The following is a 115,343-nucleotide window of genomic DNA, read 5'->3' on the forward strand; positions in this document are numbered from 1 at the left end:
TGCCGGTGTGAAAATGGTGCCCTGAAGGCCAGCGGAGAAGCACTGATGGTTGAATTGATCTGCAAACGCCTGCTGCTGGCCATCCCCACACTGTTGCTGGTGAGCATAATGGTGTTCTCGTTGCAAAAGCTGTTGCCCGGTGATCCGGTGCTGGCGATGGCGGGCGAAGAGCGCGATCCGGAGGTGATCGCGCAGTTGCGCGAGGAATATCACCTCAACGATCCGATCCCGGCGCAGTATTTTTACTGGGTAAGCAATGCGTTGCGCGGTGATTTAGGCGTTTCGCTGCGCACCAAAGAACCGGTCACGCAACTGATTATCAGCAAGCTGCCGGTAACGCTGGAACTGTCGTTGCTGGCGATGATGGTGGCGCTGCTGGTGGGGATTGGCATGGGGATTATTGCGGCGGTGCGCAAAGACAGTTGGGTCGATCACACCACCAACTTTGTGGCGCTTTCGGGGATTTCGGTGCCGCACTTCTGGTTGGGTATCTTGCTGATTCTGTTGTTCTCGGTGCATTTACAGTGGTTGCCCGCCTCTGGCTATGTGCCGTTCAGTGAGAGCATGCCGCAGAATCTCAAAACGCTGCTGTTGCCTGCGCTGGTGCTGGGTACGGGCTTGGCGGCCACACTGATGCGCCATACCCGCGCTGCGATGATTACCGTTTTGAAAGCCGATTATATCCGCACCGCGCAGGCCAAAGGGTTGCTGCCAAAACGGGTGATCCTCAAACACGCCTTTCGTAACGCGCTGGTGCCGATTGTCACCCTGACCACGCTGCTGTTTGGCGAACTGCTGGGGGGCGCGGTGCTGACCGAACAGGTCTTCACGCTGCCCGGCTTTGGCAAGATGATTGTCGATTCGGTGTTCAACCGCGACTACGCGGTGGTGCAGGGCGTGGTACTGGTGGTGGCGATCGGTTTCCTGCTGCTGAACCTGTTGGCGGATGTGCTCTACGTGCTGATTAACCCGAAAATGCGAGGCTGACCATGAGTGAGGTTTTGGTTTCTGGTGCGGCAGTCACCGCACCGCTGCGTGCGCCGCAAAATCGGGTGCTGAAGAAGTTTCTCGCCAATAAAAGCGCGATGATTGGTGCGGCGATTGTGCTGCTGTTTGTGGCGGTGGCGCTGCTGGCCCCTTGGTTGGCACCGTTCGATCCGGTGAAAGCCAACTTCCTGGCGGTGCGTAAACCACCATCGGAGCTTTATTGGCTCGGCACTGATGAACTGGGGCGGGATATTTTCTCGCGCCTGATTTGGGGGGCGCGGACTTCATTGCTGGCAGGCTGCATTTCGGTGCTGATCGCCATTGTGATTGGCGTGCCGCTCGGTCTGATCGCCGGTTACTGGCAGGGGGGGTGGGACGGCGTGATTTCACGCGTTATCGAAGCGCTGCTGGCTTGCCCGTTCCTGATCCTGGCGATTGCGCTGGGGGCATTTCTCGGCCCGAGCCTGGGTAATGCGATGATCGCCATTGGCCTGTCGGCGATGCCGATTTTTGCCCGCTTGACGCGTGGTCAGGTGCTGGCGATCCGCCATGAAGAGTATATCGATGGTGCAAAGGCTATCGGTTTGCCGGATCGCTGGATTGTGCTGCGTTATGTGTTGCCCAACGTGATGTCACCGATTCTGGTGCAGGCCACGTTGGCGATCGCTGCGGCGATTATTACCGAAGCCAGCCTGTCGTTTCTCGGGCTGGGTCAGCAGCCGCCCAACCCTTCGTGGGGAGCGATGCTGAATACGGCAAAAGGTTATCTGGAACAGGCACCTTGGATGTCGATTTTCCCGGGGATTGCCATTTTTCTCACCGTGCAGGGCTTCAATTTGCTGGGTGACGGGTTGCGAGACGCGCTCGATCCGCGTAATGACTGACAAAAAGGAAGAGTGATGAGTGGAGAATTGGATTTTAACCTAGGCTATCCATCCTGGCGCGTGCCGATGATGGGGGCGAATGCGGTTGCCACTTCGCAGCCGCTGGCGGCACAGGCCGGGTTGTGTATGCTGCAGCAGGGCGGCAATGCGGTCGATGCGGCGATCGCTACCGCCATTGCCTTAACCGTGGTGGAGCCCACCGGCTGCGGTATCGGCAGCGATGCGTTTGCCATCGTCTGGGATGGCAAGCAGTTGCACGGCTTAAATGCGTCTGGCCGCGCGCCGGGGGCCTGGTCGCCAGAAAGGTTTGCCGGGCGGCAAACCATGCCAGAGTTGGGTTGGGATGCGGTGACGGTGCCGGGCGTGGTTTCTGCCTGGGTGGCATTGGCAGAACGTTTTGCCACTCTGCCGCTCAGCACGCTGGCGCAGCCGGCGATTGATTACGCGCGCAACGGTTTCCCGGTTTCTCCGTTGATCGGCGTGCTGTGGCAGCGGGGCTATAGCAAACTGCGCGATCAACCCGGCTTCAGCGCCTGCTTTGCGCCTAACGGCCAGCCGCCGCGTGCTGGTGAGCTGTTCCGTAACCCGGATCAGGCCAATTCACTGGAAAAGATTGCCGCGACTCAGGGTGAGGCGTTTTACCGTGGCGAACTGGCAGAAAGGATGGTGGCTTTTGCTCGTGAGCATAACGCGGCGCTGAGCATGGACGATCTGAGGAATCATCGGGCCGATTGGGTTGAGCTGATCTCGCGCCCGTTTGCCGGGGGCTCGGTGCATGAATTGCCGCCTAACGGCCAGGGGATCGCCACGCTGATTGCGCTCGGCATCCTTGAACAGTGGGATATTGGTCGCTATCAGCCGGATTCCGTGGCGTGGCTGCATTTGTCGATCGAGGCCATGAAGCTGGCGTTGACAGATCTGGATCGCTATGTGGCTGATGCAGAACACATGGAGTTCCCGGCAGAGCGTTTGCTGAGTGACAGCTATCTGAAAACGCGCGCGGCGCTGATCGATCCGCAACAAGCCGGTGATTTCACCTTTGGTGCGCCGACGCAGAGCGGCACGGTGTATCTCTCTACCGCTGACGCAAATGGCATGATGGTGTCGTTTATTCAGTCCAACTATATGGGCTTTGGTTCCGGCGTCGTGGTGCCAGGCACTGGCATCAGCCTGCAAAACCGTGGTGCGGGTTTTTCTCTGGATAAGCAGCATCCGAATCTGGTGGCCGGTAATAAACGCCCGTTCCATACCATCATTCCGGCGTTCGCTCTGGACGGTCACGGGCAGCCGCTGATGTCATTTGGCGTAATGGGCGGGCCGATGCAGGCTCAGGGACACTTGCAGATGGCGCTGCGTATTATGCTGCACAAGCAGAACCCACAGGCGGCGATCGACGCGCCGCGCTGGCGGATTGTTGCTGGGCGTGAGGTGATCGTCGAACCTTCGATGGATCGCAATACGCTGGCGGCGCTGCGTGCCATGGGCCATAACGTGGTGCTGGAAGATCCGTTGCAAACCTACAGTTTCGGCGGCGCGCAGGCGATTGTCCGCGATCCGCAAGGGTTCTACATTGCGGCCACCGAAAGCCGCAAAGATGGGCAGGCGCTGGTTTTCTAATTCGAATCAGGGTCGGAAAGATCTGACCCTGTTTCTAGAAAGTAATGAATATGTACGCTTCATCTTCAGTGTTCTATAGGAAATGGCGTGCCTTACTGTAAGGATTTAGCATATGCGTTTCCCTCCTAAATTGGCTCCAGGCGACTTAATTGCTGTCACGGCTCCCTCATCTGGAGTGCCTTTACCTTTACATCCTCGCTTGGAGTTCGCCATAAAAAACCTCAAGAGCAGAGGGTTTAGGGTAAGCGAAGGTGATTGCTTACGTTCCCAACATAAAAATAAAAGTTCATGTAAAGAGTCGCGCGCGAAAGAGTTAATGGCTTTTTTTACCGCTCCTGAGATAAAGGCAGTTATGCCGCCCTGGGGAGGCGATTTGGCGATGGAATTACTTGAGTTGATAGATTTTGAACGGTTAGCGCAGACTGACCCAAAATGGTTTGTAGGCTTTTCAGATCTGAGTACATTACATTTTCCGTTAACGGTTATTTCTGGCTGGGCGACTTTGCATGGCCCTAATCTTATGGATCTTGGGGCCAAAGAGTTAGACGCAACGACACAAACCATATGGGATATTTTGGAGAGTGATCGAGGAGTGGTGATTAAACAGTATTCTTCAGAGGCTTTTCAAAGGGAAGAGAATCGGTGGGGGACAGCGACGGATGCCGGATTTAACCTGACACAACCGACAGAGTGGAAACGCCTTGACGGCGGTACGTCAGCAATCAGTTTCCAAGGGCGCCTGATTGGTGGCTGTTTAGATACCATTTCAAGGCTAGCCGGTACCAAATTTGGTAATCTTCCGCGATTCTGCGAGCAAAATAAAAACGATGGCGTCATTCTGTACTTTGAAAATGCGGAAATGGGTCCCTGCGAGCTCACGCGGGCTTTATGTAGCTTACATATGCATGGTTGGTTCGACAATCTAGCAGGCGTTCTGATAGGTAGAAATGCTGCGCCAGAAGTCGATGATCCCGGACAACAAAACTATCTAGATGCTATAAGTTCATCATTAGCCGATCTTACCGTGCCTGTGCTGTATGACGTTGATATAGGCCATATCCCGCCCCAACTGTCGCTAGTCAATGGCGCAATGGCGACTATTGTATTCGCTGAGCGTGGTGGTTCAGTTTCTCAACATTTATAAGAGAAACCAGTGAAGGCCTTACACATCTGAAACATTTAGCGCTCGAATATCATCAGAAAGCCGAATCGCGTATCGCATCGCATCCAGTTGATCTATTCTTATAGCCCCCAAGAATTTGTCGTTACATATGATGGGGAGAGGTGCATGGAAAGCAGTAGAGGGTATGGAGCCAGGTAAAAGATACGTTTAAACAGGAGTTATGTCACATGGCGGTAGGGATCCAGAGTAGAGGTTTCGCGCGTTGGTTGGCACCGGTTTTGGCATTGCTGGTGGTTATGCAACTGACCGCCTGCGGTGATAAAGAGCCGGCACAACGCAAGGCATTCATTGATTACTTACAGAATACGGTGATGCGCAGCGGCGTGCATATCCCGACGCTGAGCGAAGATCAGAAGCAGAAATTCGGCAATTATGCTGGCGATTACGCCATTTTGGTCGGTTTTTCTCAGCAGTTATCAAAGTCGGTTGACGCCAGCCTGACACCGGTGCTGGATCAGATTAACCAGATCCATACTGCGCAGGATTACATGATCAAACGCGATGCCCTGAGGCAGTCAACAGGGGCGCTGAACCTGCTGGGGCAGCAAATCCAGTCGGCGAAGTCGCAGGCGGATACTGCCCGTGCAGCCTTGAAACAGTCGGACGACTTGAAAGCGGTTTACAATCAGGCGTATGACAAAATTGTCACCGCCCCGGCGAATGCCTTGATGCCTGCCATCCCAACCACGGCCAACTTCGTACAGGATCTGGTGCAGGTGGGGGACTTCCTCCAAGCGCAGGGCAATCAGGTCAGTTTCAACAATGGTGGCGTGCAGTTCCGCACCCAACAGCAGGCGACACAGTACAACACCATGATGACGAATCTGGTGGTGAAACAGCCTGATTGGCTGAACGCACAAAAAACGGTGCAGGCGGCTATGCAGTAAGACGAAAACGCTGTTGCGCATGGAACGATGCGGCTGGGGCCAAGCCGATTGGCCCCAGCTCTGTTGTTGCGTTTTTCTCATACCGGGCCACACAACCTCCTAACACTTCTGTACTACACTTCAACTAGGCGGAATACCGCCAAATCATCACTTCTTCTAATGTAGTTTTCTTTCATTCACTCGGCTGCTGGAGTGCGTGCTCACAGGGAAGATGCGCTTTCTGCTTGGATCTGGCTGGCGCATGTAAAATAAATTGTGATTTATGTCACAATTTAAAAACAAACCACTAAGATATTAATGTGATAAAAATCACATTTAATGCGTATTTTGTACGATTATTGCCTTGTTGTGCTTTTTTTACACCGACTAAATGTGATGTTTGTCACGAAAAAAGCCTGCTTATAGGGGTGTTTTGTGTGATATGAATCACAAAATGGTTGGGAGATTCGCTCAGTAAAAAGAGCGTGGTAGAGTCCGTTTAGCATACAGCTTTAACGCGGCTGTAACGTTACAACAATTATCACGCGCTCTTATTGTCAGCGCGTAACAATAGGGGTGTGTTTTATGTTTTCACCAGATATCAAGGTTAAAGTGCAAAACTTTGGCCGCTTCCTGAGTAATATGGTGATGCCCAACATTGGCGCATTCATCGCCTGGGGTATCATCACCGCATTATTCATTCCTACCGGTTGGTTGCCTAACGAAACGCTAGCCAAGTTGGTTGGCCCAATGATCACCTACCTGCTGCCGCTGCTGATCGGTTATACCGGCGGTAAACTGGTGGGTGGCGATCGCGGTGGTGTGGTCGGTGCAATCACCACCATGGGCGTGATCGTCGGGGCAGATATGCCGATGTTCCTCGGTGCCATGATTGCTGGCCCATTGGGCGGCTGGGCGATCAAACATTTTGATCGCTGGGTAGACGGCAAGATCAAAAGCGGCTTCGAGATGCTGGTGAACAACTTCTCCGCCGGTATCATCGGTATGTTGCTGGCGATCCTCGCTTTCCTCGGCATTGGCCCGTTGGTTGAAGCGCTGTCCAAGATCCTGTCGGCTGGCGTGCATATCATGGTGGTGAACAACCTGCTGCCATTGACCTCGATTTTCGTTGAACCGGCGAAAATCCTGTTCCTGAACAACGCCATCAACCACGGTATCTTCTCACCGCTGGGTATCCAGCAGGCGACCGAAGCCGGTAAATCGATCTTCTTCCTGATCGAAGCCAACCCAGGCCCAGGTATGGGCGTGCTGATGGCTTACCTGTTCTTTGGCCGTGGCAGTGCCAAGCAGTCTGCGGGCGGTGCGGCGATCATCCACTTCCTGGGCGGTATCCATGAGATTTACTTCCCGTATGTGCTGATGAACCCACGTCTGATTCTGGCGGTTATTCTGGGTGGGATGACCGGTGTATTCACGCTGACCATGCTGAATGGTGGCCTGGTTTCCCCAGCGTCTCCGGGGTCTATTCTGGCCGTGCTGGCCATGACGCCAAAAGGTGCCTACTTCGCTAACCTGTCAGCCGTCTTCGCAGCCTTCCTGGTTTCTTTCCTGGTTGCTGGCTTCCTGCTGAAAACCTCGAAAGTGAAAGAAGAAGATGACCTGGAAGAAGCAACCCGTCGTATGCAGGACATGAAAGCCCAGTCCAAAGGTGGCAAAGCGGCGAATGCCGCCGTGGATGGCGATCTGAGCACCGTGCGTAAAATCATCGTAGCCTGCGACGCCGGTATGGGTTCCAGTGCCATGGGTGCCGGTGTGCTGCGTAAGAAAGTGGCAGACGCCGGGCTGAAAAGTATCTCTGTGACCAACTGTGCGATCAACAGCCTGCCGGAAGATGTGGATCTGGTGATTACTCACCGCGATCTGACCGAGCGTGCGATGCGCCATGCGCCGCAGGCCCAGCATATTTCGCTGACCAATTTCCTTGATAGCCAGTTGTATAACGATTTGACCGCGCGTCTGGTGGCGGCCAGCCAAGCAAGCGAAACCGAGCAGAAAGTGATCGCTACGCTGGATGACAGCTTTGAAGCCAGCGAGCAGAATCTGTTCAAACTGAGCGCAAGCAACGTGTTCCTCAATCTGCATGCCACCGACAAAGAGCAGGCGATCCGTTTTGCAGGTGAGCAACTGGTGAAGGGTGGCTACGTTGAACCTGAGTATGTTCAAGCCATGCTGGAGCGTGAAAAGCTGACTTCCACCTATCTGGGTGAGTCGATTGCCGTGCCGCATGGTACCATCGAAGCCAAAGACCGTGTGCTGCGCACCGGGGTGGTATTCTGCCAGTATCCGCACGGCGTGCGTTTCGGTGACGAAGAGGATGAAGTAGCGCGCCTGGTCATTGGTATCGCGGCACGCAACAACGAACATATCCAGGTGATCACCAGCCTGACCAATGCGTTGGATGACGACAGCGTGATTGAGCGGTTGGCGAATACCACCAGCGTGCAGGAAGTGCTGGATCTGCTTGGCGGCAAGCAAGCCTGATAACAGAATCATTTTAAAGGGTGCAGCTTGCTGCACCCTTCTACATTAATAAAGGTAGGAATATGAAAGCATTACACTTCGGAGCCGGGAATATTGGCCGTGGTTTTATTGGCAAGTTGCTTGCTGATGCACATGCCGAACTGACTTTTGCTGACGTTAACCAGACGGTGCTGGATGAGCTGAACAAGCGTAAAAGTTATCAGGTGCATGTGGTGGGTGAGCAGGCGCGGGTTGAGAACGTGAACAACGTCAGCGCCGTCAACAGCGGCAGCGAAGACGTGGTGGCGTTAATTGCCACCGCAGATATCGTCACTACCGCCGTTGGCCCGCAGATCCTGGCCAGAATCGCCGGGACTATCGCCAAAGGGCTGATTAAACGCCATCAGCAGGGCAATACCCGGCCGCTGAACATTATTGCCTGTGAGAACATGGTGCGTGGCACTAGCCAACTGAAGCAGCACGTGTTCGATGCGCTACCGCAGGATGAGCAAGCCTGGGTTGAGCAGCATATCGGCTTTGTCGACTCTGCCGTGGACCGCATCGTGCCGCCAGCAGAAGCAGGCAGCAACGATCCGCTGGAAGTGACGGTGGAAACCTTCAGCGAATGGATTGTCGATCAAACCCAGTTTAAGGGCGAGCCTCCGGCGATTGCCGGTATGGAACTGACCGATAACCTGATGGCGTTCGTTGAGCGCAAGCTGTTCACCCTGAACACCGGCCATGCGATCACCGCCTATCTGGGCCAGCAGGCCAATCTGCTGACTATTCGCGATGCGATCCTCGATCCGGCCATTCGCCAGACCGTAAAAGGTGCGATGGAAGAGAGTGGCGCAGTGCTGATCAAACGTTACGGCTTTGAGGCTGACAAGCACGCGGCCTACATCAACAAAATCCTGTCGCGCTTTGAAAACCCGTATCTGCATGATGATGTAGAGCGCGTTGGCCGCCAGCCGTTGCGTAAACTGAGCGCGGGCGATCGCCTGATCAAACCACTGCTGGGTACGTTGGAATACGGTTTGCCGCACGCTAATCTGATCCAGGGTATTGCCGCCGCCATGAGCTACCGCAGTGAGCAGGATCCTCAGGCCAAAGAGCTGGTGGAATTGCTGACAACGCTGGGGCCACAGGCTGCGCTGGCACAAATTTCCGGTTTACCGGCGGACAGCAAAGTGGTGGCAGAAGCGGTCGCTGTCTACAGTGCCATGCAGCAACGTTAGGCCATCTATTTATCATCCTGAGGTCGGGCGCTGCTCGACCTGTTTATTGATACCCTGTACGCTGCGCAGTCCCCAAGCCATTCGAAAAGCGACGATGATCGAGACACAGGCATTTGAGAACAACGTTCTGGAAAAACTGAACGCAGGTAAGACGGTGCGCAGTTTTCTGATCGCAGCGGTCGATCTGCTGGCAGAAGCGCTTAACGTCCTGGTGGTTCAAGTTTTCCGCAAAGACGACTACGCGGTGAAATATGCCGTTGAACCGCTATTGTCCGGCGAAGGGCCGCTGGGCGAACTGTCAGTCCGCCTCAAGCTGATGTATGGCCTGGGGGTAATCTCACGCCATGAATATGAAGATGCCGAATTGCTGATGGCGATGCGCGAAGAACTGAATTACGACGGCTCGGAATACCGTTTTATCGATGATGAAATCCTTGGCCCTTTCAGTGAACTGCACTGTGTCAGCGCGTTGCCACCGGTACCAACCTTTCTGCAACCTGGCGAAGCGGATGAGTCGCTGATTGCCATGCAGCACCAGCGTTATCAGCAGATGGTGCGTTCCACTATGGTGCTGTCGGTGACCGAACTGCTGGCGGGTATTGGTGCCAAACAACCCTCTCGCCTTTCGCCGCTGGGTGCGCAAAAGCCTTAAGCGAATGCAGTACGCCATTCATCAAATAACAGCCACAATGCCGTGGCGGCCATCAAACCCGCCATCACTGCGTTAAACAATCTCAGCTTCCAGGTGACGCGCAGCGCGTGGCGCAACCGATCGCCCATCAGCGTCCAAATCAGAATGCAGGGAATATTCACCGCGCAGAAGCTGGCAATGATGAGCAGCGTTTGGCTAAGCGTGGCTCCTTCACGCGGCGCAAACAGGATCGCCACGTTAATCGCCATCAGCCAGACTTTTGGGTTAATCGCCTGAAACAGCGCGCCGTTGATAAAGCGCATCGGCTGGGCCTGCTGCTTGGCATCCGGCGAGGCGGCTTGGAAAAGTTTCCACGACAGCCATAACAGATAGGTACAGCCGACTACGGCCAACGGGAAGCGGATTGTGCCCACCCAACTGAGGGCCGCAGCCAGCAACAGAGTGGTGAATGCGAGCTGCACGGCACAGCCCGCCACAATGCCCAGCAACATCGGCAAGGTACGGCGGATACCGAAGTTGACGCCGGACGACGCCAGCAGCAGGTTGTTGGGGCCAGGGGTAATCGACATCACGGTAACGTAACTGATAAAGGCTGAGTCCAGCATAGAAAAGCTCCTAAAGAATATATATCCGTCATAATTCGAGTTGGTTATCAGCATAAGGCCCGAGGCTGGATGGTGACAGAAGCAGAAATAAAGTATTGTCATGGTTACAGTTGAATTATTTTTAAACTGTATCCATTAACTGGAGCCAAACTGTGACCCTGCTCGATGCGATCCCTGAAATTCGTTACCGGCAATTGGCTGATACGCTGGCGGCGGCGATTCACCGTGGCACTTTACTGCCCGGCAGTCGCCTGCCTTCGGTACGGCGCTGTGCGCAAACCCATAACGTCAGCATCAACACTGTGGTAGCGGCTTATCGCCAGCTTGAAGACCGTGGGCTGATTGAAGCGCGGCCCCAGTCCGGTTTCTACGTGCGTGCCACGCTCCCGGCGCTGAAAACCGCGTCGGCCCCCAGTAACCGCATAGAAAAACCGGCGGACGACGTGTTGGCACTGATCGATACGGTGTTTGCTGCCCAGCAAAATCCGGCCTTCACCAATCTGTCGTTGGCCTGCCCACAGACCAGCGATTTTTATCCCGGCAGCAAGCTGGGGCGTATGCTCGCTTCACAACTGCGCCGCCAGCCGAACCTGATCGGGCAATACGCGTTGCCCCCGGGCAACCTGCGGTTGCGCCAGCAGATCGCCCGCCGTTCAATGACGCTGGGCATGTTGCTGGAACCGGGGGATATCACCCTGACGCATGGCTGTATGGAAGCGCTGCAACTGGCGCTGCGCGCCACCACCAAGCCGGGCGACTGCGTTGGGCTGGAATCGCCAACCTATTTCTACCTGCTGCCGCTGCTCGCCAGCTTAGGGTTGAACGCGCTGGAGATCCCGACGGATTCCCAGAATGGCCTCTCTTTGGATGCGCTGGAACTGTTGCTGCAGGAAAAGCGGCTCAATGCGGTGATCGCTATGCCGACGGTGCAAAACCCGCTCGGGTGCACCATGCCGCTGGCGGCGAAAAAACGCCTGGCGCGGCTGATGAACGATCATCAGGTGCCATTGATCGAAGATGGTTTGTATGCCGAACTGCAATTCGGCAGTGCGCTCAGCCCGGCGGTGAAAGCGTTCGATCGCGATGGTTGGGTGCTGTTCTGCTCCAGCTTTACCAAAACGCTGGCGCCGGATTTCCGCATTGGTTGGGTTGCCGGTGGGCGTTTTAGCGAAGCGTTGCATAAGCTGAAGGCAGTTTCTTCCATGTCGGAGTCACAATTGTTGTCGGAAACCTTGGCGACGTTTCTGGAAGCGGGCGGTTACGATCATCATTTGCGTAATTTGCGCAAACGCTATGCCACACAGGTGGAAGAAGCCAGAGCATTGATCGCCCGCCATTTCCCGCGCGGCACGCGGGCGACGCAGCCTGCCGGGGGGTTTGTGTTCTGGGTGGAGTTCCCGTTGGCGGTCGATGCGGTGGCGCTGTTCCATCAGTTGCTTGAGGAGCAGATTTGCCTGACGCCGGGCACGCTGTATTCCCCCAGCGGGCGTTATCGCAACGGGCTGCGGCTCTCTTGCTGTTACCCGTTTGATGCGCGTTACACCCAGGCGCTGGCGCGTGTGGGGGCCAAAGCCTGTGAAATGAGCGGGTTGCCAGCGGGGATTGCGCAAGGCGAGTAACCACGCGCACATTTTGCTACAATGCTAAGACGAATTTTCCGCGCATAGCGTGCCGATAGCGGCACAAACAGGCTAAAGACCATGAAAGAGATAGAAAAGGCAGAGATTAAGCGCCTTAGCGACCTGCTGGACGCACTGAACCATAAAGAGACTACGGTGATCCAACAGGGCAACCTTGACCTGATCGCCCAGCACACCAAAGAAAAAGAGAAGCTGGCGGCAGAAATTGAACGCCTGAAGCATGTGCGCGTCGAGAAACTGAGTGTTGAAGCCCAGAAGCTGAGCCAGCTGCCATTCAGCCGTGAGATCACTAAAAAAGAGCAGGCGGATATGGGCGCGCTGAAGAAAAGCGTGCGTGGCCTGATCGTGGTGCATCCGATGACGGCGCTGGGCCGCGAAATGGGCCTGAAAGCCGTCACCGGTTACGCCAAAAAAGCCTTCTGATATGGCTGCCTGGGGCGAAGCGGTTTGCCCCAGGCGCTGCATTAGGGCATCGCTCAACGGCAGATATCGCCCGTACACCATGTTGTCACTGTGTTAGGCACTAGAACGTCGTCCAGTTATTTTCTGCTGAGGTGGCGGTTTCCCGTGGTTTGTTTGCCAGCGGTGATTTGAGCGTTGCCGTTTTCACTTCGGTGGATTCAGAGTGTTCAGCCAAACGGAACACCGCAACGCTTTGCAAGAGCATTTCTGCCTGCTCCTCCAGTGAATCGGCAGCGGCGGCGGACTCTTCCACCAACGCGGCGTTTTGCTGAGTGGTGTGATCCATTTCCACGATCGCTTGGCCGATCTGGGCGATGCCGCGAGTCTGTTCATCAGAAGCGGCGGCAATTTCCGCCATGATATCGCGCACGTGCGTGACCGAACGGACGATCTGCTCCATGGTTTTGCCGGTATCTTCCACTAAGTTGGTGCCCGCTTGTACGCGGCTGACAGATTCGGCGATCAATCCTTCAATCTCCTTCGCTGCCTGCGCACTGCGTTGGGCCAGATTGCGCACTTCGCTGGCCACCACCGAGAAACCACGGCCCTGTTCACCGGCCCGTGCCGCTTCCACCGCCGCATTTAGCGCCAGAATGTTGGTCTGGAAAGCAATGCCGTTAATCAAGGTGGTAATTTCGGCGATCCGCTGCGAACTGCCAGAAATATCGCGCATAGTGCTGACCACCTGATTAACCAATTGGCCGCCCTGCTGTGCGGTTTGTGAGGCATCGGCTGCCAGTTGGTTGGCATGGTGGGCGTTATCGGCATTTTGCTTCACCGTGGCGGTGAGTTGTTCCATGCTGGCGGCGGTTTCTTCCACTGCCGCCGCTTGCTGCTCGGTACGTGAAGAGAGATCGGTATTGCCTGCGGCAATTTCCCCGGCGGCGGTGGACACCTGGCTGATGCCCATCTGGATTTTCTCAATCATATCGCGCAGATTCTGGCTCATGGCCGCAACGGCATTCAGCAATTGGCCCAGTTCATCGCGGCGGTTACTGGTTTGCACCTGGCGCAGATCGCCAGTGGCAATACGCTCTGCCAGTGCCAGCGTGGTGTGCAGCGGGCGAGTCATTTGTAATGTGATGCGCCACGACACCAGCAGACCGGCGAGAATCGCAATCGCGGCAATGATCCCCATCTGGATCTGGGCGGCATCAATATTACTGTTGGTTTGCGCCAGTTCGTTTTTCATAAAGGTGCCGATCAGCGTATCGACTTTTTGCGCGGTATCCCCCAACTGTTGGCTGAGCTTTTGTTCGTGATCATAGGCGGGCAGGTAGGCTGCAATACGGTCTTTATATTCGTCGAGTGCGGCTAACAGGGGCTGCAGCAGAGGGCGATCGGTTTCTGCTAAACGTTGACTGAGTGCATTGGCCGCACTGCGGGCGTCGTCGATGGCGCTCAGCAACGGCGCTTCTGCCTCTTTGGTTGGGCTCAGCAGCAGGCCACGGGCATGGTAGCGGATCAGGATCAGCTTCTGGTTGAGTTGGGTAAAAACCAACGTGAGTTCGCCCTGGGCTAACTGTGTTTCAATCTGGCTTAAACCCTCTTGTACCTCGGACATATTCCAGGTAGCGCGCACCGCATCCTTTTTGGCTACTGCCTGTTGGAAGCTGTCTCGCTGCTGCTGATACTGGTTCATCAGGGCTTTCAGCGATTCCAGTTGTTTACGGTTTTGCGGATCCCAGTCCAGTTCCTGCGCATGATTAATCAGTTTGAGCACATTTTCGATATGCTCGCGGTTGCTGTTCAGGTAGTCGATTTTGTAGGTTTGGCCGAACATGGCGCGGGCATATTTCGCCAGGCTGATTTCGCTGGTGATCTGATAGCTGAAATCGACGCGTTCGGTGCGCGACTCGATGAGGCGCAGATAATAACCCCCGGTGCCAGCGAGCATGACTGACAGTAATAGAATCAGGATGAATCCCAACGAAAGTTTTTTACCGACGGTGAGATGAGTGAACTTTCCTGCCAAGGTCTTCAGTGCCGCCATAAGATTTTCCTTTTGAGGCGATCGTCAAGTGAACAAAATATCGGCAAGAAATGGTCGAGCTTTAGTGGCAGGCTGGCAAAAAAATGCCCGCATTTGCGGGCATCGTCAGGGAGAGCGGAATTACTTCTGCGCTTCGGCAAAGCGTTTTGCCGCTTCGTCCCAGTTCACTACGTTCCAGAAGGCTTTGATGTAATCCGGGCGGCGGTTCTGGAATTTCAGATAATAAGCGTGTTCCCACACGTCCAGGCCGACCAGCGGGAAACCGGAAGCGCCAGCAACGGCTTCGCCCATCAACGGGCTATCCTGGTTAGCGGTGGAGACCACGGCCAGTTTGTCGCCTTTCAGCACCAGCCAGGCCCAACCGGAACCGAAACGGGTGGCTGCGGCTTTCTCAAACTCTTCCTGGAATTTCTCCACGCTGCCGAAATCGCGTTCGATAGCGGCTTTCAGCTCGCCACTTAGCGTGGTGCCGGTTTTCAACCCTTTCCAGAACAGGCTGTGGTTAGCGTGGCCGCCTGCGTTGTTGCGCATAAAGGTGCGTTTGTCAGCAGGCACTTTGTCCAGATCCTGAATCAGGGCTTCAACGCTCAGCGTAGCCAGCTCAGGGTAGGCTTCCAGCACGGTGTTGGCGTTGTTGACGTAGGTCTGATGATGTTTGGTGTGATGGATTTCCATCGTTTGCTGATCGAAATGCGGTTCCAGCGCGTCATAAGCATAAGGCAGGGATGGCAGTGAGTAACTCATAATCATCGTCTCCAATGGGTGTTGGGCGGCGCAAAGTATGAGCACCGCATAAACAATCGGCTCCCATTATAGGGGATTAAATGAGATTGAAAATGATTATCAATGCCGTATGGGCTGTGTGGTTTTTGTGCTAATCGATAAGGCGTTGCGGATATGTAAACACCGTTGCCCTGCCGAGTTTGCTAAAGCCTACCAGCGTCAGATTGCTGCGTTCGGCGATCTCCACCGCCAGCGAGGTTGCGGCAGACACCACGAACAGGATCTCGGCACCGCACATGGCTGATTTTTGCACCATCTCATAGCTGGCACGGCTGGAGACCAGGATCGCCCCCTGTTGCCAGCCCTGCTTGGCGCGCAGGCCGAGCATTTTGTCCAGCGCCACGTGGCGGCCCACGTCTTCGCAGCCGCCCTGCAATTCACCCTCCGGCGAGATCCAACTGGCGGCATGGGTGCAACCGGTCTGCTGGCCGACTTGCTGTACCTGGCGCAATTGCCCCAGTGCACGATCGAGATTGGCGAGTGAAAAGGTCTGGGTGAAAGGCAACGGGGTCAGCGGGCGAAAGATATCCGCCAGCTGTTCAACACCGCAGACGCCACAGCCGGTGCGGCCTGCCATGGCGCGGCGGCGCTCCTTCAGCCCGCTGAAACGGCGGCTGGAAAGCTCAATTTGCACCTCAAGGCCGTTGCAGGTCTGATTAATCTCTATACTGTAGATATCGCGCGGTGACTCAATGATGCCTTCCGACAGGGAAAAACCCAGGGCGAAAGCCTCCAGATCTTTGGGAGTGCACATCATTACGACGTGAGAAATACCGTTATAGACCAGCGCTACGGGGACCTCTTCTGCCAGCCAGTCTTGTTGCGCAGTGGTCAGTTGCCCACGCTGAAATACCGGGGCCTGAATCATGCCTGTGATGGCAGTCGCGTTTATGGGTTGCTTTGGGTCTATATTGTTCACTTTAGTGGCACCTGTTTGTAACAACCCCAAGTCCGCTATGATATCATCGCGGCGTCGTTGCGGCCTTCTGGCCAAGCCAACATAAGAATAGCGATTTTAGCGCTTCCGGCTCTGTCGGGGAAAGCGCCATTTGAACAATGTGACAACACGAGTGAAAGGAGACCCCCATGCAGGTCAGCAGAAGGCAGTTCTTTAAGATCTGCGCTGGCGGTATGGCAGGGACGACGGTCGCCGCTCTGGGCTTTGCCCCGGAAGTGGCGTTAGCGGAAACCCGGCAGTACAAACTGCTGCGTGCCCGTGAAACCCGTAATACCTGCACGTATTGCTCAGTCGGCTGTGGGCTGTTGATGTACAGCCTTGGTGATGGCGCGAAAAACGCCAAAGAGAGCATTTTCCACATCGAAGGGGATCCGGATCATCCGGTAAACCGTGGCGCGCTGTGCCCGAAAGGGGCCGGTCTGGTGGACTTCATCCACAGCGAAAGCCGCCTGCAATACCCGGAATATCGCGCGCCAGGTTCTGACAAATGGCAGAGAATCAGTTGGGATGATGCCTTTACCCGCATCGCCAAGCTGATGAAAGAAGACCGCGATGCCAACTTTGTTAAAACCAACGATAAAGGCGTTACCGTCAACCGTTGGCTGACTACCGGTATGCTGTGTGCTTCGGCCTCCAGCAACGAAACGGGGTATCTGACCCAAAAATTTAGTCGCGCTCTCGGCATGCTTGCCGTAGACAACCAGGCGCGTGTCTGACACGGACCAACGGTAGCAAGTCTTGCTCCAACATTTGGTCGCGGTGCGATGACCAACCACTGGGTTGATATCAAGAACGCGAACTTGATTATCGTCATGGGCGGTAATGCGGCAGAAGCGCATCCGGTGGGTTTCCGCTGGGCGATGGAAGCCAAAATACATAATAAAGCCAAGCTGATCGTCATCGATCCGCGCTTTACCCGTACCGCATCGGTGGCGGATTTTTATACGCCTATCCGTTCTGGCACCGACATTGCTTTCCTGTCGGGCGTCTTGCTGTACCTGATGACCAACAACAAGATCAACCGCGAATACGTTGAAGCCTATACCAACGCCAGCCTGCTGGTGCGTGAAGACTTCAGCTTTGACGATGGCCTGTTCAGTGGCTACGACGCGGAAAATCACAAGTACGACAAAACCACCTGGAACTATCAGCTCGACGAAAACGGCTTTGCCAAGCGTGACGTTACCCTGCAAGATCCGCGCTGCGTGTGGAACCTGCTGAAACAGCACGTCAGCCGCTATACGCCAGAGGTGGTGAACAATATCTGCGGTACACCAACCGAAGATTTTATCAAGGTTTGTGAATATATCGCTGAAACCAGCGTCAACGACAAAACCGCCTCGTTCCTGTACGCCCTGGGCTGGACACAGCACTCGGTCGGCGCACAGAACATCCGTACCATGGCGATGATCCAGTTGCTGCTCGGTAACATGGGGATGGCAGGCGGCGGCGTGAACGCCCTGCGTGGTCACTCCAATATCCAGGGCCTGACCGATCTCGGCCTGCTGTCGCAAAGCCTGCCGGCTTATATGACACTGCCTTCCGAGAAACAGCCGGATCTGGACACCTACCTGAAAGCCAATACGCCGAAGGCGCTGCTGCCGGGCCAGGTGAACTACTGGAGCAACTACCCGAAATTCTTCGTCAGCCTGATGAAGAGCTTCTACGGTGACAAAGCGCAGAAAGAAAACAGCTGGGGCTTTGACTGGTTGCCGAAGTGGGACAAAGGCTACGATGTACTGCAGTACTTCGAAATGATGCATCAGGGTAAGGTTAACGGCTACCTCTGCCAGGGCTTCAACCCGGTTGCTTCGTTCCCGAACAAGAACAAAGTGGTGGCTGCGCTTTCCAAACTGAAATTCCTGGTGACCATCGATCCGCTGAATACCGAGACGGCCACCTTCTGGCAGAACCACGGTGAATCGAACGACGTTGATCCTGCGAAGATTCAGACCGAAGTATTCCGCCTGCCATCCACCTGTTTTGCCGAAGAAAACGGTTCGATCGTCAACTCTGGTCGCTGGCTGCAATGGCACTGGAAAGGGGCTGATGCACCGGGCGAAGCGCTGGGCGACGGTGAGATCCTGGCTGGGATGTTCATGCGTCTGCGTGAGATGTACAGCCGTGAAGGCGGTGCAGTGCCTGAGCAGGTGCTGAACATGAGCTGGAACTACCTGACCCCGGATGCACCAGCGCCAGAAGAAGTGGCGATGGAAAGCAACGGTAAAGCACTGGCGGATGTTCTCGATCCAGACGGCAAAGTGCTGGCGAAAAAAGGCGAACAGCTCAGTACCTTCGCGCATTTGCGTGATGATGGTACCACTTCCAGTGGCTGTTGGCTTTTCGCAGGCAGTTGGACACAAGCTGGCAACCAGATGGCGCGCCGCGATAACGCCGATCCATCCGGCCTTGGCAACACGCTGGGCTGGGCCTGGGCATGGCCGCTCAACCGCCGCATTCTGTACAACCGTGCTTCTGCCGATCCAGCGGGTAAACCGTGGGATGCCAAGCGTCAGTTGATTGAGTGGGATGGCACCAAGTGGAGCGGGATAGATATCCCAGACTACGGTAATGCCGCACCAGGCAGCGATGTCGGGCCGTTTATCATGCAGCCGGAAGGCATGGGCCGCCTGTTTGCCATCGACAAAATGGCAGAAGGGCCGTTCCCTGAGCACTACGAACCGTTTGAAACGCCACTCGGTACCAACCCGCTGCACCCGAACGTGGTTTCCAACCCGGCGGCGCGCGTGTTTAAAGACGATCTGGCGGCGATGGGCAAATCCGACAAGTTCCCGTATGTCGGCACCACTTATCGCCTGACCGAACACTTCCACTACTGGACCAAGCACGCGCTGCTCAACGCCATCATACAGCCGGAGCAGTTTGTGGAGATCGGTGAGAAACTGGCCGAGAAGAAGGGCATCAAGAACGGCGATCTGGTGAAAGTCAGCTCCAACCGTGGCTTTATCAAGGCCAAAGCGGTGGTGACTAAGCGTATCCGCACGTTGCAGGTGCACGGGCAGGATGTTGACACCATCGGTATCCCGATCCACTGGGGTTATCAAGGTGTGACGCAGAAAGGCTTTCTTGCCAACACGCTGACGCCGTTTGTTGGTGATGCCAACACGCAAACGCCAGAGTTCAAGGCGTTCCTGGTTAACGTGGAAAAGGTGTAACGGAGACGAATTATGGCAATGCAATCTCAAGACATCATTCGTAAATCCGCCACCAACGGTTTAACACCGGCCCCGCGTGCCCGTGACCACCAGGAAGAAGTGGCGAAGCTGATTGATGTCACTACCTGTATCGGCTGTAAAGCCTGTCAGGTAGCCTGTTCTGAATGGAACGACATTCGCGATGAAGTGGGGCACAACGTCGGGGTGTATGACAACCCCGCCGATCTGACCGCTAAATCCTGGACGGTGATGCGCTTCTCTGAAATCGAGGAGCACGGCAAGCTGGAATGGCTGATCCGCAAAGACGGCTGTATGCACTGTGCCGATCCGGGCTGCCTGAAGGCCTGCCCGGCGGAAGGGGCAATTATCCAGTACGCCAACGGCATCGTCGATTTCCAGTCTGAGCACTGTATCGGTTGCGGTTACTGCATCGCTGGTTGCCCGTTCGACGTGCCGCGCATGAACAAGGACGACAACCGGGTGTACAAATGTACCCTGTGTGTTGACCGCGTTGATGTCGGCCAGGAACCGGCCTGTGTGAAAACCTGCCCGACCGGGGCGATCCACTTCGGCACCAAAGAAGCGATGAAAGATATCGCGGCGGAACGTGTCGGTGAGTTGAAAACTCGCGGTTATGAAAACGCAGGTCTGTACGATCCGGCAGGCGTGGGCGGCACCCACGTGATGTACGTGCTGCATCACGCCGATAAACCGCAGCTGTATCACGGTTTGCCGGACAACCCGACCATCAGCCCGGCGGTGACCTTCTGGAAAGGGATCTGGAAACCGCTGGCAGCCGTCGGTTTTGCTGCCACCTTTGCGGCCAGCGTGTTCCACTACATCGGTGTCGGTCCAAACCGCGTCGAGGAAGAGGAAGAACACGACAAACCGCACGATGAGGAGACGCGCAAATGAGGAAGGAAAAGCCAATTCAGCGTTATAACGCGCTGGAGCGGATGAACCACTGGGTTGTAGCGTTCTGCTTTATTCTGGCAGCCATCAGCGGGTTGGGGTTCTTCTTCCCCTCCTTCAACTGGTTGATGAACATTTTCGGAACGCCACAGCTGGCGCGCATTCTGCACCCCTTCGCCGGGGTGATTATGTTCGCCGCGTTCATGATCATGTTCCTGCGCTATTGGAAGCATAACCTGTTCAACCGCAACGATCTGATCTGGGCCAAAAACCTCCACAGAATCACGCTGAATGAGGAAGTGGAGGGTGATGACACCGGGCGTTATAATTTCGGGCAGAAATGCGTATTCTGGATAGCGATCATTAGCTTGGTGCTGTTGCTGGCCAGCGGTATCGTCATCTGGCGGCCATACTTTGCTCATGCTTTCCCTATCCCGCTGATCCGCTTGGCATTGCTGGTGCATTCACTGGCGGCGGTGGGGTTGATCATCACGATTATGGTGCACATTTATGCCGCTCTGTGGATAAAAGGCACCATTACCGCGATGGTGGAAGGTTCTGTTCCGGCGGCCTGGGCGAAGAAACACCATCCGCGCTGGTACCGTGAGGTCCGCGAGAAACAACGGGAAGATAAACCCTGATGAGTATCCGCATTGTTCCTAAAGAGCAGTTAGGGGCACAGCGCGAGAAGTCCACAACGGCGGAAACCATTCCGCCGTTACTTTTCGCGAATCTGAAAAGCCTGTATACCCGCCGAGCAGAACGTCTGCGCCAATTGGCGACAGACCATCCGCTGGGCGACTATCTTAATTTTGCCGCCAGCATCGCAGCAGCGCAGAACAATGCGTGCCACGATAACCCGCTGGTGATGGATCTCAGCGCGGCACTGATTCAAGGGGCTGCCAGCGGCAAGCCACCGTTGGATGTGAGCGTTTATCCGCGCAGCGAACACTGGCACAAACTGCTGGCATCGCTGATCGCTGAACTGCGCCCGCAGGCACCGGAACACGTGGTGCCGGTGCTGGAAAACCTGGAGAAAGCCTCGGCCCGCGAGCTGGAGCTGATGGCCAGTGCGTTGCTGAATAACGAGTTTGCCAAAGTGGGCAGTGATAAAGCGCCGTTTATCTGGGCCGCGCTGTCGCTGTACTGGGCACAGATGGCCAGCCAGATCCCTGGCAAAGCGCGCGCCGAATATGGCGAACACCGCCAGTTCTGCCCGGTGTGCGGCAGTATGCCGGTTTCCAGCATGGTGCATATCGGCACGGCGAACGGCCTGCGTTATCTGCACTGCAACCTGTGCGAAAGCGAATGGCACGTGGTGCGGGTCAAATGCAGCAACTGCGAGCAAACGCGCGATCTCAACTACTGGTCACTGGACAGTGAACAGGCGGCGGTGAAAGCAGAAAGCTGTGGCGATTGCGGCACTTACCTGAAAATCATCTATCAGGAAAAAGACCCGCAGGTGGAAGCGGTGGCCGACGATCTGGCGTCATTAGTGCTTGATGCCAAGATGGAAGAAGAAGGCTTTGCCCGCAGCAGCATCAATCCGTTCCTGTTCCCTGGTGAATAATGCTGGCGGTTAATGAATCGCACTGATTGACCCCTCTCCGGTGGGAGAGGGTTTGGGCGTGCAGCTACGGTTACGCCAAATAGCGTAAGTAAAGCGAAGGAAAAGGATGATGTTGAAGACGATTGCCAGATTGGCGGGATTGGCTGTTTTGCTGGCCGGGCTGGTGGCCTGCGATAATCAGGATACCAAAAAGCCAGAAGCTCCCAAGCCACAACCAAAGCCGGTTGCCACCCAGCCCGCGCCACCAGCGCCAGTGCCTGCGGTTGAAACCAAACCGACCCCTCCGCCCGGTTTAAGCGTTTCGCTGCAAAAGGGCAAAATCACCTTTGAATTGCCTGCGGGCTTTAGCGATCAAACCAAGCTGAGCGGCATCGTCAACGACGATAAATCCATCATTCAAATGTTCCTCAACGGTAAAGCGCGCCAGCGCACCGTGGCTTCTGAAGTGAACGCGCCAGCGGGCATGAAGCTCAACACCAGCGATACTATGCTGAAAGATCTGACGCAAAGCATCATTACCGAACTGGGCGATCGTTATCAGAACATCAAGAAAACCAAAGAAGAGAACATCACCATCGGTAAACAGAAGTTCCACCGTCTGGATACCGAACAAACGGTGAACGGGCAGAAAGTGGTTTCCACCATTATGCTGACGGTGTTCAATAAACGGGTTGTGACGTTGCAGATGTTGTCACCGGCTAAAACCCCTGAGGTGCATCAGGCACTGGTACAGCGGATTATTGATACGCTGGCGGTGAAATAGCCGATTTCACCGCACCATTAAACCTTGAAAACCGAGCGCCTATGAGCACTGAATCCCAGCAACTTTACAGCCAGCTGCCCGCCATCGACCGTTTGTTGCGCGATCCTGCCATTGAACCGCTGGTGGCAAAACATGGGCAGACGCTGATTAGCGAACTGCTGCGCCAGATGCAGGCGCAGGCGCGCGAGGCGATCAAAACCCGCCAGCAATTGCCACTGTGGTGCCACGACTGGCCGCAGGCGCTGCTTGAACGCCTGAGCCAGCAGCAGCGCCCGGCGCTGCAACCGGTGTTCAACCTCAGCGGCACCGTGCTGCATACCAATCTTGGCCGCGCATTGCTGGCTCAACCGGCGATCGACGCGGTGGTGCAGGCGATGGGCAGTGCCGTAACGCTGGAATACGATCTCGACGGTGCCGGGCGTGGCCATCGCGATCGGGCCATCGCCGATGTGCTGTGCCAACTCACTGGCGCAGAGGATGCCTGCATTGTGAACAACAACGCAGCGGCGGTCTTGCTGATGCTGGCGGCGGTGGCACCGGGTAAACAGGTAGTGGTTTCGCGCGGTGAACTGGTGGAGATCGGCGGAGCGTTCCGCATCCCCGATGTGATGCGCCAGGCTGGTTGTGAACTGGTAGAAGTGGGCACCACCAACCGCACCCATCTGAAAGATTATCGTGCCGCCATCAACGAACAAACCGGCCTGTTGATGAAGGTACACACCAGTAATTACTGTATTCAAGGGTTTACCACCGCTGTTGATGAAGCGGAGCTGGTAACACTGGGCCGCGAGCAGGGTATCCCTACTGCCACCGATCTGGGCAGCGGCGCGCTGATTGATATGGCGCAATACGGCCTGCCAGCGGAACCGATGCCGCAGCGCTTGATTGCTGCAGGGGTCGATCTGGTGACCTTCTCCGGCGACAAACTGCTGGGCGGGCCGCAGGCGGGCATTATTGTCGGTAAAAAAGCGCTAATCGCCCGCTTGCAACAGCACCCGCTGAAACGTGCGTTGCGCGTTGGCAAAATGACGCTGGCGGCGCTCGAGGCTACCTTGCGGCTGTATCAGCAACCGGAACTGCTGGCGGAACAGCTGCCGACGCTGCGCTTGCTGACGCGCCCGCAACAGGCGATACAACAGGCCGCCGAACGGCTACTGAGCCAGTTGGCGGCGCGTTTTGCCGAGCGCTTTGAGTTACGTGCAGAACCCTGTTGGTCACAGATTGGCAGCGGTTCGCTGCCGGTCGATCGCCTGCCAAGCTATGCCCTGACCTTTACCCCGCTCGATGGCCGTGGCGCGACGCTGGAACTGTTGGCACAGCAGTGGCGCAGTTTGCCACATCCGGTGATTGGCCGGATCCACGATGGTCGGCTGTGGCTCGATCTGCGCTGCCTGGAGCAAGAGAGTGCACTGCTTGAGGTATTGAACCCATGATTCTTGCCACCGCTGGCCACGTCGATCACGGCAAAACCACGCTGTTGCAGGCGATTACCGGCATCAATGCCGATCGCCTGCCAGAGGAGAAACGCCGTGGTATGACTATCGATCTCGGCTACGCCTACTGGCCGCAGCCGGACGGGCGTGTGCTGGGCTTTATCGACGTTCCCGGCCATGAGAAGTTCCTTGGCAACATGCTGGCAGGGATTGGTGGTATCGATCATGCACTGCTGGTGGTGGCATGCGACGACGGTGTGATGGCACAAACCCGCGAGCACCTGGCGATTCTGCGCCTGAGTGGGCACCCGCAACTGACGGTGGCATTGACCAAGGCCGATCGGGTTGACGAAGGGCGGATCGCTGAAGTGCGTTCGCAGGTGGTTGCCGAACTGGCACAGCAGGGTTGGCACGACGCACCCTTGTTTGTCACGGCGGCGGCGCAGGGCGTGGGGATCGACTCCCTGCGCCAGCATCTTTTGGCGTTACAGCCGGGTGAACATATGCTGACACGCCGTTTCCGGCTGGCAGTGGATCGTGCCTTCAGCGTGAAAGGGGCAGGATTGGTGGTGACCGGCACCGCGCTGGGCGGCAGCGTTAAAGTGGGGGATACCCTGTGGCTGACCGGTGCCGATGTGCCGGTGCGGGTGCGTGGCCTGCATGCGCAGAACCAAGCGGCGGAGCAGGCATTTGCCGGGCAACGTATCGCGCTGAACATCAGTGGTGATGTCAGTAAAGAACAGTTGGAACGCGGTGATTGGCTGCTGGAACAGCAACCGCCGGTAGCCGCTGAACGTATTTTGGTGGTGGTCGAGGCTGACGCACCGTTGCAGCATTGGCAACCGCTGCATCTGCACCACGCAGCCAGCCATATTACTGGCCGCATTGCGCTGTTAACCGGCAATTTGGCGGAATTAATTCTCGATCGCCCGTTGTGGCTGGCGGAAAACGATCGTTTGGTGCTGCGGGATATCAGCGCTCGCCATACGTTGGGTGCGGCACGCGTGCTGGTGTTAGCTGCGCCGAAGCGCGGTAAGCGTCAGCCTGATTATCTAACCTGGCTGGCGGCGCTGGCGGAGGCGCAGAACGACGAACAGGCGCTGGATTTGCGCTTGCCAAGCGGTGCGTTGGATCTGGCTGCCTTTGCCTGGGCGCGGCAATTAACCCACAGTGGGCTGGCGCAGTTGCTGGCCGAGCGCGAATTGCTGATAGCCGGTGAAATGGCGCTGGCGCAGGCCAACGTGCAGCAGGGTGAACAGCGTTTGCTGCAAGTGTTGGCCGAATATCACCAGCAGCATAGCGATCAACTGGGGCTGGGGCGCGCTCGCTTGCGCCGCATGGCCTTGCCAGCGTTGGATGAACCGCTGGCATTTATGATGATCGATCGGTTGCTGTCTGCTGGCCTGCTGCACAATACGCGTGGCTGGCTGCATTTGCCCGAACATGGTTTGGCGTTCAGCGCCGAACAGCAGATATTGTGGGATCGCATTGAACCGTTGCTGGGTGATGAAGCTTGGTGGGTGCGCGATCTGGCCACCGCATTGGGTGAAGATGAAGCCAACGTGCGCGCTGCGCTGCGTAAAGCCGCCCAGCTTGGCCATGTGACGGCGGTAGTGGTAGATCGTTACTATCGCAGCCAGCGGATTGAGCAGTTTGCGGCGTTGATCCGTGAGCTGGATGTGGCTCAAGGCAGCGCCAATGCCGGTGATTTCCGCGATCGGCTGGGTGTGGGCCGTAAACTGGCGATTCAGGTACTGGAATTTTTTGATCGCAGTGGTTTTACCCGCCGCAAAGGTAACCAGCATCTGCTGCGTGACAGCGGGTTGTTTGGCGGTTGAAGAATCGGGTGCCATCTGCGCACCCGATTTAAAGGAGTTATGAAAGCCAGAACCTTAGGTTGCTTCCGTCGGCGTTGAGGCCACCCCGCCGCGCTTGGTGAGGAAAACGACCACCAGCGCCAACCAGAGCAAGCCACTCAGCAGGTTGAACAGGTTAAACCACCCGCTGCCGCCCCAAACATAGGCGACTTTAGCCAGCTCGATCCCCACGGTAAACACCGCCATGCTCAGCATTCCCATGGTGGCAGAGACGGTGCCTTTACTGACGTCGCTGGAGAACAGCGTCAAGCGATACAGCCCGGCGTTTGCCAACCCGATACCGAAGGCATACAGGCTTAGCCCAGCAGTCATCCACAGATAAGCATGCTCAGAGAACACCGTTGCCAGCGCAGCAATCATTAACCCCACAATCATTGGCCAAGCCCCCAGTTTGATCGGGTGTTCAACGCTGTGCTTGCCGGTCAGGCGGGCCAGCGTCAGGTTACCGACGATCAGTGCACCGAATACCGGGATTTGCAGCAGGCCATATTCCATGGTGGAAAGCGACTCACCGCTAATCAGAATGACCGGCGACTGAGCAATCCACGCCAGCAACGGCAGGCTGGCAAAACCGATCGCCAGCGCGCCGCAGACAAAGCGGCGGTTCATCAGCACTTGGCGGTAATCGCGCCAAAGGTTGGCCGCAGAAAAGGCTTCCCCCTGCAAAGTGGCCGTTTCTGGCATCGCTTTCCACAGGCCGACGAAGGCAATCGCCGCCAGAACGGCGAAGATCACAAACATGCTCTGCCATGGCGCAACATGGATCAGCGCGGCACCGGCCAGCGGCCCCAGCAACGGGGCGATCAGCGCCACGTTGGCCATCAGCGCGGTGATCTTGATGCACACCGACTCTTCAAAGGATTCCTGAATGGTGGCATAGCCCACCGCACCGATAAAGCACAGGCCGATGCCTTGCAGGAAGCGCATAAAGATGAACTGTTCAATGTTGGTCACCAGCAAAATTGCCAGGCAGGCGACGATAAAAAAGGCAACCCCGGCCAGCATCACCGGGCGGCGGCCACGGCGATCCGACAGCGGCCCCAGCAGCCATTGCAGAAAGATACCGCCAGCCAGATAGGCGGTCATGGAGCTAGGCACCCACTCGACACCCGCGTTAAAATCGGCGACAACCGCCAGCATGCCGGGTTGGATCATATCGTTGGCGATATAGGTGGTGAATTCGAACAGCACCAGACAAAGCGGGAATAACAGCGCCTGTCGGCCTAAACGTGCCACAGGAGGTAATGTTGTTTTCATATTTATATGACTGATAGTAAAGAAAAATAAGGAACTGCCAGGGGCGGGAAGCGCAATCTGAGCGAGTCGAAGCGGTTATTTTGCCGCCAATTGTTACTCTTGGCAATCAACATCTGGAGCTTACCGCATTGGACCTGCTGCCGTTGGGTGCTTTGGGGATTAGGTTGCTACGGTTGTTAGCGCTGCTGGCAAGAAACCTAAAAACGGTCATCATTAGGGGACGAGCGGAGTACTCTTATCTTAATCGTTCGCTGGCGAGCTGATAAACCTCGCTCCGTTCCCTTTTCCCGACGGCGACAACGGCAATCACCAGACAGCGATCAATGACTTCATAAACCAGCCTGAATCCTGAGGCGCGCAGTTTTATTTTATAGCAGTTAGCCATACCGCGTAATTTGGCGGTGGGAATGTGAGGATTTTCGCAGCACTTCTTCAGTTTTTTGGCAAACTGCTGCTGTACCGACTTATCCAGCTTGTTCCATTCTTTCAACGCTGATTCACGGAACTTAATCTGATATGTCATAGAAATTCGTCCAGATCGACCTCAATCAGTGCCTGATCCCGACGTTCATTGACCAGTTTAGCCAGCTCATGATCGTCTAGCGCGTCGAGCATCTGTTCATACAGTTCTGCCGGTACGCAGTAAAATGCTGGTTGGTTGCGATTAAGAATCGCTACCGGAAAGCCCGCTCCAGCCCCGACCGTCGCCATCGGATTTTTTTTCAGTTCACTGATGCTGGCGCTGGTATCGCTCAAAATAATGTTGGCCATGTTTATTACCTACTCAAAAGACTGATTAACAGGTCTTATTGTAGTAGCGAAATGACCTGTTAACCAGTCTTTTTAGTGAACTTGCCAACATCCTCTCGGTTGGGTATTAACGGAGCAATCACATCAGTGGCCGCAGGCAGCGATACAGTTCGCGGAAGGTACTGCGCCGTTCGGCGTATTGCTGATGCCGCCCAGCATCCGGTTCGTGTAGCTGCTCCAGCGGCAAGGCTGGCAGCAAATCGCTCAACGGCTGCCCAGGGTTCAGTGCAATCTGCGCTAAACGCGCAGCCCCCAGCGCCGGGCCGACATCACCGCCAGTGCGGTATTCCAGCCGCTGGCCGCTGATATCTGCCAGCATCTGTCGCCAGAACGGGCTGCGAGCCCCACCGCCAATCAACTGGATGGCAGAAGGTTGCAAGCCGCTGGCGTGCAGCACATCCATGCCGTCCGCCAGCGCGAAACCGACGCCTTCCAACACCGCGCGTGCCAGATCGTTCGGCCCATGCTGATGGGTAAAGCCCCAGAAAGCGCCTTTGGCATTCGGATTATTGTGCGGGGTACGTTCGCCAGAAAGATAAGGCAGGAACCACAGCGGGGTTTCTGCGGGCTCAGCCTGCTCGACATTGCGCAGCAGGGTGGCAACGCTGTCGACGTTGGTTAACTGACAAGCCCAGTCTAAACAGGATGCGGCACTGAGCATCACTGACATCAGGTGCCAGGTGTGCGGCAATGCATGGCAGAAGCTGTGCACCGCGCTAGTCGGGTTGCTGAGAAACCCGTCGCTGACCGCGAAATACACGCCGGAAGTGCCGAGCGACAGCATCGCTTGCCCGGCCTGATACAAGCCCACGCCAATGGCTCCGGCGGCGTTGTCGCCGCCACCGGCGATCACCGGCACAGGGGTGATGCCCCAGCGTTTGGCTAATTCGGCATGTACCTGGCCGGTGATCTGATTGCCTTCAAACAGCGCAGGCATCTGATCGCGCGTTAGCCCGCAGGCGGCGAGCATCGCGTCGTTCCAATCGCGCTGTGCCACGTTCAGCCACATCGTGCCCGCCGCATCGGACATATCGCTGGCAAATTCGCCCGTGATGCACCAGCGCAGATAATCTTTTGGCAGTAACACTTTGTCGATCTGGCGGAAAACCTGCGGTTCATGCTGTTGCAGCCACAGCAGTTTGGGGGCGGTAAAGCCGGGCATCATCAGGTTGCCGGTAATTTCCCGCGCCTCAGGCACGGCGTGTTCTAATTCTTGGCACTGCGCAAAACTGCGGCCATCATTCCATAAGATTGCCGGGCGCAGTACCCGCTGTTGCTTATCCAGTAGCGTTGCGCCATGCATCTGGCCGGTCAGGCCGATGGCTTTAACCGCTAGCAGGTCATGCTGTTTGGCCAACGCCAGCATGGCGCGATCGGTGGCCTGCCACCAGTCTTGCGGCGCTTGTTCAGACCACAACGGGTGCGGGCGTGAGATGGGCAGAGGTTCACTTTGGCTGGCGAGCAGTTGGCCCTGTTCGCCGAGCAGGATGACCTTTACGCCGGAAGTGCCAAGATCGATACCGATGTACATGGGTGCAGTTCCTTTAAAATGTCGTATCGTCCCAACGGAGGGAGAAGGCCGGGGTGAGGGAGATTCACCGATGTTCCGCCTTCTCTAAACAAGCAACAGGCATTAACCAAACAGATAACGGTTAACCAGATTTTCCAATTGCTCCTGATGCCCGCTCGCATGTTGCGGGGCCAGAATCTGGTGCTCAGCGTACTGCGCCAGCGCTTCGAGCGACAGTTTCCCCTGCAAAATTTGCTGGCCCAGTTCACTGTTCCACCCGGCGTAGCGCTTGGCGACCTGCTGATGCAGCTTGCCATCCTCGATCATGCGCGCCGCCACTTTCAGCGCCAACGCCATGGTATCCATCGCGCCGATATGGCCGTAGAACAGGTCATATTTATCGGTGCTCTGGCGGCGCACTTTGGCGTCAAAGTTCAGGCCTCCGGTAGTGAAACCGCCTGCTTTGAGGATCTCGAACATCACCAGTGCGTTCTCTTCCACGCTGTTCGGGAACTGATCGGTATCCCAGCCCAGTTGCGGATCGCCACGGTTGGCGTCGACCGAGCCGAAAATGCCCAGCGCAATGGCGGTGGCGATTTCATGATGGAACGAATGCCCGGCCAGCGTAGCGTGGTTGGCTTCGATATTCACCTTGATCTCTTTTTCCAGCCCGAACTGCTTGAGGAAGCCGTACACGGTGGCAACATCGTAGTCATACTGATGCTTGGTGGGTTCCTGCGGCTTAGGTTCGATCAGCAATGTGCCCTGGAAACCGATTTTGTGCTTGTGCTCCACCACCATTTGCATAAAGCGGCCAATCTGCTCGCGCTCCTGGCGCAGATCGGTATTCAGCAGGGTTTCATACCCTTCGCGCCCGCCCCACAGCACGTAGTTTTCACCGCCCAATTGATGGGTGGCATTCATGGCGGTGAACACCTGGGTGGCGGCCCAACTGAACACTTCCGGGTTCGGATTGGTAGCGGCCCCGGCGGCATAGCGCGGATTGGTGAAACAGTTGGCGGTGCCCCACAGCAGCTTCACGCCGCTGCTTTGCTGTTTCTCGGCCAGTACTTCGGTCATGGCGGCAAAATTGTGCAGGTACTCTTTCAGCGTTGTGCCTTCTGGCGCCACGTCGATGTCGTGGAAGCAGTAATAGGGCACATTCAGCTTGTGGAAAAACTCAAAGGCCACGTCGGCTTTGCTCCTGGCGAGCGCCAGCGCATCACCCGGCTGCTGCCATGGGCGATCGAACGCGCCCACGCCGAACATGTCTGCGCCGTTCCAGCAGAAGGTATGCCAGTAGCAGGCGGCAAAGCGTAGATGCTCGGCCATCCGTTTGCCAAGAATGATTTCATCGGGGTTGTAATGGCGGAAGGCCAGCGGATTATTACTGCTGGTGCCTTCGTAGCGAACCTGCTCAAGCTGATCAAAATAGGATTGCATTAGTGAACTCCTGAATAACAAGGTTGGTGCATTTATCTTCGGAGTTCAGTGAGTCAGGCTCAATTACGTTATTTCACACTTAAATTCACAGAATTATTAAATGTGCGTGGGATCTCATATTGGCGTTTAATTCAGCGTTATCGGCGGAACAGCGATAAAACATGATCGCTATCATAAAATTAACATTAAACCAAAAATCGTAATTCGCTGGTAAAAATCTGTAATTGCCGAATGAAAAATAAGTGTCAACAATCGGCTGGACGTTTCGTGATTAATATTTCCCACGTACTTTACTCGACGTATGACGAGTATAAACTGAAAAAGGGTTATAAGATGATGATCAAGCCTATTCTCCTCTCCGCCTGCGCTCTTTTGCTGCTGGCCAGCCAATCAGGGTTCAGTAAAGAAATTAAAATCGGTATGGCGATCGACGACTTGCGTTTAGAGCGCTGGCAGAAAGATCGCGATATCTTTGTTAAAAAAGCTGAATCGCTGGGGGCAAACGTGTTTGTGCAGTCTGCCAACGGCAATGAAGAAACCCAGATGGCGCAGATTGAAAATATGATCAATCGCGGCGTCGATGTGCTGGTGATTATCCCTTACAACGGCCAGGTGCTGAGCAATGTAATCAGCGAAGCGAAACGTGAAGGCATTAAGGTGCTGGCTTATGATCGCATGATCAATAACGCCGATATTGATTTCTATATCTCGTTCGATAACGAAAAAGTGGGTGAAATGCAGGCGCAAAGCCTGGTGCAACGGGTGCCGCAGGGCAATTACTTCCTGATGGGTGGCTCACCGGTGGATAACAACGCCAAGCTGTTCCGCAAAGGGCAGATGACCGTGCTGCAACCCTTAATCAGCAGCGGCAAGATTAAGGTGGTGGGCGATCAGTGGGCCGATGGTTGGCTGCCAGAAAACGCGCTGAAGATTATGGAAAACGCTCTGACGGCCAATAACAACCAGATCGACGCGGTCGTCGCTTCCAACGATGCCACCGCAGGTGGGGCGATCCAGGCACTGGCGGCACAAGGCTTGGCGGGCAAAGTGGCGATCTCCGGCCAGGATGCCGACTTAGCGGCGGTGAAACGCATTGTGGCGGGCACCCAAACCATGACGGTGTATAAACCGATCAGCAAGCTGGCCGATGAAGCGGCAGATATTGCGGTGCAACTGGGCAAAGGTGAACAACCCAAATCCAATGCCAAATTAAATAACGGCAGCAAAGAAGTGGCTGCCTGGTTATTAACCCCGGTTCAGGTGGATAAATCGAATATCGACAGCACCATTATTGCCGATGGCTTCCATAAGAAATCCGATCTTAATTAATTCTCGCGACGTTATGTGGAGGGAATAATGCCCTGCCTGTTAGAAATGAGAAATATCACTAAACAATTCGGCGCAGTGAAAGCCGTGGATAATGTCAGCCTGCAATTGGATGCAGGGCAGGTATTATCCTTGTGCGGTGAAAATGGTTCAGGGAAATCCACGCTGATGAAAGTGCTGTGTGGAATATATCCGCACGGCAGTTATCAGGGGGAGATTTATTTTTCTGGCGATCTTATTACGGCCAAAACCATTCGCGACACTGAACAGAAAGGCATTGCCATTATTCACCAGGAACTGGCGCTGGTGAAACAGATGACGGTGCAGGAGAACATGTTTCTCGGCAACGAGTGGGGCCGCTGTGGGCTGATGGATTACGACAATATGTACCTGCGCTGCCAGCGCATGCTGGCGCAGGTCAAACTGGCGGTGGACCCCAATACCCGCGTTGGTGAACTGGGGCTGGGCCAGCAGCAGTTGGTGGAGATCGCCAAAGCGTTAAACAAGCAGGTGCGCCTGCTGGTGCTGGATGAACCCACCGCTTCGCTGACGGAAAGCGAAACCGCCACCTTGCTGGCGATCATCGCCGATCTGCGCGATCACGGCATTGCCTGCATCTATATTTCGCACAAGTTGAACGAGGTGAAAGCGATCTCGGATCTGATCTGCGTGATCCGCGATGGGAAGCACATCGGCACCCGGCCAGCGGCGGGCATGAGTGAGGACGACATCATCGCCATGATGGTAGGGCGTGAACTGACCGAGCTGTATCCACAGGAGCAGCACGCTATCGGTGAGGTGATCCTGCAGGTGGAAAATCTTACCGCCTGGCACCCGGTCAACCGGCATATCCGCCGGGTGGATGAGGTTTCTTTCCAACTACGGCGCGGCGAGATCCTCGGCGTGGCCGGGCTGGTGGGATCGGGCCGCACCGAAACCATGCAATGCCTGTTTGGTGCTTACCCAGGGCGCTGGCAGGGCAGTATCTGCATCGACGGGCAACCCGCTACTATCACCACTTGCCGACAGGCGATGCAGTATGGCATTGCCATGGTGCCGGAGGATCGCAAGCGCGACGGCATTGTGCCGGTGATGGGGGTGGGAGCGAACATGACGCTGGCGGCGTTGGGGGATTTCAGCGGCCCGCTGACGGTGCTGGACGACGCGCAGGAACAGGCGACCATTCAGCAGTCGTTAGCAAGATTGAAGGTAAAAACCTCTTCGCCGGAACTGGCGATTGGCCGCCTGAGCGGTGGCAACCAACAGAAGGCGATTCTGGCGAAATGCCTGCTGCTGAACCCGAAAATCCTGATCCTGGATGAACCGACACGCGGTATCGATATCGGTGCCAAACATGAAATCTACAAACTTATCAACCAACTGGTGCAGCAAGGGATCGCGGTGATTGTGGTGTCTTCCGAACTGCCGGAAGTACTGGGGCTGAGCGATCGGGTGCTGGTGATGCATCAGGGGCGCATTAAAGCCGACTTAATCAACCGTGGTCTGACCCAGGAACAGGTAATGGAAGCGGCACTGAGGAGTGAAACCCATGTTGAAAAGCACGCAATCTGAAGCAAACCTGCCGCCATTGGTTCAGAAAAAACCGCTGCCGGGGCTAAAATCCATCAATCTGCAGGTGTTCGTGATGCTGGCAGCGATCGTTGTCATCATGCTGTTCTTTACCTTTACCACCGAAGGGGCTTATCTCAGCGCGCGTAATATCTCCAACCTGCTGCGCCAGACGGCGATCACCGGCATTCTGGCGGTGGGCATGGTGTTTGTGATTATTTCGGCGGAGATCGATCTTTCTGTCGGTTCCATGATGGGCTTGCTGGGCGGGGCGGCGGCGATCTTCGACGTCTGGCTCGGCTGGCCGCTGCCGCTGACCATCGTGGTTACGCTGTTGGCGGGGCTGTTACTCGGAGCCTGGAACGGCTGGTGGGTGGCGTATCGCAAAGTGCCTTCGTTTATCGTCACGCTGGCGGGCATGCTGGCGTTTCGTGGGATTCTGATCGGCATCACCAACGGCACCACCGTTGCCCCCACCAGCAGCGTCATGTCGCAGATTGGCCAAAGTTACCTGCCGAACGGGCTGGGTTTTGGTATTGGTGCCGTTGGCCTGATGCTGTTTGTGGCCTGGCAGTGGCGGCAACGCAGTCGGCGCGCCCAGTTGGGTTTACCGGTAACTGCACCGAGCGGGGATGTTACCCGGCAGAGCATTCTGGCGATTTTGGTGTTAGGTGCCATCTATCTGCTGAATGATTACCGTGGCGTGCCGACGCCAGTGTTAATTCTCACCGCACTGATGCTGGCGGGGATTTTCATGGCGACGCGCACCGCCTTTGGCCGCCGTATTTATGCCATCGGCGGTAATATCGATGCGGCGCGGCTTTCTGGCGTGAACGTTGAGCGCACCAAGCTGGCGGTGTTTGCCATCAATGGCCTGATGGTGGCGATTGCCGGGCTGATCCTCAGTTCACGTTTAGGCGCGGGTTCGCCTTCGGCGGGGAACATTGCTGAACTGGATGCCATCGCCGCCTGTGTGATTGGCGGCACCAGCCTGGCGGGTGGGGTCGGCAGCGTAGCGGGGGCGGTGATGGGGGCATTTATCATGGCGTCGCTGGATAACGGCATGAGCATGCTGGATGTGCCAACCTTCTGGCAGTACATCGTCAAAGGTGCCATCTTGCTGCTGGCGGTGTGGATGGATTCTGCCACCAAGCGGCGGGTGTAACCATCCTGATAGGAGTGAGGGATCTTGCCAGCCATGAAACTTTTATTCAGGAGGATCCCGATGTTTGAAAAGCGCTACCGTATTACCTTGCTGTTCAACGCCAACAAAGTATACGACCGCCAGGTGGTGGAAGGCGTGGGCGAGTATCTGCAGGCATCGCAGAGTGATTGGGACATCTTTATTGAAGAAGATTTCCGCTGCCGCATCGATAACATCAAAGACTGGTTGGGTGATGGCGTGATCGCCGACTTCGACGATCGGGAAATTGAACAACTGCTATGTAACGTCAAGGTGCCGATTGTCGGCGTCGGCGGTTCCTATCACCGCGAAGAGGATTACCCGCCGGTGCATTACATCGCTACCGACAACTATGCGCTGGTGGAAGCGGCGTTTATGCACCTGAAGGAAAAGGGGCTACACCGTTTTGCGTTTTACGGCCTGCCGGTGGAAGGCGGCAAGCGCTGGGCGCAGGAGCGCGAACAGGCGTTCCGCCAACTGGTGGCCGAAGAGCAGTATCAGGGTGTGGTGTACCAGGGGATGGCCACCGCGCCGGAAAACTGGCAATACGCACAAAATCGCCTGGCGGATTGGGTGCAAACGCTGCCGCAGCAGACCGGGATTATTGCCGTGACCGACGCGCGGGCGCGCCATTTGTTGCAGGTGTGCGAGCACCTGGATATCCCGGTGCCCGAAAAGCTGTGCGTGATCGGCATCGATAACGAAGAGTTAACCCGCTATCTTTCGCGCGTCGCGTTGTCGTCGGTGGCGCAGGGTACGCGCCAGATGGGCTATCGTGCCGCCAAGTTGTTGCATCAACTGCTCGATCGGCGCGAGTTACCCTTGCAACGCATTCTGGTGCCGCCAGTGAAAGTGATCGAGCGCCGCTCGACGGACTTCCGCTCGCTGCGCGACCCGGCGGTGATTCAGGCGATGCACTACATTCGCCACCACGCCTGCACGGGGATCAAGGTAGAACAGGTGTTGGACGCGATCGGCATGTCCCGCTCCAACCTGGAGAAACGCTTTAAAGACGAAACCGGCCAGACCATCCATAACGTGATCCACGAAGAAAAACTCGATCGCGCCCGCAACCTGCTCACCGCCACGTCGCTGCCGATCAACGAGATCTCGCAGATGTGCGGCTACCCGTCGCTGCAATATTTTTATTCGGTGTTTAAGAAGGGCTATGACATGACGCCCAAAGAGCACCGCGATCGTTATGGTGAGGTGGGGTATTGAGGCCTTTAGACCTGTGAACTGGGTGGGTAGACAGTTTGCGAACGCCAATATGCATAAGGCAGGGATAACACGTTTACTCTGCTGAATATAAAGGCTGGCTGAGCGTTTAAAACAGAAAGCGCGGTAACAGTCTTCGCTCCCGGCGTCAGGCCAGAAAGCGCTAGCTGTGCCGCGCCAAGTTAGCAGCAGTATTTATGCAGGCACTGCTTGTTGTGGCATTTGCCAGTTTTCGTGATAGATGTGCTCAGCCTGTTCTTGCGTAGTGGCATAATCGCCAGTGAGGCGATAGCCGACGGTGAAGGCAAAATCAAACGCAGCCCCCGGCCCTTTACCGCTGATCAGGTTACCGTCTTCAACCACTTTTTCAGCCACATAGGTGCCATCTGCCACGCCACGGTGCAGTTCACCGGAACTGGCATAACGGCGCCCTTGCAGCAACCGGTTGACGGCCAGCACGCGAGCAGCAGCGGAACACAGTGGGCAAATCAACTTGCGGGCATCATCGTGACGGCGGATAAACTCCACGGCCAGCGAATTATCCGCCATGTTGGCAGTCGCCTGCGGCCCACCAGGGATTACCACAGCGTCGTAAAGAACATCCATACGGCGTTCCAGCAGAGCATCGGCGAACATACGCATCTTGTTATAGCTGCGGAGTTCCAACCGATCCTGACAGGACAGCAGTTCCACCTCGATCTTCAGACGACGCAATACGTCGATCACAATAACCGCCTCAGCCTCTTCAAATCCTTCGCTTAGCAGGACGGCAACTTTCTTGGTCATAGCATCTCCAGCAATGGACGGGTGAATAACCCGGGCCGTATCAAGTTAGCAGATAAATAGAGAGAATCTTTGTCTTGAGACAAAGTGTAAGAAGGGGATCGCGGAAACACGATTTCGCGCTTAGCACCCACGGTGATTCGCGCTATAATCTGCGACTTGCTTCCGTTTTCTAGAGGAAGATCATCGTCCCCGGTGGGGCGGCTGGACTTCAAATCCAGTTGGGGCCGCCAGCGGTCCTGGGCAGGTTCGACTCCTGTGGTCTTCCGCCATTCGATGTGTTTTCAATTTCAAAGCTCTTGATGGTTACGGTCAGGTTGGTAGGGTATTACGTGAACAGGTGAAAGAAGGAAAATTGCCTACGTTACGTTTATCTATACGGCGCATATTAAGTCAGACTAACAATTTATTCCTTGATGCCGAGACTTTTTATTTCTTAATCAATATATGAAGGAACATGTATGTATTGCGTACGCCCTTTAACGCACCCGCTTTTTTTTCTGTATCTCTTGCCGTTTTCTTTCGTTCAGGCTGCTGATAAGCCTGCATTGATAGATGGTGGCACTAACCCCTTGTCTGTAACCAGACTCCACGATCGTGTGAATTACATGGTGTCGTTAAATTTCAATAACGGAAAAACAGCTCAGCAATGGCGTTCCGTTGATTGTAAACAGGGTAAGGCACAACTTCTGTACAAGGATTTACTGAATGAGGAGGGATTTACCAAAGCTCGCTATTACGGCAACAGCTACCTCCGTTATGCGCCTGCACAAGATGATAAGCAGATGACGGCAGAGGATATCCGTACGGTTTGCCAGCTACCGATAAAAGATGCACGGTGGGAAAGATTATCAGCCACGTCTAAATTCGGCATTACCGATCTTGTCGATGTTAATAATATTCAACGAATTGGCGACATTTTATCGGTACGTATGGGATATGACTTTGCCGATATCATCTGGGAACCGCCTTACGACGCTCCGCTTGAATTAAAGATTGAGCACTACTTATATAACTGTAAAACCCATCAGGGTGACGCTGTCGCTGCAATGAACTTCGACAGCGAGGGTCGTGTTACGGACTCACTCATCACTGCTGATATTGTTCGCCGCAAGAGTAGCTTCAAAATTAACACTCAAATGGCACAACGCTTCGAGCAACTCTGCCAGTTACCAGCAGGAAAAACGTTCACAGCCGAAGGGCACTTTGTACCCGCTGCTAACAAGTCAGCATCAACGTTGATGGGGCCATCAATGCCTGATCTGAGTAATAATAATCCGCAGTGGCTGAATAAATACCCCCTTTCTGCTGCAATTGAGCGCCAGGCGCAGTCATTGATCAAACCATGGGCGCTTCCGCGCTTTAAACAGGTTCGTTATACCGAAGTAAGCGCGCTCGGTAGGGTCAAAGTACAGTTGGATGCACAACCGGATGGTTATGTACGCAAGCTGGAAGATTATGGTATCTGGACGGTGCAACGTTTAACGCTGGCTAATCAGCTACAGCTGAAGTTCACCATGTCCATCAGTAGTGGTCCCACACTACTCAACAAGTTGCAGACGGATCTGCGTTTCCCATTAGTGACTGGTCAACGATATCAGGCGCAATGGGATAATATTGATTCCGCTAAGAAAGTCACTGCTTCAACATTGCGCTGTGACGTAACGGGAGAGGGGGACGCAAATAGGATTGCACCTGAGTTTAGTGGGAAATATCTACTAGTTGAGTGTTATGCAACTAATGAAGGGCAACTAGGTAGCAGTAGCAAACTAGCTTGGCTGCAAGATCTCAACGTTTTTGTCCCGGTCGCTCAGCAAGTGGGTGATAAACCTGAAAGTCTGGTGAAACTGGAAAATGTTAGTGTGATACGTTAATAAGCAAGCAGGCTCACCGCTTTAGCCGGTGAGCTTTTTATGACCTGTTCCTCGTTGATTAACACTCGGCAATCTTAATAATGCACCGGTGGTGAGAATAATTGCGTACTTCTGCTTCTCGCTCATAGCTGTCCTATGACGGTTATGAGCGCAGGCTGTGTGAAAACCCTAGCCAAAACTGAATTGCGTGAGGCTATGCAAAATCTGAAATCGATCGGCTGGTTAGCAGAGTCAAATTTTACGTAGGAACGCAGTTCTCAACTCTGTTTTTGGCCGCTTCTGCGATCAAAAACGTTTTCACAAGCCTGAGCGAGAAGCAGACAATGTAGCCTACTAGCCACGTAGTTATCTCCATGTTCTGCTGATCACAAAAGCCTCTAATGCTAATACATCTAATGCGCTGTTATCTTATCTGTTCTCTGGGGTTTGCCCGGTCTGCTGTTTCCTCTGGGCAATCTGCGCATGGATAAATTCTACAACACAAGCGGCCTCGCTCTCGGAAGTAAAAACCCTCTCAGGAATAACAATACAGCTATCATTTCGCATGTGAATAAAGATAAAACCACCTTTTCGGTAACTCGTTTTAATATGCTCCCAGTACACTCGTCCAGTAGCTGAGTTGGTGATATTTTCAACAAAATACCGGGTAAGCTTCACTCTTTGAGCAATCTCATCATCAGTTTGCTCCGCGGCCTCATTTTTTTTCATGGCCTTGATTAAGAGCTTTTCCTGAATATTAAACAATGCCAGCGATAGCCCAAACAACGCCAGCAGAATGATATTTATCACCCGGGTTCGAGCCATCAGACTGTCACCATGTGGGGCATCAATAATCTGTATAATCATCTGCAGCATAGTAAACATCGCCGCAAAAATTAAAATATAACCTGCAGCGCGCTTGATGAAGTCAATATATTCGTAGGGTTTAATAATCTCTTTCTTGTATGTTTTTATCAGTTTGCCTGCTTCAGCGCGCTCAAGCATGGACATTGAAAAATCAACGACAATCCGGCTTTTTTTTATCATCTGACATCTCCCTGTTTTTCGATTCAATGCCCCCTGATAATATCAAACCTAATTGCCCTGAAATAGTGGCGGGTTAAGGAGCATCACGGTATCATTGCCCCCTCTACATGTCGTTGTTCTTGGTTGAATATCCTCCTCCAGTAATTACTCACAAACCCTGTTGATATCCCATTTGTCTTATCCAATCAGCGGAAAGCGCAATCAGATAAAGATCACGCGTAAAAAGGAAGAGTATCCTACTGCAAGACTGTTTTTAAACAGTAAGGGATAAGCAGGTAGCTTTGAGCGAGGAGCGGAAGTTTATCTGATTATTTACACCGTGAGCTTTCGAGTCGATTTTAATTCTTTCACAGCAGAGTGTGGTTGGCATCGGCCATAAATGATTGAAGAGTAACGGCGATCAGTGTCATCAATTATCTGACAACAACATTGGAAAGGCTCGCCTGAGGTTGAGCATTCATACGACTGGGCGTGTTTAGCATTAACGTTAAAGTCGATCGTAATGCTAGCCTCACTTACCCAAAAGTCAGGAATTTGTTGCTTTCTTAACAGATGTTCGAGCCTGCCTGCGTAGTGACGTACAATATCATTTTGTAGGTTGAAGCTGGTCTCGGGCTTAGATGTGGTAAGAGAAAACGCCATTGAGGTAAGGCTGTTATTAATAGCGAATGATTTTAACTGACCAATAGTCCAGTATCCTCTAAAATCGTTGTTACGACTAACAAAGCTCTCATTAAGAGCATTGGCTATGCCTCGAAGCTCAATTCGGCGTGCCATTGTGATTCCCCGATTACTTGCCAAAAACTATTATTAGCAACTGTAAGCTATATTGATACCCCGAGCCAATCTTTAGTGCGCTTTTCGTTGTTATGAACAGTCAGTAAGTAATTAGCATTCCGTGATGTTTGCTACGTCCGCTAAGCAGGACTTCCTTTGTTTCGTAATACATCCGATGGGTTATCTCCATTTACAAGTAAGAAGATGAAAAAAATGTGTACTCTTATCTGAGCAAGTAATGAGTTTAAACGCAGACCTCTGGCATACTAATCGGATTCCAGCGTTGCTAAGTCAGATTAAAACGGAGGTGGCATGACAGGTAAGCACTTAACCCAATCCCCAGCAGGTGAATTTGTTATGTTTGCCAGCGATGACGGCGAAGTGCGTGTTGAATGCCGCTTTGAGCAAGAAACACTATGGCTGCCCCAAGCGACTATTGCGAATCTTTACCAGGTGACTCCCCAAGCCATCACGCAACACATTAAAGCGATCTACGAAGAAGGCGAACTTGAGCAAAACGCAACCTGTAAGTCTTACTTACAGGTTCAACAAGAAGGGAGCCGTCAGGTAAGCCGCAACATGCTTCACTATAGCCTGCCTGTCATTCTTGCTGTCGGCTACCGCGTTCGTTCACCTAGAGGTACCCAATTCCGCCAGTGGGCAACTCAAACGCTCCAGGAATACCTGATCAAAGGTTTCGTGATGGACGATGAACGGCTGAAAAATCCGCCCGTGGGTTCATCGGCTGTACCTGACTATTTCGATGAGATGCTGGAACGCATCCGTGATATCCGCGCTAGCGAGCGGCGGGTTTATTTGCGGGTTCGGGAGATCTTTGCGTTAGCCGCTGACTACCAGCCTTCACTCAAAGAGACAACGTTGTTTTTTCAAACCATCCAGAACAAACTGCATTTTGCCTGTACCGGTCATACTGCTGCCGAACTGATCCACCAGCGTGCTGATGCCAGCCAGCCTCATATGGGCTTGAGCAGCTATAAAGGCGAAGAGGTGCGTAAAAGCGATGTGACGGTGGCGAAAAACTACCTCAATCAGGATGAAGTCGGCGAACTTAACCGTGTGGTCAACATGTGGCTGGATTTTGCCGAAGATCAGGCCCGGCGTCGCCAGCAGGTATTCCTGCGTGACTGGCAGGAAAAGCTGGATCAATTCCTGCAATTTAATGACCGCGAGGTTCTACAAGGTGCTGGTACCGTCAGTAAGAAAACGGCAGATGAAAAAGCGCAGGCTGAATATATCCAATTTGCTGAGCAGCAGCGCCGCTTAAAAGAAGCTGAAGGGGAAAAGGATATTGCCAGTTTGCTACAGTGGAAAACTGACACCAAAAAATAGCTTCAATGTCCCCAGTTTCCACAAGCAAAATCATTTGGGGGCACCGAGCAAAATAAAATACGATAAAAATAAGTAAATTCAATAGCACTAGCTATCAAATGCGATTCCTGTGATCCACCCGAAACTATTTCGGCACCGCCTCCACCGGAATAGCGAAAGTTAAATCATTATAATGGCAATAATTACCTACATTGATTAATTACAACCGCCCCTATATTCCCTGGAGGTGGGTTTTTTCTTATCGCCATCTTTGCCTTTTGCCGCTTTTTTCCTGGCGAGCCTGTCATTTTTGCGCGTGCATGTGTAAAAATCCTGCTGCTGAGGGCGGGATTTTGCTTCCTTTATTTCTTGGCAGTTTTCCCTGTATGCCGTTGAGGGAATAACGATATTTGGTAATATCACATTCATCATCAGGGTTGATAAAGACGTATTTATCTAGATCTGAGTCAGGATAACCATTGCAAACCGCTCTCCTCATGGTTAATATTCGCGCAAATTTATATAAGCAAGTATTAAGCGTTTTCCAACAAGGATTGTTTGATGTTATCCCCCCGTTTTATCCATCGGGCGCATTATTTTCGCGTCTGCGTTGTTGCTGTGCCTGCGATTCTGATGGTTTCACCTTTGACCTTTGCCGCTAACATCCTCAATAACAACGAACAAATGATCTTGCAGCAACAACGCCAGCAAGCTCTGGAGCAACAGTTGTTGCCGCCTACGCCCGATGTACGTCTGTTGCCCCCGGCTTCGCGGTTGGGCCGCCTGATGTTCCCGCAGGAAAAACCCTGTTTCAACATCGATCGCGTAGAACTGAACGGTCAGGAAGCGTTGCCGCGCTGGTTGCCGTTACAACGCATCGCCAATCAGGCGCAGGGCCAGTGTCTGGGCGGCAAGGGCATCAATCTCTTGATGAGCACTATGCAGAATCGCCTGGTGGATCACGGCTATATCACCACCCGCGTGCTGGCCCCGCAGCAGGATTTAAAGAGCGGCACGCTGCAACTGAATATCCTGCCCGGCTTTATCCGCCAGGTGAAACTGACGCCTGACAGCAGCCAGCATGTCAGCCTGTTCAACGCTTTCCCGCCGCGCGCGGGTAACCTGTTGGATCTGCGCGATATCGAACAGGGACTGGAAAACCTGCAACGCCTGCCTACTGTGCAAGCCAAGATGGACATCGTTCCGGGTGAAAAACCGGGCGAAAGCGACATCATGCTGCATTGGCAACAGGCCAAAATCTGGCGACTGGGCGCGTCGCTGGACGATTCCGGCACCAGCAGTACCGGGCGTTACCAGGGCGGATTAACCTTCTCGCTGGATAATCCGCTGTCTCTCAGCGACCTGTTCTACATCTCCGGCACCCGTGCGCTGCAACCCGGCAATGACAAGGGCAGTAAGAACCTCACCGCCCATTACTCGGTGCCGTTCCGCTACGCGATGCTGTCGGTCACCGCCAACGACTACGACTATCACCAGACCGTGGCCGGGCTGAATAGCGATTACCGTTACAGCGGCGACAGCCAGAACCTGACGGTGCAACTGAGCCGCGTCCTGCACCGCAGCGGCAGCCAGAAAACCACCTTCACCTACGATATCCTGACGCGTGGCGCGAAGAACTACATCAATGACACCGAAGTGGAAGTGCAGCGCCGCCGCACTGCAGGTTGGCGCATGGGGCTGCAACACCGCCACTTTATCCAGCAGGCGACACTGGACGCCGGTATCAGCTATCAGCGTGGCACCCGCTGGTTCGGCGCACTGCCTGCCCCTGAAGAGTCATATGGCGATGCCACTGCACTGAGCAAGATTATCCAACTTTCCAGCCAGTTGAATGTGCCGTTCGCGCTGGGCAAGCAGACCTTCCGTTACAACGTTCAGTATCAGCGCCAGATGAGCAACACCCCGCTGACGCCGCAGGACCAGTTTGCCATCGGCAGCCGTTTTACGGTACGCGGCTTTGATGGTGAGCGTACCCTCAATGCCAATGCAGGCTGGACGGTGCGCAACGAACTGGCCTGGACGACACCGGTTCCCAATCAGGAACTGTATCTGGGAGCCGATTACGGCCATGTCAGCGGTCGCGGTACCGAAAACCTGACCGGGACCAACCTGGCCGGTAGCGTGCTCGGTGTGCGCGGCAGCGCCTTCAAAACTCGCTACGACCTGTTTGCTGGAATACCACTCTCCAAGCCGGATGGTTTCAAAACCGATTCGGTCACGCTGGGTTTCAATCTGAACTGGGATTTTTGATGCAGATAGGTGCTTACGACGTTCATGCCCCGCTGATGTTAGGTGGGGATCGCAGTGAAGCCGAGGTGCTCGGGGCCGCCGTGTGGCTGTGGATGCACTCGCCGTAGCACCGGGATCTCCCGCTGCATGCGTTGCCCACGGTATTGCTGCCGATTATCAAACACCAGCACTACATGCTGGTCAGCCGGGGCACCCAGCCGCTGTTTTTTCTCAGTTGGATGTGGCTGAGCGTTGAGGCGGAAGCGCGTTATCTCACACAACCGGCCATCCTGGTACAGGAAGCCGATTGGGCCAGTGGCGAGCGCCTGTGGATCCGTGACTGGATCGCCCCGTTTGGTGAAACCCGCGCCATGAGCCGCTTGGTCATCGAGACGCTGTTCCCCGATCGCTGTTTCCGAGCGATCTATCACCGTGGCGCGGAAACTGGCCAGCGGGTGATGAATTTCAAGGGTGACCAGGTCAGTCACGCGCAGGCCTGCGCCTGGCGGGCGGCCAACCCTTTATCTGTTTCTCTGCCCGAATCCCCTGCCTGCCGATGAGCAGCGGGGCTAGGGCGAGGTAACTCGCTGTTAAAACAAGCATGACTCACTATAAAGGATGACACAATGAAAGCATTATGGATGACCTCGGCGCTGGTCGCTGCTCTGGGTTTGAGTTCGCTGGCACAGGCCGATCAGCACACGGTCTCTCTGGGCTACGCGCAGAGCAAGGTGCAGGACTTGCACAATATCAACGGGGTGAACCTCAAGTACCGTTATGAGTGGGATTCACCGGTCAGCGTCATCGGTTCATTCACCTACATGAGCGGTAAAGACGATTATTCTTATCTGCTCGCCAGAGACATTATCGACAACAAGGTCGATCTCAAATATTACTCGCTGTCCGTGGGCCCGGCTTACCGCTTTAACGAGTTTGTCAGCATCTATGGCCTGCTGGGGTTCAGCCATAACAAAGTGGATTACAGCTCATCCTGGAACAACTACGAATCCGGCTCTTACCGCTATATGGGCACGGAAACCGGCAACATCAACAAGACCGCGTTGCCGGGCTGTATGTGCAGCAGCCGGATGGCACGCTGGCATTGCAGGCCGGGCGCGATGTGAATCTGACGGCGGCGCAGGTGGTCAACAGCGGCGAAGGCGGCAGCACCTCTATCACGGCGGGGCGTGACCTGAACCTCAATACCGTCACCACTGGCAGCACAGACAACCTCAACTGGGGCGACAACTGGCAGCATCATTCCAGCAGCCAGCAGCCAGCAGCCAGCAGGTCGGCAGTGAAATCGTCGGTGCCGGTAACGTGCAACTGGGTGCCGGACACGATGTGAATATCACCGCAGGCAACGTCTCTGCCGGTGACAAGCTCAGTGTGGCGGCGGGTAACGATATCAATATTCAGCATGGTATCGACAGCACTACACTGGACCAGCATTACAAGGCCACCGGCAGCAGCGGCATGCTCTCGAAAACCACCACCGAGTCGCGGGACACCCTCAGCCAGCAGAGCGTCAATGGCAGCCAGTTGAGTGGCGATAGCGTGAGCATGCAAGCCGGACGTGATTTAACCGTCACGGGCAGCAGCGTGGCGGCTACGCAGGATGTGAATTTGACCGCGGGTAACAACCTGAACCTGCAGGCGGCGACCGAGCAGCGCGATGAAACCCATATGCTGCAGGAGAAGAAAAGCGGCCTCTCTGGTACTGGTGGCATCGGCTTCAGCTACGGCACCAATGACACCAAAACCACCGATGATGGCAAATCCCAAACCAGCGTCGGCAGCACCGTGGGCAGTACTCAGGGGAATGTCACGTTGAATGCGGGTAATAGCCTGACGGTGCAAGGCTCTGATGTGCTGGCGGGGAAAGATATCAACCTGACCAGCAAGGAAGTGAATATCCTTGCCGCAGAAAACCAAAGCACCCAGAAGCATGTGGTGGAGCAGAAGCAAAGCGGCCTGACGCTGGCGCTCTCCGGTACGGTGGGCAGTGCGGTGAGTTCGGCAGTCTCCAGCGCCAACGAGGCCAGCAAGGAGAGCAACGGGCGTCTCGCTGCCTTGCAGGGCATGAAAGCGGCATTGAGCGGGGTGCAGGCGGCTCAGGCGAATGAATTGCACAACGCCGGGGATGAAAACACCAGCCTGGTGGGGCTGAACCTCTCCTACGGCAGCCAGTCGTCAAAATCTGAGCAGACCACGGTGCAATCACAGAGCCAGGGCAGCACCCTGACCGCAGGCAACACTCTGAATATCCGTTCGACCGGCACCGATATCAACGTGCAGGGTAGCCAGTTGCAGGCCGGGAAGGATATCAACCTGAATGCGGCGCGGGACGTCAATCTGCTGTCAGCCCAGAACACCCAAACTGTCGATGGCAAGAACGAAAACCATGGCGGCTCGGTGGGTGTGGGCGTGAACTTCGGTCAGGGCAAAAACGGCCTGACGCTGAATGCCAGCGTGAACAAGGGCAAAGGTTCGGAAAGTGGCAATATGCTGACCCATACCGAGACCACGTTGAATGCCGGTAACAACCTCAATATCACCAGCGGACGCGACACCACTCTGACCGGCGCACAGGTGAGCGGTGAGAAGGTGACGATGGATGTCGGGCGCAATCTGACGCTCACCAGTGAGCGCGACAGCGACAACTACGACTCGAAACAGCAAAACGCCAGTGCAGGCGGCAGTGTTGGTTTCGGTTCTGCCAGTGGTTCGGTCAATCTGAGCCGCGACAAGATGCACTCCACTTACGATGCAGTGCAGGAGCAAACCGGGGTCTTCGCCGGCAAAGGCGGTTTCGACATTACGGTCGGCGAACATACCCAATTGAACGGGGCGGTTATCGGTTCGACAGCCACGGCAGACAAGAACAAACTGGATACCGGCACGTTGGGATTCAGCAATATCGAGAACCAGGCCGAGTACGATGTTGAGCACCAGAGCGTGGGTATCAGCAGCGGTGGCCCTATCGGTGGGCAATTCGCGGGGAATATGGCCAACGGCCTGCTGACCGGGGTGAATGGCAGCGGTAGCGCCAGTTCAACCACCCAATCGGCGGTGAGTGAAGGCACCATTACTATCCGTGACCAGGCGAACCAGAAGCAGGACGTGGCAGACTTGAGCCGTGATGTAGAGAACGCCAACCCTGGGCTGGACAAAATCTTCGACAAGGAAAAGGAGCAGAACCGGCTGAAAGAAGCACAGCTTATTGGTGAAATCGGTAGCCAGGCGGCAGATATTGCGCGGACGCAGGGGGATATCAACGGGCTGAAAGCGGCGAAAGAGAAGTACCCGGACAAGACAGCTGAGCAACTGCGTGAAACCCAAGCCTATAAAGATGCCATGAAGCAATATGGCACTGGCAGCTCACTACAGCAGGGTATTCAGGCGGCAACGGCGGCCATTCAGGGGCTTGCAGGCGGTGATATGGCTAAAGCCTTGGCGGGAGCAAGTGCGCCGTATCTGGCGGAAGTGATTCATAACATGACCACAGACGCCAACGGCAAGGTAAATACCGAAGCCAACCTGATGGCCCACGCCGTTCTGGGCGCGGTGACCTCAGCCATTAATGGCAATAGCGCGTTAGCGGGAGCGAGCGGTGCGGTAATGGGTGAGTTCATTGCCCAGCAGATGTACCCTGGTATCAAGCGTGAGGATTTGACGGAAGAACAGCGGCAGACTATCAGCGCCCTTGGCACCCTGGCTGCTGGGTTGGTTGGTGGCGTGGTGGGTGATAGTAGTGCTAACGTTGTTGCGGGGGCACAGGCCGGGAAGAACTCGCTCGAGAACAATAACCTGAATGCCAATGATTTTGGTAAAGGCATGGCGGATTATGTACAGGCTGCAACATCCTGGAATCAATATGCGGAAGATAACAACCTGTCTCCAGAGCAGAAACAAGCCGGGTTAGATAAATTAGCAAAAGGAGATATGCCGGAAGGGCAAGATATCGCCAAAGTGATCGTCGATGGTTATGTGGATGGGGTGTTGATTGCTGGTGCGTGGTATCTGGGGCCAGCGGCATCGGCGGGTAAAGTTGTAGTGGGTTCTACGATAGGTAGTATCGCCAATGGCACCTATCAGTGGTATGACCTGAACCAGCCGGGTAATGAAAACAAGACCTGGGATTATAAGAGCAGTATTGGTGCGGCTGTCACAGGTGGCCTTGCTCCAGGGTGGGAAATCGGGGCCAATATCGGGATAGCGATGGGGGGATCGGTATTTAGTGATGGGCCAAATGTGGGAGCGCAACTTAGTTCCGGGTCTGGGGCATTCTTGGGGGGAGTTTTTGGGAAATATGTTCCTACTGTAGTTGATAAAATCATGGGTAGTAACAAAGTTCCTAGTGTTGTTTATGATTATTGGGGAGGAGTAGCTTCTGAGTTTTCGTCAGGATTTATCAAAGAAGTAGCCAAACCAAAATCAGATACGGAAGGTAAGAAATGATCAAGGATATTTATAGATATATTGCATTGTTTTTATACAGTTTTTTTTCTTCTGTACTAATGCTTCTAGTGCTGGGTTTTGCTATTTCTTCTTTTTATTATTTCAAAGAAGGCTCTTTTAATTTTCCTGCATCGCAGGTAAAACGAGCAATAGTATTCGGCTGTGTTGCTGGAAGTGCTATTACACTGTATGTGTTAGTCGTTAATGTGATAAATAAATTTAGCACTAAAAAATCCCCCCCCGAAGATCCTAAGTAAGCGAAATCATCCCCGGCCAAAACTGGCCGGGGGGTGTGGTTTCTACAATGGGGGGGAATGCTGTTAGCGGAGGTGCATCCTACGCAACCAAACTGAGGTTACAGGGCAGTTCACTATCTCAAAAGACATGCTGCCCAGTAAAGTTCCAGGTGTTGTTGGTAATGTGGGCTCATCTCTTGCAACAGAGGGAACAAATGCTTTTACTCAAGAGCAGCTAAAAAATATCCAGGAGAAAAAATGATGTTTTCAAAGAAAAGTATTATTAGATTTCTTTTGTTAAATATCATTTGGATATTTGTTATTTTTTTCATGGCTTCTGTCATGTTTTTCATCATTAGAAGTTTTACTTGGTATGCCATTGGCGGAGATTTTCTTTTTTCTTTCATGGATGTCAAAAGAGCCTTCAAAGTGGCAATGTTAGTGGGGCCTGTTTGTGGGATGGGGCTTTGGGTTTTATATTGTCAACGTTCCCGTTCTTGAAACGAATCTTCGACAAAGAAAAAGAGCAAAACCGGCTGAAAGAAGCACGGCTCATCGGTGAAATCGGCAGCCAGGCGGCAGATATTGTGCGGACGCAGGGGGATATCAACGGGCTGAAAGCGGCGAAAGATAGGCATGCCCGTGGATAAACTGCGTGAAACCCAAATGCCATGAAGCGATACGGCACCGGTAGCTCACTGCAGCAGGGTATTCAGGCGGCCACGGCGGCCATTCAGGGACTGGCCGGTGGTGATATGGCGAAAGCCTTGGCGGGAGCCAGTGCGCCGTATCTGGCGGAAGTGATCCACAAGCTGACCCTTGACCCCAGCAGAGAAGGGGGTGTCAACACGGAGGCCAACCTGATGGCGCACGCGGTACTGGGTGCGGTGACGGCTGCGGTTAATGGCAACAGCGCGTTAGCGGGAGCCAGCGGTGCAGTAATGGGTGAGTTTATTGCCCAGCAGATGTATCCTGGTATCAAGCGTGAGGATCTGACGGAAGAACAACGGCAGACTATCAGCGCCCTTGGCACCTTGGCACCTTGGCTGCTGGGTTGGTTGGTGGCGTGGTGGGTGATAGTAGTGCTAATGTTGTTGCGGGGGCACAGGCGGGTAAGAACGCGCTCGAAAATAATAATTTGGGCTACGGTGGTTTAATTTCGCCACGTGTCCAGCAAGAGGCTTCACTGGCAATAGATTTGGGGCAGAAAGGAAAAAATGCAGAAGAGATAGGAAATGCTATCGACTCATCCCATTTGGGGCCTTCTGGCGGCAGAGAATACAAAATCAAACCTAATGTAAAGGTCGAGGTTTCAGGTGGTGTGGGGCCTGCATTGAAGGGAGGGGCTGAGATTAATAATGACTACCTATCTATTTCTACAGGGTATACGCAAGAATTTGGTGTTAAGGCCGGAGCTTCAGTAGGTATTGATTTTGGTCCATACTCGCCAGGGCTTTTTGGTGACATAAACCGTGATTACTCAACTAGTATTGGCTTTGGCGCTGGCTCTATAGGGGTATCTGCGGGGAAAGATGGATTTTCTTTTTCTGTTGGACCAAGTATTGGTTTAACTGGTTCTTCTACTGGATCTCAAAATGAAAAAATAGATCTGAACGGGGACTCTACTAAGGAGATATATCATCATGATTTCAAATGATATCATACTCAATGTATCATCATTATTTATGCTGCTTTTTTTACTGTCATGGGGAGCATGTTTTTTTATTTTTGTATATAGAAGACTTGATGGTCCTAAAGTGGGAAGAGATTCACTTATTTATTTTAATTTCATGTTCTTTAAAAATGATTTTTTATCAAACATTGCATTGAGTTTCCTTTTTTTTGGCTATATGGCGGCAGCAGCTTTTGAATATAGAAGGGAGTTTAATGATTTAATTTTGATGGCTAACCTGGCTGGGGGTATGTCACTTTTTCTCTTTGCAATATATGGAAGATGTTTTTATAAAGGAATCATTGATGATAAGAAACCATTCTTTTTCATTAAGATTTTTTTGACCGAATTTGATTTATCCTTCGGTTCAACCTTCCTTTGGTTATCGAGATTAACATATGTAACATGGTTGCTTATGCTTATTCGTGGCTGAGCTGAACCAAGATATTTCGAAAGTGATCGTTGATGGTTATGTGAATGGTGTACTTATTGCCAGTGCGTGGTATCTGGGGCCAGCGGCATCGGTGGGTAAAGTTGTAGTGGGTTCTACGATAGGCAGTATCGCCAATGGCACCTATCAGTGGTATGACCTGAATCAGCCGGGCAATGAAAATAAGACCTGGGACTATAAAGGTAGTATTGGTGCAGCTGTCACAGGTGGTCTTGCTCCTGGGCGGGGCATTTGGGCGAATACCGGGATAGCAATGGGCGGGTCGGTATTTAGTGATGGGCCAAATGTGGGAGCACAACTAAGTTCTGGAGCTGGTGCATTTTTGGGCGGAGGATTTGGAGAGTTGGCTCCTATCGCTCTGAAACCTATTTTTGGTAATTCGTCTGGTTTTGTTGGTGACGTTGGTGGAGCCTTTGTGTCCGAGGTAATTAGTAACGGAATGAAAAACTATAAAAGCAGTGATGAGAAAAAGGATGAGAAAAAATGAAAAAGAAAATAACGCTCCCTCTATTAATTTGGGGGATTATTTACTGTTTTGTTTGTTTTTTCATTCTTGGAGTAGTGATTCAATGTGGGATTGTTTTCATGCATGAAGGGCATTTCCTTATTGGTAGGAAAAAACTGATTGATACTTTAGTATTGAGTGGAATCGCTGGTTCTGCTGCCGGTCTAGGCTCTTGGATTTTTGCAAAGATTGATGAATATAAAGCCCGAAAAAAACCTCCCACTGATCTTGAGTAAGTAAAACCAACCCCGGCCATTTAAGCCGGGGTTGTGTAATGTTACGGTGATATGGTAATCGAATTACAAAGGACTTTGATCTTGTTGTCAGGATCTTTAAAGAGTTCTTCGATACTGGCAATGTATCAACGGATCTTCTAAACTGAAATTATAGCCCCAGCCAATCGGCTGGGGTTCTTGCTTTTACGCCCTGAAAACTTCCCCTTCCCGCTTTTGCAACCGGAGCACTCCGGGCGCAGCGGTCACCTCAAGCTGTTCAGCACTGGCAATGCCGGACTCGGTGTTCATGCGTTCCCTTCTGTGGCGGGAGTGGTGCGGATAATCAGTTGGCCGTGTTCGGCGGTAATGCTCGCCGGTTGGCCCTGGGTAAACCCCAATGCTTCCAGCCATTGTCCCTTGATGGTCAGTTGCGGCAATGGGTTCGGCCTGCCGCTGTTGGTGCGGTATCCGCTGGATACAGGCGATACTGGGCCATGCGAGTATCGAATCGACGCAAATCTATACGCAAGTGAGTATCCGGGCGTTGCAGGCGGTTCATGCTTCTACGCATCCGGCGGAGCAGTCGGAGAGTGAGCAGGTTGATGATAATGAGTAAGTCTGAAATACTAACAGTTATTAACTGATAGTAATCCTGATGGAGAAAATACGATGCCAACCAGCGTGGCCCTGAGCCCCTACTTCGAGGCGTTTATCCGGGAACAGATAGAAAGCGGACGCTACAACAATACCAGCGAAGTTATCCGTGCTGGACTCCGTGCACTGGAGGAGCGTGAACAACAGATGAAACTGGAATCACTGCAAAAAGCGGTCAATGCAGGCATAAACAGCGGCGAAAGCAAGGATGCAGAAGTGGTGTTCAGCCGACTGACGCGTAAATACCGGCGCATGGCAGAAGGTGAGCGGAGCGAATGAAGCTGAGTTTATCGCCACTGGCAGAGCATGATATAGAAGCCATCGGCGACTATATCGCCCAGGATAATCCGTTAAGGGCGATGAGCTTTACCGAGGAGTTGTATCAGCAATGCCTGCTGATAAGTGAATCGCCAGCCGTTTACCGTGAGAGGCCAGAGCTGGGCCATAGGATAAGAAGTTGTGCTTACGGGCGTTACCTTATCGTGTTCAGCGTTAATGATGTTGAAGTGAGAATAGAACGGGTGCTGCACGGAGCCCGAGATATCAGCCTGTTGTTCCCGGAGCCGCCTGAGAGTCCGTAAGCTCTCTGCCAGTGTGTTGGCGAGTGCCCTGGCATCCGCTTGCGGAGGCTCGCCGCCCCGCACCTGGCAGGCGCCGATGCCATTGATGTGTGAGTAGTTGCTCTTTAACAGGTAGGGGAAAATGGCGTCGTGGGCGTAAAAGTCGCGTCGGGGCAAAAAGTTGTCTGCGCCAAAATGCACTGGCGAAAAGGGGTTGTAACTGGCTGACGGGACAGGGAAAAAGTGAGTTCGGCAGTAGTCTTCACGACGGAGCATGTTGTTGTGGAGAATAACGTTCCAGGTTTTGTATTTGATGCTGTAGGCTCTCTCGGAACTGAGTTTTTGGGAGGGCACATAAAGAACGCATCAAATCCTCCAACAGCTACGGACATACAAACGGATAAACAGGAAAATAAAAAATGATTATTTACTTTAATTTATTCATGTTTTTTCGCATATTGGTGTGTTTTTTCCTTGGTGCTGTAGCGTCACTGTATATATATATTACAAAGGGTTATTTTTACATACCTCTTGGGCAGATAAAACGAGCAATAGTATTCGGTTGCGTTGCTGGAAGTACAATCACACTGTATGCATTAGTCGTTAATGTAATAGATAAATTTAGTACCAAAAAATCTCCCCCTACAAATCCTGAGTAAGCAAAATCATCCCCGGCCAAAACTGGCCGGGGATGTGACTTCTAACCCTTTCTTCCTGCCGCTGTAATCAGATCATTCGGAATGTAGCGGTGAGTATCTGTTGCTCCAGGACTATCAGGTGGCTTGAATGGTTCAGTTGGTGCTGCATTGAGGGAAAATTTACCGATGATGAAGTGCGGAACATCAGAAATGGAAAATAAGAAGATAGATATAAAAATTTTTTCCTGTCTAGTCATATCTTTCATTGAATAGATGGTAATTAATTTTTTTATATTGGGAATTATAACTGGATCTATCTCGCCGTTTTACCGTCCCCGTAATCCTACGGTTAGGTTCTCAAGCGCAGTTACCCAAACCTTCCAGCTGCTCTGTTTTCAGCAGGTTCATGGTGTAGAAATGCGATCAGTGAACCCGCAGACTTAGATGATATTTTGCCTAATGCTATCACTGAATTTTTTTATTAATCAGTTGCGACAGCTCACACAGATGAGTGATTAATGTATCGAGCTTTTCTTGTTGATTGGCATCAAATGATTGAACATCTGTCGGCGCGGTTTTTTCCAGCGTGTCGATTATGCTTTCAACCTCTTGGTAATGTTTGGAAATGAGTGAAGAAATGCCTAGAACTGCACATTTTAGTGTGTTCAATTTGCCAGTTAGCTCTTGAAGATGGTGTTCCTCAACCGAGCTTCTTCAATAACTTTGCTATTTTTTTGCCCAAAGAGCGATTAGAGGTTTACGCGATGCAACAAATTGATTTTTACATGATAGATGCCTTCAGTAACACGACCTTTGGCGGTAATGCCGCAGCAGTATGCCCGCTCACAGAATGGTTGCCTGATGAAACATTATTGAAAATGTCTAAGCAGCATAACCAGTCAGAAACAGCATTTTTTGTCGCAAATGATAATGGTTTTGAGTTGCGCTGGTTTACCTCCCAGGCTGAAATAAATCTGTGCGGACATGCCACACTGGCAGCTGCGCACGTTATCTTTGAACATCTTGATTACCAAGACACGACTATTCATTTTGATACCCGATTTGTTGGCCCCCTGACGGTGACACGCAACGGTGAATGGCTGACGCTTGATTTCCCTGCCTGGGAAACCAAATCCATCATGCCGCCGTCATTATTGCTGGAAGCGTTGGGTATCACAGAATGCAAAGAAGTGCGCGTGGCGCGTGATTACTTGGTAGTCATGGAGAATCAGCAGCAGGTAGAAACGGTACGTCCGAATATCAATGCCATGCTGCCTTTGGGAAAAATGGTTTGTATAACCGCTCCAGGTGACAGGGAATATGATTTTGTTAGCCGTTTCTTCTGCCCAGGCGAAGCTGTTGCGGAAGATCCTGTTACAGGTTCGGCGCATAGCATGCTCATTCCTTACTGGGCTGAAAAACTGAATAAAACGCAGATGTTGGCGCATCAGGGATGTGATCGTGGCGGGGATTTACGCTGCCAACAAGTGGGCGATCGCGTTAACATCGGCGGACAGGCAACAACGTATCTGATTGGCAAAGTGCTATTGCGCTAGAACTTCCAGAATATAAGGTCCGCTGGTAGCGCCTACACGATGCCGGGGCTAGGTGGATTGTCTGAGCGGGGCATTGAATGACCCGCTCAGATCCGTGGTTAAGACGGCTTTTTAATGAATTTGCGGTAACACCACTGGCTAAAGTCATCAACGTATAAAAATATCGCCGGGATCACCAGCAGGCTCAGCACGGTTGAGGTCAACAAGCCGCCAATCACGGCAATTGCCATCGGTGAACGGAAGCTGGGATCGGCATTGCCTAGCCCTATCGCAATTGGCAACATACCTGCCCCCATAGCAACAGTGGTCATGATGATCGGGCGCGCACGTTTATGGCAGGCATCCATCAGGGCCTCTTGACGCGGTTTGGCCGCAACGGCTGGCCGCCCGTCGCTGCCATCATTGCCACGCCGCGCCACAATAGCGTACTCCACCAGCAAAATAGAGTTTTTTGTGGCAATTCCCATCAACATGATCAACCCAATCAGCGAAGGCATTGACAAGCTTTGCCCAGCAGCTAACAGCCCGACGAAGGCCCCTCCTAAAGAGAAAGGCAGTGCGGCAAGGATGGTCACCGGGTGGAGGAAATGTTTGAACAGCAGCACCAACACGATGTAAATACAGAGGATACCGATCAGCATGGCCAACCCAAAGCTGGCAAAGAGTTCGCTCATGGTTTCAGCATCGCCTACTTCTACCACACTCACCCCGGCAGGCAAATTCTGTATTGAGGGCAGTTTTTTAACCTCACTGACCACGGTACCTAATGGAACATTGGAAAGTTCAATCTCCAGATTGATATTGCGCGAGCGATCGTAGCGGTTGATCACCGCAGGCCCGCTGGCGATCGCGATATCTGCAACCTGGCTGAGCATCACCGGGCCTTTAGTACCGGGGATAATAAGACGTTTTAATGTTTCGATATCTTGCCGTGCGGCATCATCCAGTTTTACCACGATGTCCAGTTGCCTTTGGGGTAAATTCAACTTTGGCAACGACATATCATAATCCCCCAACGTGGCGACCCGCAGCGTCTCTCCGATAGCGGCACTGCTGACCCCCAGATCGGCTGCGCGGGCAAAGTCAGGGCGAATGACCACTTCTGGCCGGACGAGGCTGGCGGTTGACACGATATTTCCCAACCCTGGAATCGTGCGCAAATCGCGCAGCACCGCCTGTTGGGCGGATATCAGGTTGCGCGGATCTTCGCCACTCAGCACCAGAATATATTTCTCTCCAGATGCCCCTAGACCCACTTTGGTGCGCACCCCAGGCAGTTGTGTCAGTAGATTGCGGATGCGCGCTTCAATAGGTTGTTTACGCTCCCTCTCATTGCGCTCAATGAGTTGGATGGTCAAGGTCGCATTACGCGGCTCCACCAGGGCGGAGGAGAAGGGATCACTTCCCGCACTTCCGGCGCCAACAGTGGTATAGATGCTGCGTATTTCAGGGACCTGAAGGAGTAACTGACGAGCCTGTTCAGCTATCGTTTCAGTCTGGGCTAACGTCGAGCCCGGCGGCAGCTCAATAGACACTTGAGTTTGCGAGTTATCATCCGGCGGCATAAATCCAGAAGGGAGCAGGGGGATCAACATCAGTGAGGCAATAAAGAATAGCCCGACAGAAAGCAGCGTTTTGACCTTATGATGAGTACACCAGTTGACGAGGCGTAAATAGCGGGTGAGCCAGGCTGGATCGCGATCGCTTCCCACGATGGGTTTGAGCAGATAAGCGGCCATCATCGGCGTAAGAATGCGCGCAACGACCAGTGAGGCAAAAACGGCGATCGATGCAGTCCAACCGAACTCTTTGAAAAATTTGCCTGCAATACCACTCATAAACGCCGTAGGAAGGAAGACGGCGATCAGGGTAAAAGTGGTTGCAATCACCGCCAAGCCAATCTCATCTGCGGCTTCCATCGCAGCTTCATAGGGGGTTTTACCACCGCGCAAGTGACGCACGATGTTTTCGATCTCAACAATCGCGTCATCAACCAGAACCCCGATCACCAACGACAGTGCCAACAGGCTGATCACATTGATAGAAAACCCCAGTAAAGCCATCCCAAAAAAGGCTGGGATCACCGACATGGGCAGCGCCACTGCCGAAATAAAAGTAGCTCGCCATTCACGCAAGAAAAACCAGACGACCAACACCGCCAACAGCGCGCCCTCATACAGCAGATTAAGCGATGAGTTGTACTCCGCTTTGACTGGGCTGACGAAGTCAAATGCTTGGGTGAAAATCAGGTGCGGGTATTCTGCCTTGATTTTTTCCAACGCTTTTTCCACAGCGTCGCCAACTTCTACCTCGCTCTCCCCACGGCTACGCACGATCTCAAACCCAACGACAGGCTTACCGTCAACAAAGGCAGAAGCACGGACTTCAGCCACAGCGTCTGTGACAGTCGCGAGTTGATCGAGGCGGACGTAACGCCCATCGATAAGCGGGATCTGTAGTGCCGCGATTTCCTTGGCGGAATGTTGCCCCCCCAGGGTGCGGATAGTTTGTTCGCTGTTGCCGAGTTCGGCTCGTCCGCTGGGCGCATCCTGCTGCACTAAACGCAGTTGTTGCGAGATTTGTGCTGCGCTCAGCCCCAGACTTTGTATCTTTAACGGATCGAGCACGACCTGGACCTGACGATTGACGCCACCGACTCGTTTGACGGCCCCGACGCCGCGGATCGCCTGCAAGCTGCGCACCAGTGTGTTATCCACAAACCATGACAGTGCTTCGTCGTCCAAATGTTCTGAGCGCACCGCATACACCAGCACAGGCGTTCCGGCCAGATTGACCCGTTGTACCACAGGATCACGTACATCGCTGGGCAGGTCAGAGCGCACGGCCTGGACTGCCGAACGAGTATCATCCACGGCTTCCTGGACAGGTTTCTCCAGTTGAAATTCCAGCGTCATAACAACACTGCCTTCGGAGATCTTGGTGTAGATGTGTTTTAGCCCTTGCAGGGAAGCAACGGAGTCTTCCAGTTTGCGCGCCACGTCGTTTTCCAACTGTTCCGGCGAAGCGCCCGGCAAGGCGGCGCTGACGGTGACCATCGGTAACTCGATATCTGGAAACTGTTGGATCTTCATGCTACGGAAACTGATGATTCCAGCGAAAGTGAGTAGCACAAACAACATCGCTGCAGGGATGGGGTTGCGTATAGACCAGGTAGAGAGATTCATTGCGCTGCTCCCCCTATCGGGAGGGGGTTAACGCGCACTTTTTCGCCGTGGTTGAGGAAACTGGCACCGCGGGTAACGATGCGCATATCAGGCCGCAGGCCGGTGAGGATTTCAAACCGCCCTTGATATAACTGACCAATGTCGACTTTAATTTCGCTGACGTTGCCCGCTTCATCAACAGCAAAAAGATAATGAAATCCTTCGCGAGAGACGAGAGCGGATTGTGAAACGGTGAGCGCCGATATTTCACCGACGTGGAACGCCCCTTGGGCAAACATGCCTGCTTTTACCCCGAGTTGTTGCTGTGGCGTTGGGGTGATATCGACATAGACGATGGCGTTGCGGGTTTGCAGATCGAGTGCAGGGGCCAGGGCGCGGATGCGGCCAGTGAGTTCGGTTCCGGCTGTGGTGCGCAAGACGGCACTCATCCCAGGTTTGAGATAGGGTAACTCTGCGGCGGTCAGCTCTGCGCGCCATTCCAGGCGCTCTTGACGGATCAGCCGGAATAACTCGTTGCCACGGTTGGCGACGTTACCCACCGTGGCGCTTCGCGCTGAGATAACACCGTCGTCGGGGGCCAGTACGCGGGTTTTTTCCAGGCGCAAGCGCTGGTATTGGACTTGCGCTTTGGCTTGTTGCACGCGAGCACGTGCGGTTTTATCAGCGGCGAGATATTGGTCGATCTGCAGTTCGCTGAGTGCCCCGGTATTTTTTAGTTGGCGTGCGCGTTGTGCATTAGTGCTGGCTTCGTCTTTATTGGCCAGAGCTTCTGCTAAAGTAGCCTCTGCTTGGGCAAGATCGGCGGTGACCGTTTCGGGATCAAAACGCGCAAGAAGTTGGTCCTTACGCACGCGGTCACCTACATTGACGTAAATTTCTGCCAGGCGTAGCCCATCTGCCTCACTACTGACGATCGCCTCCTGCCAGGCGGCAATATTACCATTGGCATTGATTTGGCGTGGTAAATTCTGTTGCTGAGGTACTTCGATATTCACGGTGAGTGCAACCTGTTTCTCTGGCGTAGTATCACCATGAGCGGGTTTATTGGCACTTGTTGCAAAGATAAAATAAATGCTGATACCGGTTATGAGGACAACAGCGCTGAGAAAAATTCTATTTTTGTACCACGTCATCTTAATTCTCAATCCAGTGGTGGTGGTTAAAAAGTCCATTTAATTCATCATCATACTATGTCACATAATCCAATGAATCAATCATGACGACAATCAAGAAATATCTCGAAATCACATTCGGGCAGCTTTAACGAGCTCTTGCAGCAAGAATATCTTTGCAGACGGTGAAGCGGTCGAAAATTCAGTTGTTCGGTTTTACCGAACAATTGCCGGATTTGCAAAGCAGCAGCGCCACTTAAAAAAGCTGACGGGGAAAAGGATATCGCCAGTTTACTGTAGTGAAAAACCAACACCGAAAAATAGCCATTGATCGCCACTCTCACAATTCGACACCTGCAGCGCTGAATATTCAAAGAAACAGTTTAAATATGCTGGGCATTTCACAGGCTTGCGCTTGCAAACGCTGGGATTTTGCGACAGGTTAAATATGTGTTAATTAATTGCTGAATGTAACTATTACGCTCGGCGGTGCGGATAGGCAGCAGCACCGTACCCGGCAGTTAAACTGCAAACTTTATCAGGGCATCAACGAAGGAGTTGGATTGCATGAATGAATTTGTCAATGCCGTCAATGGCGTGATTTGGAGCCAGGCGCTCATCTATCTATGTTTGGGAACGGGCCTCTACTTTTCTCTGCGTAGCCGCTTTTTACAACTGCGCCATTTGAAAGGGATGGTTCGTCTGATCTTCCAGGGCAAAGCCAATGCCGCCGGGGTATCTTCTTTTCAGGCGCTTTCCATGACGCTAGCGGGGCGGGTAGGAACCGGTAACATCGCCGGGGTGGCAACCGCTATCACTTTCGGCGGCCCAGGGGCGCTTTTCTGGATGTGGATGGTAGCCTTTCTCGGTGCCAGCTCTGCGTTTGTGGAATCAACGCTGGGCCAGGTTTATAAAGAGAAGCTCAATGGAGAATATCGTGGCGGCCCGGCCTTCTATATCGAGAAAGGGCTTGGCATGAAGTGGTATGCCTGGATTTTTGCCATTGCCACCATCTTTTCCTGTGGGCTGCTGTTGCCGGGCGTTCAGGCTAACTCCATCGGGGCCAGCCTGAATATCGCGTTTGGCATCAGCCCGAATGTGACGGCTGCGCTCATTGCCATTTTACTGGGGTTTATCATCTTCGGTGGGGTTAAGCGGATTGCGAGTTTTGCCAGCACCGTGGTGCCGTTTATGGCGCTGGGCTATATCATTGTGGCCTGCGTGATTGTTGCGCTCAATATCACTCAACTGCCCGGCGTAATCCTACTGGTCTGGAAAAGTGCGTTCGGCCTTGACGCCGGTTTTGGCGCTATTCTGGGGATGGCTATTATGTGGGGGGTTAAGCGCGGCGTGTACTCCAACGAGGCAGCGCAGGGAACTGGCCCACACGCCTCTTCTGCCGCTGCGGTTAGCCACCCGGCAAAACAGGGACTGGTGCAGGCGTTTTCCGTTTATATTGATACCCTGTTCGTGTGTTCTGCCACAGGCTTTATGCTGCTTATTACCGGCCTGTATAACGTTCAGGGGCCGGAGGGTGCCGCGCTCTATACGGGGATCGCCGGGGTTGCCGCTGGCCCTGGGTATGTGCAAACCGCGATGGAAAGCATGATGCCCGGCTTTGGCAGCTATTTTGTCGCCCTTGCGCTGTTTTTCTTCGCCTTTACTACCATCGTGGCCTATTACTACATCGCCGAAACTAACGTGGCGTACCTCAACCGGAAGATTAATCGCCCCTGGCTGACCTTTGTGCTGAAAATCGCGCTGATGGCTTCTGCCGTTTATGGCACGGTGAAGACGGCAGATTTGGCGTGGGGGCTGGGGGATATTGGCGTCGGGATGATGGCTTGGCTGAACATCGTTGCCATTTTGCTGCTGCGTAACAAGGCTTTCTCTTGCCTGAAAGATTATGAAGCGCAATTGGCACAAGGCGTTGACCCGGTGTTTCATCCAGAAAAACTCGGTATCGAGCGGGCTGACTATTGGATCGACAATCGCGCTGAGGTGAACCTGATACGTGAGTCAATGGGAAACATTGATGAAAATGCGGGGCTCCCGGGCAAATAGCGCATCATTAGGAGCACGGGGGGTTCATTTTAACCGTGCTCCACGTTGAGCAACCTCAACCTGTTGGTACTAAAACATAACCTTTTTTATATTTAATATTTATAAAGAGGGACTAAGAAAGCTAACGTAAAAATAGAGATTATACCCGTCATACTTCAAGTTGCTTGGGTGTTGGCTGCGTTACTCGGCCCATACTGGGCCTCGCCCCTTCGGGGCCGCTGCAAGCAGCGTTCAAATCTGCCAAGCAGATTTGTCACTCACCCCAGTCACTTACTTGAGTAAGCTCCTGGGGATGATGAGCCTCATAAATGAGGCTCCCCCTGCGGGCCAGCGCAAGCGCTGTTCAAACCGGTCTTTGACCGGTTTGTCATTCAGTTGCCGCCTACAAGCAACTCGAATTATTTTGGGTATAGAAAGTCGGGCGGCAGAGGTTATTACTTTCTATACTCAAAATAATTTGAGCTGTAAACAATAGCTCAACGTTGAGGGGGCTTTATGTCAGGTGAGCCAAGTCGTATAGTTTACCAATTGATATCCAAGCTAAATGATAAGCAGGGGAGGTTATTCTCTACAATAGATGGGAGCCTGTTTGCGATTAATCAGCATGATGAAGAACAGCGAGCTGGGAAGGTTAAATATTACTTTATTGATGCCAGTTCTGCACTTGATGCCGGTTATAGTTTAGCCGAGTTATTCAATATGATACCGAGCTTGGCACAGTTTCTTGGTGGCCTTTATGAGCGGCATGGTCTTTTCTTTAAAAAAAAGATACAAAACTTGTTAGGGGGGGAACCATGGAATCCGAACTTATTTATTATAGACAGGATTGAAATATTACCTGAGTTTAGAGGTAAAGGTTTTTTTTTGAAAATGATAAATGATGGTGTGCAGCATTTTGCGTGCGGAGCCGAGCTTATGGCCTTAAGGGCCTTTCCGTTACAGTTCGAAGTTAATGCTGAGGGGCAAGAAATAAACAAATGGGTTGCAGGAATGAACTTGAAAGAGTTATGTCAGGAAGAGAAAATCGCCTTTCATCGTCTGGCGAAATACTATCAAAAGTCTGGTTTTGTCAGGGTTACCGATTCTGGGATTATGGTAAAATCGATTAAAAGAGGGTAGCCAGGTAATTAATGCAAAAAATAGAATAACGCTTGCCATGGTTGGGTTGAGTAGCTAAGGCATTATTTTAAATAAACTAATACACTCCTTTCATGCTAATAATGTTCGTTATTTATTCTATTAGGTCTTGGAGCTAATAACAAAGTTTACGGTGCCGGTGTGCATCCCTTGCCGCTTTAGCATAATACCCTGGTTTGTAGTGCAACACCTTGTTGACAGTTATGCATCATAAAGACAACTTTCACCCCGATCGAGACAACATTTTTTTATATGAGATTAAATTATCTGTTCAGTGCCTGTTGCCCATATAGGATTATTTATCACATATAAAAAAATGTTACTTTTGTATTCTTGAGGAGTTAATTACACTCCTGTGAGTTTCTTTTAAACCTAACAATATAACTATCTTCACTATTTGATGAGACTTGCTTTACGCTTGCTGTCGAGAAGTCAGTATATTTCTGCAAAAAATATCTTCATGTGTGTAACGGGTTATACATACCTGCAAAATCATCTCTTGGTTAATTGATTTAATTTCTTAATCCGCATCATGAACCCGAGGTTAATGTTTAAGGTGAAAAATGAATGGTGATATAGTGATAAAAAGCTCATGTAGCTTTATTGAATTGGGGATTGAAAAATTATTGGGTGATTTGATTAAGGAACGAGGAAGTGAGTTAATAACTTACTATGGCGCTGACGATCAGATTAAATCCATTCTTGTTGGTAAGTTGCTTTTCATAACTTTTCTGTGCAAGGATTACACAAATGATTTTATTTTAAAGCTGATTGAAGAAAACACCCGCAGGTTACAATATGATTGCAAGGTGATTTTGCTGACAGACTTTACACATCAAGATAGGTTAAAGAGGTGCATCATGAGTTTATATGACTCTTGCCTTGTTCTGGATGTTTCGCTGAGTATCAATGAGTTAAAAGATAAGTTATCGTCCTTTTTGTTAAAAGAAAACAATGTGGGCTATAGTAAAAAAATAACGAATAAGTTAAAGCTTTCTCAAAGAGAAATAATAGTATTGTATTACCTTTTGAAAGGGCAGAAATTGAGTTATGTTGCTGAGCGTTTAGGTATTAACTATAAAACGGCAAGTGGTTATAAGTGCTCTGGAATGAATAAGTTTGGTCTTCGCTCACTGCACACCTTTATGGTGCCGAGAAATAGAGTTGGTACATTTAATGATGACTCTTAACGGGTGAGTGAAATTTAATAATCATAGTCTATCACCCAGGCTCTCCTCGTCCCTCATTCACCCTGTTCCTGACGCGGTAAGGTATTTTTAGCGTTATCTTCCTGACGCCAAGATTAATCTTGGCAAGGGGGAATTTCTGCGGCGGGCGTTTTCTGATGAGACAGGCAGTGAAACGAGCACGCAAGATAGGAAAATGTTGCCAGTAGGATAAGGACTTATCTGATTAATGGCGTATTAGGTTGCTTTACCCGCGTCAGCATTGAACGATGGTCTATAGTTAACCCTCAGGATGGCGGGCGGGATGGAAGATATGCGCTTTATCGTGATTAGGCATGCAGAGTCACAATGGAACCGGGAAGGGATTATCCAGGGGCAGTTTGACAGTCCAGTGACGCCGCACGGGCATCGGCAGATCGCCGCATTGATGGCCGCGCTGAAAGACATTCCTTTCACACAGTTTTTCAGTTCGCCTTCGGGGCGGGCGATGACGACTGCACAGGCGCTGGCGGCACATTGCCAGTGTGAGGTTAGCAGTGACGCGCGATTGCATGAGCAGCATTTTGGTTATCTGCAGGGGCAACCCTATCACCAGGCGATGCGCAACCATCGTGAGACGTTTACGCGTATCTTTGCGGGAGATCCCACTGCTGCGGCACCGGAAGGTGAATCGGCAATGGATGTTGCCCGGCGTATGTCGGCATTTTTTCTCGGCTTCTCTCCTTTCCAGCGTGGCACCTTTGGTGTGGTAACGCATGGTCATGCATTACAGGCGCTGATTTGGCAACTGAAAGGCGGTGATTGGATGGAGGATATCAGCAAATATAACCACCCCAGTTGCGGCTATTCTGTGATTGAAGTGAATCATGGGCGGCTGCAGTTGCAAAGTTGGGGTATCGCGACACATTTGCGAGCGTTACACCCGGCACCGATTTGAGGCCTCACTTTATAGAGTGTATTCAACGGTGTTTCTCTTTTAATCCACGCGTTTACTCTTTGTAAAACTCAGAAAAGATTATTAATATTTAGCCGCTGCTTGTCAGCAGGGGGCTTATTGCCTTTTTGGGAATATATACCCGTCATACTTCAAGTTGTTCGGATTATTTGGGGTATAGGGTTTTAACGAGGGAAAACAGACTGTGAAAAATATTTTCTTTTTTGAAGCGATGCTCACGCCAAAAATCATCACTTTCGTCTATTGGCTCTGTTTGTTGAGCGTTGTGATCGGTGGCGTTGGGTTGATGGTGTATGGCGAGTTCTTCCGTGGCCTGCTTGGCTTGGTTGTTGGTGGCGTGTTTACTCGCGTATGTTTTGAAATGGTCATTATCGCGTTTAAGAATAATGAGTATCTGCGCAAAATTGCCGAAAAGCCGTAATTTTCTGTCTCATTAACGCCGGGATCCACCCGGCGTTGGGCGATTTGCCGGAGCAAGTCAGCCATGACTTTTAGGTAAAACCGAGCAGGGAGAACGCATCATCCTTAGGGTGATAACCGAGCAGGTGCGTAGTTTCCTCTAGCGACAGCCTTTTATAATGATTGTTGGAAATGCCGTGCACCACGGCATGCTGCACGTCTGCCACCCGAATGCAGCGATCAAGCAGATTGACAGCGTCCCGGTGGCTGAGAAAAGTACTCATATCACGTGCACTGATTTGTCGGTTGGCCGTCAGGGTAGTGAAGTTGGCAATCCTGACCGACAGTGACGAAAGCCCCTCCTGATAGGCAAAATAGGCGGCAATGCCTTCTCCGAAGGCTTTACTGATGCCGTACAGGTTCTTTGGCTTCGGTGCATCTGCCGGGCGAACCTGATAATCCAGTGGATAACCCTCTACTACCTGCGCGCAGCTGGCGTAAACCACCCGCTTGCAGCCTGCGTCTTTTGCCGCACGGAACATATTGAATGTACCAAGGATATTGTTTCTCATCAAAGAGGTGCAGAAATCCTTACTGGACGAAGGATCGGCGGCCAGATGTAAAACGGTATCGATATTGGCACAAGCGTTACGGCAAGCTTTGATATCGGTAATGTCAAACACCAACGTTTCATCATCGGGGCGCACATGGGTCAGCAGGCTCCGGTCTTTCTCCGCTAACCGAAACGTATAACGGTCGGCTGCAAATTGCCTGAAGGCCATCGCCACCCTGCCGCCTGCGCCAGTAATTAAAATCCGCCCAATCTTTGCACGTAAAGCCATGGTCACAACTGTCCCTAAAACAAATACGCAGGGCATCATTAATAATACTGCTGATTATTTTTGTCTACATTTTAATTAATTTTTCTGATGTATTGCGTTTTAAAAATGAGATTAATCTCATGATTTTTTTGTAAAAACAGTGACTTATTTAAGAATCTTCTTGTTGAAGGATTTAGGTTGGCGTTAAGCTCTCTTATCTTCGAAAGATACCTTAAAAAACTAATGATATGTTATCTATATGTTTTTTATGTTCTAGGTAGTGTGAAATGTTCAATTTAAATGTATACTCAATATGAGTTACATTAGCGAATAACATTAGAATGCCTAATGTTTAAGTGGCCTGTAGTATCTCATCCTGTTTTGCCTTGTGGATCACAGTTCGGCAACTTTGTGGCGGAAAGTCTTGCTGCATTGAAAAACAGAATGCTACCGTCATAGCTCAGCCGTTTTAGGGTTGTCACTGTTTCGACAGGCAAAACCTAAACCTCAGGCTTCTGTCTTCCCGTGTTGGGAGCAGAGGTGATGAGGTTTAGGTTTTTTTTTGCGCTGAATTCCACCATGGCGATTGGCCTACGCCCAGGAAGCGAGTCGGCAGAGCTGAGTGTTAAGGATACCTTTATGAAATATCATGAATTAGCCAGTGAGGTCTTGGCCGGTGTCGGTGGCCGCGATAATGTGAAAAGCTTGGTGCATTGCGCGACCCGTCTGCGGTTTAAACTGCGCGATGGCAGTCAGGCAGATGCTGAAACATTGAAGAAGAATCCGGGTATTATCATGGTAGTGGAAAGCGGCGGCCAGTTTCAGGTGGTGGTCGGTAACCATGTCGGAGAGGTGTATAAGGCCGTGAATACCTTGGTTGGGGCAGATGAAGCTCCGGCCAAAGGCGATGATGACCAAAAGGAAAATCTGCTCAGCCGTTTTATTGATGTCATTTCCGGTATTTTTACCCCGTTGCTTGGCGTGATGGCGGCTTCGGGGATTCTGAAAGGCTTTCTGGCGCTGAGCCTGGCCTGCGGTTGGTTGCTGGAGAGCAGCGGCACTTACAAACTGCTGTTTGCGGCGAGCGATGCGCTGTTTTACTTCCTCCCTATCATGCTGGGTTATACCGCAGGTAAGAAATTCGGCGGTAATGTCTTTGTGACCATGGCGATTGGCGGTGCACTGACACACCCCTTGATGATGGCGGCCTTCCAGGCGGCACAGCAACCGGGGGCGCAAGCGGAACATTTTCTCGGTATTCCGATCACCTTTATTAACTACAGTTCGTCGGTGATCCCGATCATTTTTGCGGCTTGGGTCTCCTGCCGTTTGGAACCGCTGTTTAACCGGGTGATCCACAGTGCGTTGCGTAATTTTGTAACGCCGCTGATGTGTCTGCTGGTGACCGTCCCATTAACGTTCCTGTTGATTGGCCCTGCCGCGACCTGGCTAAGCCACCTGCTGGCGCACGGCTATCAAACTATTTATGCCTTCAACCCGGTTGTGGCCGGGGCCTTTATGGGGGCTATGTGGCAAGTCTGCGTGATCTTCGGCCTGCACTGGGGCTTGGTGCCGCTCATGCTCAACAACCTGAGCGTGCTGGGGCGCGACACGATGTCGCCACTGCTGCTGCCCGCAGTGATGGGGCAGGTGGGGGCTGCGCTGGGGGTGATGTTGCGCACTCGCGACGCCAAACTGCGTGTCCTGGCGGGTTCTGCCGTGAGCGCTGGCATCTTTGGCATTACGGAACCGGCGGTTTACGGGGTCACTTTGCCGAATAAGCGGCCATTTATTTTCGGCTGTATCGGTGGTGCATTAGGTGGCGCGGTGATTGGTTACTTCCACAGTGCGGTCTATTCGTTTGGTTTGGTGAGTATCTTCACCTTTGCCCAGATCATCCCCGCAGGAGGCTTTGACGCCACAGTATGGGGGGCGATTGTGGGTACATTGGCGTCGTTTCTGTTTGCGGTGGTTGCCAGCTATCTGTTTGGCCTGGAACCACCCGCAGAAGCCCCCTCAGCGCAGCCTTCATTGGCTGACATTCCCTTGGACCGTAAGCAATTCGTGAGCAGCCCGATCGCGGGTGACATCATCCCCTTGGAACAGGTCAAGGACGCCACTTTCGCCAGCGGTCTGTTGGGTAAAGGTGTGGCGATTAAGCCGCATCTGGGCCGGGTGGTGGCACCGGTGAATGGCCGGGTCGTGTCGCTGTTCAAGACCCGACACGCGATTGGCATAGAATCGGATGAAGGGGCAGAGCTGCTCATCCATGTCGGCATTGATACCGTCAAACTCGACGGTTTGCATTTCACCGCACATATCCAAGAGGGCGATCGCGTCAGGCAAGGCGATCTGCTGATCGAATTTGACCAGGCAGCGATTAACGCCGCCGGTTTTGACACCACTACGCCGATCATCATCAGCAACAGCGATGATTACATTGATGTGTTAACCAGCGGCCACAGTCCGGTACAGGAACAGGCATCGTTGCTGACTTTATTACGTTAATCAGGATCATTGAGGAGAGACCATGAGTAGCAAATTTCCAGAACATTTTCTGTGGGGTGGCGCAGTCGCGGCAAATCAGGTGGAAGGCGCTTATCTGGCGGACGGTAAAGGCCTTTCCACCTCTGATCTGCAGCCTCACGGGATTTTCGGGGCGTTGACGCCACGCGTGGCGGGTGACAGCGGTATTAAAGATGTGGCGATCGATTTCTATCATCGCTATCCGCAGGATATTGCGCTGTTTGCCGAAATGGGCTTTAAGTGCCTGCGTACTTCTATTGCCTGGGCGCGCATCTTCCCGCAGGGGGATGAAGCAGTGCCGAATGAAGCCGGGTTGGCATTTTACGATCGGCTGTTTGATGAGATGGCGAAACACGGCATTCAGCCGCTGATCACGCTGTCTCACTACGAAATGCCGTATGGTCTGACGCAAAAATATGGCGGCTGGGCCAGCCGTAAAACTATCGGCTTCTTTGAACGTTATGCCCGCACGGTGTTTGAGCGCTACAAGCACAAGGTCAAGTATTGGCTGACGTTCAATGAGATCAACATGTCGCTGCACGCGCCGTTTACCGGCGTCGGTTTGCCGGAAGACAGCAGCAAAAGCGAGATTTATCAGGCGATCCACCATCAGTTGGTGGCCAGTGCCAAAGCGGTCAAAGCGTGCCATGAGATTGTGCCGGGTGGGCAAATCGGCAATATGTTGCTGGGGGGCATTCTGTACCCGCTGACGTGTAAGCCGGAAGACCTGTTGGAAACCCAGCGCCAGAACCGCGACTGGCTATTCTTTGGCGATGTGCAGGCGCGCGGTGCCTATCCGGCCTATATGCAGCGTTTCTTCCGTGAAAATGGTATCCAGATAGAAATCACCAGCGAAGATAAGCAGGCATTGCGTGAAACTATCGATTTTATCTCGTTCAGCTATTACATGAGCGGCTGTGTGACCATCGACGAAGCGCAAAACAACACTGCCCGTGCCAATATTCTTAATATGGTGCCGAACCCGCATCTGGCCAGTTCGGAATGGGGCTGGCAGATCGATCCCGTTGGCCTGCGCTATCTGCTCAATATGCTGTATGACCGCTATCAGAAACCGCTGTTTATCGTTGAAAACGGTCTGGGAGCGAAAGATCGCCTCGAAGCCGACGGCAGTATCAATGATGATTACCGCATCAACTACCTCAACGATCATCTGGTGCAGGTGGGTGAGGCAATTGACGACGGGGTTGAGGTGATGGGCTACACCAGCTGGGGGCCGATCGATCTGGTGAGCGCCTCGAAAGCTGAAATGTCGAAGCGTTACGGCTTTATTTACGTTGATCGTGACGACAGCGGTAGTGGGAGCTTGGAGCGCTACCGGAAAAAGAGTTTCTATTGGTATCGCGATGTGATCCACAGCAATGGCGGCAGCCTGAAAGCCAGGTAGCTGTAAACGGTTGGCTGGATGATGCTTTTGCCACCACTTGAACCGCCCGGTAGGAAAAAGTCATTGACGCATATAATCGCCAGCAGTAATATGCGCCCCGCTACGGCGAGTAGCGCAGCTTGGTAGCGCAACTGGTTTGGGACCAGTGGGTCGGAGGTTCGAATCCTCTCTCGCCGACCACATTTGAAAAACCTGCTTTCGAGCAGGTTTTTTGCTTTTGTAGCTTAAGAGGATGAGAACCTCCGAAGGAGGTTTGAGCCGAGCGAAGCGAGACAACGTTGCTTTAGCAACGGCCCGCAGGGCGAGCATCGGAGATGCGAGTTATCCTCTCTCGCCGACCATATTTGAAAAACCTGCTTTCGAGCAGGTTTTTTTTCGTCTGTAATTTAAGAAGATGAGAAAAGCCGAAGGAGGTTTGAGCCGAGCGAAGTGCGGTTTTGCCGTCAATCATAAGCGCTGAATAGCTCCCGCTTGCCGCCTGTTTTTATCCCACGCGTTTAGCATTTCCTCCTGTTTTTTACCTGGATCACAAAAATAACCGTTCAGATAACCATCATTTAGCAACAAACTTTCTTGGTTTTTTATTAGCGTTTAACGCCAGAATAATGACTTTATTCAGGTCGTTTATCTGATTTTTGGTGGGTAGCACAATTTTAAATGCCGCAAATGTTACTTAACGGTTTTTTTTATGTTTGTTTGCTGTTTCTCACAGTCTAGGTAAATCCCGACTGGTTATATTGACGGCATCCCAAACAGTTGGCAATTTGGTAGCCTCAGGGATTAGAGCGAGAGTTGCATGAGTGAATTCCACGTGCTCAAACGCCCAGCTTGATGCGTTCCATCCGGCACTTTTGCGCTATCATTCCTCTTGCCTCCGGGCACCGACTGCACGGGCCGCGTCATAAAAAATATAGGCTCGGCAGTATTTACCCAACAGGTTTCAGGCTGTAACTCACATCGTTACGGCCTGAAGACGAGGGTGTACACACATCACACAAATTGGAGCACTAGCGATGACAAGTTCCTTGGCGAAATCGGGGATTCTGAAATTCGGTATTGGGCTGATCGCGTTGACCGTAGCGGCCAGCGTACAAGCAAAAACCCTGGTTTACTGTTCTGAAGGCTCGCCTGAAGGGTTTAACCCGCAACTGTTCACCTCTGGCACCACTTATGATGCCAGCTCGGTGCCAATCTATAACCGCTTGGTTGAGTTCAAACTGGGTACCACCGAACTGGAGCCTGGCCTGGCTGAGAAATGGGAAGTCAGCGAAGACGGTAAAACCTATACCTTCCACTTGCGCCAAGGCGTGAAGTGGCAAAGTACCAAAGATTTTAAACCGACCCGTGATTTTAATGCCGACGACGTTATTTTCTCTTTCCAACGTCAGCTTGATCCTAAGCACGCTTACCACAAAGTCTCTGGCGGCACCTATGAGTACTTCCAGGGTATGGGCATGGGCGATCTGATTGCTAAAGTTGAAAAAGTTGACGATCACACCGTGCGCTTTGTGCTGACCCGCCCAGAAGCCCCGTTCCTGGCCGATCTGGGGATGGATTTCGCCTCGATTCTGTCGGCGGAATATGCGGCTAATATGCTGAAAGCTGGCACGCCGGAAAAAGTGGACCTGAACCCGGTGGGTACCGGCCCGTTCCAACTGCTGCAATACCAGAAAGATTCCAAAATCCTCTACAAAGCCTTTGACGGTTTCTGGGGCACCAAGCCGAAGATTGATCGCTTAGTGTTCTCCATCACGCCAGATGCCTCTGTGCGTTACGCCAAGCTGCAGAAAAACGAGTGCCAGGTCATGCCGTACCCGAACCCGGCTGACATTGCCCGTCTGAAGCAGGACAAAGCTGTCAACCTGATGGAGCAGCCTGGTCTGAACGTGGGGTATCTGTCGTTCAACGTTGAGAAAAAGCCGCTGGATAATGTGAAGGTGCGTCAGGCACTGACTATGGCAGTGAATAAGCCAGCGATCATCGAAGCGGTTTATCAGGGCGCGGGTCAACCGGCCAAGAACCTGATCCCACCGACCATGTGGGGCTACAACGATGCAGTGCAGGATTATGCTTACGATCCTGCCAAGGCGAAAGAACTGCTGAAAGAAGCGGGTTTACCGGATGGTTTTACCATCGATCTGTGGGCGATGCCGGTACAACGTCCGTATAACCCGAACGCGCGTCGTATGGCTGAAATGATCCAGTCTGACTGGGCGAAGATTGGCGTTAAGGCCAATATCGTCAGCTACGAGTGGGGCGAATACCTCAAGCGTGCTAAAGACGGTGAGCATCAGGCAGTGATGATGGGTTGGACCGGGGACAATGGGGATCCGGATAACTTCTTCGCCACCCTGTTCAGCTGTGCAGCCGCCAAAGATGGCTCGAACTACTCCCGCTGGTGCTACAAGCCGTTTGAAGATCTGATTCAACCGGCGCGTGCTGAAGCGAACCACGACAAACGCGCAGAACTCTACAAGCAGGCTCAGGTAGTGATGCACGATCAGGCTCCGGCATTGATCATCGCTCACTCAACCGTTTATGAACCTGTGCGTAAAGAAGTGAAGGGCTATGTGGTGGATCCGCTTGGTAAGCATCACTTTGAGAACGTTTCTCTGGATTAAATTTTAATCTGCTGCACGGCCAGATAGCAGTGCGGTGCTTACAATCTCGCCTATCTTAAATAATATGCGTCGATTGTTATGCACCACACGTCTTGCTCTCTGGCCTGTTTAGCCGGGTTAAAAGCCAGAATTAGGTACGGTGAATGTGCAGGGGCGCAACGGGTTGCGCCCCTGCATTCCTGTCCCTAAAGGAATGTTGTGAAGCATGTGAGTTTTAATAAGCTTGGCGGACGATGAGCTGCCGGGCATTGATACAGAGAGTTCGGGATATGTTGCAGTTCATACTCCGACGTTTGGGGTTAGTTATCCCAACGTTTATCGGCATTACGTTGCTGACTTTTGCATTCGTTCATATGATCCCCGGTGACCCAGTGACCATCATGGCCGGGGAACGCGGGATCTCCGCAGAGCGCCATGCACAGCTCATGGCAGAAATGGGGCTGGACAAGCCGCTGTTTCAACAATATTTCCACTATGTATCCAACGTGCTGCAGGGCGACTTGGGTACGTCACTCAAAAGCCGCGTCTCCGTTTGGACAGAATTTGTTCCGCGCTTTAAAGCCACGCTGGAACTGGGTATCTGCGCGATGCTGTTCGCGGTGATCGTCGGTATTCCGGTTGGCGTGCTGGCGGCGGTTAAACGCGGCTCGGTTTTCGATCACACCGCCGTGGGTATCTCGCTGACCGGTTATTCCATGCCGATTTTCTGGTGGGGCATGATGCTGATCATGCTGGTATCGGTGCAGCTCAACTTGACGCCGGTGTCGGGGCGCGTCAGTGACACGGTGTTCCTGGATGACAGCCTGCCGCTGACCGGTTTTATGCTGATAGATACCCTGATCTGGGGTGAACCTGGCGATTTTAAAGACGCGGTGATGCATATGATCCTGCCCGCGATCGTGCTGGGGACTATCCCGTTGGCGGTGATCGTGCGTATGACCCGTTCCTCGATGCTGGAAGTGCTGGGTGAAGACTACATCCGCACTGCGCGTGCTAAAGGGGTGAGCCGTATGCGGGTGATCGTGGTGCATGCACTGCGCAACGCCTTGCTGCCGGTGGTGACGGTGATCGGCTTGCAGGTCGGTACCATGCTGGCCGGTGCGATCCTCACCGAAACCATCTTCTCCTGGCCGGGCCTTGGCCGTTGGCTGATGGACGCGCTGCAACGCCGCGACTATCCGGTTGTTCAGGGCGGCGTATTGCTGGTCGCCTGTATGATTATTTTGGTTAACCTGCTGGTAGACGTGCTCTACGGCGTGGTCAACCCGCGTATTCGCCACAAGAAATAAGGGGCGCTCTGATGTCTCAAGTTACCGAGTCGGTAGTGAAAGGTGCGCCGAAGCCAATGACCCCATTCCAGGAGTTCTGGCACTATTTCAAGCGCAACAAAGGGGCCGTGGTTGGCCTGGTTTATATCATCATTATGTTGATCGTGGCCGTGGGGGCTGGGTTCCTGGCTCCGCACGCCCCGGCAGAACAATTCCGTGATGCTCTGCTCAAACCCCCGGTGTGGCAGGAAGGCGGTAGCTGGCAGTTTCTGTTGGGCACCGACGATGTCGGGCGCGATGTGCTGTCGCGCCTGATGTACGGTGCACGTCTGTCGCTGCTGGTGGGCTGCCTGGTGGTGGTGCTGTCGCTGATTATGGGCGTGGTGTTTGGTTTGCTGGCGGGCTATTTCGGCGGCGTGGTGGATGCGATCATCATGCGTATTGTCGATATCATGCTGGCGCTGCCAAGCCTGCTGCTGGCGTTGGTGCTGGTGGCGGTGTTTGGCCCATCGATCGTCAACGCCTCGTTGGCGCTGACTTTTGTGGCTTTGCCTCACTACGTGCGTTTAACCCGTGCGGCGGTGCTGGTGGAGGTCAATCGTGATTACGTCACCGCTTCCCGCGTGGCGGGTGCTGGCGCGCTGCGCCAGATGTTCGTCAATATTCTGCCAAATTGCCTGGCACCGCTGATCGTGCAGGCGTCTTTGGGGTTCTCGAATGCCATTCTGGATATGGCCGCTCTCGGCTTTCTCGGCATGGGCGCGCAACCGCCAACGCCAGAATGGGGCACCATGCTTTCGGATGTACTGCAGTTCGCGCAAAGTGCCTGGTGGGTGGTGACTTTCCCAGGCGTGGCAATTTTGCTGACGGTTCTGGCATTTAACCTGATGGGGGACGGCCTGCGTGATGCTCTCGACCCCAAACTCAAGCAGTGACGAGGACCGGATCATGGCATTATTGAATGTAGATAAACTTTCGGTGCACTTCGGTGACGAAGGTGCGCCGTTCCGCGCAGTAGACCGAATCAGTTACCGCGTTGAGCAAGGGCAGGTAGTCGGTATTGTGGGCGAATCAGGCTCCGGTAAATCCGTCAGTTCGCTGGCGATCATGGGGCTGATTGATTATCCCGGCAAGGTCATGGCCGACAAACTGGAGTTTAACGGCCAGGATCTGCGCAAGATCTCTGAAAAAGAGCGCCGCCAACTGGTGGGTTCTGAAGTGGCGATGATTTTCCAGGATCCGATGACCAGCCTGAACCCGTGCTACACCGTCGGTTATCAGATTATGGAAGCGCTGAAGGTGCATCAGGGCGGTAACCGCCGCACTCGCCGCCAGCGAGCGATTGATTTGTTAACGCAGGTTGGCATTCCCGACCCTGCTTCGCGGTTGGATGTGTATCCGCATCAGCTTTCCGGTGGGATGAGCCAGCGCGTGATGATCGCCATGGCGATTGCCTGCCGGCCCAAGCTGCTGATCGCCGATGAGCCAACTACCGCGCTCGACGTGACCATTCAGGCACAGATCATCGAACTGCTGCTGGAATTGCAACAGCGGGAAAACATGGCGCTGCTGCTGATCACCCACGATCTGGCGCTGGTGGCGGAAGCCGCGCATCACATTATTGTGATGTACGCCGGGCAGGTGGTGGAGTCGGGGAAAGCGTCGGAAATCTTCCGTGCGCCGCGCCACCCGTATACGCAGGCGTTGCTGCGTGCTTTGCCGGAATTTGCCACCGACAAGGCGCGCTTGGCGTCGTTGCCGGGCGTGGTACCGGGGAAATACGATCGGCCAGAAGGGTGTTTGCTCAACCCGCGTTGCCCGTATGCCAATGAGCGTTGCCGTACTGAGGAGCCTGAGCTGAGCACCATCCCGGGCCGTCAGGTTAAATGTCACACACCGCTGGACGATGCGGGGAGGCCGACCGTATGAGCCAGAATCAACCTTTATTGCAGGCCATTGACCTGAAAAAACACTATCCGGTCAAGAAGGGGATGTTTGCCCCGGAACAGCTGGTGAAGGCGCTGGATGGTGTTTCCTTTACGCTGGAGCGTGGTAAGACGCTGGCAGTGGTGGGGGAATCTGGCTGTGGTAAATCCACGCTGGGCCGCCTGTTGACGATGATTGAAATCCCGACGGGGGGCGAGCTGTACTATCAGGGGCAGGATCTGTTGAAGCCGGATGTTACGGCGGAAAAGCTGCGCCGCCAGAAGATCCAGATCGTGTTCCAGAATCCTTACGGATCGCTGAACCCGCGCAAGAAGGTCGGGCAGATCCTCGAGGAACCGCTGTTGATCAATACCGCGTTGTCCACTGCCGAGCGGCGTGAAAAGGTGTTGGCGATGATGGCGAAAGTCGGCTTGAAAACCGAGCATTACGATCGTTATCCGCATATGTTTTCCGGCGGGCAGCGTCAGCGTATTGCTATCGCACGTGGGCTGATGCTCAATCCTGACGTGGTGATCGCCGATGAACCGGTATCTGCACTCGATGTTTCCGTACGTGCGCAGGTGCTGAACCTGATGATGGATCTGCAGCAGGAACTGGGGCTGTCTTATGTGTTTATTTCCCACGATCTGTCGGTTGTCGAGCATATCGCTGATGAAGTGATGGTGATGTACCTTGGCCGTTGTGTGGAAAAGGGCAGCAAAGACGCGATCTTCAACAACCCACGGCATCCGTATACGCAGGCGTTGCTTTCTGCCACACCGCGCCTGAACCCGGATATGCGCCGTGAACGCATCAAACTGACTGGCGAACTGCCAAGCCCGATGAATCCGCCACCGGGCTGTGCGTTCAATGCTCGTTGTCGCCGCGCTTTTGGCACCTGCAGCCAGTTGCAGCCGCAACTGAAAAAGTATGGTGAGCAGATGGTGGCGTGTTTTGCGGTCGATCAGGACGAAGCGTCAGGCACCTGAAGCTATTTTCTGTGCCTGAACACCTCCAACGCCGGTAGAAATATCGGCGTTTTTTATTGGGTGAAAGAGAAAAAGCACGCCCGCAGGCGTGCCGAGGTGAAGTTACTGTGGATAAGGCACCCAGTCGCCACCGTTGAGGCGAATATAGGGTTTGCCCTGGAACGGCATGATAACCGCGTTGTCATTCTCAGAGACGGCGATGGTTTGTGGCAGGCCCTGAGTCAGCGTTTGCCAGTCGATGTTCGGTGCGCTAAAGACTTTGCCATCCACCAGCCGTGAGACCAGTTCAGACAGCGCCAGATAGCTGCTTGGCGTTTTAATCTCAAACGGACTGCCGGGGTGCGGCGCCTGCATACCGAACAGTTTGATCCCCACTGGCGTGTGTGTGATGCTCGGGCTTGGAATGTCGCGCAGGCCAGACATCTGCATTTTGTCGCCAACCAGCGCTGCACCATGTTCCGGTACGAGTACGACCATCACTTTCCGCCCGGATTTCTGCAACTCATCAAAGAAGATGTTCAACTGATCTAACAATTTTTGCGCCCGTGGTTGGTAATCTGCGCCCTTGTTGGCCCCCACAAATCGATCGCCATCGTGTAACGGAATGATGTTGAAAAAGGTTGCCGTGCGCGGATCGGTGCCTTTTTGCCGCTGATCGACCCAGCGTCTCAGCAGTTCCAGGTCGTTGTAAATGGGTTCACCGTCGAAAGAGGTCAGTTCATTGCTGATACCCGCTTGAGACATCAACGGTGCCTGCAGGCCGCCATCGGTACGCAGGTTTTTCAGGTAATCACCGAACTGGCCTGAGTGATCCAGCATCAGTTGCGGCTTGAAGCCCAGCTTGGCCAGGTTATCAAACAGGTAACACTGCTGATCGGCGGGCTGGTACAGATCGTGGTGCGAGTCCTGACCGCAACTGGCACGCAACAGACGGATGGCCGCCGGGCCGCTGTAGGCAGTCGCTGAGTTGAAGTTGGTGAACATGATGTCCATCTTGCTCCACAGCGGATGGTTCTGCAGATTTGTGGCATCCAGATCTGACCAAGAGAGCGAACAGATGTTGATGATCAACAGGTCGAACGGTTGAGCATCCGTGGGCAGCGTAGCCGGAAAACTCGTCGCGCGGTTTTTTTCCTGATCGTAAAACTGTTCCAGGCTGGCAGTGAGATTGGCGTTGGTCGGCAGGCCACTCACGGTGGGCTGAGCGTTGCCGCCTGAATTAGCATCGTTGGCGGCGGGCATCATGGGCATTGAGGCTGCAGCAGTAGTGGCCGCTGGCAGTAAGGGCACTGCCGGGCCGCTGAGATTCACCACATTTAGCCAAGCCATCGCCGCGACGGAGAACACCGTAATCCGTAACCATTGCGCCAAAAACAGATAGGCAATCAGCATAACGAAGGCCACGCCCAGCATTTGCCAATTGATAAAGCGCTCGACCAGCTCAAGCAGGTACTGACTACTGAAACCCGCAAGCTGTGAACCCTGGCTGATAATGCTGTTAATGCCGGGCAGCCAGGTGTCGTAATAGAACAGACCCATCCCGATTGGAATAGCAATAATGTGCCGCCAGCGGTGCAGCCGCTGAGAGGGAATAGGCATCAGCAGAAATGCCATAAACACCAGGTTTGGCAGTGCATGAAAATTCAGATAGCCAAACCACAGTAGGGCAAACTTGATCAAAAAGTAAAAGTTCCAGCCGCCCAGGCCGCGCCAGTAGCGCCATGGACTCAGCTCAGGCGGCGTTGTTCTCTTTTTATCCATTGTGTTTTTCACGCTTAATCGGAGAAGAAGGCTCTTCACGAGTCCATAGCCCCGCCCGCTTTAAATAACGTGGCGAGAGCAGCAGGTTTTGGCAATATTGACGCCAGTTTGGGAAGCGGCGATGCAAAGCGTAACCTAACGGGATAAAGACTATCGCGCATAAGAGTGTTAACTGCATAATATCGTTAATATCCATCAGACTTACTCCTTTTGCCCGTGGCTTAACAGAGTGATAGGGATCGGCTGGCGGCGCTCCTCAGTTGGCACATCTTCAACAGTGGCCGCAGTTTTAGGGGCCGATTTCAGATCACGTTTGAGAGTTGACTGGGCAAGTTCCATGTTCTGGGCGAGTCGTTTGATTTCAGAAAGAATATCGACGTCCTCATACCAGACGACCCAGTTACTGAAAGCTTCGCGCACCGGTAACCGGAAGATGAACTTCAGTGCGGTGTCGAGATCGTTGATCCGGCAGGTAGAAAGGAACAGGAATAACCGGTTTTGTGCCACGGTCATGATGTCGCCGAAGCGGCGTTGATGGCACAAGGTCATCGACTGCCGAGCGCTTAGCCCAGGGACCGGGCGTAATGCAACCATCACGCCTTTACCGTCTTCTGGGAGCAAGGTGTTTTCCAGCAGCGATACCACGGCCTTGCTGAAATCTTCCAGCGGCAGGTATCCCTTCACTGGCAACGGACGCAGCCCAGCCAGCAGAGCATCAATATTGACGGGGATATAGCGCGATAAACGCTGGCCCTGAACCCCTTCCAGCATGGTCAGAAAACTTGAAAGCGGTGCAATATGGGGAACAATCAGGCTGGCTCCGCAGGCCAATAGCAGGCGTTCATCACTGTAGCGCAGGCTGGCGCTCATTTCGCGAACCACAATCTTGAGCCCGTTTCCACGCTGGCGGCGCAGGCTGTGGATTTGATGCGCTAAAATTTCGACCTGATCGCTCTGGTAGAGGGCATAAATCAGCGTGGCCGCCATGGCCTGCATACCGTGCTGGGTCAGCAACACGCTGTTTTCAAAGAGTTTCCAATTAACAGACAGCGGCGGAGCACCTTCAAGAATAGACCTTTCTGCCAGATAGCGGCCCGCATCGCTGACCACCCTGGTGGGTGAGGATGTGGTCTTTTCTTCCTCTTGGGCCAGCCAGCCCTCTGGGGTTGGGTACAGTGTCATCAGTTGGTTGGCGTTGATGCAGTTTGCAGTGCTCCACCAGTTTACCAGGTACTGTGCGCTGTCCTGCTGCCACTGCAGGTTGGCAAGCCCATTCAGAATACGGTGCTCGGCGCTGAGCCGATCCTTGAGTTTATTAACGCCACTGCCGTAGCTGAGCAAAATCAGGGTGCACTGCCGTTGGCGCAACCATTTGGCGAGGCCGTACGACCAGACGCGCAGTTCATCGTCGGTGAACGTTTGCCAGAGATCTGCCTGAGCCAGCAGAATCAACAGGCGATTTTTGGGATGTAACGTGCGCATCAGGTCGTCACGTAAAAATAACAGCGCGGTCTTTTTATCCGGCAAAGTATAGAGGGGCAGTTTCTTTATTGCTGGTGAAGGGAGATCGGCCAGCAAATGGCTCGGTTTGTCATGGCTGCAAATCAATGCCAGCAAACTGTCTTCTGTTTGGGCGGTGATAATTTGCCGGCAAAGCAAATTCGCATCGATCTGGCGATCGACATTAACCCAGTAAAACCCGGGTGACTGCATGACCGACAATTCTTCCCATATTTGTCGGATACCTAATAAGAAAGAGTGCGCCATAGTTTTATTCTACTTTTGTCGAAAGTATCACAGAACTGACAGATTAAGCCGTTGAAAAACCGTAACACAATGCCAAGAATAACGCTCCTGTTTGCTTGCGTTATAATAAATAAATAGATTTATACCATCAGTTTTTTTCTGAATTCATTACTATAGTCATTTAACATTAGCCTACTTTAATTGAAGGTGGCAGAATGAATAACGGTGATTTATCACATTTCCGCAAGGCGGTTGAGCAATCACAGATGCAAGATGATTTGGTCACCCTGACTCTTGCGTTTTCTTTGCCTGAATTAAATTACATCGATATTTTGCGTCAGGAACGGCTAGCGAAAATGATGGATCGCTGGCCATTATTAGCGGAGTTAGCGCAGAAAAAATAGGGGGCCTCTGACCCATGCCGGTGATCGCATTGCAAGGGGTGCGGGGGGGTAGCGGCGCTACCTCGTTGGTAGCCGCGTTATCTTGGGCATTCCAAGAATTAGGGGAGTCGGTGCTGGCGATCGATTTTTCGCCGGATAACCTATTGCGTTTACATTTCAGCACCCCTTTCGAACTGAGCCGTGGCTGGGCGCGATCCGAACTGGATGGCGATAACTGGCAGCAGGGGGCGATGCGCTACTGCAAGAAACTCGATTTTCTGCCGTTTGGCCGCTTAAGCGTGGCCGAGCAGTCGAGGATAGAGCAGCAATGCTGCGCCACTCCGCAACGATGGCAGGATTTTTTGCAGCAGATAAAATCCTCGAAACAATACCGTTGGATCCTGCTGGATATTCCAGCCGGTAATACCCCGTTGATTCAGCAGCAACTGGCGCTGGCTGACAGCATCTTTCTGGTGCTGAATCCCGATGCCAATTGCCATGCCCGCTTGCATCAGCAAGCTTTACCGGCCCACTGCCATTTCCTGATTAATGCCTATTCTGCCGCCAGCCAATTGCAGGAAGACTTACACCAGTTCTGGTTGCAAACGCTGGCGGGTCTGATCCCGCTGATGGTTCACCGTGATGAGGCCTTGTTCGAAGCGCTGGCCGCCAAACAGCCGCTGGGGGAATACCGGCCAGAAAGCCTGGCTGCCGAGGAGGTCCTGACGCTGGCCAACTGGTGCCTGATTAATCTGCAGGGGGCGGCGGTATGAGCCGGGCATTAAGCCTGCTGCTGATTCCTCCTGTTCGTGAGGCGATACAGGCGCGCTACCGCACCTATCGCCAGAAGAAAGCCTCCCCCTTTGCCGCCTTTTTCAACACGCTGATGGTATTACTGGGCTGGGTTTTCCTACGCTTTGAATCCCCGGAGTGGCAGAGGATCCTGGCCAATCACCCTCATTGGTTCCCCGCTCTCTCACGTAGCCGCCCGAAACCTGCCGACGTCTTGCGTTATCTGCTGCAATGCACGTGGTTGTTGATCACTCGCCGCCCTGCCGCACCGAAAAAACGGCGCTATGCCGAAAGTTGGCAGCGTTTTCAGCGCAGTTACATTATGGAAATTAAGGGGTTACCGCAGCGCATACAGCAATTCGAATTGGGGCAACGGCTCTGGCAACGTTTCAACCGGCTGAACCGGCGGGTGCGGCAAGCGATGTTGATCGCCGTTGGGGTGTTGGTGGCGCTGATGGCGCTGCTATGTATTTCTCAGCCGTTTGAACTGTGGGCGCAGTTTGTCTTTGTGCTGTTGCTGTGGTGTGTCGCCATGATGGTGCGCCGTTTGCCTGGGCGCTTACCGATCCTGATGCTGATCGTGCTCTCGCTGACCGTTTCATGCCGCTATTTGTGGTGGCGTTATACCGAAACGCTGAACTGGGGTGATCATTTCAGCCTGATTTGCGGGCTGTTGTTATTGGCGGCGGAAACGTATGCCTGGGCGGTGCTGGTTCTGTGTTACTTCCAGACCGCCTGGCCGCTGCATCGCCAGCCGGTGCCGATGCCCATGGATGTCGACTCTTGGCCGACGGTCGATCTGATGGTGCCGACCTATAACGAAGATCTGGGGGTGGTCAAGCCTGCGGTTTATGCTGCGCTGGGTATCGATTGGCCCAAAGAAAAGCTCAATATTTATATTCTCGATGATGGTAATCGGCCTGAATTCAAAGCGTTCGCCGAAAAAGTCGGAGTGCGTTACATCGCGCGGCCCACCCATGAGCATGCCAAAGCGGGCAATATCAACAACGCCTTGAAGCAGGCTACCGGTGAGTTCGTGGCGATCTTCGATTGTGACCATGTTTCGACGCGCTCCTTTCTGCAACTGACCATCGGCTGGTTTTTCAAAGATAAGAAACTGGCGATGCTGCAAACGCCGCACCATTTTTTCTCCCCGGATCCCTTTGAGCGTAACCTTGGGCGCTTTCGCCAAACACCCAACGAAGGGACTCTGTTTTATGGGCTAGTGCAGGACGGCAATGATATGTGGGACGCCACTTTCTTCTGTGGTTCCTGTGCGGTGTTGCGCCGCAGTGCGCTGGATGAGATTGGCGGTATCGCGGTGGAAACCGTGACCGAAGATGCCCATACCTCGTTACGTTTGCACCGCATGGGGCATAGTTCGGCGTACATCCGCATTCCACAGGCCGCTGGCTTGGCAACGGAAAGCCTGGCGGCCCATGTTGGGCAGCGCATTCGCTGGGCGCGCGGGATGGCGCAAATATTTCGGCTGGATAATCCCTTGCTGGGCAAAGGGTTGAAGCTGGGGCAGCGGTTATGCTATGCCAACGCCATGCTGCACTTTTTTTCCGGCGGCCCGCGCCTGATTTTCCTGATTGCGCCACTGGTGTTCCTGCTACTGCATGCCTACATCATCTATGCCCCTGCGCTGGCGATTGCGCTGTATGTCTTGCCGCACATGATCCATGCCAGCCTTACCAGTTCGCGGATTCAGAGCAAATACCGTTATTCGTTCTGGGGCGAAATCTATGAAACCGTGTTGGCCTGGTACATCGCCAAACCCACCACCGTCGCTCTGTTCAGCCCGCATAAAGGCAAGTTCAACGTCACGACCAAGGGCGTGCAATCAGATCAGGATCATTTTGACTGGGTGATTACCCGCCCTTACCTGTTTCTGGTCATCCTGAATCTGGCCGGTATTGGATTTGGCATCTGGCGGCTTTTCTTCGGCCCGACTGAGGAGTTGATGACGGTGGTGCTCAATCTGGTATGGGTTTTGTACAACATGCTGATTCTTGGCGGTGCCATTGCGGTAGCGGTGGAAGTTAAGCAGATGCGCCAGTCACACCGGGTCGAAATTGCCATGCCAGCCTCCCTGGCTAAAGCCGATGGTCATCTGTTCCCTTGCACCTTACGGGATTACTCTGACGGCGGTGTGGGTGTTGAAATGCGCGTGCCGGATCAATTTAAAGAAGGTGATAAAGCGTTGCTGTTGCTCAAGCGCGGCCAGCAGGAATTCAGTTTCCCCTGCCTGATCACGCGTGCTATTGGTGCGCATGTCGGTATGCGTTTGGAGGATCTCTCCATCCATCAACATATTGAATTTATTCAGTGTACCTTCGCACGTGCTGACACCTGGGCACTGTGGCAGGACGGGTTCCCTGAAGATAAACCGGTAGGAAGCCTGCGTGATGTATTGATGTTGGGGATCCACGGTTACATGCGAATGGCGGATTACTCGCCGCCAATCATTCGCGGCATTATTGCCGGTTTGACCACGATGATTGCTTGGATAGTGTCATTTATGCCGCAAAGTGTGGGTAGGGAACCGGCTTTCATTCAAAAAGAGGCTGTGGCATCGGCGGTATAAACCGCTTGCCCGTGAACAGGTTCTAACATTGACGATAATATGATGAAGAGACAAATAACCTGGTTTACCGCATTGGCCTTAGGCATCAGTACGCTGTCTCAGGCGGAAACGCCGAGTTCAGCGAGCGCCTTCGGGGTACCACCGGCGACAGAGGCCGTGGGGTCTTCTACCACCACGCCGATCAGATCGGCGGTGCCAGAGGATCCGAATGCACCGGTACGCGATGTGCAATTGCCTTTTGCACAAATTGCGCCGCCGCCGGGGACCTTTGCGCTGCGTGGTACGCGCCCTGAAGGGCAGGTGGAGTTTGGTGTGCGCAGCGACGAAGTGGTATCGCAGGCGATGCTTGATCTGACCTTTACCCCTTCACCGTCGCTGATCCCGCAGGAATCCCACGTTAAGCTCTATCTCAACGATGAGTTGATGGGGGTGAAAACCATCGCCAAAGAGCAATTGGGCCAAATCAACCAGGCTCAGTTCCCCATCGATCCGCGTTATATCAGCGATTTTAACCGCGTGCGCCTGGAGTTTGTCGGGCATTACCGGGACATCTGTGAAAACCCGGCCAACAGTGCGTTGTGGCTGGACGTCAGCAAATCCAGTTCGCTCAACCTGCGTTTCCAGAAATTACCGCTGGACAACGATCTGTCGCACTTCCCTGAGCCTTTCTTCGACAGCCGCGATAACCGCCCGTTAAATCTGCCGATGGTGTTTGCCGGGCAGCCAGATCTGGTGCAACAGCGTGCGGCGGGCATTCTTGCTTCCTGGTTTGGCAGCAAGGCGCAGTGGCGTGGCCAGTCGTTCCCAACGCTGTTTAATCAGTTACCAAATCAGCACGCCATTGTGTTTGCTACCAATCAGCAACGGCCTGATTTCCTGAAAGACTCTCCGCAGGTGAACGGGCCGACGGTGGCGATGGTCAGCCATCCGAAGAATCCCTATGTGAAGCTGCTGCTGATACAGGGCCGTGATGACAACGATCTGATCACCGCCGTGCGCGGGATTGCGCAGGGTAATATCCTGTTCCGTGGTGTGAGCCTGACGGTGGATAAGGTTGAACAACTGCTGCCACGGCAGCCGTATGATGCACCAAACTGGGTGCGTACCGATCGCCCGATGACCTTTAGCGAACTGCAACAATATGCCGGGCAGTTGCAAACCAGCGGGATTGAACCGGGGCCGATCACGCTGAATATGAATCTGCCGCCAGATTTATTCCTGATCCGCAGTACGGGTATCGATATGTTGCTGAAATATCGTTACACCGCTCCGCGTGTGCAGGATGGTTCACGTTTGAGCATCAGCCTGAATAATCAGTTTGTGCAGGCTTCACCGCTGTTGCCGGAGGACGAGCGGGGCTTGAAATTGCTGGGTATTCCGCTGCGGCAGGGGCTGATTGCCTCTGAGAAAACCGTCAATATTCCGGCGCTGAAGCTGGAAGCCGTCAACCAGATACGCTTTGACTTTGATTACACTACGCTTTTAGGCAGCGGCACGGCAGATCGTTGCGAAACCTATTCAGTAGCACCCAATCATGCGGTGATCGACGGCAGTTCCACTATCGATTTCTCCGGCTATCGCCACTTTATGGCGATGCCGGATCTGCGTGCCTTTGCCAATGCCAGCTTCCCGTTCAGCCGGATGGCGGATCTGTCACAGACCTTGGTATTGGTGAGCCCACAGCCACAGCCCGCCCAAGTGAGCGCTTTGCTTAATGCGTTGGGGAATATGGGGGCTCAAACCGGTTTCCCCGCATTGGAATTTATGTTGGCCGATGATTGGTCACAGGCCAAGGGCCAAGATGCCGACATCCTGCTGATTGGCACCATTCCGCCTGAACTGCGTGATGAGAAGCAAATCAATCTGCTGATAGAAGCCACCCAAAGCTGGGTAAAACACCCGATGCGGCAACTCCCGTTGCCGGAAATGAAAGTACAACAGGATGATGCTACGCCGGACAGCAAAACCACCATCAGCTCTGAAGGGGCGATGGCGGCGATAGTCGGTGTCCAGTCGCCGTTTAACGATCAGCGCAGCATCGTGGCATTGTTGGCGGATAGCCCGCGGGGGTATGAACTGCTGAACGATGCACTGCTGGATGGAGCCAAACGTGCCGTTGTATTTGGTTCGGTGGCGGTGCTGCGTGAATCGGGAATTAACAGCCTGAGCGTCGGGGATATTTACTACGTCGGCCATCTGCCCTGGTGGGAGCGTGTCTGGCATATGCTGGCGACACACCCGGCTTGGCTCGCGGCGGTAGCAACATTTGTGGTGGTTGTTCTGGCGCTGTTCCTGTGGCGTGTGCTGAAGGCTTATAGCCGCCACCGTCTGTCACCGGATGAGCGGGACTAAATGCCATGTGGGCGATGCGTAACTTCAGCAGAAACTGGTGGTGCCTGTTTCCTTTGAGCCTGGTGACATTACCGTTGGCGCAAAGTGCAGAAACCGTTGCGCCTGAGCAATGGTTACTGGAGCAGGTGCGCGTTGGTGAAGCCAGCAATAAAGACGAACTGGTGCGCCAGTCGCTGTATCGTCTTGAACTGATGGACCCGAATAATCCTGAAGTGATTGCGGCGCGGATGCGCTTGGCGTTGCGCCAGGGCAATCAGGTGCTGGCGCAACAGCAATTGGATAAGCTGAAGAATGTCGCCCCACAATCCACCGTTTACCATCAGGCAGAGATGAATCTGCTGCTGACTCAGCCGGAAACGCGGCAGAAACTGCAGCAGGCGCGCCTGATGGCTGCTGCAGGGCGCTTGCCGGAAGCCAAGGCACAGTACGATCAATTGTTCCAGGGCGATCCGCCGACGCTCGATCTGGCGGTGGAGTATTGGAAACTGGTGGCGCGTATAGCCGGGCAAGAGCCTGTGGCACAGCAAAAAATGCAACAGCTGGATCGGCAGTATCCCGGCAACATTGCGCTGCGTATGGCGTTGGCACAACTGCTGTTCAGCCAAAATCAGGAGCAACAGGCCTACGATGTTTTGCAGCAGGTGGCCGTCGATCCCGCTGGGCGTGGCCCCGCTGCCGATCTGTGGCTGGAGAAGATCAAAGCCATGCCGGTCAGCGCCCAGAGCGTGGCGGCGCTCAACCGTTTTCTCAGCGTGTTTGAAAACAGCGATCAGGCTGCCGGCGCGCGGCAGGAGCTAGCCAGACAGCAGACCCTGCTGGCCGATCCGGCTTATCAGGCGCGCCTGGCCGGTTTGGCGCGGGTGGATAAAGGGGGGAGCCAGGCGGCGATCCCAGAGTTGAAAAAAGCCCTGGCCAGTACGCCAGATGACCCACAGGTGTTGGGGGCGTTGGGATTGGCTTACGCGCGTGCGGGTAACCGCCAGAAGGCATTAAACCTGTTTCTGCAGGCGCAGAAAGCGGATAAAAATGGCTACAACAGCGGTAAATGGCAGAGCCTGATTCAGAGCAATCGTTACTGGTTGGCGATCGACGCCGGTGATAAAGCGCTGAAAGCCAATAATCTGCCGCTGGCACAGCAGAACTACCAACAGGCGCGGCAGATTGACCGTAGCGACAACAGCGCATTGATCGGCTTGGCTGATGTTGCCGTGGCGCATAAAGATGATGTGACCGCAGAGCGCTACTATCAGCAGGCCCTGCGCATGGATCCGAGCAGCGGCAGTGCGGTGCGTGGTTTGGTCAATATCTACCAGCGGCAATCTCCGCAGAAGGCGTTGGATTATCTGCACAGTTTGCCGAGCAGGCAGCAGGAGAAACTGCGCGATACCCTCAATAGCCTGCAACTGGATAGTCTGAAACAGCAGGCCGAAGCGCTGACGCAGCGCAAGCAATGGCCTCAAGCGATAGAACTCTATCGGCAAGCCTATCAAATTGATCCGAATGATGTCTGGCTGACCTACCACTATGCGCAGGCACTGCGGCAGGATTGGCATCCGTTACAGGCCGATGCGCTGTTCCGCCAACTGGTGCGGCAAAAGCCTGACGATCCGCAGCAAATTTATGCCTATGCGCTGTATCTGTCAGCCAGCGAGCGCGAGAGCCTGGCTTTAGCGCATTTGGATACGTTGCCGAAAGCGCAATGGAACGACGATATACGTGAGATGGCGCAGCGTCTGCGGATGCAGGCCACGCTGGATTATGCCGAAAAACGCCGAGCCGCGGGTGATGAACCGGGGGCTATTACCTATCTGCATCAGCAACCTGTGGATACGCGCATCGATCTACTGCTTGCCGATTGGGCATTGGCAAGAGAAGACTATGGCGAAGCCCTGGCGAATTATCAGCGGGTGCGTCTGCGTGAACCGAGTAATCCAGAAGCTCAATTGGGGGAGATAGAAGCCTATGTGGCCGAAGGCAAGCTGAGTGCGGCACATCAGCGGTTGCAAACCGCCCCCCTCAAAGAGGAATCGCTCAACGGCCAGCGCCGGTTAGCCAATGCCTGGTCTGCGGTGGGGGAACCGCAGAAAGCGATGGCTATCTTCACGCAGTTGAAAACTGCCGCGGTGCATGAGCCTGTGGGCCAGGCGAAAGCGTTGGTGTACCGAGATGCGGCACGGTTAGAGCAGGCACAACAGCAACCCACTGCGGCGCAGCAGGATTATCGTCAGGCCATGGTCGCCAGCGGTATGGTGCCAGCGATCCTGCTGGATAATGACAGTTACACCCGTGCGACACGTAATAACCCAATGGATGACTGGCTGAAGCGCGGTATCCGCTCTGATGCCGCCGATCTTTATCGTCAGCAGGATGTGAAGGTGACGCTGAACCATGACTACTCGGGTTCAAGTGGGACAGGGGGCGTCTCCGATTACAAGGCACATGACACCATGTTGCAGGTGGATATGCCGTTGCGTGATGGCCGTGCGTTTTTCCGTACCGATACGGTTCAACTGAACGCAGGCACCTTTGCGACCAGAGACGGTAAACATTTCGAGACGTTCGGTACGTGTAACACCATAGGCTGTACGGGTGATGAAAGGCAGAGAGCCACGGGTACCAGCGTCGCGATTGGCTGGCGAGACGAACGTTGGGAAACCGATCTGGGCACCACGCCGATGGGCTTTGACGTGGTGGATTGGGTAGGGGGCTTGGCATACAACGGGGATTGGAATCACATCGGCTGGCGACTAGGGGTATCACGTCGGCCAATCTCCAGTTCACTGCTGGCGTTTGGCGGCACGCGCGATCCTAATACCGGTATTACCTGGGGCGGCGTACGGGCGACCGGCATCAGCCTGAGTGGCAGCTACGATCGCGGTGAGGCCAACGGTGTCTGGGCCGATCTCAGCGCTCATCAACTCACGGGGAAAAACGTTGAGGATAATCAGCGTCAGCGCCTGATGGCCGGTTATTACTACAAACTGATTAATGAAGACAACCGCCGCCTGAGCCTCGGCCTCAGCAGCATGCTGTGGCACTACCAGAAGGATTTAAGCGGTTACTCTCTGGGGCACGGGGGGTATTACAGCCCGCAAGAATATGTATCGCTGTCGGTGCCGATCAATTATCGCCAGCGTACCGAGAACTGGTCTTGGGAGTTGGGTGGTTCGGTGTCGATTTCTCATTCGAAATCCAATGACCAAAAACGTTATCCGTTACAGGGGTTGATCCCCGATTCTCTGCCAGACAAATTTGACGTAGAAACCGGCAGCTCTTCTTCGGGTATTGGCTATACGCTGCAGGCAATTGTTGAACGCCGCCTGGGTTCTCATTGGACGATGGGAGCAGGGGTGGATATCCAGCAGGCCAAAGACTATACGCCAAGCCACGCTCTGATTTATCTGCGTTATTCATTCGAGGGTTGGCAAGGCGATCTCGATTTGCCGCCACAGCCGCTGACGCCATACGCCGATTTCAAGTAATGAGAAATTGGTCGATTCGGGTGTTACCTATAGGGTGGTTTTGTTACCCTGTAGGTATTCCGGCTAGGATAAGGCTGAAACCCGCGCTTTTCTATCCCCTGCCAGCGGGTTGGCAAGGCGAAAATACGCAGCCATCGAGTATACTTAGACCGGTTCGAGGGGAGAATAGACGGCTTTTAATGCAGTAGGCATCAGCGGAGAGACGGTTTGCAGGTCAGGCGTTCGTTAACGATTAAGCAGATGGCCACGGTGTCCAGCGTGGCACTGGTGACGATCTGTATTTTCATCGTGATACAGCTATTCCATTTTGTGCAGCAGCGCAGGGATGATTACGCTCATCAATTAGAGAATATCGCGTACTCTGTCCGTCAACCGCTGGCCGAAGCTGTGTTGCGTATGGATGTGACGGAAACGGAGGATGTGCTCAATTCGTTGCTGCCAGTGGGGATCCTCACGCGAGCGTATATCGTATTGCCGAATGAATTTCAGGCGGTGCACGCTAATTTTCCGCCTGAGCGGCCCGTCCCTGCGCTGCTGGCGCGTATTTTTGAGCTGCCGGTACAGATTTCAGTGCCGCTGCATTCCCTCGAACGGGTGCCTGCTAACCCTCAGCCGCTGGCTTATCTGGTTTTACAGGCCGATTCGTTCCGTATGTACCAGTTTATTATCAGCACCTTATCGACCATGATGTCGACTTATCTGTTGCTGGCGTTGATCCTGTCTGTCGCCGTGACCTGGTGCATGAATCGGTTGCTGGTTTATCCGTTGCGCGCGATGGTGAGGGAACTGGAGGATATTGCCCCAGAAGATATGCCTTATCATCAACTGATGTTGCCTGCCCATCACCAGGATGATGAACTGGGTTTGCTGGTGCGCAATTACAACCGCAATCAGCAGATGTTGGCCAAAGCACATACTGAAATGAGCCGCCTCAGCACCCACAACTCGATGACCGAATTGCCCAACTCGGTGCTGTTTACCGCGTTGCTTGAGCAGCATATTGCTTCCACCTCCCGTGCGGCGAGTTTTAATCTGCTGGTGGTGGGGATTGAAACACTGCACGAAGTGTCTGGTGTACTCAGTGCGGCAAAGCGTGAAGCACTGTTGCTGATGATGGTGGATAAACTGCGCGTTTCTCTTGCGGCCGACTGTGTGCTGGCGCAGTTAAGCAACGCTGAATTTGCCATTCTGGCGAAAAATATTGAGCAGCCACTCCAGGCTATGCAGTTGGCCAGGCGCATTATGGCGGAGATCAATAAACCGCTGAACTTGGAACATCTGTCGCTACGGCCAAATGCCAGTATCGGTATTGCTCACTTTCCTTACCGTGGGGAATGTGCGGAGCAACTGCTGCGTAGTGCCACTTCGGCGATGATGTCGGCACATCGCGAAGGCAAGAATCAGATCTTATTCTTTGAACCCAGCCTGACGGAAAGAACGCAAAAAAGATTAACGCAGGAAAGTGAGATTCTGCGGGCGATTGAACAACGTCAGTTTACGCTGTTCCTGCAGCCTCAGGTGGATATGCAAACCCAGCAGGTGCTGGGTGCCGAAGCGTTGCTGCGTTGGCAGCGGCAGGACGGAAGTTTGGGGTTACCAACGGAAGTGATCCCGTTGGCAGAGGAATTGGGGGTGATCATCCCGCTCGGCAACTGGGTGCTGGAAGAGTCCTGTCGCATTCTGGAACAGTGGCAAAAACAGGGTATTGAGCTGCCGCTGGCGGTGAATGTTTCTGCGATTCAGGTACAACATAAAGATTTTGTCCCACACCTTAAGCAACTGTTGGCCCTGCATCAGATCGCACCGGGCAAGCTGTTGCTGGAGATCACCGAAACCGTGCGCCTGAACGATCTTGAGCATGTGCTGGAACTGTTGCGTGAATTGCATGATTCGGGCCTGTCTATCGTGCTGGACGACTTTGGCATGGGCCATTCCAATCTGAATTACCTCAATCACCTTAAATGCTTACCGATCGATCTGCTCAAGATAGACAAGAGTTTCATTGATGGCCTGCCGGAGGATGATGCGATCGTCCGCATCATCAGCACCATTTCTGATGTGCTCCATCTGCCTGTCATGGCGGAAGGCGTCGAAACTGAAGCTCAGCGCGATTGGCTGGTGCAGCAGGGTATCCGCAATGGTCAAGGTTTTCTGTTTGCCAAGCCATTGCCCCGCGAGGCGTTTGAAGCGCAATTCTGCGTGTCGGCACGGTAATTTTTTGCGCGACGTTCTTCCAGGAATGCCCTTATTTTCTGGTACTTCTGCGAGGCCTGAAAACCGTTCATTCCCCCTACCTCTTTTGCGTTAATGCAAAGAAAAGCTTACATAGCTTTCAGTTTTGCAGTCTAGCTGACGCGTTTCAGCTCTTAAATTCGTATCAATAAGCGCTTTTGGGGGCAACAAATTATTTCCATGTTGTTATGTGGGTGTTATTTTCCGCGCTAGCGATAAACAGGACGGACGAGTGAGTGTCCTCCTGCCGCGTTGTTCCCCCCCCAAAGGATTTCATATGAAAACAACTATCTTTAAAAGCCTCTATTTTCAGGTGCTGACGGCAATAACGTTGGGTATCCTGCTTGGCCATTTTTACCCTGACCTCGGTGCCCAGATGAAACCACTGGGTGATGGATTTGTTAAATTAATCAAAATGATTATCGCACCAGTGATTTTCTGTACCGTGGTGACCGGCATCGCGGGCATGGAAAGCATGAAGGCCGTTGGCCGCACCGGGGCGATTGCACTGCTGTATTTTGAAATTGTCAGTACCTTGGCGCTGCTGATCGGTTTGGTGATCGTTAACGTGGTGCAGCCGGGGGCCGGGATGAACGTCGATCCGGGTACGCTGGATGCCAAAGCGGTGGCAGTGTATGCCGAGCAGGCGTCGCAACAGGGGATCATCCCCTTCCTGCTGGACATTATTCCGGGTAGCGTGATTGGCGCGTTTGCCAGTGGCAATATCCTGCAAGTGTTGCTGTTTGCCGTGCTGTTTGGTTTTGCCCTGCATCGCCTGGGTGAAAAAGGCCAGCTGATCTTCAACGTGATCGAGAGTTTCTCACGTGTGATCTTCGGCATTATCAACATGATCATGCGCTTGGCTCCACTGGGTGCGTTTGGTGCCATGGCGTTCACCATCGGTAAATATGGCGTGGGGACGCTGGTGCAGCTTGGCCAGTTGATCGCCTGCTTCTATATTACCTGTGTGCTGTTTGTGGTGGTGGTGCTCGGCTCGATTGCTCGCTTCAACGGCTTTAGCATCTTCAAGTTTATTCGCTACATCAAAGAAGAGCTGTTGATTGTGCTCGGTACTTCGTCTTCCGAGTCCGTACTGCCGCGCATGCTCGATAAAATGGAAAAGCTGGGCTGCAAGAAGTCAGTGGTCGGGCTGGTTATCCCCACCGGTTACTCGTTCAACCTGGATGGTACCTCGATCTACCTGACAATGGCCGCGGTGTTTATCGCTCAGGCCACTAACACCCATATGGACGTCATGCATCAGGTGACACTGCTGGTGGTGCTACTGCTGTCTTCGAAAGGGGCTGCAGGTGTTACCGGTAGCGGCTTTATCGTTCTGGCTGCGACTATCTCGGCGGTGGGCCATTTACCGCTGGCCGGTCTGGCGCTGATTCTGGGTATCGACCGCTTTATGTCAGAAGCGCGTGCGCTGACCAATCTGGTCGGTAACGGTGTTGCAACCGTGGTTGTCGCGAAGTGGTGTAACCAACTGGATGAGAAACAGTTGCATGACACGCTGAACAATAAACATGGTGCCCTTCCTGCCGATAAAACACTGCCTTCTGCCTGATTATTCTTGCTAAAACCTCGGCTGCCACCCGCAGCCGAGGTTGCTCCTCTTCGCTTTTGTGACGCTTACCGTACTTAAAATTCCGCACTTTATATATTTTTCGCTCGGATGAGTGACATCCGCAAAGGCACGCGGTCTAACAGGATGGTACACTTCCCGCTTTCCGCCCGCGGCGAAACTCAGGGCGTTATTGTCGGCTGTGCGATCCACCAATTGTGGGTGCAGCCTGATATTCCATTGAATGGGATATCCTTATTTACCTATAAAAATTGGACAGTCATAAAGTAGGGGTTCACATGCAGGGCACCAGAATTCATCTTTTAGTGGGTGGGCTACTGTTGGCTGCGGCCAGCGGTGGCGTGCAGGCTGAAGCGCTACAACCGGATCCCGCCTGGCAACAGGGCCAACTGGATAACGGGTTTTCCTGGCAGATTCTCGATACGCCGCAGCGGCCAAGCGATCGGGTTGAACTGCGTTTGATGGTCAATACCGGATCGCTGATGGAATCTTCCCAGCAGATCGGTTTTGCTCATCTGTTGCCGCGTATTGCACTCGCGCGCAGCGAAAGTTTTACCGAGCCGCAGTTACGCTCGTTGTGGCAACAGAGCGTCGATAGCGAACGGCCATTGCCGCCAGCCGTAAGCTCGTATGATTTCACCATGTACAATTTGAGTTTGCCGAATAACCGCCCCGATCTGTTGAAAGAGGCTTTGAACTGGTTGGCAGACACCACGGGCAGAATGGCCATTGATGAGCCTACGGTGCAGTCGGTGATCAACGCTAACGGCGACCCTATCGGTACTTTCCCGCCTGACCCTAAAGATTCCTGGTGGCGTTATCGCCTGAAAGACTCAACGTTGCTGGCACACGATCCCGGTCAACCGATCAAGCAGCCAGTTAATATCGAAGAACTGAAGAAATTTTACGGGCAGTGGTATACCCCGGACGCTATGACCCTATACGTGGTAGGGAAAGTGGATAGCCGCAGCCTGAGTGAGCAGATCAACAAAGCGTTTTCGCCGTTAAAGGGTAAACGCGAATCACCAGCGACCATGCCGACGTTGACACCATTACCGCAGCAGCCGGTTAGCCTGATCAGCGATCAGGTGAAGCAGGATACGCTGTCGATCATGTGGGATTCGCCGTGGCATCCGATCCGTGATTCACAAAGTTTGAGCCGCTACTGGCGCAGCGATATCGCGCGTGAAGCCCTGTTCTGGCATATTCAGCAGGTGTTGCAGAAGAGCGAGCAGAAAAATATTCAGTTGGGCTTTGACTGCCGGGTGCAGTATCAACGTGCGCAGTGTGCGATCCATATGAATTCGCCGAATGACAACCTGAATAGCGGCCTGGCGTTTATTGCCCGGGAATTGGTTAACCTGCGTAATAACGGTTTCTCTCAAGATGAGTTCAATGCGTTGTTGGTGCAGAAAAACGATCAGTTGAGCAAACTGTTTGCCACCTATGCCCGCACGGATACCGATATCCTGATGAGCCAGCGTTTGCGTTCGCAGCAGAGTGGGGTGGTGGATATTGCACCGGAACAGTATCAGAAACTGCGTCAGGCGTTTCTTTCCGCGTTGACGTTGGAGGAACTGAATCAAGAGCTGAAGTCGCAACTGTCGCAGGACGCAACGCTGGTGCTGATACAACCGAGAGGTGAACCGGAGATGAACATGAAACAGCTCCAGGAAACCTACGACGGTATCATGAAGCCTGCTCCGGCGGTGGCCAGCGAAGAAGCCAAACCGGCAGATACTGCCGTGCCCGAAGCCAGCACGCCGTAACATCAGGGGCAGAACGCTGCCCCTTGGGTTTAATTGCGATAAAGCACCTTGATGATGTGATAACCGAACTGGGTTTTCACCGGGCCGTAAGGTTTCAGCAGTGGAATACTGAATACGGCTTTATCAAAAGCCGCGACCATGGTGCCTTTGTTGAACTCACCCAGTGAACCACCGTTACGCTTTGATGGGCAGCTCGAATATTTGCGCGCCAGCGTATCGAAGCTGACGCCGCGCTTCAGTTTGGCCAACAACTCGTTGGCCAATTTTTCGTTATCTACCAGAATGTGCAAGGCACAGGCCGTTTTAGCCATCATTTTATCCATCAGTCATGCAGAAATTGCCGTCATTATACCTGTTAAATCTCGCTGGCGCTTTCTGCTACAATCCTTCCCCCACGTTATGAGAATCGAGCAATAAAGCGCCATGCGATTAAACTCCAGCCAACAACAAGCCGTCGAATTCGTTACCGGGCCATGCCTGGTGCTGGCCGGTGCCGGTTCCGGCAAAACACGTGTGATCACCAACAAAATCGCTCATCTGATCCACCAGTGTGGCTATCAGGCGCGGCACATTGCTGCCGTGACTTTTACCAACAAAGCGGCTCGGGAGATGAAAGAGCGTGTGGCGCAGACCATGGGGCGTAAAGAAGCACGTGGGTTGATGATTTCTACCTTCCATACGCTCGGGCTGGAGGTGATCAAACGGGAATACGTGGCGCTGGGGATGAAGTCTAACTTTTCGCTGTTCGACGATCAGGATCAGTTGGCATTGCTGAAAGATCTGACTGAAAAATGGTTGGAAGGCGACAAAATGCTGGTGGCGCAGCTGATTTCTACTATTTCCAACTGGAAAAATGATCTGATAGACCCACCGCGAGCGATGGGGTTGGCGCGTTCTGAGCGCGATAAGCTGTTTGCTCACTGTTATGGGTTGTACGATGCCCATATGAAAGCCTGCAACGTGCTGGATTTTGACGACTTGATTCTGTTGCCGACGCTGTTGCTGCAACGTAATGAAGAGGTGCGTGAGCGTTGGCAGAACCGCATTCGCTATCTTTTAGTGGATGAATATCAGGATACCAACACCAGCCAGTACGAACTGGTCAAATTACTGGTCGGTCACCGTGCGCGTTTTACCGTGGTGGGGGATGACGATCAGTCGATTTATTCCTGGCGTGGCGCACGCCCGCAAAATCTGGTGTTGTTGAAAGAAGACTTCCCGGCGTTGCAGGTGATTAAGTTGGAGCAAAATTACCGTTCCAGCGAGCGCATTCTTAAAGCCGCCAACATTCTGATTGCCAACAACCCGCACGTTTTTGAAAAGCGGCTGTTTTCTGAGTTGGGATACGGTGAAGAACTGAAAGTTATCACTGCCAATAATGAAGATCATGAGGCTGAACGGGTGGTAGGTGAACTGATCGCCCATCACTTTGTGAAGAAAACCCACTACGGCGATTATGCCATCCTCTATCGCGGTAACCATCAGTCGCGGCTGTTTGAAAAAATGCTGATGCAAAACCGGATCCCGTACAAAATTTCTGGCGGTACCTCATTTTTCTCGCGGCCTGAAATCAAGGACTTGTTGGCTTATCTGCGCGTGTTGACCAACCCGGATGACGACAGCGCCTTCCTGCGCATCGTTAATACTCCGCGACGTGAAATCGGCCCGGCTACGTTGCAGAAACTGGGTGAATGGGCCAATCAGCGTAATAAAAGCCTGTTTCGTGCCAGTTTCGATCTCGGTTTGGGGCAGCATCTCACTGGCCGTGGCCTGGAGTCGCTGCAACGCTTTACGCATTGGATGGAGGGGATCGCCCAATTAGTGGAGCGGGAGCCCGTTGCGGCGGTGCGTGATCTGATCCACGGCATCGACTACGAAAGCTGGCTGTTCGAAACATCACCTAGCCCGAAAGCAGCGGAAATGCGTATGAAGAACGTGAACACGCTGTTTGGCTGGATGACTGAAATGCTGGAAGGCAGTGAACTTGACGAAGCCATGACGCTGACGCAGGTGGTTACCCGCTTTACCCTGCGCGATATGATGGAGCGTGGTGAAAGTGATGAAGAATCGGATCAGGTGCAGTTGATGACACTGCATGCCTCCAAAGGATTGGAATTCCCTTATGTGTTCCTGGTGGGCATGGAAGAAGGGCTATTGCCGCATCAAAGCAGTATTGATGAGGATAATGTCGACGAAGAGCGGCGTTTGGCTTATGTCGGTATCACCCGTGCCCAAAAAGAGCTGATTTTCACGCTGTGCCGCGAACGTCGCCAATACGGCGAACTGGTACGCCCTGAACCAAGCCGTTTCCTGCTGGAATTGCCGCAGGATGATTTGGCCTGGGAGACGGAGCGCAAAGTAGTTAGCCCGCAGGAGCGTATGGAGAAGGGGCAGAGCCATTTGGCCAGTGTGAAAGCGATGCTGGCGAGAGCCAAAGGCGGGAATTAAGAATAAGGACGCTGGCAGCGCCCTGATCACATCAGCGTTGCTCTTCCAGATACAGTGGCCAATGGACATCACTTTGCCAGTGACTCTCCTGCTCCAGCGTTTCGGCACGCAGTGGATGTTGCTCCAGCCAGCCACGGGGCAGGGTGATATGCAGTTCTTCATCGTTGGCGCGCAGGCGCACCGCAGGCAAGGTATCGTCCCGGCGACGGCTGGCAAAGATGATGGCTAAACGCAGAATCCGGCACAAACGCTGCGCCATACGTGGCAATACGGCGTTTTGCTGACTCAGCAGCGGCAAGTCAATGGTATTGCTTTGGTTTTGCAGCAGCGTTGCTAACAGTTTCTTCTGCGCTGGGGTAAAGCCGGGTAAATCCAGATGACGGATCAGATAAGCGGCGTGCTGTGATGCCTGTTTAAAATCAACGCTGAGGCCGATTTCATGAAGCAGGCAAGCCGCATGCAGCAGTTCACGACATCGAGCATCGAGCTGCCATGCGTTGGCAACCTGCAGAGAAAAGTTTGTGGCAAGCTGGCTGACACGTTCCGCCTGCTCGATATCCAGCAGATAACGGCGTTGCAGATTGCGCAGGGTACGGCTGCGGATATCCTGCTCGACGGGCAAATCCAGCATGCCATACACCAATCCTTCGCGTAGCGCACCGCCAGCAAGCAGCATGTATTCGATGTTCAGTTCCTGAAAAATCGCCAGCAGAATCGACAAACCACTGGGGAACACCAGGGCACGCTCTAGCGTCAGGCCTTCAATCTCCAGCTCTTCCAGTTTGCCGCACTGAATAGCACGCTGTTTCAGTTGGCGCAGTTTGGGCAACGTAATGCGTTCGTCCATCCCCTGAGCCACCATGATTTCCTGCAGCGCTTGTACCGTGCCAGAGGCCCCGACGCAAATCTGCCAACCCTGCTGACACAGCTGTGGCGCAAGAGGGCGAACCATTTCGCGCGCAGCCTGTTCCGCCGCATCGAAGTTTTCCTGCCCCAGATTACGATCGCTGAAAAAGCGTTCAAGCCAGGTGACACAACCCATCGACAGGCTGTAAAGCTGCGTGGCCTGTGCCCCGGAGCCGGTCACCAGTTCCGTGCTGCCGCCGCCGATGTCCACCACCAAACGTTGAGCTGGGCCACCGGTGGTGTGTGCGACACCGTGATAAATCAGCCGGGCTTCCTCTTGGCCGCTGATCACTTGGATCGGGCACCCGAGGATCGCTTCGGCGGTATGCAGGAATTCGGCGGCATTGCTTGCCATCCGCAAAGTTGCCGTCGCGACAACGCGGATTTGCTCACGGGGGATATCCTGCAGGCGCTCTGAAAATAACTTCAGGCATTGCCAACCACGCTGCATGGCCTCGTGCGACAGATGATTATGCGGATCCAGACCGGCAGCCAGACGCACTTTGCGTTTGATGCGGGCCAGAGTCTGAACGCTGCCAGCGACTTCACGAACCACCAGCATGTGGAAGCTGTTGGAGCCAAGATCGATGGCAGCATAAAGAGTATTGGAACTGGGCATAATAATTATTCACTTCGCCTGGCAAGTTGCAACGCTGTTGGCCACCCCCAAGAACTTACCCGCGTAAGTTCTTGGGGGTGAACGTTGGCGCCAATTGGCTGCAACTTGAAATTCATCGGGAATATCAGCCTGGACGCCTGCGGTTATTCCGTGGAGCACCGCCGCTGCGGCGTGGCGTAGAGTTACGGCGTGGGCCGTTGTTGCCACGTGGACGCACCAAGCGTTTTGGCGCAGGCAGATCCGTCAGCAGCGCATCGCTGTTGTATTTGCTCACCGGGATACTGTGACCGGTATAGGTCTCGATCGCTGGCAGGTTCAGGGCATATTCTTCACAGGCCAGGCTGATGGAGTGGCCGCTTTCGCCCGCGCGACCGGTACGACCGATACGGTGAACATAGTCTTCGCAATCGTCAGGCAGATCGTAGTTGAAAACGTGGGTTACCAGCGGGATGTGCAAACCACGCGCTGCGACATCGGTCGCCACCAGAATATCCAGATTGCCTTTAGTGAAGTCATCCAGAATACGCAGGCGCTTTTTCTGTGCCACATCGCCAGTCAGCAGGCCCACACGGTGACCATCGGCAGCCAGATGGCCCCAGATGTCTTCACAGCGGTGCTTGGTGTTAGCGAAAATTATGCAGCGATCCGGCCACTCTTCCTCGAGCAGAGTCTGTAGCAGACGCATTTTCTCTTCATTGGAAGGGTAGAACAGCTCTTCTTTGATGCGATGGCCGGTTTTCTGCTCCGGTTCGACCTCAACATATTCGGCATTGTTCATCTGCTCGAAAGCCAGTTCGCGAACGCGATAAGACAGTGTGGCAGAGAACAACATGTTCAGGCGCTGATTGACCGCGGGCATGCGGCGGAACAGCCAGCGGATATCTTTGATAAAGCCCAGATCGTACATACGATCGGCTTCATCCAGCACCACCACTTGGATCGCACCCAGATCGATATAATTCTGTTTGGCATAATCGATTAAGCGGCCCGTGGTGCCAACCAGGATATCCACACCGCTTTCCAGCACTTTAAGCTGCTTGTCGTAGCCATCGCCACCGTAGGCCAGGCCCAGTTTCAAACCGGTAGACTGTGAAAGAGTTTCAGCATCGGAATGGATTTGAACGGCCAGTTCACGCGTTGGCGCCATGATCAAGGCGCGCGGCTGGTTGGTCTGGCGACCTTCTTTCGCCGGGTGGGACAGCAAATAGTGAAAAGTAGACGCTAAAAATGCCAGCGTCTTTCCGGTACCGGTTTGCGCCTGACCTGCAACGTCACGCCCAGAGAGCGTGAGCGGCAATGCTAACGCCTGGATAGGCGTGCAATGATGAAACCCCTTTTTCTGAAGGGCTTCAAGGACTAACGGGTGCAGGGCGAAGTCGGAAAACTTCTGTTCGGTCAAGTGTGTTTTGCTCATAGTATGGTAGAATATCAGCTAACTATTGCTTTACGAAAGCACATCCGTTGAAATAAACGCGGTGAAATAAAATCACCTTGGGTTGGTGAATAAGACGCCAACACTTACAAGGTAGACTTAATCCTGTGGAGTAGAACATGAGCGATAAAATTATTCACCTGACTGACGACAGCTTTGATACCGATGTGCTGAAAGCCGAAGGGCCAATCCTGGTAGATTTCTGGGCTGAATGGTGCGGCCCGTGCAAGATGATTGCGCCGATCCTGGATGAGATTGCCGAAGAATTTGCAGGCAAACTGACCATCAGCAAGCTGAACATCGATCAAAACCCGGCTACTGCACCGAAGTATGGTATCCGTGGCATCCCTACGCTGCTGCTGTTCAAAAACGGTGAAGTGGCGGCAACCAAAGTAGGCGCATTGTCTAAAGGCCAACTCAAAGATTTCCTGAACGCGAATCTGTAATCGGGCAGGAAGCCCTGTGACGGGCGTCTGGGAGTGAGGATGTAATTCACCGCTAGACGCCTGCCAAGAAGCGTGCTAAGTTTAACCACACTGCATATAGAACTTGCCCTAAGTATTAAATCTAAAGAGTTTGAATCTAAGCTTTACTCTATGTTGAACCATCGGCACCGTCATTTGCTATCAACTCTGCCCCTGTTTCGACAATCAAACAGTTTTACAAAAATCAGTTTTAAGGCACCTTCGATTCTTGACCGTTAGCGCGTGCATCCAACGTAAGCCATTTCTTACCGCGACAGCTCAGCAGCCCGGCGATCGAACGTCCAGTAAACAGGCACGCATCTCGCTGCCATACCATTCACGATATAAGTTCGAGACATACCCCGAGTTTAAGAACCCACCACTATGAATCTTACCGAATTAAAGAATACGCCGGTTTCTGATCTGATTACTCTCGGCGAAAATATGGGGCTGGAAAACCTGGCTCGCTTGCGCAAGCAGGACATTATCTTCTCTATACTCAAGCAACATGCGAAAAGCGGAGAAGATATCTTCGGCGACGGCGTGTTGGAGATATTGCAGGATGGATTTGGTTTCCTCCGCTCTGGAGACAGTTCCTACCTCGCCGGCCCTGATGATATCTACGTTTCCCCCAGCCAAATTCGCCGCTTTAACCTCCGCACAGGTGACACCATTTCCGGTAAGATTCGTCCGCCAAAAGAAGGCGAGCGTTATTTTGCACTGTTGAAAGTCAATGAAGTCAACTACGACAAACCGGAAAACGCCCGTAACAAAATCCTGTTCGAAAACCTGACGCCACTGCACGCCAATTCCCGTCTGCGGATGGAGCGTGGTAACGGTTCAACGGAAGATCTGACGGCTCGCGTGCTGGATCTGGCGGCCCCGATTGGCCGTGGCCAACGTGGCCTGATCGTCGCCCCGCCAAAAGCCGGTAAGACCATGCTGTTGCAGAATATTGCGCAGAGCATCGCTTACAACCACCCAGACTGTGTGCTGATGGTATTGCTGATCGACGAGCGCCCGGAAGAAGTGACCGAGATGCAGCGTCTGGTAAAAGGTGAAGTTATTGCTTCTACCTTCGATGAACCCGCTTCCCGCCACGTGCAGGTCGCAGAAATGGTGATCGAGAAAGCCAAGCGTCTGGTTGAACATAAAAAAGACGTTATCATCCTGCTGGATTCCATTACCCGTCTGGCGCGCGCATACAACACCGTAGTACCTGCTTCAGGCAAAGTGCTGACCGGTGGTGTGGATGCCAACGCCCTGCATCGTCCAAAGCGTTTCTTCGGTGCGGCACGTAACGTTGAGGAAGGCGGTAGCCTGACCATCATCGCCACTGCGCTGGTTGATACGGGGTCCAAAATGGACGAGGTTATTTACGAAGAATTTAAAGGTACCGGCAACATGGAACTGCACCTGGCGCGTAAAATCGCCGAGAAGCGTGTGTTCCCTGCTATCGATTACAACCGCTCAGGTACCCGTAAAGAAGAGTTGCTTACCTCATCTGAAGAACTGCAGAAGATGTGGATCCTGCGCAAGATTATTCACCCAATGGGTGAGATCGATGCGATGGAGTTCCTCATCAATAAATTGGCCATGACCAAAACCAATGATGAATTCTTCGACATGATGAAGCGCTCGTAATTCAGTAAAAATATTCGAGGAACGCCACGCCTAGTCGTGGCGTTTTTTGCTTTTGGCGGATACGATAAGCATCGATAAAGGGAAAGTCAGTTTTTTATGGCTTACTGAGAATTAATCTTATTTACGCCCGCTGTTGACGCTAAGGCGTTGAAGTAAGAAATAGTTTGTGCATGCATGAGTGTTCATGTCTGTCGCTATAGGAAATGACTGAAAGGTAGCCCCGTATATGGCGCGGTTTTTTACCCATGCTAAGCTGCCTCATCTTCTTCAGAGATTTGTTAACTGTGAACTTACTCACTATGAGTACTGAAATTCTTTTTGTTTTCCTGTTCTCTCTGGCTTTTTTGTTTGTTGCCCGCAAGGTAGCAAAACGGATCGGTTTGGTTGACAAACCCAATTATCGCAAACGTCATCAGGGCCTGATCCCTCTTGTCGGCGGCATTTCTGTTTATGCCGGTCTCTGTTTTGCTTTCCTGATTTCTGACCAAACGATTGCCCACGCTAAACTTTATCTCGCCTGCGCGGGTATCTTGGTGTTCGTGGGCGCTTTGGACGATCGCTTTGACATCAGCGTTAAAATCCGTGCCACCGTTCAGGCTCTGGTTGGCATTGCCATGATGGTTTTTGCTGGCCTTTATCTGCGCAGCTTTGGCTATGTGTTTGGTGGTTGGGAAATGCTGTTGGGGCCGTTCGGCTACCTGGTGACCCTGTTTGCTGTCTGGGCGGCGATCAATGCTTTCAACATGGTTGATGGTATTGATGGGTTGCTTGGTGGTCTCTCCTGTGTGTCGTTCGGAGCCTTGGGTACGCTGCTCTATTTGAGCGGTAACACGGCGCTCGCATTTTGGTGTTTCGCCATGCTGGCAGCTATAGTTCCCTATATTCTGCTCAACCTCGGCGTATTGGGCCGCCGTTATAAAGTCTTTATGGGGGATGCGGGCAGTACGCTGATTGGTTTTACGGCTATCTGGATATTGCTGCAAAGCTCCCAGGGGCCTAGCCACCCGATCAAACCGGTCACGGCGCTGTGGATTATTGCTATTCCGTTGATGGATATGATCGCGATCATGTATCGTCGTCTGCGCAAGGGGATGAGCCCGTTTTCTCCCGATCGTCAGCATATCCATCACCTGATTATGCGTGCAGGCTTTACGCCGCGTCAGGCTTTTGTCCTGATTACGCTGGCAGCCGCGATTCTGGCGGCGATTGGCGTGCTTGGTGAACGTCTGTCGTTTATTCCTGAATGGGTGATGTTGGCACTATTCTTGCTTTCTTTCTTCTTCTATGGCTATTGCATCAAACGGGCATGGCGCGTAGCGCGTTATATCAAACGTATGAAGCGCCGTATTCGACATTCAACGAACAACAAGCAAGTACCTTAACCTGAGGCTTTTGGGCAGTGATGACTCCAGAAACAACGTCTGAAAAAAATACTCCGCCGGTCGATAATGAACTCGATATCCGCGGTTTGTGCTGTACGCTGTGGCGCGGCAAGAAATGGATTATCGGTTTTGCGGTGTTGTTCGCCGTGGTGGCACTGATCGTCTCCTATCTGGTCAAACAGGAATGGAGCGCAACGGCGATCACGGATAAGCCAACGGTAAATGCATTGGGCGGATATTATTCGCAGCAGCAGTTCCTGCGTAACCTCGATGTGCGTACCGTGCCAGCAGTCGCCGGGGAACAACCCGGTATTGCTGATGAAGCCTATAATGAATTCATTATGCAACTGGCAGCCTATGACACGCGCCGTGATTTCTGGCTGCAAAGTGACTATTACAAACAGCGCCAGGAAGGTGATGCTCGCGCGGATGCGGCATTGCTTGACGATCTGATTAACAATATTCAGTTCACTCCGCGTGATGACAAAAAAGTGCTCAACGACGGCGTGAAGCTGACGGCGGAAACCGCACCGGACTCCAATCGTTTGCTGCGTCAGTATGTCGCATTCGCCAGCCATCGGGCAGCGCAGCATCTGAATGAAGAGATTCAAGGGGCTTGGGCGGCTCGCACTGCTTCGATGAACGCGCAGGTCAAACGGCAGGAAGCGGTTGCCGATGCGGTTTATCAGCGTGAACTCAAAACCGTGCAGCAGGCGTTGAAAATCGCCGAGCAGCAAGGGATTGGCCGCAGCCAGACCGAGACGCCAGCCGAACAGTTGCCTGATTCCGATTTGTTCCTGCTGGGTAAGCCAATGCTCCAGGCTCGCTTGGAAGGGTTACAGGCTTCTGGCCCAACCTATGATCTGGGTTACGACCAGAACCGTGCCATGCTGGCAACGCTGAACGTTGGCCCGACGTTGGATGGCAAGTTCCAGACCTATCGCTATCTGCGTACGCCGGAAGAACCGGTAAAACGCGATAGTCCGCGCCGCGTCTTCTGGCTGATCATGTGGGGATCCATTGGTGCTCTGATTGGCGCTGGTGTTGCTTTAGCTCGTCGGCCACGCAATTAAAAAAAGAAGACCATGATTTCGTTGATGGGCGCTTAAGCGCCCAGTTTGCAGGTTCGCCTGCGGTTCACCGACCAAAAGAGATTCGCTGTGAAAGTGTTGACTGTTTTTGGCACCAGGCCGGAAGCCATCAAAATGGCTCCTCTGGTACATGCTCTGGCTGAGGATGCAGCCTTTGAATCAAGAGTCTGCGTTACGGCACAGCATCGTGAGATGTTGGATCAGGTATTGCGTTTGTTTGAAATCGTACCGGATTACGACCTTAACATCATGAAACCAGGCCAGGGGCTGAGTGAAATCACCTGCCGCATTCTGGAAGGGTTGAAAGGGGTTCTGGAAGATTTCAAACCGGATGTGGTTCTGGTTCACGGTGATACCACCACCACTATGGCAACCAGCCTGGCTGCGTTTTACCAGCGTATTCCCGTTGGGCACGTGGAGGCCGGTCTGCGTACCGGTAATCTCTATTCTCCATGGCCTGAAGAAGCCAACCGCAAGCTGACGGGCCATCTGGCGATGTACCATTTTGCGCCGACCGAAAACTCGCGCTCGAATCTGCTGCGGGAATCGCTGCATGATGACCATATTTTTGTCACGGGCAATACGGTGATCGATGCGTTGTTATGGGTTCGCGACCGTGTCCTGAGTGACGAAGTGTTGCGTAACAGTCTCGATCAGCGTTATCCCTTCCTGGATGCCAATAAGAAGTTGATCTTGGTGACTGGCCACCGTCGCGAAAGCTTCGGCGGTGGGTTCGAGCGCATTTGCAGCGCTTTGGCGGAAATCGCCCGGCAGCATCCGGAAGTTCAGGTAGTTTACCCTGTACACCTCAATCCCAATGTCAGTGAGCCAGTTAATCGGATCCTGAAAGGTATCGATAACATTATCCTTATCGATCCGCAGGATTACCTGCCATTTGTTTACCTGATGACCCACTCTTACCTGATTCTGACCGACTCGGGCGGTATTCAGGAAGAGGCACCGTCACTGGGTAAACCGGTGTTAGTAATGCGTGATACGACTGAGCGGCCAGAAGCGGTGGATGCTGGAACGGTGCGTTTGGTAGGAACCGATGTGGCAAGAATAGTTGATGAAGTGACTCGGCTGTTGACGGATGAGAACGAATATCACGCCATGAGCCGGGCGCATAACCCCTACGGTGACGGGCATGCCTGCCAGCGTATCCTCAAAGCTTTAAAGAATCATCAGGTGACACTATGAGTTTTAACACTATTTCAGTTATTGGCCTGGGTTATATCGGCTTGCCAACGGCGGCGGCGTTTGCTTCCCGCAAGAAAAAAGTGGTAGGTGTAGATGTTAATCAACATGCGGTAGATACCATCAATCGTGGTGAGATTCATATTGTAGAGCCCGACCTGGACCGCGTGGTGAAGGAAGCGGTTGACGGGGGATACCTGCAGGCCGTCACTAAACCATTAGCGGCAGATGCTTTCCTGATCGCGGTGCCGACGCCGTTCAAAGGGGACCATGAGCCCGATCTGGCCTATGTTGAAGCGGCTGCCAAGTCATTGGCACCGGTGCTGAAAAAAGGCGATCTGGTGATTCTGGAGTCTACCTCACCTGTCGGCGCGACCGAGCAAATGGCGCAGTGGTTGGCTGAAGCGCGTAGCGATCTCAGCTTCCCGCAGCAGGCCGGTGAGCAGGCTGATATCAATATTGCCTATTGCCCTGAGCGCGTGTTGCCAGGCCAGGTGATGGTTGAGCTGATTCAGAACGACCGCGTTATCGGTGGGATGACACCGAAGTGTTCCGAACGCGCCAGCGCACTGTATAAAATTTTCCTTGAAGGTGAATGTGTTGTCACCAACTCACGCACCGCCGAGATGTGTAAATTGACGGAAAACAGCTTCCGCGATGTCAATATCGCGTTTGCTAACGAATTGTCGCTGATTTGTGCCGATCAAGGGATCAACGTGTGGGAACTGATCCGTTTGGCCAATCGCCATCCGCGCGTCAATATCCTGCAGCCGGGGCCTGGCGTTGGTGGGCACTGTATTGCGGTTGATCCTTGGTTTATCGTGGCGCAAAACCCGCAACAGGCTCGCCTGATCCACACTGCGCGCCTGGTTAACGATGGTAAGCCGCTGTGGGTGGTCGAACGCGTTAAGGCCGCCGTGGCCGATTGCCTTGCAGCAACCAACAAGCGCGCTTCTGAAGTGAAGATTGCCTGTTTTGGCCTGGCGTTCAAGCCCAATATCGACGATCTGCGTGAGAGCCCGGCGGTAGAAGTGGCACACCTGATTGCCGATTGGCACGTAGGGGAAACCTTGGCCGTGGAACCGAACGTTGAGCAATTGCCGAAATCCTTGGCTGGCCACGTGACGCTGAAAAGCCTCACCGATGCACTGCAGCAGGCGGATGTGATTGTTATGCTGGTCGATCACAAAGAATTCAAGGCGATTAAGCCGGAAGAGATTAAGCAATCCTGGATTGTTGACACCAAAGGGGTCTGGCGTTGAAACGTATTTTAGTTACCGGCGGTGCCGGTTTTATTGGCTCTGCCGTAGTAAGACACATCATCAGCAGCACTGCCGATAGCGTGGTGGTGGTGGATAAGCTGACCTATGCAGGCAACCTGGAGTCGCTGGCTGAGGTGGTTGATAACGAGCGCTATGCTTTCGAACAGGTTGATATCTGCGATCGCGCTGCGCTGGATCGGGTATTTGCCGAGTATCAGCCTGATTTCGTGATGCACCTGGCGGCAGAAAGCCATGTTGATCGTTCCATTGACGGCCCGGCGGCATTTATCGAAACCAACGTGGTGGGAACCTACACCATGCTGGAAGCGGCCCGCCATTACTGGCAAGGGCTTGCAGAAGAGAAAAAGCAGGGTTTCCGCTTCCACCATATCTCTACCGATGAAGTGTACGGCGATCTGCACGGCACCGACGATCTGTTTACCGAAACCACGCCTTACGCACCCAGCAGCCCGTATTCAGCATCTAAAGCGTCGAGTGACCATCTGGTGCGCGCCTGGTTGCGCACTTACGGTTTCCCAACCGTGGTGACTAACTGTTCCAACAACTATGGCCCTTACCACTTCCCAGAAAAGCTGATCCCATTGGTGATCCTGAACGCCATTTCTGGCAAACCGCTGCCGGTCTACGGCAATGGGGCTCAGGTGCGCGACTGGCTGTATGTGGAAGATCATGCGCGTGCGCTGTATCAGGTAGTGACCGAAGGTGCGGTGGGTGAAACCTACAACATCGGTGGGCACAACGAGCGCAAGAATATCGAAGTGGTACATACCATTTGCGATCTGCTGGAAGAACTGGCCCCGAACAAGCCACAAGGTGTAGCGAACTACCGTGATTTGATCACTTACGTTAAAGATCGCCCAGGCCACGATATGCGTTATGCCATCGATGCGGGGAAAATCGAACGTGAACTGGGTTGGCGCCCGCAGGAAACCTTTGAAAGCGGCATTCGCAAAACGGTGTCCTGGTATCTGAACAACGAAACCTGGTGGCGTCGTGTTCAGGACGGTTCCTATGCGGGTGAGCGTTTGGGGCTGAGCTAAACCCCAAAAGATTTGGCGTTGTAGCCCTATAACGCTATCTAGATATACCCCAAGCGACTTGAAGTATGACGGGGATAAACGCGCGGTGGCTAACAGGCACCGCGTTGTTACATGAGTTCAGGAGTTATTATGAAAGGTATCATTCTTGCTGGCGGTTCAGGGACGCGTTTGCACCCGATTACTCGTGGTGTTTCCAAACAGCTGCTCCCTATCTACGATAAGCCGATGATCTATTATCCGCTTTCGGTGCTGATGCTGGCCGGGATCCGGGACGTTTTGATTATCTCTACACCGGAAGATTTGCCGTCGTTCCGCCGCCTGTTAGGTAGCGGTGCAGAGTTTGGTATCAATCTGAGTTATGCCGAGCAGCCAAGCCCAGACGGGCTGGCACAGGCATTCCTGATCGGTGAAGAGTTTATCGCTGGTGAGCCAACCTGCCTGGTGCTGGGTGACAATATCTATTTTGGTCAGAGCTTTAGCCCGAAACTGAAAAATGTGGTCGCTGGCCTGAAGGGCGCGACCGTGTTCGGTTATCAGGTCATGGATCCAGAGCGTTTCGGCGTTGTGGAGTTTGATGATCATTTCCGCGCGTTGTCGATCGAAGAAAAACCGGCTAAACCAAAATCCAACTGGGCGGTTACGGGGCTTTATTTCTACGACAACCAGGTGGTGGATTTCGCCAAACAAGTTAAACCATCGCCGCGTGGTGAACTGGAAATTACCAGCATCAACCAGATGTATCTGGAGCGCGGTGAATTGAGCGTTGAGTTGTTAGGCCGTGGTTTTGCCTGGCTTGATACCGGTACTCATGACAGCCTGATCGAGGCCAGCACCTTTGTGCAGACAGTGGAAAAACGCCAAGGGTTCAAGATTGCCTGCCTGGAAGAAATTGCCTGGCGTAATGGCTGGTTGGACGATGAAGGTGTAAAGCGTGCTGCTCTGGCGCTGGCGAAAACTGGTTACGGCAAATATTTACTGGATTTACTGCATGTCCGTCCACGCCAATATTGAGCCTCTGGGCTGGGAAAGCGAGTTTTTCCAGATCCCCAGCGGCAAACTGCATTTTGATGACAGCGCGTCACCGCTCAGTGACGCGCAGTTAGATGCTTTTACGCTGGTGCAGGCCAAGATCCCAACACAACGCCTTGATTTAGCTGACGCATTGGCTGAGCATGGTTTTCGGCTGGTAGAAGGTGAGGTGGATTTGGCGCTGACGGTTGGCACGGAAAGTGCTTCTGTCTCGTCAGTGCGTGTCGCTGTTGCTGATGACATTCCGGCATTGCGAGCGGCAGCGGCCAGCGTATTCGCCGCTAGCCGTTTCCGGGCTCCCTGGTATGGGCAACAGGACAGTGGACGATTTTATGCCACTTGGATTGAAAAAGCGGTGCTGGGGACCTTCGATCATCAGTGCTTATTAGTGCTGGGAAGCGATGGGCAACCAGAAGGTTTTGTCAGCCTGCGTGATATTGGCCAACAAGAGACCCGTATCGGTTTGCTGGCCGTTTTCCCAGGTGCGCAAGGAAAGGGTGCCGGTTCACGGCTGATGGCTGCCGCGATCGCCTGGTGTCAGCAGCGTGAGCTGCGGCGCCTGTGGGTTGCGACCCAGATGAGTAATATTGCCGCGTTACGGCTCTATCAACGGCACGGTGCCATTATAGAAAGCACCGCGTATTGGTTCTACAGAGGCTTACATGATTCCATTTAACGCACCACCGGTTGTTGGCACCGAGCTCGATTATATGCAGGCTGCAATGGGCAGCGGTAAACTCTGTGGTGACGGCGGTTTTACGCGCCGTTGCCAGCAGTGGATGGAACAGCATTTCGGTAGCCCGAAGGTGCTGTTGACGCCTTCTTGCACTGCTTCACTGGAAATGGCCGCCATTCTGCTGGATATCCAGCCGGGTGATGAAGTGATCATGCCGAGCTTCACCTTCGTTTCTACTGCCAACGCCTTCGTGCTGCGTGGCGCGATAGTGGTGTTTGTCGATGTGCGTCCAGACACCATGAATATCGATGAAACCAAAATCGAAGCCGCTATTACCGATAAAACCCGCGCGATCGTGCCGGTACATTATGCTGGCGTGGCCTGCGAGATGGACACCATCATGGCGCTGGCGAAAAAATACAACCTGTTCGTGGTTGAAGATGCTGCACAGGGCGTGATGTCGACTTACAAAGGCAAAGCGTTGGGGACTATCGGCCACATCGGCTGTTACAGCTTCCATGAAACCAAAAACTACACCGCTGGCGGTGAGGGTGGCGCAACGCTGATTAACGATCCGGCACTGATCGATCGGGCGGAAGTGATTCGCGAAAAAGGCACCAACCGCAGCCAGTTCTTCCGTGGGCAGGTTGATAAGTACACCTGGCGCGATATCGGCTCCAGCTATCTGATGTCTGACCTGCAGGCGGCTTATCTGTGGGCGCAGTTGGAGGCAGCGGAAGAGATTAACCAGCGTCGCTTGAAGCTGTGGCAGAACTATTATGAGGCGTTTAAACCGCTGGCAGATGACGGGCGTATCAACTTGCCAGTGATCCCTGAGGGTTGCGTGCATAATGCCCATATGTTCTACGTCAAACTCAAGGATGTTCAGGATCGCACGGCGTTTATCGATTACCTGAAAGAAGCCGAGATCATGACGGTATTCCATTACATCCCTCTGCACGCCTGCCCAGCGGGTGAGAAGTTTGGTCGCTTTGCTGGCGAAGACCGTTTCACCACCAAAGAGAGTGAACGTCTGGTGCGCCTGCCACTGTTCTACAACATGTCCGATGTTAACCAACGCACGGTGATCACCACCATCCTGAGCTTCCTGGCCTGATATGTCGCTGGCAAAAGCATCGATTTGGACCGCCGGCTCCACGCTGATAAAAATTGGCGTGGGGCTGCTGGTAGTCAAAATGTTGGCGGTGGCTTTTGGCCCCAGCGGTGTCGGGCAGGCGGGTAATTTTCGTCAGTTGATTACCGTTCTTGGTGTGCTGTCCGGTGCCGGGATTTTTAACGGTATTACCAAATATGTGGCGGAATATCACCAGGACCCACAACGTTTGCGTATGGCGGTGGGCACGGCTTCCAGCATTGTGCTGGGTTTTTCGACCCTGTTGGCGTTGGTGTTCCTGTTTGCCGCCGAGCCGATTAGCCGTGGGCTGTTCGGCCATGCCGATTATGTGAACGTGGTGCGAGCCGTCGCGTTTATCCAGATGGGTATCGCTTACGCCAACCTGTTCCTGGCGGTTCTGAAAGGTTACCGCGATGCCATGGGCAATGCGCTGGCGGTGATCGCCGGTAGCCTGATCGGTGTGGTAGCTTTTACTTTGTGCTTCAAGCTGGGTGGTTACGAAGGGGCGTTGGCCGGTTTGGCTCTGGTTCCGGCGCTGGTGGTGCTGCCAGCGGGCTTCCTACTGTGGCGGCGTAAGCTGCTGCCGTTGCGCTATCTGGCATTGGCATGGGATAAAGCGCTGGCCAGCCATCTGGGCAAGTTTACCATCATGGCGCTGATCACCTCTGTGACTCTGCCGGTCGCCTATGTGATGATGCGTAACCTGTTGGCCGCGCACTATAGCTGGGACGAGGTGGGTATTTGGCAAGGGGTAAGCAGCATTTCTGATGCTTATCTGCAGTTTATTACCGCCTCATTCACCGTTTATCTGTTGCCAACGCTGTCGCGCCTGCAGGAAAAAAGTGCGATTTCGCAAGAGATAGTGCGTTCGCTGAAGTTTGTATTGCCTGCGGTAGCTACCGCCAGTTTGGTCGTGTGGCTGTTGCGTGATTTCGCTATCTGGCTGCTGTTCTCCGAAAAATTTGTTGCGATGCGCGATCTGTTTGCCTGGCAATTGGTCGGTGATGTGCTGAAAGTCGGTTCTTACGTTTTCGGCTATCTGGTGATCGCTAAAGCGTCGCTGCGTTTTTATATTCTGACGGAAGTCAGTCAGTTTTCCTTGCTGACGCTGTTTTCGCATTGGCTGATCCCGCAGCATGGGGCGCTGGGGGCCGCACAGGCCTATATGGCAACCTACATTGTGTATTTCGCGCTCTGTAGCTGCATATTTATCCTCTATCGTAGACGAGTATGACCACACTGATTCACGTATTGGGATCTGATATCCCGCATCATAATCATACGGTGCTGCGCTTCTTTAATGACGTGCTGGCAGAGCGGTTGCCTGCCGAGCAGGTAGGCCATTTTATGGTGGCAGCCAAGGATGTTGCGGCATTGGGCCCGTTCCCTGCACTGCAGGTGGACGCTTTTCCGGGCAAGAAAAGCCTGGCGGAGGCGGTGATTGCCCGCGCTCAGGCCGATCGTCAGGCGCGCTTTTTCCTGCATGGCCAGTTTAATGCGGCACTGTGGCTGGCGCTACTGAGCGGTAAAATCAAAGCACATCAGGTGAGCTGGCACATCTGGGGAGCCGATCTGTATGAGAACGCCACCAGTTGGAAGTTCCGGTTATTCTATATCCTGCGCCGCGTCGCGCAGGGGCGGGTCAGCCACGTGTTTGCTACGCGTGGCGATCTGATCCATTACCAGCAACGCCATCCGCGCGTTCCGGCCTCATTGTTGTACTTCCCGACGCGTATGAACCCACAACTTACCGGTATTGCGGTGCAGAAAAACAGCGCTGGGCCGTTGACCATTCTGGTGGGGAACTCTGGGGACCGCACTAACCGCCATATAGAGGCGTTCAAGGCGATTCATCAGCAGTTTGGTAGCGATGTACAGGTGATTGTGCCGATGGGCTATCCTGCCAATAACGAAGCCTATATCGAACAGGTGCGTGCTGCCGGGTTGGCGTTGTTCAGCGAAAATAACCTGCAATTGCTGACGCAACAGGTGGCGTTTGACGACTACCTGAATATTCTGCGTGCCTGCGATCTCGGTTACTTTATTTTTGACCGGCAGCAGGGTATTGGCACTCTGTGCCTGTTGATACAGTTTGGCGTGCCGTTTGTGCTCAGCCGTAAAAACCCTTTCTGGCAGGATCTGGCAGAACAACATCTGCCGGTACTGTTCTATGGTGATTCGCTGGATGAAGCCATCATCCGCGAGTCACAGCGTCAGTTGGCTCTGGTGGATAAACATGCGATAGCCTTCTTTAATCCGAACTACGTCGATGGCTGGCAACGGGCATTGTCGCAAGTGGCGGGAGAAAAACCATGACGCTGGCTCAGTTTGGCGGGTTGTTTGTTGTCTACCTGATTAGTGCACTGTTTGTGCTGACGTTAACTTATCAGGAATTCCGGCGGGTGCGATTTAACTTTAACGTCTTCTTTTCCCTGCTTTATTTATTGACGTTTTATTTTGGTTTTCCGCTGACTTGCCTGTTGGTATTCCAGTTTGATGTGCAGATAGTGCCGGTCGAATATCTGTTGTATGCCATTCTGGCGGCAACCAGTTTCTATGCGATCTACTACGTCAGCTATAAGACACGGTTGCGCAGGCGCAGCGACCAGCAGCATAAGCCGATATTTACCATGAACCGGGTGGAAACCCATCTCACCTGGATGTTATTGGCGCTGGTGGCGATTGGCACCGTGGGTATCTTCTTCATGCAGAATGGCTTCCTGCTGTTCAAGCTGAATTCCTACAGCCAGATCTTCTCCAGCGATGTATCCGGGGTGGCGCTCAAGCGCTTCTTCTACTTCTTTATCCCGGCGATGCTGGTGGTCTATTTTCTCAAGCAGGATGTGCGCGCCTGGTTCTTCTTCCTGGCGGCGACGGTGGCCTTTGGTATCCTGACCTATGTGATCGTGGGGGGAACACGGGCCAATATCATCATCGCGTTCTCGCTGTTCCTGTTTATCGGCATTGTGCGTGGTTGGATTTCGCTGTGGATGCTGGTGGCCGCTGGGGTGTTTGGCATTGTCGGCATGTTCTGGCTGGCGTTGAAACGCTATAGCCTGGATGTCAGCGGCCCTGAAGCGTTCTACACTTTCTTGTATCTGACGCGCGATACCTTCTCGCCGTGGGAAAACCTGGGGTTACTGCTGCAAAATTACGACAAGATCGATTTCCAGGGGCTGGCTCCGATCGTGCGTGATTTCTATGTGTTTATCCCTACCTGGTTATGGCCGGGGCGGCCTGATCTGGTGCTGAATACCGCTAACTACTTTACCTGGGAAGTGTTGGATAACCATTCCGGGTTGGCGATCTCTCCTACGCTGATTG

92 protein-coding genes, 2 tRNA genes, 1 other RNA gene and 4 pseudogenes (2 of these 99 cut by a window edge) are annotated in these 115,343 nt (G+C 53.3%); 76 read left to right on the forward strand and 23 right to left on the reverse strand.

Annotation, left to right across the window (positions count from 1 at the left end):
* The 9 genes from IV04_RS09440 to IV04_RS09480 form a co-directional block, all read left to right on the forward strand.
* On the forward strand, nt 1-25 hold the 3' end of the coding sequence (locus IV04_RS09440) for an ABC transporter substrate-binding protein (RefSeq protein ID WP_051916741.1). The gene continues 1,493 nt to the left of window position 1, outside the view; the window shows 25 of its 1,518 coding nt (coding positions 1,494-1,518); its start codon lies beyond the left edge, outside the window; its stop codon occupies nt 23-25.
* A gap of 20 nt (nt 26-45) precedes the next feature.
* On the forward strand, nt 46-987 hold the full coding sequence (locus IV04_RS09445) for an ABC transporter permease (RefSeq protein ID WP_037401199.1): 942 nt from the start codon (nt 46-48) through the stop codon (nt 985-987).
* 2 nt (nt 988-989) lie between these two features.
* Entirely contained in the window at nt 990-1,871 is an 882-nt protein-coding gene (locus IV04_RS09450) for an ABC transporter permease (protein WP_037401197.1), read from the forward strand.
* 15 nt (nt 1,872-1,886) lie between these two features.
* On the forward strand, nt 1,887-3,488 hold the full coding sequence (locus IV04_RS09455) for a gamma-glutamyltransferase family protein (protein WP_037401195.1): 1,602 nt from the start codon (nt 1,887-1,889) through the stop codon (nt 3,486-3,488).
* A 112-nt stretch (nt 3,489-3,600) separates the two neighbouring features.
* Nucleotides 3,601-4,632 carry a S66 peptidase family protein gene (locus tag IV04_RS09460; protein WP_037401192.1) on the forward strand — a complete coding sequence of 344 codons (1,032 nt, stop codon included), beginning with the start codon at nt 3,601-3,603 and terminating at the stop codon, nt 4,630-4,632.
* A 206-nt stretch (nt 4,633-4,838) separates the two neighbouring features.
* A complete protein-coding gene (locus IV04_RS09465) occupies nt 4,839-5,558 on the forward strand; it encodes a DUF3053 domain-containing protein (protein ID WP_037401190.1) in 720 nt (239 codons plus the stop codon).
* Nucleotides 5,559-6,122: 564 nt separating this feature from the next.
* Complete coding sequence (locus IV04_RS09470; RefSeq protein ID WP_037401187.1) at nt 6,123-8,039, forward strand: PTS mannitol transporter subunit IICBA; 1,917 nt, start codon at nt 6,123-6,125, stop codon at nt 8,037-8,039.
* A gap of 62 nt (nt 8,040-8,101) precedes the next feature.
* Entirely contained in the window at nt 8,102-9,256 is a 1,155-nt protein-coding gene (locus IV04_RS09475; RefSeq protein WP_037401185.1) for a mannitol-1-phosphate 5-dehydrogenase, read from the forward strand.
* 94 nt (nt 9,257-9,350) lie between these two features.
* Entirely contained in the window at nt 9,351-9,908 is a 558-nt protein-coding gene (locus IV04_RS09480) for an MltR family transcriptional regulator (RefSeq protein ID WP_037401184.1), read from the forward strand.
* Here IV04_RS09480 and IV04_RS09485 read toward each other — a convergent pair.
* Complete coding sequence (locus IV04_RS09485; protein ID WP_037401181.1) at nt 9,905-10,513, reverse strand: LysE family translocator; 609 nt, start codon at nt 10,511-10,513, stop codon at nt 9,905-9,907. The two genes, IV04_RS09480 and IV04_RS09485, sit on opposite strands and share 4 nt — an antisense overlap.
* Before the next feature lie 152 nt (nt 10,514-10,665).
* Between IV04_RS09485 and IV04_RS09490 the strand changes: the two genes are divergently transcribed.
* Nucleotides 10,666-12,132, forward strand: coding sequence for a PLP-dependent aminotransferase family protein (locus IV04_RS09490; RefSeq protein ID WP_037440783.1), 1,467 nt, complete (start codon nt 10,666-10,668; stop codon nt 12,130-12,132).
* Between the two features lie 81 nt (nt 12,133-12,213).
* The gene (locus IV04_RS09495) at nt 12,214-12,576 is read left to right on the forward strand and encodes a YibL family ribosome-associated protein (RefSeq protein ID WP_037401175.1); all 363 of its coding nucleotides are present in this window, start codon (nt 12,214-12,216) and stop codon (nt 12,574-12,576) included.
* Nucleotides 12,577-12,676: 100 nt separating this feature from the next.
* Here the strand turns inward: IV04_RS09495 and IV04_RS09500 are convergent, their stop codons facing one another.
* From IV04_RS09500 to fdhD, 3 genes are all read right to left on the reverse strand, one after another.
* Nucleotides 12,677-14,608 carry a methyl-accepting chemotaxis protein gene (locus tag IV04_RS09500; protein WP_037401172.1) on the reverse strand — a complete coding sequence of 644 codons (1,932 nt, stop codon included), beginning with the start codon at nt 14,606-14,608 and terminating at the stop codon, nt 12,677-12,679.
* A gap of 120 nt (nt 14,609-14,728) precedes the next feature.
* Entirely contained in the window at nt 14,729-15,352 is a 624-nt protein-coding gene (sodA, locus tag IV04_RS09505) for a superoxide dismutase [Mn] (RefSeq protein WP_037401170.1), read from the reverse strand.
* A 130-nt stretch (nt 15,353-15,482) separates the two neighbouring features.
* Nucleotides 15,483-16,259, reverse strand: coding sequence for a formate dehydrogenase accessory sulfurtransferase FdhD (gene fdhD / locus IV04_RS09510; protein WP_231566289.1), 777 nt, complete (start codon nt 16,257-16,259; stop codon nt 15,483-15,485).
* A 218-nt stretch (nt 16,260-16,477) separates the two neighbouring features.
* Here fdhD and fdnG point away from each other — a divergent pair, with 218 nt between their 5' ends.
* From fdnG to selB, 7 genes are all read left to right on the forward strand, one after another.
* Nucleotides 16,478-19,525 (forward strand): formate dehydrogenase-N subunit alpha, encoded by a 3,048-nt coding sequence (gene fdnG, locus IV04_RS09520; RefSeq protein ID WP_152562853.1) that lies wholly within the window; start codon nt 16,478-16,480, stop codon nt 19,523-19,525.
* A 12-nt stretch (nt 19,526-19,537) separates the two neighbouring features.
* Nucleotides 19,538-20,440, forward strand: coding sequence for a formate dehydrogenase subunit beta (gene fdxH, locus IV04_RS09525; RefSeq protein WP_037401159.1), 903 nt, complete (start codon nt 19,538-19,540; stop codon nt 20,438-20,440).
* The gene (fdoI, locus tag IV04_RS09530; RefSeq protein ID WP_037401156.1) at nt 20,437-21,078 is read left to right on the forward strand and encodes a formate dehydrogenase cytochrome b556 subunit; all 642 of its coding nucleotides are present in this window, start codon (nt 20,437-20,439) and stop codon (nt 21,076-21,078) included. The genes fdxH and fdoI overlap by 4 nt, the downstream gene beginning before the upstream one ends.
* A complete protein-coding gene (fdhE, locus tag IV04_RS09535) occupies nt 21,078-22,007 on the forward strand; it encodes a formate dehydrogenase accessory protein FdhE (RefSeq protein ID WP_037401153.1) in 930 nt (309 codons plus the stop codon). The genes fdoI and fdhE overlap by 1 nt, the downstream gene beginning before the upstream one ends.
* A 109-nt stretch (nt 22,008-22,116) precedes the next feature.
* The gene (locus tag IV04_RS09540; protein ID WP_037401151.1) at nt 22,117-22,770 is read left to right on the forward strand and encodes a DcrB-related protein; all 654 of its coding nucleotides are present in this window, start codon (nt 22,117-22,119) and stop codon (nt 22,768-22,770) included.
* 41 nt (nt 22,771-22,811) lie between these two features.
* A complete protein-coding gene (gene selA / locus IV04_RS09545; protein ID WP_037401149.1) occupies nt 22,812-24,203 on the forward strand; it encodes an L-seryl-tRNA(Sec) selenium transferase in 1,392 nt (463 codons plus the stop codon).
* The gene (gene selB, locus IV04_RS09550) at nt 24,200-26,041 is read left to right on the forward strand and encodes a selenocysteine-specific translation elongation factor (RefSeq protein ID WP_037401147.1); all 1,842 of its coding nucleotides are present in this window, start codon (nt 24,200-24,202) and stop codon (nt 26,039-26,041) included. The genes selA and selB overlap by 4 nt, the downstream gene beginning before the upstream one ends.
* A gap of 54 nt (nt 26,042-26,095) precedes the next feature.
* Here selB and IV04_RS09555 read toward each other — a convergent pair whose 3' ends face one another.
* The 5 genes from IV04_RS09555 to xylA form a co-directional block, all read right to left on the reverse strand.
* Nucleotides 26,096-27,337, reverse strand: a complete 1,242-nt coding sequence (locus tag IV04_RS09555) for an MFS transporter (protein ID WP_037401144.1) — start codon at nt 27,335-27,337, stop codon at nt 26,096-26,098.
* Between the two features lie 235 nt (nt 27,338-27,572).
* Nucleotides 27,573-27,860, reverse strand: coding sequence for a type II toxin-antitoxin system RelE/ParE family toxin (locus IV04_RS09560; RefSeq protein WP_037401141.1), 288 nt, complete (start codon nt 27,858-27,860; stop codon nt 27,573-27,575).
* Nucleotides 27,857-28,108, reverse strand: coding sequence for a type II toxin-antitoxin system Phd/YefM family antitoxin (locus tag IV04_RS09565; RefSeq protein ID WP_037401138.1), 252 nt, complete (start codon nt 28,106-28,108; stop codon nt 27,857-27,859). The genes IV04_RS09560 and IV04_RS09565 overlap by 4 nt, the downstream gene beginning before the upstream one ends.
* 118 nt (nt 28,109-28,226) lie before the next feature.
* Nucleotides 28,227-29,678 (reverse strand): xylulokinase, encoded by a 1,452-nt coding sequence (gene xylB / locus IV04_RS09570; RefSeq protein WP_037401135.1) that lies wholly within the window; start codon nt 29,676-29,678, stop codon nt 28,227-28,229.
* A 102-nt stretch (nt 29,679-29,780) separates the two neighbouring features.
* Nucleotides 29,781-31,100 (reverse strand): xylose isomerase, encoded by a 1,320-nt coding sequence (gene xylA, locus IV04_RS09575; protein ID WP_037401133.1) that lies wholly within the window; start codon nt 31,098-31,100, stop codon nt 29,781-29,783.
* A 333-nt stretch (nt 31,101-31,433) separates the two neighbouring features.
* Here xylA and xylF point away from each other — a divergent pair, with 333 nt between their 5' ends.
* From xylF to xylR, 4 genes are read left to right on the forward strand one after another with little or no spacing between them, the layout of a single operon-like run.
* Nucleotides 31,434-32,429 carry a D-xylose ABC transporter substrate-binding protein gene (gene xylF / locus IV04_RS09580; RefSeq protein WP_037401131.1) on the forward strand — a complete coding sequence of 332 codons (996 nt, stop codon included), beginning with the start codon at nt 31,434-31,436 and terminating at the stop codon, nt 32,427-32,429.
* Between the two features lie 27 nt (nt 32,430-32,456).
* Nucleotides 32,457-33,998, forward strand: a complete 1,542-nt coding sequence (locus IV04_RS09585) for a xylose ABC transporter ATP-binding protein (protein ID WP_037401129.1) — start codon at nt 32,457-32,459, stop codon at nt 33,996-33,998.
* Nucleotides 33,976-35,160, forward strand: a complete 1,185-nt coding sequence (xylH, locus tag IV04_RS09590) for a xylose ABC transporter permease XylH (protein WP_037401126.1) — start codon at nt 33,976-33,978, stop codon at nt 35,158-35,160. The genes IV04_RS09585 and xylH overlap by 23 nt, the downstream gene beginning before the upstream one ends.
* A gap of 60 nt (nt 35,161-35,220) precedes the next feature.
* The gene (gene xylR / locus IV04_RS09595) at nt 35,221-36,399 is read left to right on the forward strand and encodes a D-xylose utilization transcriptional activator XylR (protein WP_037401123.1); all 1,179 of its coding nucleotides are present in this window, start codon (nt 35,221-35,223) and stop codon (nt 36,397-36,399) included.
* Nucleotides 36,400-36,591: 192 nt separating this feature from the next.
* Here xylR and IV04_RS09600 read toward each other — a convergent pair whose 3' ends face one another.
* Nucleotides 36,592-37,182 (reverse strand): DJ-1/PfpI family protein, encoded by a 591-nt coding sequence (locus IV04_RS09600; protein ID WP_037401121.1) that lies wholly within the window; start codon nt 37,180-37,182, stop codon nt 36,592-36,594.
* Nucleotides 37,183-37,356: 174 nt separating this feature from the next.
* Between IV04_RS09600 and IV04_RS26055 the strand changes: the two genes are divergently transcribed.
* Nucleotides 37,357-37,451: transfer RNA gene (locus tag IV04_RS26055), tRNA-Sec, on the forward strand.
* 189 nt (nt 37,452-37,640) lie between these two features.
* Nucleotides 37,641-39,053: a hypothetical protein gene (locus IV04_RS09605; protein WP_037401117.1), complete on the forward strand. Its 1,413-nt coding sequence runs from the start codon at nt 37,641-37,643 to the stop codon at nt 39,051-39,053.
* 408 nt (nt 39,054-39,461) lie between these two features.
* Here the strand turns inward: IV04_RS09605 and IV04_RS09610 are convergent, their stop codons facing one another.
* Nucleotides 39,462-40,079, reverse strand: a complete 618-nt coding sequence (locus IV04_RS09610; protein WP_231566288.1) for a YcxB family protein — start codon at nt 40,077-40,079, stop codon at nt 39,462-39,464.
* A gap of 312 nt (nt 40,080-40,391) precedes the next feature.
* The gene (locus IV04_RS26060) at nt 40,392-40,856 is read right to left on the reverse strand and encodes a hypothetical protein (protein ID WP_152562854.1); all 465 of its coding nucleotides are present in this window, start codon (nt 40,854-40,856) and stop codon (nt 40,392-40,394) included.
* 312 nt (nt 40,857-41,168) lie between these two features.
* Between IV04_RS26060 and IV04_RS09620 the strand changes: the two genes are divergently transcribed.
* The 12 genes and pseudogenes from IV04_RS09620 to IV04_RS09675 all read left to right on the forward strand — a co-directional run bounded on the left by IV04_RS09620 (nt 41,169) and on the right by IV04_RS09675 (nt 51,996).
* Nucleotides 41,169-42,206, forward strand: a complete 1,038-nt coding sequence (locus IV04_RS09620; protein ID WP_037401114.1) for a virulence RhuM family protein — start codon at nt 41,169-41,171, stop codon at nt 42,204-42,206.
* 540 nt (nt 42,207-42,746) lie between these two features.
* Nucleotides 42,747-44,456, forward strand: a complete 1,710-nt coding sequence (locus IV04_RS09625) for a ShlB/FhaC/HecB family hemolysin secretion/activation protein (RefSeq protein WP_081893193.1) — start codon at nt 42,747-42,749, stop codon at nt 44,454-44,456.
* A pseudogene (locus tag IV04_RS09630) lies at nt 44,456-44,995 on the forward strand (toxin-activating lysine-acyltransferase). Before IV04_RS09625 ends, IV04_RS09630 begins: the two are co-directional and overlap by 1 nt.
* A 66-nt stretch (nt 44,996-45,061) precedes the next feature.
* Nucleotides 45,062-45,559 (forward strand): Ail/Lom family outer membrane beta-barrel protein, encoded by a 498-nt coding sequence (locus IV04_RS09635; RefSeq protein ID WP_072010861.1) that lies wholly within the window; start codon nt 45,062-45,064, stop codon nt 45,557-45,559.
* A complete protein-coding gene (locus tag IV04_RS26740) occupies nt 45,511-45,783 on the forward strand; it encodes a hypothetical protein (protein WP_231566287.1) in 273 nt (90 codons plus the stop codon). The genes IV04_RS09635 and IV04_RS26740 overlap by 49 nt, the downstream gene beginning before the upstream one ends.
* Nucleotides 45,726-48,896 (forward strand): annotated as a pseudogene (locus IV04_RS09640) (hemagglutinin repeat-containing protein); the annotation flags it as partial. The gene IV04_RS26740 and the pseudogene IV04_RS09640, both read left to right, overlap by 58 nt.
* Nucleotides 48,893-49,153 (forward strand): hypothetical protein, encoded by a 261-nt coding sequence (locus IV04_RS09645; RefSeq protein WP_037401111.1) that lies wholly within the window; start codon nt 48,893-48,895, stop codon nt 49,151-49,153. The pseudogene IV04_RS09640 and the gene IV04_RS09645, both read left to right, overlap by 4 nt.
* A 237-nt stretch (nt 49,154-49,390) precedes the next feature.
* On the forward strand, nt 49,391-49,633 hold the full coding sequence (locus tag IV04_RS26745) for a hypothetical protein (protein ID WP_051962343.1): 243 nt from the start codon (nt 49,391-49,393) through the stop codon (nt 49,631-49,633).
* A pseudogene (locus IV04_RS27065) lies at nt 49,630-50,789 on the forward strand (polymorphic toxin type 25 domain-containing protein); the annotation flags it as partial. The gene IV04_RS26745 and the pseudogene IV04_RS27065, both read left to right, overlap by 4 nt.
* Complete coding sequence (locus IV04_RS09665) at nt 50,776-51,237, forward strand: hypothetical protein (RefSeq protein WP_037401105.1); 462 nt, start codon at nt 50,776-50,778, stop codon at nt 51,235-51,237. The pseudogene IV04_RS27065 and the gene IV04_RS09665, both read left to right, overlap by 14 nt.
* Nucleotides 51,230-51,742 (forward strand): hypothetical protein, encoded by a 513-nt coding sequence (locus IV04_RS09670; protein ID WP_051916745.1) that lies wholly within the window; start codon nt 51,230-51,232, stop codon nt 51,740-51,742. Before IV04_RS09665 ends, IV04_RS09670 begins: the two co-directional genes overlap by 8 nt.
* Nucleotides 51,739-51,996, forward strand: a complete 258-nt coding sequence (locus IV04_RS09675) for a hypothetical protein (RefSeq protein ID WP_037401102.1) — start codon at nt 51,739-51,741, stop codon at nt 51,994-51,996. Before IV04_RS09670 ends, IV04_RS09675 begins: the two co-directional genes overlap by 4 nt.
* A gap of 284 nt (nt 51,997-52,280) precedes the next feature.
* On the opposite strand, the gene IV04_RS27095 is transcribed toward IV04_RS09675, so the two are convergent.
* Nucleotides 52,281-52,412: a SymE family type I addiction module toxin gene (locus tag IV04_RS27095; RefSeq protein WP_369794896.1), complete on the reverse strand. Its 132-nt coding sequence runs from the start codon at nt 52,410-52,412 to the stop codon at nt 52,281-52,283.
* A 29-nt stretch (nt 52,413-52,441) separates the two neighbouring features.
* Here IV04_RS27095 and IV04_RS09685 point away from each other — a divergent pair.
* From IV04_RS09685 to IV04_RS09695, 3 genes and pseudogenes are all read left to right on the forward strand, one after another.
* Nucleotides 52,442-52,591 (forward strand): annotated as a pseudogene (locus IV04_RS09685) (recombinase XerD); the annotation flags it as partial.
* Between the two features lie 53 nt (nt 52,592-52,644).
* Entirely contained in the window at nt 52,645-52,908 is a 264-nt protein-coding gene (locus IV04_RS09690) for a type II toxin-antitoxin system ParD family antitoxin (protein WP_037401093.1), read from the forward strand.
* Nucleotides 52,905-53,210 (forward strand): type II toxin-antitoxin system RelE/ParE family toxin, encoded by a 306-nt coding sequence (locus IV04_RS09695; RefSeq protein WP_037401090.1) that lies wholly within the window; start codon nt 52,905-52,907, stop codon nt 53,208-53,210. Before IV04_RS09690 ends, IV04_RS09695 begins: the two co-directional genes overlap by 4 nt.
* Nucleotides 53,211-53,889: 679 nt before the next feature.
* On the opposite strand, the gene IV04_RS26065 is transcribed toward IV04_RS09695, so the two are convergent.
* Nucleotides 53,890-54,084 carry a hypothetical protein gene (locus IV04_RS26065; RefSeq protein ID WP_152562855.1) on the reverse strand — a complete coding sequence of 65 codons (195 nt, stop codon included), beginning with the start codon at nt 54,082-54,084 and terminating at the stop codon, nt 53,890-53,892.
* 507 nt (nt 54,085-54,591) lie between these two features.
* Between IV04_RS26065 and IV04_RS09705 the strand changes: the two genes are divergently transcribed.
* Nucleotides 54,592-55,383 carry a PhzF family phenazine biosynthesis protein gene (locus IV04_RS09705; RefSeq protein ID WP_037401084.1) on the forward strand — a complete coding sequence of 264 codons (792 nt, stop codon included), beginning with the start codon at nt 54,592-54,594 and terminating at the stop codon, nt 55,381-55,383.
* Nucleotides 55,384-55,481: 98 nt separating this feature from the next.
* Here the strand turns inward: IV04_RS09705 and IV04_RS09710 are convergent, their stop codons facing one another.
* Both IV04_RS09710 and IV04_RS09715 read right to left on the reverse strand, forming a co-directional pair.
* Nucleotides 55,482-58,568 (reverse strand): efflux RND transporter permease subunit, encoded by a 3,087-nt coding sequence (locus tag IV04_RS09710; protein WP_037401081.1) that lies wholly within the window; start codon nt 58,566-58,568, stop codon nt 55,482-55,484.
* On the reverse strand, nt 58,565-59,563 hold the full coding sequence (locus IV04_RS09715) for an efflux RND transporter periplasmic adaptor subunit (protein WP_197062180.1): 999 nt from the start codon (nt 59,561-59,563) through the stop codon (nt 58,565-58,567). Before IV04_RS09715 ends, IV04_RS09710 begins: the two co-directional genes overlap by 4 nt.
* A 684-nt stretch (nt 59,564-60,247) precedes the next feature.
* On the opposite strand from IV04_RS09715, the gene IV04_RS09720 reads away from it, so the two are divergent.
* From IV04_RS09720 to IV04_RS09740, 5 genes are all read left to right on the forward strand, one after another.
* The gene (locus IV04_RS09720) at nt 60,248-61,744 is read left to right on the forward strand and encodes a sodium:alanine symporter family protein (protein WP_037401075.1); all 1,497 of its coding nucleotides are present in this window, start codon (nt 60,248-60,250) and stop codon (nt 61,742-61,744) included.
* 495 nt (nt 61,745-62,239) lie between these two features.
* Nucleotides 62,240-62,863: a hypothetical protein gene (locus IV04_RS09725; protein WP_037401072.1), complete on the forward strand. Its 624-nt coding sequence runs from the start codon at nt 62,240-62,242 to the stop codon at nt 62,861-62,863.
* Nucleotides 62,864-63,444: 581 nt separating this feature from the next.
* Entirely contained in the window at nt 63,445-64,071 is a 627-nt protein-coding gene (locus tag IV04_RS09730) for a LuxR C-terminal-related transcriptional regulator (protein WP_037401069.1), read from the forward strand.
* A gap of 301 nt (nt 64,072-64,372) precedes the next feature.
* Nucleotides 64,373-65,005: a histidine phosphatase family protein gene (locus tag IV04_RS09735; protein ID WP_231566286.1), complete on the forward strand. Its 633-nt coding sequence runs from the start codon at nt 64,373-64,375 to the stop codon at nt 65,003-65,005.
* Nucleotides 65,006-65,207: 202 nt separating this feature from the next.
* Nucleotides 65,208-65,444: a DUF4282 domain-containing protein gene (locus tag IV04_RS09740; protein ID WP_037401067.1), complete on the forward strand. Its 237-nt coding sequence runs from the start codon at nt 65,208-65,210 to the stop codon at nt 65,442-65,444.
* 70 nt (nt 65,445-65,514) lie between these two features.
* Here IV04_RS09740 and IV04_RS09745 read toward each other — a convergent pair whose 3' ends face one another.
* The gene (locus IV04_RS09745; RefSeq protein ID WP_037401064.1) at nt 65,515-66,264 is read right to left on the reverse strand and encodes an NAD(P)-dependent oxidoreductase; all 750 of its coding nucleotides are present in this window, start codon (nt 66,262-66,264) and stop codon (nt 65,515-65,517) included.
* 618 nt (nt 66,265-66,882) lie between these two features.
* Here IV04_RS09745 and bglF point away from each other — a divergent pair.
* From bglF to dppF, 9 genes are all read left to right on the forward strand, one after another.
* Entirely contained in the window at nt 66,883-68,751 is a 1,869-nt protein-coding gene (gene bglF, locus IV04_RS09750) for a PTS beta-glucoside transporter subunit IIABC (protein ID WP_037401061.1), read from the forward strand.
* A 22-nt stretch (nt 68,752-68,773) separates the two neighbouring features.
* Nucleotides 68,774-70,174 carry a glycoside hydrolase family 1 protein gene (locus IV04_RS09755; RefSeq protein WP_037401059.1) on the forward strand — a complete coding sequence of 467 codons (1,401 nt, stop codon included), beginning with the start codon at nt 68,774-68,776 and terminating at the stop codon, nt 70,172-70,174.
* A gap of 103 nt (nt 70,175-70,277) precedes the next feature.
* Nucleotides 70,278-70,354, forward strand: a tRNA-Pro gene (locus IV04_RS09760).
* 31 nt (nt 70,355-70,385) lie between these two features.
* Nucleotides 70,386-70,515: non-coding RNA, RtT sRNA (locus tag IV04_RS25170), on the forward strand.
* 672 nt (nt 70,516-71,187) lie between these two features.
* Entirely contained in the window at nt 71,188-72,795 is a 1,608-nt protein-coding gene (gene dppA / locus IV04_RS09765) for a dipeptide ABC transporter periplasmic-binding protein DppA (protein ID WP_037401056.1), read from the forward strand.
* 269 nt (nt 72,796-73,064) lie between these two features.
* Nucleotides 73,065-74,084 carry a dipeptide ABC transporter permease DppB gene (dppB, locus tag IV04_RS09770; protein WP_037401053.1) on the forward strand — a complete coding sequence of 340 codons (1,020 nt, stop codon included), beginning with the start codon at nt 73,065-73,067 and terminating at the stop codon, nt 74,082-74,084.
* A gap of 11 nt (nt 74,085-74,095) precedes the next feature.
* Nucleotides 74,096-74,998: a dipeptide ABC transporter permease DppC gene (dppC, locus tag IV04_RS09775; RefSeq protein WP_037401050.1), complete on the forward strand. Its 903-nt coding sequence runs from the start codon at nt 74,096-74,098 to the stop codon at nt 74,996-74,998.
* 13 nt (nt 74,999-75,011) lie between these two features.
* A complete protein-coding gene (dppD, locus tag IV04_RS09780; RefSeq protein WP_037401047.1) occupies nt 75,012-75,992 on the forward strand; it encodes a dipeptide ABC transporter ATP-binding protein in 981 nt (326 codons plus the stop codon).
* Nucleotides 75,989-76,978, forward strand: a complete 990-nt coding sequence (gene dppF, locus IV04_RS09785; RefSeq protein WP_037401045.1) for a dipeptide ABC transporter ATP-binding subunit DppF — start codon at nt 75,989-75,991, stop codon at nt 76,976-76,978. The genes dppD and dppF overlap by 4 nt, the downstream gene beginning before the upstream one ends.
* 102 nt (nt 76,979-77,080) lie before the next feature.
* Here the strand turns inward: dppF and bcsG are convergent, their stop codons facing one another.
* Genes bcsG through bcsE form a run of 3 tightly spaced genes read right to left on the reverse strand, consistent with a single transcriptional unit; the run spans nt 77,081 to nt 80,506 of the window.
* On the reverse strand, nt 77,081-78,739 hold the full coding sequence (gene bcsG, locus IV04_RS09790) for a cellulose biosynthesis protein BcsG (RefSeq protein ID WP_037401043.1): 1,659 nt from the start codon (nt 78,737-78,739) through the stop codon (nt 77,081-77,083).
* Nucleotides 78,732-78,938, reverse strand: coding sequence for a cellulose biosynthesis protein BcsF (gene bcsF, locus IV04_RS09795; RefSeq protein ID WP_037401039.1), 207 nt, complete (start codon nt 78,936-78,938; stop codon nt 78,732-78,734). The genes bcsG and bcsF overlap by 8 nt, the downstream gene beginning before the upstream one ends.
* Nucleotides 78,939-78,940: 2 nt before the next feature.
* Nucleotides 78,941-80,506, reverse strand: a complete 1,566-nt coding sequence (bcsE, locus tag IV04_RS09800; protein WP_037401036.1) for a cellulose biosynthesis protein BcsE — start codon at nt 80,504-80,506, stop codon at nt 78,941-78,943.
* A 194-nt stretch (nt 80,507-80,700) separates the two neighbouring features.
* Between bcsE and bcsR the strand changes: the two genes are divergently transcribed.
* The 8 genes from bcsR to IV04_RS09840 all read left to right on the forward strand — a co-directional run bounded on the left by bcsR (nt 80,701) and on the right by IV04_RS09840 (nt 95,673).
* A complete protein-coding gene (gene bcsR, locus IV04_RS09805) occupies nt 80,701-80,889 on the forward strand; it encodes a cellulose biosynthesis protein BcsR (protein ID WP_037401034.1) in 189 nt (62 codons plus the stop codon).
* Nucleotides 80,890-80,903: 14 nt separating this feature from the next.
* The gene (gene bcsQ, locus IV04_RS09810; RefSeq protein ID WP_037401031.1) at nt 80,904-81,641 is read left to right on the forward strand and encodes a cellulose biosynthesis protein BcsQ; all 738 of its coding nucleotides are present in this window, start codon (nt 80,904-80,906) and stop codon (nt 81,639-81,641) included.
* The gene (gene bcsA, locus IV04_RS09815; protein WP_037401029.1) at nt 81,638-84,250 is read left to right on the forward strand and encodes a UDP-forming cellulose synthase catalytic subunit; all 2,613 of its coding nucleotides are present in this window, start codon (nt 81,638-81,640) and stop codon (nt 84,248-84,250) included. The genes bcsQ and bcsA overlap by 4 nt, the downstream gene beginning before the upstream one ends.
* 42 nt (nt 84,251-84,292) lie before the next feature.
* Nucleotides 84,293-86,602, forward strand: a complete 2,310-nt coding sequence (gene bcsB, locus IV04_RS09820; protein WP_037401328.1) for a cellulose biosynthesis cyclic di-GMP-binding regulatory protein BcsB — start codon at nt 84,293-84,295, stop codon at nt 86,600-86,602.
* 14 nt (nt 86,603-86,616) lie between these two features.
* Entirely contained in the window at nt 86,617-90,084 is a 3,468-nt protein-coding gene (gene bcsC, locus IV04_RS09825; protein ID WP_037401327.1) for a cellulose synthase complex outer membrane protein BcsC, read from the forward strand.
* 207 nt (nt 90,085-90,291) lie between these two features.
* The gene (gene hmsP, locus IV04_RS09830) at nt 90,292-92,298 is read left to right on the forward strand and encodes a biofilm formation regulator HmsP (protein ID WP_037401027.1); all 2,007 of its coding nucleotides are present in this window, start codon (nt 90,292-90,294) and stop codon (nt 92,296-92,298) included.
* Nucleotides 92,299-92,593: 295 nt separating this feature from the next.
* A complete protein-coding gene (locus IV04_RS09835) occupies nt 92,594-93,886 on the forward strand; it encodes a dicarboxylate/amino acid:cation symporter (RefSeq protein WP_037401024.1) in 1,293 nt (430 codons plus the stop codon).
* A 296-nt stretch (nt 93,887-94,182) separates the two neighbouring features.
* On the forward strand, nt 94,183-95,673 hold the full coding sequence (locus tag IV04_RS09840; RefSeq protein WP_037401022.1) for a pitrilysin family protein: 1,491 nt from the start codon (nt 94,183-94,185) through the stop codon (nt 95,671-95,673).
* A 29-nt stretch (nt 95,674-95,702) separates the two neighbouring features.
* On the opposite strand, the gene ppiC is transcribed toward IV04_RS09840, so the two are convergent.
* On the reverse strand, nt 95,703-95,984 hold the full coding sequence (gene ppiC / locus IV04_RS09845; RefSeq protein ID WP_037401326.1) for a peptidylprolyl isomerase PpiC: 282 nt from the start codon (nt 95,982-95,984) through the stop codon (nt 95,703-95,705).
* A 112-nt stretch (nt 95,985-96,096) separates the two neighbouring features.
* Here ppiC and rep point away from each other — a divergent pair, with 112 nt between their 5' ends.
* The gene (gene rep, locus IV04_RS09850) at nt 96,097-98,121 is read left to right on the forward strand and encodes a DNA helicase Rep (RefSeq protein WP_037401019.1); all 2,025 of its coding nucleotides are present in this window, start codon (nt 96,097-96,099) and stop codon (nt 98,119-98,121) included.
* A gap of 31 nt (nt 98,122-98,152) precedes the next feature.
* On the opposite strand, the gene gppA is transcribed toward rep, so the two are convergent.
* Both gppA and rhlB read right to left on the reverse strand, forming a co-directional pair.
* Entirely contained in the window at nt 98,153-99,646 is a 1,494-nt protein-coding gene (gppA, locus tag IV04_RS09855; RefSeq protein WP_037401016.1) for a guanosine-5'-triphosphate,3'-diphosphate diphosphatase, read from the reverse strand.
* Between the two features lie 124 nt (nt 99,647-99,770).
* Nucleotides 99,771-101,060 (reverse strand): ATP-dependent RNA helicase RhlB, encoded by a 1,290-nt coding sequence (rhlB, locus tag IV04_RS09860; protein WP_037401013.1) that lies wholly within the window; start codon nt 101,058-101,060, stop codon nt 99,771-99,773.
* A 137-nt stretch (nt 101,061-101,197) separates the two neighbouring features.
* Here rhlB and trxA point away from each other — a divergent pair, with 137 nt between their 5' ends.
* The 13 genes from trxA to wzyE all read left to right on the forward strand — a co-directional run.
* Nucleotides 101,198-101,524 carry a thioredoxin TrxA gene (gene trxA, locus IV04_RS09865; protein ID WP_037401010.1) on the forward strand — a complete coding sequence of 109 codons (327 nt, stop codon included), beginning with the start codon at nt 101,198-101,200 and terminating at the stop codon, nt 101,522-101,524.
* Between the two features lie 402 nt (nt 101,525-101,926).
* Nucleotides 101,927-103,186, forward strand: coding sequence for a transcription termination factor Rho (gene rho, locus IV04_RS09870; RefSeq protein ID WP_037401007.1), 1,260 nt, complete (start codon nt 101,927-101,929; stop codon nt 103,184-103,186).
* A 284-nt stretch (nt 103,187-103,470) separates the two neighbouring features.
* Nucleotides 103,471-104,568 carry a UDP-N-acetylglucosamine--undecaprenyl-phosphate N-acetylglucosaminephosphotransferase gene (gene wecA / locus IV04_RS09875; RefSeq protein WP_072010866.1) on the forward strand — a complete coding sequence of 366 codons (1,098 nt, stop codon included), beginning with the start codon at nt 103,471-103,473 and terminating at the stop codon, nt 104,566-104,568.
* 20 nt (nt 104,569-104,588) lie between these two features.
* A complete protein-coding gene (gene wzzE, locus IV04_RS09880) occupies nt 104,589-105,641 on the forward strand; it encodes an ECA polysaccharide chain length modulation protein (RefSeq protein WP_037401001.1) in 1,053 nt (350 codons plus the stop codon).
* An 87-nt stretch (nt 105,642-105,728) separates the two neighbouring features.
* Nucleotides 105,729-106,859 carry a non-hydrolyzing UDP-N-acetylglucosamine 2-epimerase gene (gene wecB, locus IV04_RS09885; RefSeq protein WP_037400998.1) on the forward strand — a complete coding sequence of 377 codons (1,131 nt, stop codon included), beginning with the start codon at nt 105,729-105,731 and terminating at the stop codon, nt 106,857-106,859.
* A complete protein-coding gene (gene wecC, locus IV04_RS09890) occupies nt 106,856-108,118 on the forward strand; it encodes a UDP-N-acetyl-D-mannosamine dehydrogenase (RefSeq protein ID WP_037400995.1) in 1,263 nt (420 codons plus the stop codon). The genes wecB and wecC overlap by 4 nt, the downstream gene beginning before the upstream one ends.
* Nucleotides 108,115-109,179 carry a dTDP-glucose 4,6-dehydratase gene (rffG, locus tag IV04_RS09895; protein WP_037400992.1) on the forward strand — a complete coding sequence of 355 codons (1,065 nt, stop codon included), beginning with the start codon at nt 108,115-108,117 and terminating at the stop codon, nt 109,177-109,179. Before wecC ends, rffG begins: the two co-directional genes overlap by 4 nt.
* Before the next feature lie 129 nt (nt 109,180-109,308).
* Entirely contained in the window at nt 109,309-110,190 is an 882-nt protein-coding gene (gene rfbA, locus IV04_RS09900) for a glucose-1-phosphate thymidylyltransferase RfbA (RefSeq protein WP_037400990.1), read from the forward strand.
* Nucleotides 110,168-110,884: a dTDP-4-amino-4,6-dideoxy-D-galactose acyltransferase gene (gene rffC, locus IV04_RS09905; protein ID WP_037400987.1), complete on the forward strand. Its 717-nt coding sequence runs from the start codon at nt 110,168-110,170 to the stop codon at nt 110,882-110,884. The genes rfbA and rffC overlap by 23 nt, the downstream gene beginning before the upstream one ends.
* Nucleotides 110,871-112,001 (forward strand): dTDP-4-amino-4,6-dideoxygalactose transaminase, encoded by a 1,131-nt coding sequence (rffA, locus tag IV04_RS09910; protein ID WP_037400984.1) that lies wholly within the window; start codon nt 110,871-110,873, stop codon nt 111,999-112,001. Before rffC ends, rffA begins: the two co-directional genes overlap by 14 nt.
* A gap of 1 nt (nt 112,002) precedes the next feature.
* The gene (wzxE, locus tag IV04_RS09915; RefSeq protein ID WP_037400981.1) at nt 112,003-113,253 is read left to right on the forward strand and encodes a lipid III flippase WzxE; all 1,251 of its coding nucleotides are present in this window, start codon (nt 112,003-112,005) and stop codon (nt 113,251-113,253) included.
* Entirely contained in the window at nt 113,250-114,335 is a 1,086-nt protein-coding gene (locus IV04_RS09920; protein ID WP_037400979.1) for a TDP-N-acetylfucosamine:lipid II N-acetylfucosaminyltransferase, read from the forward strand. Before wzxE ends, IV04_RS09920 begins: the two co-directional genes overlap by 4 nt.
* Nucleotides 114,332-115,343: the 5' portion of an ECA oligosaccharide polymerase gene (gene wzyE, locus IV04_RS09925; RefSeq protein ID WP_037400977.1), read on the forward strand. Its footprint extends 350 nt past the window's final position; the window shows 1,012 of its 1,362 coding nt (coding positions 1-1,012); the start codon lies at nt 114,332-114,334; its stop codon lies beyond the right edge, outside the window. The genes IV04_RS09920 and wzyE overlap by 4 nt, the downstream gene beginning before the upstream one ends.

The organism is Serratia sp. Ag1, assembly GCF_000743355.1.
In the GTDB taxonomy this organism is placed as follows: domain Bacteria; phylum Pseudomonadota; class Gammaproteobacteria; order Enterobacterales; family Enterobacteriaceae; genus Chania.

What these genes read in the sequence shown, in the direction of transcription:
- IV04_RS09445 (WP_037401199.1), top strand. Translation starts at nt 46, where the DNA reads ATGGTTGAATTGATCTGCAAACGCCTGCTGCTGGCCATCCCCACACTG.
- IV04_RS09450 (WP_037401197.1), top strand. Translation starts at nt 990, where the DNA reads ATGAGTGAGGTTTTGGTTTCTGGTGCGGCAGTCACCGCACCGCTGCGT.
- IV04_RS09455 (WP_037401195.1), top strand. Translation starts at nt 1,887, where the DNA reads ATGAGTGGAGAATTGGATTTTAACCTAGGCTATCCATCCTGGCGCGTG.
- IV04_RS09460 (WP_037401192.1), top strand. Translation starts at nt 3,601, where the DNA reads ATGCGTTTCCCTCCTAAATTGGCTCCAGGCGACTTAATTGCTGTCACG.
- IV04_RS09465 (WP_037401190.1), top strand. Translation starts at nt 4,839, where the DNA reads ATGGCGGTAGGGATCCAGAGTAGAGGTTTCGCGCGTTGGTTGGCACCG.
- IV04_RS09470 (WP_037401187.1), top strand. Translation starts at nt 6,123, where the DNA reads ATGTTTTCACCAGATATCAAGGTTAAAGTGCAAAACTTTGGCCGCTTC.
- IV04_RS09475 (WP_037401185.1), top strand. Translation starts at nt 8,102, where the DNA reads ATGAAAGCATTACACTTCGGAGCCGGGAATATTGGCCGTGGTTTTATT.
- IV04_RS09480 (WP_037401184.1), top strand. Translation starts at nt 9,351, where the DNA reads ATGATCGAGACACAGGCATTTGAGAACAACGTTCTGGAAAAACTGAAC.
- IV04_RS09485 (WP_037401181.1), bottom strand. Translation starts at nt 10,513, where the DNA reads ATGCTGGACTCAGCCTTTATCAGTTACGTTACCGTGATGTCGATTACC.
- IV04_RS09495 (WP_037401175.1), top strand. Translation starts at nt 12,214, where the DNA reads ATGAAAGAGATAGAAAAGGCAGAGATTAAGCGCCTTAGCGACCTGCTG.
- IV04_RS09500 (WP_037401172.1), bottom strand. Translation starts at nt 14,608, where the DNA reads ATGGCGGCACTGAAGACCTTGGCAGGAAAGTTCACTCATCTCACCGTC.
- sodA (WP_037401170.1), bottom strand. Translation starts at nt 15,352, where the DNA reads ATGAGTTACTCACTGCCATCCCTGCCTTATGCTTATGACGCGCTGGAA.
- fdhD (WP_231566289.1), bottom strand. Translation starts at nt 16,259, where the DNA reads ATGATTCAGGCCCCGGTATTTCAGCGTGGGCAACTGACCACTGCGCAA.
- fdxH (WP_037401159.1), top strand. Translation starts at nt 19,538, where the DNA reads ATGGCAATGCAATCTCAAGACATCATTCGTAAATCCGCCACCAACGGT.
- fdoI (WP_037401156.1), top strand. Translation starts at nt 20,437, where the DNA reads ATGAGGAAGGAAAAGCCAATTCAGCGTTATAACGCGCTGGAGCGGATG.
- fdhE (WP_037401153.1), top strand. Translation starts at nt 21,078, where the DNA reads ATGAGTATCCGCATTGTTCCTAAAGAGCAGTTAGGGGCACAGCGCGAG.
- IV04_RS09540 (WP_037401151.1), top strand. Translation starts at nt 22,117, where the DNA reads ATGTTGAAGACGATTGCCAGATTGGCGGGATTGGCTGTTTTGCTGGCC.
- selA (WP_037401149.1), top strand. Translation starts at nt 22,812, where the DNA reads ATGAGCACTGAATCCCAGCAACTTTACAGCCAGCTGCCCGCCATCGAC.
- selB (WP_037401147.1), top strand. Translation starts at nt 24,200, where the DNA reads ATGATTCTTGCCACCGCTGGCCACGTCGATCACGGCAAAACCACGCTG.
- IV04_RS09555 (WP_037401144.1), bottom strand. Translation starts at nt 27,337, where the DNA reads ATGAAAACAACATTACCTCCTGTGGCACGTTTAGGCCGACAGGCGCTG.
- IV04_RS09560 (WP_037401141.1), bottom strand. Translation starts at nt 27,860, where the DNA reads ATGACATATCAGATTAAGTTCCGTGAATCAGCGTTGAAAGAATGGAAC.
- IV04_RS09565 (WP_037401138.1), bottom strand. Translation starts at nt 28,108, where the DNA reads ATGGCCAACATTATTTTGAGCGATACCAGCGCCAGCATCAGTGAACTG.
- xylB (WP_037401135.1), bottom strand. Translation starts at nt 29,678, where the DNA reads ATGTACATCGGTATCGATCTTGGCACTTCCGGCGTAAAGGTCATCCTG.
- xylA (WP_037401133.1), bottom strand. Translation starts at nt 31,100, where the DNA reads ATGCAATCCTATTTTGATCAGCTTGAGCAGGTTCGCTACGAAGGCACC.
- xylF (WP_037401131.1), top strand. Translation starts at nt 31,434, where the DNA reads ATGATGATCAAGCCTATTCTCCTCTCCGCCTGCGCTCTTTTGCTGCTG.
- IV04_RS09585 (WP_037401129.1), top strand. Translation starts at nt 32,457, where the DNA reads ATGCCCTGCCTGTTAGAAATGAGAAATATCACTAAACAATTCGGCGCA.
- xylH (WP_037401126.1), top strand. Translation starts at nt 33,976, where the DNA reads ATGTTGAAAAGCACGCAATCTGAAGCAAACCTGCCGCCATTGGTTCAG.
- xylR (WP_037401123.1), top strand. Translation starts at nt 35,221, where the DNA reads ATGTTTGAAAAGCGCTACCGTATTACCTTGCTGTTCAACGCCAACAAA.
- IV04_RS09600 (WP_037401121.1), bottom strand. Translation starts at nt 37,182, where the DNA reads ATGACCAAGAAAGTTGCCGTCCTGCTAAGCGAAGGATTTGAAGAGGCT.
- IV04_RS09605 (WP_037401117.1), top strand. Translation starts at nt 37,641, where the DNA reads ATGTATTGCGTACGCCCTTTAACGCACCCGCTTTTTTTTCTGTATCTC.
- IV04_RS09610 (WP_231566288.1), bottom strand. Translation starts at nt 40,079, where the DNA reads ATGATAAAAAAAAGCCGGATTGTCGTTGATTTTTCAATGTCCATGCTT.
- IV04_RS26060 (WP_152562854.1), bottom strand. Translation starts at nt 40,856, where the DNA reads ATGGCACGCCGAATTGAGCTTCGAGGCATAGCCAATGCTCTTAATGAG.
- IV04_RS09620 (WP_037401114.1), top strand. Translation starts at nt 41,169, where the DNA reads ATGACAGGTAAGCACTTAACCCAATCCCCAGCAGGTGAATTTGTTATG.
- IV04_RS09625 (WP_081893193.1), top strand. Translation starts at nt 42,747, where the DNA reads ATGTTATCCCCCCGTTTTATCCATCGGGCGCATTATTTTCGCGTCTGC.
- IV04_RS09635 (WP_072010861.1), top strand. Translation starts at nt 45,062, where the DNA reads ATGAAAGCATTATGGATGACCTCGGCGCTGGTCGCTGCTCTGGGTTTG.
- IV04_RS09645 (WP_037401111.1), top strand. Translation starts at nt 48,893, where the DNA reads ATGATCAAGGATATTTATAGATATATTGCATTGTTTTTATACAGTTTT.
- IV04_RS26745 (WP_051962343.1), top strand. Translation starts at nt 49,391, where the DNA reads ATGATGTTTTCAAAGAAAAGTATTATTAGATTTCTTTTGTTAAATATC.
- IV04_RS09665 (WP_037401105.1), top strand. Translation starts at nt 50,776, where the DNA reads ATGATTTCAAATGATATCATACTCAATGTATCATCATTATTTATGCTG.
- IV04_RS09675 (WP_037401102.1), top strand. Translation starts at nt 51,739, where the DNA reads ATGAAAAAGAAAATAACGCTCCCTCTATTAATTTGGGGGATTATTTAC.
- IV04_RS09690 (WP_037401093.1), top strand. Translation starts at nt 52,645, where the DNA reads ATGCCAACCAGCGTGGCCCTGAGCCCCTACTTCGAGGCGTTTATCCGG.
- IV04_RS09695 (WP_037401090.1), top strand. Translation starts at nt 52,905, where the DNA reads ATGAAGCTGAGTTTATCGCCACTGGCAGAGCATGATATAGAAGCCATC.
- IV04_RS26065 (WP_152562855.1), bottom strand. Translation starts at nt 54,084, where the DNA reads ATGACTAGACAGGAAAAAATTTTTATATCTATCTTCTTATTTTCCATT.
- IV04_RS09705 (WP_037401084.1), top strand. Translation starts at nt 54,592, where the DNA reads ATGCAACAAATTGATTTTTACATGATAGATGCCTTCAGTAACACGACC.
- IV04_RS09710 (WP_037401081.1), bottom strand. Translation starts at nt 58,568, where the DNA reads ATGAATCTCTCTACCTGGTCTATACGCAACCCCATCCCTGCAGCGATG.
- IV04_RS09720 (WP_037401075.1), top strand. Translation starts at nt 60,248, where the DNA reads ATGAATGAATTTGTCAATGCCGTCAATGGCGTGATTTGGAGCCAGGCG.
- IV04_RS09725 (WP_037401072.1), top strand. Translation starts at nt 62,240, where the DNA reads ATGTCAGGTGAGCCAAGTCGTATAGTTTACCAATTGATATCCAAGCTA.
- IV04_RS09730 (WP_037401069.1), top strand. Translation starts at nt 63,445, where the DNA reads ATGAATGGTGATATAGTGATAAAAAGCTCATGTAGCTTTATTGAATTG.
- IV04_RS09735 (WP_231566286.1), top strand. Translation starts at nt 64,373, where the DNA reads ATGGAAGATATGCGCTTTATCGTGATTAGGCATGCAGAGTCACAATGG.
- IV04_RS09745 (WP_037401064.1), bottom strand. Translation starts at nt 66,264, where the DNA reads ATGGCTTTACGTGCAAAGATTGGGCGGATTTTAATTACTGGCGCAGGC.
- bglF (WP_037401061.1), top strand. Translation starts at nt 66,883, where the DNA reads ATGAAATATCATGAATTAGCCAGTGAGGTCTTGGCCGGTGTCGGTGGC.
- IV04_RS09755 (WP_037401059.1), top strand. Translation starts at nt 68,774, where the DNA reads ATGAGTAGCAAATTTCCAGAACATTTTCTGTGGGGTGGCGCAGTCGCG.
- dppA (WP_037401056.1), top strand. Translation starts at nt 71,188, where the DNA reads ATGACAAGTTCCTTGGCGAAATCGGGGATTCTGAAATTCGGTATTGGG.
- dppB (WP_037401053.1), top strand. Translation starts at nt 73,065, where the DNA reads ATGTTGCAGTTCATACTCCGACGTTTGGGGTTAGTTATCCCAACGTTT.
- dppC (WP_037401050.1), top strand. Translation starts at nt 74,096, where the DNA reads ATGTCTCAAGTTACCGAGTCGGTAGTGAAAGGTGCGCCGAAGCCAATG.
- dppD (WP_037401047.1), top strand. Translation starts at nt 75,012, where the DNA reads ATGGCATTATTGAATGTAGATAAACTTTCGGTGCACTTCGGTGACGAA.
- dppF (WP_037401045.1), top strand. Translation starts at nt 75,989, where the DNA reads ATGAGCCAGAATCAACCTTTATTGCAGGCCATTGACCTGAAAAAACAC.
- bcsG (WP_037401043.1), bottom strand. Translation starts at nt 78,739, where the DNA reads ATGGATAAAAAGAGAACAACGCCGCCTGAGCTGAGTCCATGGCGCTAC.
- bcsE (WP_037401036.1), bottom strand. Translation starts at nt 80,506, where the DNA reads ATGGCGCACTCTTTCTTATTAGGTATCCGACAAATATGGGAAGAATTG.
- bcsR (WP_037401034.1), top strand. Translation starts at nt 80,701, where the DNA reads ATGAATAACGGTGATTTATCACATTTCCGCAAGGCGGTTGAGCAATCA.
- bcsQ (WP_037401031.1), top strand. Translation starts at nt 80,904, where the DNA reads ATGCCGGTGATCGCATTGCAAGGGGTGCGGGGGGGTAGCGGCGCTACC.
- bcsA (WP_037401029.1), top strand. Translation starts at nt 81,638, where the DNA reads ATGAGCCGGGCATTAAGCCTGCTGCTGATTCCTCCTGTTCGTGAGGCG.
- bcsB (WP_037401328.1), top strand. Translation starts at nt 84,293, where the DNA reads ATGAAGAGACAAATAACCTGGTTTACCGCATTGGCCTTAGGCATCAGT.
- bcsC (WP_037401327.1), top strand. Translation starts at nt 86,617, where the DNA reads ATGCGTAACTTCAGCAGAAACTGGTGGTGCCTGTTTCCTTTGAGCCTG.
- IV04_RS09835 (WP_037401024.1), top strand. Translation starts at nt 92,594, where the DNA reads ATGAAAACAACTATCTTTAAAAGCCTCTATTTTCAGGTGCTGACGGCA.
- IV04_RS09840 (WP_037401022.1), top strand. Translation starts at nt 94,183, where the DNA reads ATGCAGGGCACCAGAATTCATCTTTTAGTGGGTGGGCTACTGTTGGCT.
- ppiC (WP_037401326.1), bottom strand. Translation starts at nt 95,984, where the DNA reads ATGGCTAAAACGGCCTGTGCCTTGCACATTCTGGTAGATAACGAAAAA.
- rep (WP_037401019.1), top strand. Translation starts at nt 96,097, where the DNA reads ATGCGATTAAACTCCAGCCAACAACAAGCCGTCGAATTCGTTACCGGG.
- gppA (WP_037401016.1), bottom strand. Translation starts at nt 99,646, where the DNA reads ATGCCCAGTTCCAATACTCTTTATGCTGCCATCGATCTTGGCTCCAAC.
- rhlB (WP_037401013.1), bottom strand. Translation starts at nt 101,060, where the DNA reads ATGAGCAAAACACACTTGACCGAACAGAAGTTTTCCGACTTCGCCCTG.
- trxA (WP_037401010.1), top strand. Translation starts at nt 101,198, where the DNA reads ATGAGCGATAAAATTATTCACCTGACTGACGACAGCTTTGATACCGAT.
- rho (WP_037401007.1), top strand. Translation starts at nt 101,927, where the DNA reads ATGAATCTTACCGAATTAAAGAATACGCCGGTTTCTGATCTGATTACT.
- wzzE (WP_037401001.1), top strand. Translation starts at nt 104,589, where the DNA reads ATGACTCCAGAAACAACGTCTGAAAAAAATACTCCGCCGGTCGATAAT.
- wecC (WP_037400995.1), top strand. Translation starts at nt 106,856, where the DNA reads ATGAGTTTTAACACTATTTCAGTTATTGGCCTGGGTTATATCGGCTTG.
- rfbA (WP_037400990.1), top strand. Translation starts at nt 109,309, where the DNA reads ATGAAAGGTATCATTCTTGCTGGCGGTTCAGGGACGCGTTTGCACCCG.
- rffC (WP_037400987.1), top strand. Translation starts at nt 110,168, where the DNA reads ATGTCCGTCCACGCCAATATTGAGCCTCTGGGCTGGGAAAGCGAGTTT.
- rffA (WP_037400984.1), top strand. Translation starts at nt 110,871, where the DNA reads ATGATTCCATTTAACGCACCACCGGTTGTTGGCACCGAGCTCGATTAT.
- wzxE (WP_037400981.1), top strand. Translation starts at nt 112,003, where the DNA reads ATGTCGCTGGCAAAAGCATCGATTTGGACCGCCGGCTCCACGCTGATA.
- IV04_RS09920 (WP_037400979.1), top strand. Translation starts at nt 113,250, where the DNA reads ATGACCACACTGATTCACGTATTGGGATCTGATATCCCGCATCATAAT.